Source organism: Pseudoalteromonas shioyasakiensis (assembly GCF_019134595.1).
GTDB classification, from domain to species: domain Bacteria; phylum Pseudomonadota; class Gammaproteobacteria; order Enterobacterales; family Alteromonadaceae; genus Pseudoalteromonas; species Pseudoalteromonas shioyasakiensis_A.
Genome location: NZ_CP077770.1, coordinates 1829457 through 1944799, shown reverse-complemented (window position 1 = coordinate 1944799; position 115343 = coordinate 1829457). Strand labels below are relative to the sequence as shown.

Sequence of the window (115343 nt, the reverse complement as noted above, 5' to 3'; positions counted from 1 at the left end):
CATCGGCAATTTTTCAAGATAAGCTTAATCATGCCAGCCTAATTGATGGTGGTCTTCATTCTGCAGCTGCCATGGTCCGGTTTAATCATAACGACCTTAGGCATTTAGAATCTCGGTTACAAAAGTCAAAAGCAAAGCATAAGCTCATAGTAAGCGAAGGGGTGTTTTCGATGGATGGCGATCAAGCTCCCATTGAAGCGCTCTGTAAACTCGCTAAGCAATACAACGCGTGGCTGATGATTGACGATGCCCATGGCTTTGGCGTATTAGGTGAGCAAGGCTTAGGCAGTTGTGAGGCAATCAAGCCTGATTTACTGATCATCACCTTTGGCAAGGCACTGGCAAGTAGTGGTGCTTGCCTGCTTGCATCAAAGCAAATGATTGATTACATGCTGCAGTTTAATCGTGAATACATATATTCAACGGCGATGTCACCACTGATGGCAAGTTGTACTCTTGAGCGACTCGAAAAGTTGTTACTAAAGGCTGACCAAAAACGCTCTCAGCTGACAGAGAATATTGCCTACTTTAGAGAGCTTGCCAAAGAGCATAACTTAGCATTAATGGAATCAACAACGGCTATACAGCCTTTGGTATTGGGTGATGCAGAACACACGCTAGCCGTTGCTAATAAGCTTAAAGATAAAGGCGTGTGGTTAACCGCTATTAGACCGCCAACGGTGCCTTTTAATACGGCACGACTTAGAGTAACCATAAGCAGCGCGCATCACCCTGACGATATAAAAATGCTGGTTAATTCGCTAGTGGAGTGTTTATGAGTGTTCAACTGCAAGCGCCTTTAAGCTTTCAACACAGTAATAAGCTAACAACACAAACTAAGTTTTCTAAAGCGGCTGCAAATTACGCGAGCCATGCTAATGTACAAAAACAAGCGGCTGCGCACTTATTCAAAATGATGGCAAGTAAACATCAGCAGGGTACTTGCCTTGACTTAGGTGCTGGGCCTTTAGTTAACACAGCAATGCTTAAAACACATTTTGATACTGTATTGGCAATGGACTTAAGTCATTCCATGCTTAGCACTGAGCAAAGCTCGCGTTGTTTAAAAGTGTGTGCTGATATGGATAACCTACCTTTACAGCAAAATTCGCTAGATTGTGTGTTTAGTAATTTTGCAATGCAATGGTCTGCTGATTTAAAAGCGCTACTTAAAAGTCTTTTTTATTCCATAAAAGAGGGCGGTAAGGTTTATTTAAGCTGTGTAGTAGATGGATCCCTTAAAGAGATCAAACAGGCATTCGCTTGTTTAGACGAGCAAAACCATATTAATCAGTTTTATTGTGCTAGTCACATTATTGAATATGCAAAATTGGCGGGGTTTAAACTCAATTTTGCAGCTGATAGATGTTATATAGATGCCTATAACTCTCCTTTAGATGCGCTGCGCTCAATAAAAGCGATTGGCGCTACATCACTGCAAACTAAGCAAAAACGCCAAGGGTTATTAACGAGGCAGGCACTTAATAGTGTTTGTAAGGCATACCCTCTGGTTGATGGGCATGCTAGAGTGAGCTATCAAGTTGTCCTTTTAGAACTAGAAAAATAGAATTAACTCAAAAATGAAAGAATTTTTTATCACGGGTACAGACACCGATGCCGGAAAAACCCATGTCACAAGTTTATTATTAAACTTACTAGCGCAACATAAACAGCGTGCGGTGGGTTTTAAACCTATTGCAGCAGGTGCAGAAGAAGCATTTGGGCAGCTAGTCAATGATGATGCGTTAACCTTAATGGAAAGCTCATCAATTGGGGTTAAATATAACATAGTTAACCCCTTTACCTATGAGCCACCCATTGCACCACATATTGCAGCTGCCCAAGTAGGTGACAGACTGACATTTGATAAACTTGATGTTGCTTATGCAAATGTAAAAGCACTTAATACCGATTATATTCTTACAGAAGGTGCAGGCGGTTGGTGTTTACCTATCAACGAAACCGATTTACTCAGCGATTGGGTTAAGTCACAAAACCTCAATGTTGTTCTAGTAGTAGGCATGAAGCTTGGTTGCCTTAATCACGCACTATTGACAGCTGCTCACTTTAAAGCGCTAGGTGTAAATTGTGTGGGTTGGATAGCAAATCATGTAGACCCAAACATGCATGAACAAGACGCCAATTTAGAAACTTTAAAATCAGCACTACCTTTCCCGCTTTTAGCGATTAGTCCGTATACAGACGGCACTCCTAAATTAAAAATTTACAAAACCTTACTTGAAATTTTATCTATCAACCCATAATAATTGAGTTGTTACTTTTGACATACTCTGTCACAATTGGTTGCAATTAGTTCCTTGCAACCAATTGCATAAGCCCTAAACTGAGTTGGTAGAACACCCAGATAATTTTATTAACTAACGATTTTTAACCATGTCGTTAGTTAATACAATTGGTATGTTTATTCTGAGGTTTTTATGAAGCGTGTATTTTTGTTTCTACTGACTAACTTAGCGGTAATGCTAGTGTTAGGTATTGTGTTGTCTATTGTGATGAGCGTACTGGGTATTAGCCATCGCAGTTTAGGCGGCATTTTAGTTATCTCAACTGTATTTGGTTTTGGTGGCTCGTTTATTTCGTTATTTATGTCGAAATGGATGGCAAAAAAATCAACCGGTGCACATGTTATTGAACAACCTCGTTCTGAAACAGAACAATGGTTAGTTTCGACGGTAGCAGCGCAAGCGAAAAAAGCAGGTATCGCGATGCCAGAAGTGGCTATTTACGATAGCCCTGAAATGAATGCATTTGCGACCGGCCCAAGTAAGAACAACTCGCTGGTGGCTGTGAGCACAGGTTTATTACACAACATGAACCAAGATCAAGCTGAGGCGGTATTGGCTCATGAGGTATCTCACATTGCAAATGGTGACATGGTAACGCTTACTCTTATTCAAGGTGTAGTGAATACCTTTGTTATCTTTATGGCGAAAGTATTGGCAGGTATTGTTGATAACTTCCTTAATAGTGATGAAGAAGAGGGCGGTAGTAGCTGGACTTACTTCTTATTCGATATGATTTTCCAAATGTTATTTGGTGTTCTAGCAAGTGTGATTGTTGCTTACTATAGCCGTAAACGCGAATTCTCTGCGGATGCCGGTGCAGCTAAACTAGTAGGTGCAGATAAAATGCGTAGCGCTCTTGAGCGTTTAAAACAAAACCACCCATCACAACTAGAAGGTTCAATGATGGCATTTGGTATTGCAAGCGGTAAAGGTGTTGCCGAGTTATTCTCATCGCACCCACCACTTGATGAGCGTATTAACGCATTACGTTAATCTTAAACACGAAAAAGCCAGCTGATGCTGGCTTTTTTTATTGTTGGTTTTTCTCTCGCTCGAGTTGTTGTGGCAATAATACCTCAACAATTTCACGGGCCGGTAAGGTATACCTTACGCCATCGAACATCACAGATGTGTGTTCATCAATACTGGTGATCCCTGTTAAGGTCCAGCCTTCACCGCGCTCTTTACAGTATACTGTGGTGGTAGGTTGAATTACTTTAAATTCTTCACTCATCGAACTTAATCTAATTGCTTGAAATTGCGTTTATAGTAAGACAATAATGCCAGCTCATAAAGCAAAAAGAAGAAATTAACGTGTCAAGCCACGATGACTTAGCCTTTGACTTACGCCCCATTCGTCATAGAGATTGCCAAGCGATATGGGATATTTTAAAAGATCCGCAAGTACAAACGTTTAACGATTACGGCACTGATATAACGAAAGGTGACGTGTATGACTTTATTCAAGGCGACATAGAACGTTTTTATAATCAACAAGGCATTCGTTTAGTTATTGTTTTACGAAGTAATGGGCAAGTTATTGGTAGCGTGGGCATATTTAACATAATTGACGGGCAGGGCATGTTGGGGTTTGAGTTATCGTCACAATACTTTGGCAAAGGAATAATGCAAAAGGTACTAGATATGCTATTTGAAAAATTGGCTACCTTTGTACCTGCCCCGCTAAACAGTGTGTTAGCCCTAGTTAACCCAAATAACAGCGCAAGTGTTAAGCTTTTAACTAAATGTGGCTTTCAACAACATGACACTCACTGGGTAAAGTACGTTAGCTAATTACTATAATAGTACAATCTTGTTCTGCTAGAGTTGCTACTATAAAATAGCGCCTCATTTTTAAAAAGGAGCGCTTGCAGCTATGGCAAAAGCCAAACCAATTACCAGTATTGAAAGTTACGGTATTTACAGTCATTGGGATGCAAAAGAGAAAGACCTGCCTCAAATCACCGAATTTACAACAGACGTTCCTGCACAGTTAGATATTGAATTTGGCTTTATTGTTAATATTAAAAAGGCCAAAGGACAAAAAATTAAATTTTGCGTTTACCACCCAGATATCCCCGATGAAGATGACGAGATCATGCCACCATTTGAGGGTGAGCAGTACGTTAAAACAAACGATTGGCAGTTTTATTTAGGTGATACGATATGGGCACCTGTTGACAATAAAGTAGGTATATGGCGCATGACTATTGAGTTAAATGGCCATATAATTGCCGATAAATCCTTTAACTTATTAATGGAAGCCGAAGGCACTGCCACTGAATTTTGGAAGCATCGCGGTTATTAATTTTTAAACCTGAGAGGGACTATGTATCAAGGAAGTTGTTTATGCGGCAAAGTAAAAGTAACTGTTGCTGGTGGCATAGACTCAATTATTCATTGTCATTGTTCTTTATGTCGTAAAAACTCAGGCACAGCCTACGCAACCAATGGCTTTATTCAACGAGATGGATTTAACCTTACAGAAGGCAAGCAGCATCTAAGTGCCTTTGAATTTAAACCCGGTAGAATTCGTTATTTTTGTAGCTGTTGTGGCTCGCCTGTTTATAGCGAGAATAAAGATGACCCAAGCCGTTTACGTATTCGCTTAGGTATATTAGATAGCGATATAAACGAGCGCCCAATCAGCCATAACTTTGTAAGCTCTAAAGCAAACTGGGATACGTTTGACTCAGAAATTCCGTGCTATGATGGTTTTGAACCAAGTAGAGGCAAGTAATCATTATGATAGCGAATACACCAAAACCGCCATATTACGCCGTGATTTTTACGAATACCTTATCTGATGATACCGCCGGTTATGAAGAAATGGCTAATAGAATGGTGGAGCTTGCAGAGCAACAAACTGGGTATTTAGGTATGGAGTCTGTTCGTGATGGTTTGGGTATTACGGTGTCGTATTGGCAAAGCTTAGATGCAATTAAAGCCTGGAAAAAAAACGTTGAGCACTTAAACGCCCAACAGCTCGGCAGAGACAAATGGTACAGCGCGTTTACAACGCGTATTGCAAAGATCGAGCGTGATTATTCATTGTGATAGTCATCAACTACTAAAAGAACACATCATACTGTTTTCATGTTTATTTCAATCTCGGCAAATATCTTTGAATTTAAGATTTTTAAATCAACAGATATGGTTTGTAAGAGGGGCTAATAATATTCACGTGCAACAAATGAGAATAATCCCATTATTTGCTTATTCAAAAAATGCAAAATCTCTTTTCCTTTCTATAATTTAAATATCAATAGCTTGCAGACTTTCTTGTCATCTTTTGTGGTGCCTTATTAGCTAGTTAAATGTTTATCGATAATACAGGACTCGGTGTGGAATCTTCTTTGTTTATCAAGTACGGTGGTTTTTCTCGAATTTATACCGTCATAGAAAAGTTTTATGACAATATTTTGCAGTCAGAAACCCTTAATGCACATTTTAAAAATACCAATATGGAAAGGCTGATTCATCATCAAACAAGTTTTATCTCATCTTTAATGGGAGGACCTGATTACATCAGTGATGAACAGCTAGCACAAGCCCATAAAAATTTAGGTATTAATCTTAAAGATTGGCAAGAAATGATAAATATCTTGTCGCTTACATTTTCTGAACAAGGAATATCAGAAGACGACGCGAAGCAAGTCATAGCTAAGCTTGAAACAAAACGAGACTTTATCGTATGTCATTAGAACAAAACAACGCGGATTATTCTGTTTTATATTATTTGCAGTTACCTGTCGTTGTTTTTTCGGCTAATGAACACAAGGAAGTATTTCAAAACAACTCATTTCAACTTGTTGCACAGCATTATCTAAATGCATCGAACAATCCAACTAACAGAGGCTTAGTACAATTAATTATTTCAAAATTATTAGAAAATGATACTGATAAGCTTGAAGTAGAAATTAATAACGGTTCTTATCGTCATATTTTTAGATTTACTGCCAATGTAGTCGGTGAGAACGTCATTGTTGAAGGTGAGGATATAACCGAACTTAAGAGAAACCAGTTTTTGTTTAACAGAACAAACTCATTGTTAGAAGACTACAGCAAGCAAATGTTTGAACTTGCTCATACTGACCAATTAACAAATGTGCCAAATAGGCGAGCCTTGTTTGCAAAATTCAGTCAATTAAAATCAAATCATAAAGATTTTAGTTGTACTGTTTCTCTTATCGATCTTGATCACTTTAAGCGTTTTAATGATTCATTTGGCCATGATTTTGGCGACCAAGTATTAGTCACATTTGCGAAGCATGTAAAAGATAGCATTGATGATACGTGTTATTTTGCAAGACTTGGCGGTGAAGAGTTTTGCCTTATTCAAATAAACAATAAAGACACGTTTTGTTTTGCCAATACAGAAAAACTACTTCAAACAACTCAGACCATAAAGCCAATGACACCTGATAATTTAAATATAGGCATGTCGTTTAGCGCAGGTGTTGCTGTGTATGGTAAAGACGGCATTTCACTGGATGAGCTTTTAAATAATGCTGATAAAGCACTTTATTTTGCTAAAGAGAATGGCCGTTCGCGTGTAGTAAAGTTTGAAGGTGTTTAAAGCGCTAAATTGATTACTGTTACTTAATACATTTTAGATTCGCTTAAAGATTAACATCTAACTTTGCAGCTCTCCTATCTATCTCAATATACCTAACACGTAAAGGTTATGTTCAAAAGTTAAGTATTAACCATCACTCGGTTTATCTGAAATTAGTGCCTTCTATTGCTAACTTTTCTGGCTAGTTATTTGTTAATAGCTCTGGTAGAAATATCTTCTTAAGAAAAGCGAGCTTTTTTCATTTAGTACACTGTTTAATTAGTTCGTCATACATTTCTTAAATACCTGCATATTTTATAAAATTGTGAAGAGGTGCTAAATGTCGATTGATTTAGAATTAAATAAGAGAAATGCTATTGAGTTTTACAAAACAGCTTATCTAGGGAATCCATCTCTGGCGGTTGAGAAGTATGTAGGCGATGTATACATACAACATAATCCTTTAGTTGGCGATGGAACAGCACCATTTATTGCCTATTTTGAAAAAATGCATAACGAATATCCAGATAAAAAAATTGATTTTGTTCGTGCCGTAGCAGAAGACGACCTTGTTGCGCTTCATACTCACCAAATATGGCCTGGAAATGATCAATATGTCACCATGGATTTCTTTCGGTTTGATGAAAATGGCAAGATTGTCGAGCACTGGGATTCAATCCAACAGATACCACAAGAGACTTCGAATGGTAACACAATGTATTGAATAAATAGTAAGACGGAGATGGCTAAATAATTAGATGGGCTGAAGTTTTTTAGCTTTAATTTAACTTGCTTAACCCATTACCATAGTTTTGTTTTAAAGGTGCTGGAAATAAGCAAGTGCTGTTATTAAAGTAAGTTTGTAGTTTGTATCACTAAAGGCATATATTCAAGCACTTAAGGCTTGTTTAACTTAAATGTGCTTAATGTAACTAGCATCACACCAATAGCAAAGCCCATTACTAAACCACCCGATAAATCGGAACTAACACCAAATACCGTATCCGATTCTCTGACATTTGTTAGCCAGTGAAAGAGCATAAACGAAACGCTAGAAATTGATGAAAGTAGAATTAACTTTTTCTTGTTAGACACAACAACCTCAAATATTGACGTATTTTAGTTTTATGGTTGTTAAGTAATAGCAGACGTTGATTGATATTGCGAACAATCTTGAAATTGTGCAATTAGATTATAAAAAAGCCCACAATAGTGGGCTTAGTGTTTATCGTAACTACAAAGTGTAATTAAAACCAATGGCAATACCGTCATCTTCGGTTTGTGACATCTGTGCTTCTTGCTCAGCGTCATTACTCGAAAAGTCGCTAAAATCTTTACGGGCTTCGATATATAAAATGGTGTCTTCTGCCATAAAATAATGTGCACCAATTACTACAAATTGGCGTTTAAACACATCTTCTGGGTCGGCATTAAAGTTTGGCTGAATAACATAGTCACTACCTGCATCATATACGTTATAGGCAACAAAGGTACGAATGTCATTATCAAAGCGATAGCTTAAAATAGACTCTAGACCAACAGCATCCTCTATTAAGCGGCCTAAGTTGTCTGTATCGTGGTTTTCGTTTTTATTTATATTTGCTGATGCATACCAACCTGTTTTATAAAAATCACCATAGGTAATGCCCATACCATAAATTAAATCGTTTACTGATTGATTTCTGCCACCAGCATACACAATATCGAACTGGCCGCGGTTAACACCGGCAGTGACTTTTAAATTAGGGCTAACCGAGTAGGTGAGTGCGGCGCCATAAGTCGAGTTAAATTCTACTTTTTGTGCAGCGTTGTTGCCTTGGTTCCAAAGTACTTCACAAGAGCTTCTTGAAATATCAACGATATCACAGGTATAAAATTCATCAGATTTTAGCTGTGCTTGAAGCGCTAAATGAAAATCACCCCAGGTATTTCGATACTGCAGTACTTTATCGCCGCGACCTGTGCCATTCACAGCACCATCATCTTTATTGTAGGTATAAACACCTGCAGCATTTCCATCCCACACTAAGCTGTAGTTGGTGTTATAAACAACGTCGTACCATGCACCCCATTGTTTACCTATTGTCACTTGGCCATAATCGTCATGTTTAAGGCCAACATAGCCTAAACGGTTATATAAAAACTCATCTTGAATTGTTTCAAAGCGATTGTTGTAAACGATATCACTACTACCAACAGGGTTTACACCCCATTCAAGTAAAGCAAAAGCTTGCCAGCCATTTTTTAATTGGCGCTTAAAATCAAAATTGATGCGTGATGCACCATTTACTACCTCAGTTTCGCCTTGAGTATTAATAACTCTTGCATCGATAAAGCCACCAACAGTAACGCTATTGGTTTGATCTGAATAGATCTCGATGGCATTGGCTGTAGGTATAGTAAGCATACCTGCAACAAATAAGGCAGTGTGTGTTCTTTTCATAGAGTACCTTGATTAAATATTGTCCCTAATAGGTGTAATTTGGTTAAGAGACGGAGATTATCAAAGCTAAAATAGGGTCAAAAGTGAAAAATTATCATGCAACAAACCTACATTGAGGAAAAATTATTCACTTTAGGTTCACTGTGTCGAATTATCAATGAGTTAATAAGTCTAAAAAATAGTCACCTTATGTCCTATTTTCTATGTAGTAGTTTGGGGTTGGGTGGGTGACGCCTAAATTATATAAAAGGGTCATAAAATAGCACGTGTAGGAAAAGCCCACCAAAGTGGGCCTTCAATGTTTATCTTAACTACAAACTGTAATGAAACCCTATAGCAAAGCCATCATCCTCAGTCTCTGACATTTGTGCTTCTTGCTCTGCGTCAGCACTCGAAAAGTCGCTTAAATCTTTACGGGCTTCGATGTATATAAGGTTTTGGTCGCCCATAAAATAATGAAAACCTAAAACAGCAAATTGACGTTTGAATACATCATTTGGATCAGCGTTGAAGTTTGGTTGGATAACGTAGTTATCTCCTGCATCATAGACGTTATAAGCAAGAAATGTTCGAAGATTATTCTCGAAACGATAACTTAATATCGACTCAGAACCAATTGCCTCATTTATTAATCGACCTAAATTATCAGTATCATGATTTTCATTTCTGTTAATATTTGCTGATGCATACCAACCAAGATTATCAAACTCTCCAAATGTAACACTTGCACCATAAATTAAATCTGTGACTGATTGATCGCGTCCTGTTGCATAAATAATATCAAATTGACCACGGTTTACACCGGCAGAAAGTTTCAAATTGTCATTTAAATAATAGGTAAGGGCTGCGCCATACGTTGAGTTAAACTCTACTCTTTGTGCTGCACTATCAGTACCTTCATTCCAAAGTGCTTGGCAAGCACTTCGTGAAATATCAACAATATCACAGGTATAAAAATCATCTGTCTTCAACTGCGCCTGAATAGCAACGTGTAGGTTACCGAAACTATTCCTATATTGTACTGTTTTATCTGACCGGCCAGTACCGTTCACACCACCATCACCTTTGTTATAGGTGTATACTCCAGCTGCATTACCATCCCACACTAAGCTGTAGTTAGTGTTGTAAACAACGTCATACCAAGTACTCCATTGCTTACCAAAGGTAATCTGACCATATTTATCGTGTTTTATGCCAACATAACCTAGGCGGTTATACAAAAATTCATCTTGTACAGTTTCAAAGCGGTTATTGTACACAATGTCATTACTGCCTACTGGGTTGATCCCCCATTCTAGTAGAGTAATTGCTTCCCAATCATTTTGCAGTTTACGGGTAAAATCAAAATTAATTCGTGAAACGCCATTAACAACTTCAGTTTCGCCTTGTGTAGCAATAACCCTAGCATTGATATAGCCACCAATTTTTACACTATTTTGATCATCCTTATATATTTCGATTGCATGTGCACTTGGAATGCTGGTGATACTGGCGATGAATGTGTATAGAAGAGCTTTTTTCATATATATCCTTACATGTAGCATGTCCCTAAAGTCGAAAGATAACTAAAGTAATTAGATAATTAAAGCGAGGAAGGAGTATTAAACGGAAAAGCAATTAAAATACGAACTTTCTGAGAATTGATTATCCAAAATTTCAACTGGTCTTTTTCAAGGATACTAATCAAAAAATGCTAAGCCTAAAAAATAGACACCTTCTGACTTAGCGTTCTGAGCATGAGTTTAGTGTTTGGGTTTTCGGCGCCTAAACCATACAACAAGGTCATAAAATAGCAGTCGAGTAATATAGCTGCTTTTACTTTATTAAATTGCGGTTGGTCGGCAAAAACCAATGATTGAATTAATTCCATGTGTTGTTGCTGGAATGATTGCGAAAATAATCGCTGGCTAAAAAGCACTTTATAAAAGCGGTGATGTAAACAATAAAACTGATAAAAATATTGTGCGTAATGATTAATCTTTAAGCGAGCAGGGCGGTGAATATCGGTTTCTTTTGCGCGCTCTAACACATCATTAAATTTATCTTCGAGGCAGGCTTCTAAAATAGCTACTTTATCAGCAAAATGATTAAACAAGGTGCCAACCGCTATGTTACTTGCTGCTGAAATTTGCCGCGTTGAAGTATCGTTAAACCCTTGTTCAGTAAAGAGTCGCCAAGCCGCCTCTAAAATACGTTGGTGAGTATCGCCATGTTTGCTCATTTTTAACCTGCTGTTTTTATTTGGTTATTTTAAAAGTGAGCGTGCTCATATATATAAATGAGCGCGCTCATTAAAGGTAGACGATAGTGATGAGCCTGTAAAATTAGCAAGTGTATTTAATTAAACTTTCATGGCGTGCCAAGCGGCTTTAGTTTAAAATTGCCCGCAGTTTCGTTTTTACTTTTTACCCGCTGGAGGGTACCGCTATCATTAGTACAGCTAATATCACCATGCAATTTGGTGCTAAACCTTTATTCGAAAATATCTCAGCAAAATTTGGCGATGGTAACCGTTACGGTTTAATCGGTGCGAATGGCTGTGGTAAATCAACCTTCATGAAAATCTTAAGTGGTGAACTAGAGCCATCTTCAGGTAATGTCAGCACAGATCCAAACGAGCGTATTGCTAAACTAAACCAAGACCAGTTTGCTTACGAAGAGTTTTCTGTAATCGACACAGTGATCATGGGTCATAAAGAGCTGTGGGAAGTAAAAAAAGAACGTGACCGTATTTACAGCTTACCTGAGATGAGCGAAGAAGACGGTATGCGCGTAGCAGATCTAGAAACTGAATTTGCCGAAATGGATGGTTACTCAGCAGAAGCTAAAGCAGGTGAGTTACTAATTGGTGTAGGTATTGGCACAGAGCAACACTACGGCCCTATGTCAGAAATTGCGCCGGGTTTTAAACTGCGTGTGTTACTTGCACAGGTGCTGTTTTCTGATCCAGATATCATGTTACTTGATGAACCTACCAATAACTTGGACATCTACACAATCAAGTGGCTAGAAGACGTGCTAAACCAGCGCGACTGCACCATGATCATTATTTCGCACGACCGTCACTTCTTAAACTCAGTATGTACACACATGGCTGACATCGATTACGGTGAGCTTCGTATTTACCCGGGTAACTACGATGAGTACATGTTTGCAGCTACGCAAGCTCGTGAGCGTCTACTAAGCGAAAATGCGAAGAAGAAAAGCCAAATTGCAGAACTTCAACAGTTCGTATCGCGCTTCTCTGCGAACGCTTCAAAAGCAAAGCAAGCAACATCACGTGCTAAACAAATTGATAAAATTCAGCTTGAAGAAGTTAAAGCATCTTCTCGTCAAAGCCCGTTTATTCGTTTTGAGCAAGAAAAGCAGTTATTCCGTAATGCCTTAGAGCTAACAAATTTAACACAAGGCTTTGACGAAACATTATTCAGCGGCCTTGAAGGCCTAGTTGAAGTAGGCGAGCGCATTGCAATTATCGGTGAGAACGGTGTTGGTAAAACCACACTATTAAATACCCTTGCTGGTCGTTTAGCACCAAAACAAGGTGAATTTAAATGGTCTGATAACGCTAATATCGGTTATTACGCACAAGACCATGCTGACGAGTTCGAACAAGACATGAACTTATTTGAGTGGATGGAACAATGGCAACAAGAAGGTGACGACGAGCAAGTTGTTCGTAGTTTCTTAGGTCGTATGCTGTTTTCACAAAACGATATCAAAAAGTCAGTAAAAGTGATTTCAGGTGGTGAGCAAGGCCGTATGCTGTTTGGCAAAATTATGATGCATAAACCAAACATCTTATTAATGGATGAGCCAACTAACCATATGGATATGGAATCTATCGAGGCGCTTAACTTAGCACTTGAAGCATACGAAGGGACTTTGTTGTTCGTATCACACGATAGACAATTTGTATCATCGCTTGCAAACCGTATTTGGGAAATCAAAGACGGCAAAGTTATCGACTTTAAAGGTACATACACTGAGTACCTAGCAAGCAAAGAAGCTTAATTAGCTGATGAGTGATTAAAAGCCATGCATGTCATGGCTTTTTTGTGCTTCTAGAGTCGCATCTTGATGTGGTTTGGGTATATAATACCCGCCACAAAATAAGGACAAAAGTCCGCTTTTTTAGAAAACAATTTACTGAGGTGTATTTATGACTGTTGGCATTATTATGGGTTCCAAATCAGACTGGCCAACGATGGAACATGCGGCGTTAATGCTAGAAAAATTCGGCATTGAATACGAAACTAAAGTTGTTTCTGCTCACCGTACCCCTCAATTACTTGCTGACTATGCAAGTTCAGCTGCAGATCGCGGCATTAAAATTATTATTGCAGGTGCCGGTGGTGCTGCGCACTTACCAGGTATGGCTGCGGCGTTTACATCACTACCAGTTTTAGGTGTACCAGTTAAGTCTAAAACACTTAATGGTGTTGATTCGTTATTATCTATCTGCCAAATGCCTAAAGGTGTTGCTGTAGGTACTCTTGCTATTGGTGAAGCAGGCGCTGCAAATGCTGGCCTTTTAGCGGCACAAATTTTAGGTTGCCAACAGCCTGAAATCTTCGCAAAAGTAGAAGCTTTCCGTAAAGAACAAACAGACACTATTTTAGCTAACCCTAATCCTGCAGAGTAATATGAATATTCTAATTTTAGGTGCAGGTCAGTTAGCTCGCATGATGAGCTTAGCGGGTGCACCGCTTGATTTAAATGTTGTTGCCTACGATGTGGGTAGTGAAAAAATCATTCACCCATTAACTGGTGAAGTTCATAACAGCACATTACAACAAGCTATTGATAACGCAGACGCGATTACAGCAGAGTTTGAACACATTCCTGATGATGTACTTACATTATGTTGTCAAAGCAATAAGTTTTATCCGGGTAAAGCGGCAATTAAAACAGGTGGCGACCGCGCACTTGAAAAAGCATTACTTGATAAAACAAATGTTGAATGTGCGCCTTACCAATTAATTACAGAAAAAGCGCACCTTATTGCTGCTGTAGAGCGTTTAGGCAAGCCACTTGTGATCAAAACTTGCCAAGCGGGTTACGATGGTAAAGGGCAATGGCGCTTAAAGTCTGATGATCAAATTGACCAAATCTGGTCAGAAATGGCAGATTTCATAGCTTCAGGCACTGAAAGTGCGCCGCATTCTATTATCGCTGAAAAGATGATCCCATTTGACCGTGAAGTATCTATCATTGGTGCTCGCGACAAAGCGGGTAACACAGTTATTTATCCATTAACTGAAAACCAACACACCAATGGTGTACTTACGCTTTCAGTTGCCGGTAAAGAAAAAGCAGCAATTCAAGAACAAGCAGAGCTTGCATTTAACAAGTTAGCGCAAGAACTTGACTATGTGGGTGTATTAGCGATTGAGTTTTTTGATGTACAAGGTACGTTATTAGTTAACGAAATTGCGCCACGCGTTCATAACTCTGGTCACTGGACACAGCAGGGTACACATTGCTCACAGTTCGAAAACCACATGCGCGCTGTTGCAGGTCTACCATTAGGTAGTACAGAGTGTCTTCGTCCTACTGCGATGATCAATGTATTAGGTCAGCCTTCAATCCCACACTCAGTACTGGCAACGCAAGACGTTACAAGTCACTGGTATGGTAAAACGGCTAAACCGGGTCGTAAGATGGGTCATATCAATGTATCGGCTGATAACCTTCACCAATTAGGTGAGCGTTTAGCGGCACTGGCTGAAATTTTGCCAGAGCAAGACTACCCAGGTGTAGCAGCTACCAGCACTCAACTTATTTTAAACTAATCAGTTTAAATTCTTAAAAGCCGAGTTTATCTCGGCTTTTTAATCTCTATAACTCATACCAATCCGCAATAATACTTAATCATTTTGAGGGATTAAACCTGTCGCTACCTGCGTTAAAAATTTCTCATTTAGAATAACTAAATAACGAAATTTTTGCCTTGTTATCAACAAGGTTTTCTTGCCTCAAAATAGACTACTTAATTAAGCGAATTGGTATTACCCACAAACTTCGCTAATTTTGTACCTCTTGTCTCAAAGCACTTGCGTCAGGGTCATCTTGCTATAGACTAATATTTTTATATTAATATTAGTTCGTTATGTTACATCCTCGATTTAGAACAGTCGTATTTGCGTTCTTTATGGCGCTGTTTATGTCTGGATTTATGTCTTTAGTGATCAGCATCTTTAACGTTGGTTTAATCGATAACATTGCAACCATTTGGCTTAAAGCATGGGCTTTTGCATTTTGTGTGGCATTTCCTACCGTTATTTTTGTTGCACCTGTGGTGCATAAGCTAACCAATAAACTGATCAGAGCGCCGTTGTGATAGCCGAACGCCCAAAACAAGTTCTTTTTATTGCACTATTTTTAGTATCAGCATTACCATTTGTTGGCTCTGCAACGGCACTTGTCGTCGGTGCTTTATTTGCCATGATATTGGGTAATCCATTTTCAGCACAGTCACAAAAAATGAGTAAATGGATGCTAAAGTTGGCGGTGATTGGCTTAGGTTTTGCTGTTGATTTTAATCAAGTAATAGAAGTAGGGCGCAGCTCTATTGTGCTTACTATTGTCAGTATTACCGCGATTATTGGCCTTGGTGAAATTTTATCTCAGTTATTTAAGTTAAATAAAAACACCGGTGTACTTATTTCATTTGGTACTGCCATTTGTGGTGGTAGCGCCATTGCTGCAATGGCACCAGTTATAAAGGCCAAAGATCACGAAGTAGCTATCTCACTCGCTGTGGTGTTTTTATTAAACGCCCTTGGCTTAGTGTTATTCCCAATGATTGGTCATTACTTTGGCCTGACTGAGCAACAATTCGGTGTTTGGGCTGCACTTGCTATTCACGACACCAGTAGTGTAGTGGGGGCTTCAGCCGCTTATGGCGCATCAGCGCTTGCTATTGCCACAACCATTAAACTGACCAGAGCGATGTGGATAATCCCTTACACGAGCATCGCGGGAGTGTTTTGGAAATCGGATGAAAAAGCCAGCATCCCATTGTTTATATTTGGTTTTTTAGCGGCTGCGCTAATTAATTCGAGCTTTCCTGAGTATCAAACACTGTGGCATGCACTCAATGTTGGTGCTAAACAAGTTTTAGTAATGACCTTATTTTTGATTGGTAGTGGTTTATCTATTTCAGTCTTAAAACAAGCGGGCATTAAACCTTTTATCATGGCGATGATTTTATGGATCATTGTCAGCAGTATTATTTTACTACTTATAGTAGACGGATTTATTTCATGAAAAACGCTTTATTAACTTCTTCATTAGCACTGGCTGTAGGCTTATTTGCTAACAATGTATCGGCTGCTGATTTACGTGTTGCTACCTTTAATGTGAGTATGGATGCAACTAACTATGCTAAAAAAGGCGAAGCAATAGATAAAGATGCTTTAAGTAAAGCATTAGCCAGCAACCACCAGCAAATTCGTAACATTGCCGAAATTATTCAGCGCGTAAGACCTGATGTTATTTTACTCAATGAGTTTGATTATATTGATGCCGACAAAGGGATTAACGTATTTCGTAAAAACTACCTGCAAGTATCGCAAAATAAGCAGGTTGCCATCGATTACCCGTATTACTTTATTGCACCTGTTAACACTGGTTTACCTACTGAGTTTGACCTAGACAACGATGGTGTAAAGGGGCATTACAAAGGTGACGCACACGGCTTTGGCTTCTTTGAGGGGCATTATGCAATGGCAGTATTGTCGCGCTACCCAATCGATTTAGATAAAGCGCGTACATTACAAACATTCAAATACAAAGATATGCCAAATGCACAAATGCCTATCGACCCTAAAACAGGTAAAAACTGGTATTCAGCTGAAGAGTGGCAAGCAATTCACCTAAGCTCTAAGTCTTTTTGGGACTTACCAATAGATGTAAAAGGCAAAACGTTTCATTTGCTTGCATCGCACCCAACGCCGCCTGTTTTTGATGGTGACGAAGACCGCAACGGTAAGCGTAACCACGACGAAGTACGCCTAGTTGCAGATTACATCAACAATGCTAACTACATTTACGATGACAAAGGTCAAAAAGGAGGCTTAAAAGCGAAAAGCCGCTTTGTTATTGTTGGTGACTTAAATGCTGCGCCAGAAGGGGGTAAGGCACGCCCGAATACCACAGACCAAATTTTAAAAAATCCATTAGTGAATACCTCATTTACACCAACAAGCAAAGGCGCTAAAGAATCGTATAAAGAAGATTACGCTAAAAACTATACCGCTTATTGGCAGGCTCGTGCTGATTACGTTTTACCATCAAATTATGGTATTGAGATAAACGATGGTGGGGTTTTTTGGCCACAGAAAAACTCTGAACTGTTCCGTTTAATTAGAGATCGTAACGCATCATCTGATCACCGTATGGTATGGCTTGATATCAGCTTAAAATAAGCTGTTATTAAACGGAAAACTTTGGCTGTTTATCCTATAAAAATTGCTATTTCATCAGTGCTTCTGCTTAAATAGGGCGAATTATAATAACCCGTAAGAAGCACTATGAAATTCAAAACCACTGCTAATAAAACGTTAGTGGCTCTCGCAGTCGCATCTAGCTTCATGCTAGCAGGTTGTCAATCAACCGCCTCAACGCCTTCTGAAGAACAAGTTACCAATGTAGCACCAGTTGTTGCTACTCCTGCTGATACAGGTTCAGCTGAAATCACGTTAGAGCAAGCAATGGCTCACCCTGATTGGTTAGGCCGTCAGCCTGAGCGTGCTTTCTGGAACGGTGATTCTAACAGCATCGTTTATGCACAAAAGCAACAAGGCAATGAGTTACGCGATTTATACATTCAAGCGGTAAATAGCCAATCTGCATCACAATTAGCGTTAAATAAACTGCACACTGTAGGCGCTAAAAATGCCGTTTATTCTGCAGATAAAAAGCAACAGGCTTATGCATTTGAAGGTAATATCTTCGTCAAAAACCTAAGCACTGGGCAAATTACACAAATCACTCACGATAGCGCACAGCAATCAAAACCACAGTTTTTAACTGATGGTAGCCTTGCATATCGCCAAGCTAATGCATTTTATAAAGTTGATTTAGCAACGGGTCGTCAAGTTGAATTAGTTAACTTACACCTAGACGATGCACCTAAAGGTGTACAAGAGCCAGACACTTACATTGCAAAAGAGCAGCACAAACTAATTGATTACATTGCGCTGACGCACAAAAACAAAAAAGATCGCGAAGAGCGTAAAGCACAAATCAACGAGCAAAACGACAGCATTGCTAATGCACAGTTTTATTTAGGTAAAGGTAAGCGTTTAGCAGATGTACAGCTTTCACCAAATGGCCAAGCACTTGTTGCAGTAACCACAGAAAGCCGTTCATGGCGCGATGAAGGCGATATCATGCCTAATTACATTGCCGATGATGCACGCGTAAAAGCAGAAAAAGTACGCCGTCGTGTTGCTGATGAAAAACCAATCAGCTCAGACGTTGTTTACATCGATCTTAAATCAGGCGAGCAAACAACGCTTGCATTCGATACCTTACCTGGTTTTGATGAAGACGTACTTGCAGCTGTTAAGAAAGAAAACTACGCCCGTGATGGTAAAACTTATAAGTCTGAAAAAGCACCACGTGCCATCAACTTAATGATGGATTGGGGTTGGGACCAAAGTGCAATCCAATGGAACACCGATGGTTCAAAAGTGGCACTTATGCTTGAAGCATGGGACAACAAAGACCGTTGGTTAGCGACTGTTGATACACAAAACAATAAACTGGTTTCACAGCACCGTCTGCATGACGATGCGTGGGTTAACTATGCATACAACGATTTTGGTTGGTTGAACAACTCAGACACGCTTTACTTCTTATCTGAAGAGTCTGGTTTCAGCCACATTTACAAAAAGCCTTTAAACGGTAAAGCAACGCAGCTTACTAAAGGCCAATTTGTTGTTTCTAACTTAACGTTAACGGCTGATAACTCGGCGATTTACTACAAAGCTAACGTTGAGCACCCGGGTCTTTACGAAATCTATCGTGTAAACCCTGCAAACGGTGAATCTGAGCAAGTAACAAACCTTGATGGTATGACTGATTACCAGTTAAGCCCAGATGAAAGCAAACTATTGCTAACTCACTCAAAAATTATGTCGCCGCCTGAGCTTTATGTTGCTGATGCAAAAGCAAATACTCAAGCGACGCAGTTAACGCATACAGTATCTGATGAGTTCTTAGCGAAGAAGCTAATTGCACCTAAGATTGTTGCTGTGCCTTCAAGCCACACTGATCAGCCAATTTACGCAAAAGTATATTACCCAGCTGATTATAAAGAAGGCGAAACAGGTAAAAACCGTAAAGCGGTTATCTTTAACCACGGTGCTGGTTACCTACAAAACTCACACATGGGTTGGTCTGGTTACTTCCGTGAGTTTATGTTCCATTCACTACTTGCTTCAGAAGGCTACGTTGTAATGGACATGGACTACCGTGCATCGAAAGGTTACGGCCGTGATTGGCGTACAGCTATTTACCGTCAAATGGGTACACCTGAGATCCAAGATTTAGCAGACGGTGTAAGCTGGATGGCAGACAACGCAAACGTTGATACACAAGCTGTAGGTACCTATGGTGGCTCTTACGGTGGTTTCATGACGTTTATGGCGCTATTCACACAACCTGATTTATTCAAAGCAGGTGCTGCACTTCGTCCGGTAACTGATTGGGCTCACTACAATGGTCCTTACACGTCTAACATCTTAAACCACCCAGATGTTGACCCGATTGCCTATGAAAAGAGCTCACCAATTTACTTTGCTGAAGGTCTTAAGAGCCATTTATTAATTAATGCGCCTATGGTTGATGACAATGTATTCTTCCAAGACTCAGTACGCTTAGTACAGCGCTTAATTGAGCTAGAAAAAGAGAACTTTGAAACAGCTATCTTCCCAGTTGAACCACATGGTTTTGTACAACCATCAAGCTGGTTAGATGAATACCGCCGTATTCATAAGCTATTTAAAGAAACGCTTTAATCAATAGCGTAAATTAAAAACAGCCACTTTAAGTGGCTGTTTTTGTTTGTAATAGAACTTATCCAAAAGGGGTTATTTGCAGTAAAATTCACTCACATCGAGTACAGTCTTACCTTCCTCTGAGTCGTTTTCAAAAATTAAATTATCAGCCTCTAAACTCATTTTATAGTCTCTCATCCATGATAGATTAGCTATTAACTCCAATTCATAGCGATTAAACGAAGCAGGACACTTTAAATACACATAATGGTGAGCAGTTCCAAAAGCTCCAGGGTCTGCCGTATAAACATAAAAAGTACGGTTATTAAATGTTTGCTCATGATAAATGTAATCTTTATTTGAACCGAAAGGTGCATCCAAAAAAACAACTAACCCCGCAGCAAGGAATATCAAGCAAGCATACAAAAAGCTGATTATAATTAGTGTGTTGGCAATTATTCTATTTTTAAAAAGCGATCTAACTTCTTGGTATTTCATTAGCAATAATGTAAAGCCCAAAATAGATGAGCCAAGTATAATTACATTTATTACCTGAGAAACATCACTCATATACCTTGGTGATACAAAATTTAAATTAATATATGATCTTAAAATGCCAAGCAGCAATGGCCCGTAAAGGCAAAATAGGATAATGCGAAGGTAAATATGTCCTTTATTTTCATTCATTTAAAATTCCTTTTTTCTAGTTAACAAAGAGCAGTTGTAAAGAGCGAGTAAGGTTACCCGCGCTTTTTTATTATTTTTATGTAGACAGGCAAAGCCAACAGTGTGCCGCCAATTGCGCCGATAAAGTGGGCATCGATGGCAACATTAGAGGCGATTAACTGACTCACCGATTCACTCGGGCCTGCGACTTGCTCCCAAATCACTTTAGCCCAGGTGCCAGCAAACAATAACCAGCCTGAAAACATGCCTGCTTGTACATCTTTGACTGCACCCCAAATGATCACACCGTGCAGTAGGGCACTTAATCCGGTGTAAATTTGGATATCTGGGCAAAATAGCCACACACCTAAGCCACACCACAGTGCAAGAATGGCAATATTAAACGCATAGCGAGCAGGGCTTGTATGCTCAGCGTGTAGCGCCCAAATTAATAAAATTCCGGCACAATTTAAACCTAAATGGGGCCAATTTGCGTGCACAAATTGACTAGTGAAAATGCGCCAAAATTCACCATTTGCAACTAACTCACGGTTAAATTCGAGATGTTCATTTAAGTTAAAAGTAGCAAATAAGGAACTTAGTATTACTAAACACAATGGCGGCAGAATATATTCTAGTTTCAGGGGCAGGTTTATCATGTTATTTTTGTTGTATCTGAGATTGTCGCCTATTGTGCACGTTTAATTTTAAGATGCCAAATACACTACGGGATTAAGTTTATTTATGTTATTCAAAACCAAAGCGCTGTTAGCTCTGTCCACCTCATTAATTTATTCAACGGCTATTTTTGCAACCCCTGCAAAAATTGAAACACGCGAACCTGAAGCTGCTACAGGCTTTGCTCATAAACAGGTTGTTGAAGGCGATAAGTACATGGTCGCTGCAGCAAACCCTTATGCAGTAAAAGCTGGCCAAAAAATGCTTGAGCTAGGCGGCTCAGCAGTAGATGCAGCCATTGCAACGCAATTAGTACTTACACTGGTAGAACCGCAATCGTCGGGTATCGGTGGTGGTACATTTATGATGTACTTCGACAGCAAAAGCAAAAGCCTAACTAGCTTTGATGGCCGCGAAACCGCACCAAGCAATGCTGATGAAACACTCTTTTTAGATAAGCACGGTAAAGCTGTGAAATGGATTGAAGCCGTTGTAGGTGGTCGTTCTGTTGGTGTTCCAGGTATTTTAGACGCATTTGCCACCGCCCATAAACGTTACGGCAAGTTAGAGTGGCAAACCTTGTTTGGCCCTGCCATTGAATTGGCTGATAAAGGCTTTATCGTGTCGCCGCGTTTACATCAATTATTGGCTAAAGAATTAAACCCAGGGGTTACTAAGCTACCTGTTATTCGTGACTACTTTTTCCCAAATGGTAAACCGCTTGCTGTAGGTACGGTCAAAAAGAACCCTGAACTTGCCGCGCTTTATAAAGATATTGCGAAACAAGGCATTGATGCTTTCTATAAAGGTGAAAACGCCAAAGAACTTGTGCATGCAGTGCAAAACTCAGCAGTTGCACCGGGTACTTTAACGGTTGAAGACTTAGCTAATTACAAAAGTAAAGAGCGTGCACCTGTGTGTGTTGATTATCGCCAATACGAAGTGTGCTCAATGGCACCACCAAGTAGTGGTGGTGTAGCTGTATTACAGATTTTAGCCTTACTTGAACATAAAGACATGGCTAAACTTAAACCAAACTCTGTTCAAGCATTGCATTACTTTACCCAAGCATCGCGTTTAGCGTTTGCTGATCGCAACGTGTATATGGGCGACCCTGACTTTATGCCAATCCCTACACAAGGATTACTCGATAAAGACTACCTTGCAGGTCGTGCAAAGCTTATTTCTGAAAAAGACGCTCACGCAGAAGCAGGCACACCGCCAAACTCACTTGCGTATGCGCAAGATGATGCTTATGAATTACCATCAACAACTCATGTATCGATTGTTGATAGCCAAGGTAATGCGGTTTCGATGACCAGCTCTATTGAAATGGCGTTTGGTTCAACAGTAATGGTGAACGGGTATATTTTAAACAATCAACTAACAGATTTTGCTTTATCGCCTACCAAAAATGGTAAGCCATTAGCTAATCGCGTTGAAGCAGGTAAACGCCCGCGTAGTTCAATGTCGCCAGTCATGGTGTTTAACAAAGACGGCAGCTTACGTTTAGTGGTTGGTTCACCGGGAGGTAGCCGTATCATTGATTATGTAGCTCAAGTAGTTGTGGGTGTGCTTGATTGGAACTTAGATGCACAAACAGCCATTAATTTACCGCGCATTACTAATCGCAATAATTACACAAGTCTCGAAAAGGGTACTGAGCTTGCCAACGCCGAAGCTGAATTTGTTAACCGTGGACACACAGTTCGTATCCTAGATTTAAACTCTGGTTTACATGCTGTTGAAGTTAAAGACGGTAAACTTTATGGCGCAGCTGATCCGCGCCGCGAAGGCATCGCTTTAAGTGATAAAAGCCATTAAAAACAAGCTCAGCAGCCTTAAAGCTGCTGAGTTTTCATGTATACTAACTGCTATGCTATTTAGAGCATAAAATTCATTTTCTTCAATGGTCTGACAAGGTGAATTGTCATTGCAATTTCGCCTTCAAGAGTAATAATGTCAGGTCATAATTATGACGCATCAAAGCTTGGAAATATGACTACAAATACCGATCCAAATTATCTTTATATTCCTTATTCAGGCCCAGGTCTGATCGAAACGCCACTATTAAACAAAGGCAGTGCTTTTTCACAAAAAGAAAGGGAAAATTTCAACTTAGCCGGTTTACTGCCACCGCGTTATGAAACGATCGAAGAACAAGTTGAGCGTTGTTACCAGCAGTATTCAAGCTTTAGCGATAATTTAAATAAGCACATCTACCTACGTGCAATTCAAGATAACAACGAAACACTTTACTACCGTTTAGTGCGTGATCATCTTGAAGAAATGATGCCAATTATCTACACACCAACGGTAGGTGATGCCTGTGAAAAATTCTCAGACATCTACCGCAGTGCCCGTGGTCTATTTATTTCTTACGAAGATCGTTTTCAAATCGATGATATTTTACGTAACGCTACTAAAGGCAAAGTAAAAGTTATCGTTGTGACTGACGGTGAGCGTATTCTTGGTTTGGGTGACCAAGGTATTGGTGGTATGGGTATTCCAATTGGTAAATTATCACTTTACACAGCGTGTGGTGGTATTAGCCCAGCTTATACGTTACCAGTGATGATTGATGTTGGTACAAACAACGAAAAACTACTTAACGACCCTATGTACATGGGTGCGCGTCATAAACGTATTTCGCAAGAAGAGTATGACGAATTCTTAGATCTATTCATCAAAGCCGTTAAACGTCGCTGGCCAAGTGTGTTACTTCAGTTTGAAGACTTTGCACAACCAAATGCCATGCCATTACTAAAACGCTACCGCGATGAAATCTGTAGCTTTAACGATGACATTCAAGGTACTGCTGCGGTTACTGTAGGTTCTTTACTAGCTGCATGTCGTGTTAAAGGCGCAAAGCTTTCTGAGCAAAAAGTGGTGTTTGTTGGTGCAGGCTCTGCAGGTTGTGGTATTGCTGAACAAATTATCAGTACTATGGTTGCTGAAGGCATTAGCGATGAGCAAGCGCGTTCTCAAATTTTCATGGTTGACCGCTTTGGTCTACTTACTGAGGGTATGGAAGGCTTACGTGATTTCCAACAAGCACTTTGCCAATCTAAAGATGGCTTAAGCGAGTGGACTTACAGCGGTGAGTATGCATCGTTATTAGATGTAATGCACTGTGCGCAACCAGACATCCTAATTGGTGTTTCTGGTCAACCTGGTTTATTCACTGAACAAGTTATTCGTGCAATGCACGCATCTTGCCCACAACCGATTATCTTCCCGTTAAGTAATCCGTCTAAGCAAGTTGAAGCACTTCCTTCAGATGTAATCGAGTGGACTGACGGCCAAGCGATTGTTGCCTCTGGTAGCCCATTTGATCCGGTTGAGTATAACGGCCAAACGTTCCCAATCCCACAATGTAACAACAGCTACATTTTCCCGGGTATTGGTTTAGGCGTAATTGCTGCTAAAGCAACGCGTATCACAGATGCAATGCTGATTGTATCAAGTGAAACACTGGCAGAGTCTTCACCACGTGCAAACTCTGGTAAAGGCAGCTTATTACCAGCACTAACTGAAATCCAAGCGTTAAGTAAACGAATTGCATTTGCAGTAGCGAAAAAAGCAATGGAAGAAGGTGTGGCACTTGAGCTGAGCGATGAAGCGCTATGGGCAGCAATCGAGAAAAACTACTGGCTTCCAGAGTACCGTAACTATAAGCGCCGTAGTATCTAAGCTATAACGCTTTGAGTAATTGAAAAAACAGGCTTTTAAAGCCTGTTTTTTTATATCTGAATAATAGGGGTTGTTCATATTGAATTAACCCTTTAAGGTGATAATGAACGGAGTTTATAATTAAGGAACAGTGTTATGCGTAAGTTAGTTTTTACCACTATGGCCGCCGCGCTAAGTTTTAATGTGTTAGCAGAAGCTACACCTGATGCGCCACATATTTATATTCAAGGTAACGCAACGGTTAAAGCAATCCCAGATAACGTTAAACTGACAGTAGGTATTGTTGAAGTAGATAAAGATTTAATTGCCGCTAAAAACAAAGCCGATGCAACCATGGCGAAAGCGATTAAGCTTGCTAAAAGCCAAGGTGTAGAAGAAAAGGGCATTTATGCCTCTAATATCTCAATTCATCGTCAAACAGAATATAACCGCGAAACAGGTAAGCAAAACTTTGTAGGCTACAGAGTAACGCGTAGCTTATCTGTTACGTTAACTGATATTAAAAAATACCCGATTATGCTTCAGCAACTAGTGAACTCGGGTATTAATGAAATCAATCAAACTCAGTTTGTATCAAGCAAGTACGAAGAGCTACAAAAGAAAGCGCAAAAGCTTGCTATTAAAGATGCCCGTGCTGCTGCAAAAGAGTTTGCCAGTGATTATGGGGTTGAACTTAAAGGCTTATATACTGCCTCAAGTAGCCCACTCGATACAGGAAGCCAACCTTATATGCGTGCCAGCAAAATGGTTATGGCAGAAGCCGCACCAGATAACTATGTACCTGATGCATACAACGGTGGTGAGCTTACGATTACCGCAAGCAGCTATGCGGTATATTTAATCGAAAACTAAATTCAGTTATTTGTTGCTGGTAAACTTTGCCAGCAATTTTTCACCCTGTTGCTCTGAAATACGGGCAATCGCTTTTAGCATATTAGTAATTTGTTCTCGGTCGTACTCATTACTAATATGTTTATCGATATCTTCAATAATCGCACCTAAATAAACAAATAGGCTATCTGTTGCCTTTTCGTTATCAGATGCTCTAAACAATATGTTTTTAAACGCCTCTAACACATTCACCATCACATAGGCGTCATTTTTCGCATAGTTACGAATTGGCGTGAAGTTATCATGCAGCAGCTCATCGAATGATGTTTCGTGTATAAACAAGTGAGGTTGATTGTTCTCACATCGTTTAAGCGAGTAGTTCACATCGTAAATGTCTAAACGCAATATGAGCAATATACTCAACATATCAATGGCTTTTACCGCAGTACCGGGATCGTTAATACCTGGGCTCATTGCTTTAACGGCAATTTCTGAAATTTGCGTCATACCGTAGCGGTAATGATCACTAATATATTCTTCGATATAAAAAATAAAGCAGTCTAGTAATTGCTCTACCAGTTCAGGTTTGTCAGATAGGTCGGTATCACATTTTAAAAACGGATAACCTTTAACCGTAAAGAAGCCTTGCTTAACCGAAATATAAATTTTTATACCGTGCTGTTGGCACAAGGCGCACAATTTGTCGGTATGAGCGCCCTTAAAGTAGCCTTCTGTTTTACTTTTAACACTATGCCAGTCATCAAATTCAGGAAAATGTTCAACAGGGTTTTCTTGTTGCATGTCAATTATGCATTTAAGCTCGCTTTTGGTATTTTTAAATAAGTCGTTTAGTACATTATCGACCTGAATTGCTTTTGAAATTGAGTGAATAAAAAACACAAAAAAGCCCAGCGAAATTAAACCAAACACCAATGAAAAGAAGATACCAAGCGAGGGGATACCCATATTACCATCACCAATAGTGCGAATGTTTATCAGCATTAATATGGTGTAGATAATACTGCCAAGATAAAACCCTAGCACTAATTGGTGTGACTTACGTGTAATAAGCCCTGGTAACACACGCGGTGAAAGGCTGGCACTGGCACTATTAAGCACCACCATCACCATAGAAAAGCTAAAAACCGTTAGCGATATAATGCTGCCTGCAAGGGTACTGAGGATGGTTCGGGCATTCTCTTCGCTGTCGACCAGTAACACGCCGATCAGCTTTTTAAATTCCATTGACAATGACGAATACTCGACCGCTGTGGTTATTAAACCAAATACTAAAAACACCACAGAGAGCATTGAAGGGTAAAAACCGATACTACTGATCATTTCGCGGTAGTTATCGGCGATTTTTCTTGGCGTAAACATGCACTTCCTTAAGAACTGTTAGACATTAAATATCATACTGAGCTAACCTAACTACTTACTTAACAGCCTAGCAATAAACAGTGCTAAGCGTCTAACTTTAAATAAAAATTGGAAAAACTGTGATTGTTTCAACGTTTGCTGCCATTTTGGCCATTTTATACATTCAACTTAGCTTTCGTGTAATTAAACTGCGTAAAGCAAAGCGTATCTCACTTGGTGATGGCGGTGATGCTAGCCTGCAAGCTGCTATACGTAGCCATGCTAATTTTATTGAATATGTGCCATTTTCATTGATTATGCTATTTTTATTAGAGTACCAAGGTCTTCCAAGCCATTTTTGCTATATTTTAGGGGCAATGCTCTTGGCTGGCCGTTTTTGTCATAGTTATGCACTCGCTGATAATCTGATGAAATTACGTGTATTAGGGATGATGCTAACTTTCTTAACTATGTTGATCAGTGCAGTGATGTTATTAGTTACACAGGTGTTCTAATATGCAGAAGATTGTTTTTACTTTACTACTATTGATATTTTCGATTTCAGGCGTAGCTGAAGTAAAAACAATCAATGGCAAAAAAGAAGTAACTATCCCTCCAGCAACACTCAATATTATTTACCCTAAAACGATGCCAAGCCTCATTGAGGATAATTATTACCCGTTTCTTGTACTTAAAACAGCACTAAAAAGAAGCGGTTATAAATATACACTTACCCCTGCGGCAGAGGTTTTAGGGCAAAATCGTGTTTTAAAAGAAATCGAAAAAGGCACAATAGATGTTAGCTGGACCATGACAGATCAAGAACGAGAAGAGCGCTTGCTACCAATACGGGTGCCGTTGTTTAAAGGTTTGTTTGGTTGGCGAGTTATGTTCATAAATGAGCAAAATCTAGCGCACCTAAGTCAGTTAAAAACCTTAGACGATTTAAAGAGTATCTACTTTTTACAAGGTCAAGATTGGCCAGACACCAAAATATTGCGTGATAACGGCTTAGTTGTTTCTACCTCGTTAGATTTAGAGTTTTTATTTGTCATGCTTGAAAGGGGGCGTGGCGATTTATTTCCTCGCTCTATCCTCGAAATCAAAGATGAGTATGCTGTATTTAAGAACCAAATGCCTTTGGCTGTGCTACCACAGTTAATGCTTAAATATAAAAGCCCAATCTATTTTTTCTTTAACAAGAATGACCCTGAAATAGCCAAAGCAGTAAATAAGGGGTTAAAAATCATGCGTGAGACGGGCGAGTTTGATGAACTTTTTTATAAGTACAACGGCGAAATCATCAAAAACGCCCACCTACACGACAAAATTGTTATAGAATTGCGCAATTATGATTTACCAAGGTTAACCCCAGTCAACGACAAATCGCTGTGGTTATCATTTGATCAGGTGCCATGAGCTCTAAAATTTTTATAATCGGTTTACCACGAACCGGCACAACCAGTATCTGTAACAGCTTTTTACAACTCGGATATAAAACCGCCCACACAGCCTATACCCAACAAGCAATTACAAGCGCAGACGTTATTGCCGATACCCCGGTATTTAGTGAGTACGCCTTACTTGATGAACAATTTGCAAATAGCCGGTTTATTAACCTTGAGCGCGATTTAATTAAGTGGCTGCCTTCGATTAAGCAGTTATTATCACGTATGCACACAAATTTAATGCGCCCAGACGGTGGTTTTAATATCCATTTAAAGCGCTGTTATCTAGATGTTTTTGGTCAGTATAGCTTGGCAGAGTTAGAATCTGATGAGTACCTCACAGCGTGTTATCAGCGTCATCAACAACAAGTAGCAAACTACTTTAAAGGGCGTGAACAGCAATTGTTAACGCTTGATGTAGCAGACTCAAATAGCCCGCAATTACTTCAGAAGTTTTTAAATACCGAGCAGCCAATTAGTTTTAAACAGCTTAATATAGGCGGTAAGGTCACAGCTTGGAATGACATAAAACACCCCGATAAAGTGTCATCAACCCGAAGTGGTAAAATTGATAAATCTCTTGGTTATAATCACACGTAAAATACGTTAAAATCGCCGCCATTATAAGTTTAGTTGTTCCTTATCATGTTTGAATTGAAATACCACACACCATTTGAATGGACCGAAGGTGTCTTAGCTGACTTCGATACCTTTTTACAAGATCATGCTGCAGCAGAGAAAAAAGCCTCAGGTATGGCTATGTCTATGCTTTCTCATTACCCAGACCGTCGTAAGCTTGTTAAAGCCATGACAGACCTTGCACTGGAAGAAATGATCCACTTTAAACAAGTTTTAAAGCTATTAATGGAACGTGATGTATCACTTGGTAATGACCAAAAAGATCCTTATATCAAACAAATTCGTGCGGTATTTAGAAATGGTCGTGATGAATTTTTAATGGACCGTTTATTAGTAGCAGGCGTTATTGAAGCACGCGGGCACGAGCGCTTTTCGCTTGTTGCAGAAGCCTTACCAGCAGGCAAAGAAAAAGAGTTTTATGTCGCGATTGCTAAATCAGAAGAAAAACATAAAAACTTATTCGTTGAACTTGCCTACGAGTATTTCGACAAGCAAGAGGTTGATACACGCCTTGAAGAAATCCTTATCGCAGAAGCCGAAATCTGTAAAAATATTCCGTTTACAGCAGCGCTTCACTAGTGTGATGCTTGTGTATTAGGCCTTTTAGCCTAATACACAAATTAATGTCTATACCCTAAAGCAGTAAATTAGGGACTAAAAACAACAATTAAGTCTCCAGAAAATAGTTTTGCCAATCCTAATTGATTAAATAAACAGCATACATTCATCTTTCTCTCCTATAGTTAAATTAGTACCTAACTTTAAGGAACAGAGCATGAAATGGATGATGACTCTTACGACGTTGTCGTTAATAGGGATTGTAATTACTGGTAATTCAATTTACACCGAAGTTAAACTCTTCCGTTCCAACGATAAGCCAACCGAGATAACCGCTAGTATGTATCGTTCGCTTATTTGGCATAGCGATATTTATAAAGACGATCAGTTTTTAAATACGGCGCAAAGCTACTTTAGCGATGGCAAAATTGATACGCGTGAATACAGCAAACTAACGAGCTTAGCGAGTAAAAGTGCCGGCCCAATCATCTACATTCAAGAAACTGATGAGCAACTGTGGCATGCAAGGCTAACCTACAAAAACTACCTTGAAGAGAAAACGGTCGAACGACTGGCAAGTTTACATTGATGAAAACTGTTTGATCAGCGTGTTAAGTTCAACAATAGTGGGCTTACCGCTGAGATAGTTTGTATCAAGATGGTAACTATTGCCAAGCCAATAGGGCTGTTTGGTTGTGTTATGGCCATGCACCGAAAAATCGATACTTGGGTTAATTACCGGCTTTTTCGCTTTGGTTAAGCTTCTATCCCAAAGTAAAGCACCTATGGCTTGTTGTTTGTCGTTTGAAGGATTTTGCCAATCCCATTCAGCACAGGTGGTATGCGATAAACCAATTTTTAATGTGCCGTATTCAACATAGTAAGAAAGTGGGCATTTAAGTAGCTGCTTACAGGCAAATGCGAGATCTTCATCGGTTGCTTCAAGATGCCAGCGGCCGCCGTTCTCAACCCATAAACGGTAGTAACCTTTATCGCGTGCAAGTAATGACTCAAGCAACATATGCTCGTGGTTACCAAGGCACATATGTACACCAAGCTCTTTAAAACGCGCAAGTAACGCAATGCTGTGCTCACCCCGATCAATCACATCACCCAGTGAAAACAAGATATCTTCGCTAGGGTTAAAATTAACAGAACAAAGCGCCTGTTCAAATTTAGCTAAATCTGCATCTAAATCGCCAATAACAAATACACGTTTGCTTTGTTCAAGTTGCATCTTAACTTGAATTGGGTTTTGTGAGGCAAGTGGGCTTTTAACTAAATTCAAAATACATTCCTTTAAGCAGTGTGTAGCTTAAGACTATCATAACTCATTGCCATTTGAGCACTGGGTGGTTATTATCTAGCCTCACTTATTAGGAGTTACCGCCAACATGAACAACTAAACCTGTTATCCAATTTCATTTTTATCTTTTTGGACCAACAGGGTTAGTAGGCGTTGCTCACTATCACTTTTAATATATTACTTCTCGTGTGATCAAACGCTTATGCCCCTGTAATACAGGAGGCACTATGCCACAACTTCAAGCTTTTAATTTATGTTATCAACATGGCAATGGCGCTGTTGTATTTAACGACCTTTCATTCTCACTCACAGCTAAAGTCACCGCGTTAGTCGGCAGAAATGGCTGCGGTAAATCTATATTAGCGTCAATACTTGCTAAGCAAAAAGAGCCAAGCTCTGGCACGGTTGTTTGCCATTCAACCCTTGGCTTTTATAAGCAAATGAACGATGTAAATCAGGCTGAAAAGCTAACAATTGGAGAGGCTATTGGGCTAGAGCCTCTGTTTAATGCCCTTGATGCTATAAACCAAGGGCAAGTTACAGAGCAAAACTTAATTTTGCTTGAGGGTAATTGGGACTTAGCAGAGCGCTTTAATGCAGAACTTGTAAGGCTTGGCATAAACAACAAAACCCCTTACTCATTAAGCAAACATTTAAGTGGCGGTCAGCTTAGCCAATTAAAGCTTTGGGCACTATTTACCTGCATAAAGCCCGACATTTTAATACTTGATGAGCCATCAAACCACCTAGATGCAAAAGGCAAAAGCTGGCTTATAAAGCAAATACATAAATTTAAAGGCCAACTATTACTGATAAGTCACGACAAAGAATTATTAGAACAAGCCCATGAAATTTGGGAGCTAACAACTCTTGGTTTAACACAATATGGTACTTGTTTTTCTGAGTATCAAACACAAAAACAGCAGCAAGTTGCTGCGCTTGAAAATAAATTAAATCACGTTGTTAAACAGCAAACTAAACTAAAAGCTTCAGAGCAATTACAAAAGCAAAAAGCACAAAAACGAGCAGGCCAAGGCGCAGCGCTGAGAAAATCAGGCAGCCAGCCTAAAGTGTTGATGGATGCTAAAAAAGATAAAGCCAGCGCTAATTTATCTTCACAAAGTAAAAACAACACTAAGCGAAAAGGTGAACTCACTCGTAATAGACAAGAGCTTTGTAGCCAGCTTGAACATGTTAAAGCGCAGCAATTTTATTTAGCGCAATCAGATGAAGCTAAGCACCAAAAAACACTTAGCCTGGAGGATGTGGTATTAGCATACGGAACACAAAAGCCGCTTAATTTTCAGGTGTTCAGTGATGATAAAATTTATTTAGTGGGTGCTAATGGCACTGGTAAATCAACCTTACTAAAAACTCTTACATACGACATACCAGTAAAAGCAGGGCAGTTACATTGCAATCAAGCACTCTATTATTTAGACCAACATTTTACATTAATAAACAACGAGCTAACCCTGCTTGAAAACGTGATGACTTACTGTAAAAACCTAGATGAAAGCACCGTACGTACTCTACTTGCCAGTATTGGCTTTAGAAAAGACGCTGTTTTTAAACATGCATCACTTTTAAGTGGCGGCGAGAAAATTAAGCTCGCCATGTGTATCGTCAGTAATATTGAAAGCACCGCATTTTTGTTACTCGATGAGCCCGATAATCATCTCGACCTTGAGTCAAAACGGCTCTTGGCTCAGTCATTACTGGGTTTTAAAGGTGGGTTTATACTCGTAAGCCATGATAAACACTTTGTAGAAAGCATCGGCTGCACTAGGCAAATTTTATTATAAAATAGCCAGTTATAAATAAGCGTGCTAGGGTGGTTGTAGATACATTACAAGGAATGACAATGAATTTTACAGCCGCTTACCGCATTTTTACTGCTTTATTCATGCTGATAGTAACCATAGGTTTAGGCATGACGCTCAATGATTTTACTTCGGTGATCTATGTGTTCGTGCCGTTATTATTAATGCTAGTCAGCTCATTTATCCCGTTTTTTAAACAGCGAAAACTGCGTTTAATACTGTTTGCAGCCCCAATCGTTATTCTATACTGCTTTGGCTTTTACCCCTGGCTTACAAATTACCAAGAAGTCGCCGTGTCATCATCCACCTCAACCCTCGATTTTATCATCATCCCAATTTGGGCCACCTTATACGGCGCTGCTTTTGTTCTGCTGCATGAAATAGTACTTGGCGTTGCTAGGGTGTTTGATTGGGAGAAGTGATTACCCAATCGTACCCTCAAGGACATAAACCTCAATGGAGTTATTGGGTTTGTTTAATGCACTTGACTATTCGGCACTAACTTAAAGTTAGGGGGGCGGTAAGGGGAGTGGAACTGTCATCGTTACCAGGCTTTAAGTCAAACACTGGTAACGAGTATAAAATTTAGGGGAGTAGTAGCATTCAGCTGGAAAGGGGTTTACATCGTTAAATTAGCTTAAGCTTGATTAAATCGTTAACTACAATATCAGGTAATGATTTACTTCACGTTGGCTATATGTTAATTCAGCAACCTCACGAAATACAAGTAGTGCCGTATCATCATTATATTTTGAATCATGATAGAGGCGATGTGATATTTCCGTCATGAGTAAGCAAGTATAGACCCCAAGTTTTGTGAAAAGTGTTATTTTTAAAATGCTTTTGTATTCATCACTTTTAACTTTAGAGAGGAATAGACCAAGCATTTTTGTCTTATCTATACATGAATCAAAAGGCTCTGAAAAAATCAGTTGTCTTAGCGCATTACTGTTTAATGGTTTTAATTCAATATAGTCACGTGGACGAAAAAGCTCATAGTAATATTCTAAAAAGAGATCTAATTTTATATTTTTTTTGTCTACAAATTCACTATCATCTTCTTTTACAAGAGATTTATATAAATTAGAGTTATCCAACTCCAAGAAACATCTTTTTTCATCATAAGCAAATAAAGCAGTTCTATTAAGTTCAGTCTTAATTTCCCCTGCGACATCAAAAACGGCATCTTTGATTACACTAAAACTTTGGGTGTCTGATTGTTCAGTAAGTGCCTGCTTTGTTGCAGCAAGCTCACGACGGTTATCTTTCCAAACAAAATACAATAGAAAAACTGATACAGTGGACAAAATTGGAGTAGCAACGCCTGTGAAAATAGTTGCTGTATCAACCCATGTTTCTAGTTCTTTAGAGGGGGTAAAATCAAAAAAAATACCAAAAGTAGCGCCAACTATTAGAAGTACAAATACTGCTATGTTTATAATTAATTTTATGAAGTCAGCTTCTTGCTTTTGGGTTTTCTTTTGTTCGGTCATTACCGTTCCTTCGTATAAAATCTCCTTTTTACACGAATCTAAATAGCTTAACAACTAGGCAGCTGCGCGAATGATTGAACCTCTACTTTGAAAGGCAGGAATTACAACACCAACCGCTTAATACCATATAAACTTAGCGCATTGATTTTTATGTTAAGCTTTATTCTTTAATTTGGTACCATGGTGTTGAATATGAAATTAGGTACAAGCTCAAAATACATGATAGGGCTAATAGTATTTTTAAATTGCTGGGCGAACTTAACTTGTCAAAATTTAAGAATTAAAGAGGGATGTTGATGCAAGATAGTGAAAGATTACTTGTTAAAGTTGGAAGTGATTTTCCAGTACGACTTAAAGAAGTTGAAGAAGCATTAATATTATTCTGTGTTCAGGAAAGTGTTGGAGGCGTCAGTGAAAACACTATGGAATTTATTAAATGGCTTGTTAAAGCTTTGCATAAGCAGATTGGGGCGCTAGATATTTGGACAAGGGAAAATAACAGCAGGTTAGAGTTTGGTAGATTCAAGCCGAATAAAGGCTTAGCAATTTTCACCCTTAACTTTCAAAGTAAGCATCCAAGGTTTTATGTTGCAGGAATAAAGTCAGTTAAAGAAAAGCTTACTGACATGCAAGTCGAAAAAGCCAAGCCTTTATCTATAGCTTACCATCGTAAAATTATAAATGGGGTTTGTGCTAAGGATTACTATAAATCCAGATTACCAGACCCTGAAGAGCAGTCAGAAACATTTATCTTTAACCTACAGTTGAAGTGTAGTCGCATAGATGCCAATCCAAATAAACAAAATACGTCTTCGGCGCGTGATAGTGATGCACAAGGAAAGTTTAGGATAAATGCATTTCGTGTATACGGCAGAAAATGCATTTTAACTGGTGATGCACCGGCATCTGCTTTAGAAGCAGCACATATAGTAGCTCACAAGGCTTCAGTACTTGATGAGTCTTTTCATCCATGGAATTGCTTTCTATTGAGAAAAGACATTCATGGTCTCTATGACTCAGGGGATATCATTATAGATTCTGACTTTAAAGTGTTCGTGAATAATGAAGAGTTAAATGAGATGGATAGCTATAAAAATCTTGATGGTTCTGAATTGAATATTTCAAATATTAATCTTAGCGCCTTAGGCATTTCCAAGAGTAAATTTATTGAGCTATTAAAAAATCAATTAAATAAGCGGAATAACGACATGTTTGGGAAAGTTATTTTTTAACCCGTTGATTAGGTTTCATTAAGATTTAAATACTGACTTAAACTGAAAAGATAGTGGGTGGAACAACACCCACTTTTAATTATTTTGCTAATTTAACATAATATAAATTATGGGTAGTTACGTATCCGCTTAAGCGGCCCTTGTACTTGGGTGATAGAAGCTGTTAATAACAGCAAACCCGCTACACACGCAGCGCTAATCTTTTTTGCAACTTCTTCCCAAGCTGCTTTTTCTTCTTTGGTTTTAGACTTCTCTTTTGCAAGTTCTATCAAAGCAGGCTTAAAGTCGATGCCCATTTGATTGCATAGATAAATACACTGATTGGCCGTTAAGTGTCTCCGACCTTTCTTGATATCAGTCACATTACCAGTAGAAACATTCATATCAGCACAAACTTGTTTGTCCTGTTTGTAACCTTTGAATTCTCTGTACTTTTCAATAAGTTCGTAGCTAAAAGACATAGTATTTTCTCCTCTTTTTATATTTTAGCACTCAAATATGAGAAATAAATTTTTGACAACACTCTACAGTGAGTGCTAGATTTTAGCCAACACTCATTAAGGAGTGTTTATTTTTGACATTCTGGCACTCTATTTCGAGTGTTTAGATATGCATATAATGTCCAATACTGAATAGTATCGGACTTTAACAAGGAATACGGATATGAGTTTCACTAAATTGCATGAGCTAAACCAAACTTTATCTCAATATTTACTCGATACATTCTCAATCGATATTCCTGACCCAGTTACTCTAATTATTTTTTTAGGCCTGTACTTGTTTGTAATTATTGCTGCATTTCTGGCTATCAATGCAGCATTCAAAAATTCTTATATGGATAGTAAGGACTAGATAATGACTGCACTATCATCTACCCAATACGCCCAAGTATTCCCAGTAAATACTGCAATTCATTTAACTGCTAACTTTGATAAAGTTCATGATGATATTGGTATTCATGACCGTGTTACTAAATCTAAAACAGGGTTTTATTTTGATAGTCAGTCTTTCAGAAATAGAATTTTCAAGACACACTCCAACCTGTCACACATGCTTAGCACCGGTTATTTTCTTGCTGAAAAATTCCATGACTTAGCCGAAGCAGACAAACGTTTAAAACACGCTGATACAGTTTTAAGACGCGGAAGCCCTGTTTATGGGTATATAAATTTATCGTGTAACGATGATGTTCTTTGCGATATTTCAGATAAAAAAGCTCGCTATTGCGAGCTTAAAATAAGCAAATCAGGCTATACATTTTCTACTTATAAATACCTTCGTCACTTTGTAAATTCCTTTGATATTCAAGAGCCTGAATTGTCAGCACCCTATTGCTCTAACTACTCTGCCACCTCATTAGTTGGTGCACTTAACCGTTTTGCAGACCCTATTTGGTGGCGTAGAAAATTACGCAAAATCCAAGCGTTTACTATCGAACAATTAGCCCGTGATTTAAGACTCGTACATAAAAAAGCGAGCGCTTATGTATCACAACCAACTATCCAGAACCGCCGTGATAGAAAACGAAAATCAGAGCAAATCATGTCTGATTTATTTGTTGTTCCTAATGAATCAAATCCATTTGAAGAATTTGAAACACTGCAATCAATCATTGAGCGTTCACATACATCAGGTAAACAACAAGCAGCCGAACTTATGGTTCGTATTCGTGGTTTCGAAGAACTAGCAGACATGTATGGCCATCGTGGTGAGTTTTATACTTTATCAGCGCCTAGTCGTTTTCATTCAGTACACCATACAGGCATACCCAATAAAAAATATAACGGCTCAACACCCCAAGAAGCACAAGAATACTTTAATGATATTTGGAAACGTGCCCGCGCCCTATTCGCTAAGCAAGATTTAAGACCATACGGATTTAGAGTTGTTGAACCACATCATGACGGTTGCCCACACTGGCACATGCTTTTATTCATGGAAAAAGGTGAAGCAACTCAAGTACGTAACATACTTAGAAAGCTTTGTACCCAAGATACACCAGACGAATTTAAATCAAAAACAACCCGCTTTAAAGCAATAGCTATAAACAAAAACAAAGGCTCTGCGGCTGGTTACATTGCTAAATACATTACTAAAGCTGTTACTGGTGATTGCATTGATAAAGTCACTTGCTCTCAAGCTGGTGAAATTAACGTATTACCCGCTGATGCTGCCGAACGTGCATCAACATGGGCAAGCACTTTTAACATTAGACGCTTTCAGCAAATCGGTGGGCCATCTGTCAGTTTATGGCGTGAACTTAGACGACTAGGCCAAGGCGAACAAGGCAAATGCGAGGTTGCAAACGCAATGAAAACCACTCTAGATACCGTATCAAAATATGCCTTAGAAAAGGTTCGCCAAGCTGCAGACTCCTCTGACTGGAAAGCATTTTGTTTAGCAATGGGCGGCGTACAAGTTAAACGTAAAGACCAAACGCTCAGACTGCACTATCAGATACCTGACATTGTTGACCAAATTACAGGCGAGATTAGCCGAAGCGAAACCCAATCGCCCTACTTTGCCACCAAATACGGCGACCAACCAGCCAACCGTATTTTAGGTGTGGCATGGGATGCCGTTGTTGTTATCACTCGTCGCGGTACGTCACAGATTTTGACTGAAACCGACATTAAGGCTCAGCGCAAAATCATGATAGGCGTATCAGAGCAGATTCAAGGTTGGCATGACGACGGTCGTTTATTCGAGCCAACCAAAGAAGAAATGCAATTCCTAGAAGCATGTGTTTTAGAGGACTATCAAAACATGTGTTTGTTCATGGATTACGAAGCACTTGCAGGCAACATTATGAGCGATGAAATCGCGAACTTGGACTTGTGTCATTAACTGTAACTTTTAATTTATCGACCACTCATTAAGGAAACTAGCTATGAATATTGAAGGCGCAATCACGGATTTAGCACCAATCAATCGTACTGACGATAAAGGTGCGCCACTTCCAACAACCGCAGAGTTTAAGCTTCACACAAAGAACCCTGCACAAATTCTGTCTGTAAAAGTCTCTGCTGACCAATACACAGACGGCACTTACAAACAGTTAGAGCAAATGCAATCAGACCCTAATGGTTGGGGCTTAAGACCTTGTTTACTCAATATCGAGTATTACGAAGGTGCGAATGTAGCTCGCCAGATGGATTGGAAAGGCTTCCGCTTACACAGTCTACCAACTGAAAGTAAGCCTAAGTAATTTTCGGTATGCCGCAGATTTACCCATTAATAAAGGATCTCATTATGGATTATCAAACACTCATTGTTACAGCCATTATGCTTGGTTCATTTTATGCGGGGTTCATCAGTGGAAACCGTTAGCAGTATTGACCCACTACTCGCCAAGATTATTGGGTCAGCAATTCTTTGTTGGTTTGCAGGTTTTGGAGCTGGCAAAGTTTATCACTTCGTGGCGGAAATATTTAAAAAAGCGTCACGTTCACATTAAATGTTAGAAGGAATATTCCTATGAAAAAAGTACAAGCTGCTGTGATAGCAACTTTCGTTACTGCTGGTGCTGCTCTTAGCTCTAGCGCACATGCTGCATTAGATGCTGCTCAAGTAACAGCAATTCAAACCGAAGTACTTGGTGACGTATCAACCGCTGTTGCTGCTGGCTTTGCAGTGCTTGCTGTTGTTCTTGCATCATCAATCGGTTTCTCTCTACTTGGTCGCTTTATCTCTAAAGGCGCTAACGGGGGTTAACCTCTCCTAAATTGGTGGAGCTAGTCTCCACCTTTCCCAACTTTAAAAAGGCGCAACTATGCGATTACTAATATTTATATTGGCGCTTACAAGCGCTTTTTTTTCCTTTGCTGATGATAGCTCATTACCATACGACCCAAACGACTTAAGAGCACCTGACTCACAGCCTTTTTATTATTTTGAGTGTCAAGGCGATAATAATAATATGGAAATTGCATCTGAGTTTAATGATATCAAAGTATGCCAGCCTTTTTGGACAACATATATCGAACGTTCTACAGATGCTTACATTTCATCAGGTTCTTATTCATCTGTTGGCCCTATAGTGTGGACTAGCTCTAATAGATGGTCTTATGAATATACACCTTGCCGTTATGGTGATTGTGATACTTTTGGCACCGATACCCCACGTACAGCAAATGGTCAAAGCCCGGGAAGATATTTACGAACTGAGTGGCAACACACTTGCCCACCTGAACAACATCCAGAATATGAATTTCCAGTAATGAAAGACCCTCAGCCTACTGACCCAGCAGCTGCACCTATGCAATGTGCAAAGTTACTCGATGGTGAACCTGAGCCAGAGCCTGACCCTGATACAGACCCAGATTGCCCCGCACCAACTGATAATGACCCTTGGGTGTTTGGCACAGGCCAGCAACAAACAGTCTGTTTTGATAATCCTGATGGTTCACAATGTTCAATTGAAACTGATTCAAACGGTGGCTATAGCATGCCTGTGTCTTATGGTTCTCAAGAACCTGTTGCCTGTACTGAAGTAGAGCCAACTGACCCAGACCCAACTGACCCAGACCCGACTGACCCAGACCCGACTGACCCAGACCCGACTGACCCAGACCCAACTGACCCAGACCCAACTGACCCAGACCCGACTGACCCAGACCCGACTGACCCAGACCCGACTGACCCAGACCCGACTGATGATACAGACCAAACAGAAATCATCGATGCACTGAATCAGTCTAACGATAATCTCGATGCTATTAACAATAATCTTGTTGATGGTTTTTATGAATCAAATGGTTTACTTTCAGATTTAATGGACGGTATTGAAGGTCTCATTTCAGGCCAAGATGATGCTAACGGTCATTTGCAAGACATATCAGATAATACTGAGGGCATTTTAGATGCGCTAAATGATGACGGCGGCGAACAGCCCGATTGTATTGGCGATTTATGTAATCAAGATATTGAAGAAGAGCTATCTGAATTAGACCAAGAGTTTCAAGATTGGATGGAAGAAGATGTACAGATAGCCCCAGAAGTCACCACTTTAACAGGTAAGTTTAAATCATTTGTCAGTCAAAACTTTGCTGGCTTTACGGGTAGCTGCCAGCCTTTCACCCTTGATGTTTCCGTTGCAGGAGACTCTAAAACAATTACGGTTTCACAGCATTGCGAGCCATACGAAACCTATTTCAAACCACTTGTTGAGTGGCTTATTTGGACGTTCACAGCTATAGCGCTATTGAACATTTCTTCTCAATCTTTCCGTGCATTTTCTAGCATTTAGGTAGGTGATTTATGCCCGCAATTTTAGCTGCAATACCCGCCATACTCGCAGGCCTAGCCGCTGGTATTACGTCAATTATTACCACGCTGTTAGCTAAGTACGGTCGTAAAGTCGTTATTGGCACAATCTTTATCACTGTATATACGGCTGCATTGGTTGCTTTTGTTTCATCACTGAATAGTGAGTTTTCAGGCCTTTTACGTTCATTGCCTAACAACTCGTTTTCATTAGCTGGTTTATCTCTTGTTCCTAACAACGCCATTACCTGTGCAACGATTGTTGTATCAGCCAAAGCTGCACAAATGGTGTTCTATTTTACGATTGGTGTATTACGTTCTCGATTTAAGGCTTAATTATGGCATCTGGTAAATTTATAGAGGGCGTTAAACGCTCTGGCAAAACTAAGTACGCTGTAGACCTAATTAATGATTACTTAAAACGTGGTCGAAAGGTCGCAACAAATCTCGATTTATTTCTCGATAAAATGCCCGTTCAAAACCCGCATGTAATCAGATTACCTGACCACCCACGTAGTGAAGATTTGCACGCGCTGGGTATTGGTTACGAGGAACTAGAGCAAGACGATAGAAATTATGATGAATCTAAAAATGGTTTAGTGGTTATCGATGAATTATTAACACACTTGAATTCACGCTCATTCAAAGATAAAGACCGTTTAGCTATTGTTTCTTGGTTTGTTCAAATGGGTAAGTACGGTTGGGATTTAGTGCTCATAGGCCAAGACTTTGAAGGTGTAGATAAACAACTAAGAGACACCACCATTGACCAATTAGTCTCTGTTAAATCCGGTGTTAACTATTTTGGATTTGGCTTTATTAACGCTGTTGTTCAACGTGTTTTCTCAGCCTTACATGTACCTAAATTTTCTGTTGCTCGTTTCTATGATGGTAAATCAAAAACTCGTAAAGCTCACGGTTATCAGTTCTATATTAAAGATTGGACTCATGCCTGGTATAACACTGCACAGAAATTTTTACCTGATGTAATGACTGCTAAAGATGGTCGCTTAATTGATATGCGCGCCATGTATTCAATGGTTCCGACCGAGCAACTTAAAAAATGGTATTTAGTAAAAGACCGTGTAAATGAAGTTATCGAAGAAAAGAAAGCAGCAAAGGACAAAGACCCAATACTTAAAACGTGGCATAAAGCCGCCCTCTTTTGCCTTGTTGGATACCTAACCTATATGTTTTACCCATTTGGTGCTAATCCAACAGAAAAAACACCTGTTACTAGCACTGACACACCGACCCCCAACGCACCATCAAAGCAAAAGGCCATAGCAGTTGAACCTGTATTACCTGATATTCTTGATGGTGTTTATATCACCTGCTCAGTTCTTTCTACTAAACAAAACTCATCTTATTGCTTTGAAAAAGACGGTATTCCATTTTACCCAAGTGCAATAGATGCCGTTGTAAAAGTTGTATCAGCCTGTACCGCAAAAATTGAGTATATGGACTCAGAATATACAGTTCGCTGTTTACCTTATCGGGTTGAGTCCTATTCAGCTGCTAAGCAATCATATTCACAAGAACAAGAACTACTAGCCGCCAATTAGCCCATGTCACGCCAGCGCTTGCCGCGGCTGACTTGGGCTTGGCGGCATGGCGAAGCCATGTCATACATTCCAGAAAATTCACATTTCATCGAGAAACAGTTTCCATTTTACGTACAGTTTATTAGGGTCGGGTATCAATTCAGTGAAACTGCTAAACGCACTCACTGCCCTTTTTTGTATTCAAAAAAAGTTGATTGCCTTCTGATAAACCAAGCTGAGGTAAGGACGGCACAGCAGCAAAGGAAAACACACTCCCCTCAAAAACTAATAGGGGGGGAGCGAAACCACTTACACCGATACCGAGTGTGCATTGTGATTTTAACAAAAAGGAGTAAATCACAATGAGCAACTTTAAATTGCAGTTCGTTACGCTATTCGGATATGACTACGCAAAGGGAGCTAAAGAACTCGGAGTAAGTGAACGCCAAGTAAGGAGATATCTAAAAGCGAACAAAGCAACCAAGCCAATAGAAAAACTAGTTGAAATTATGTATCGCGGTTACATGCCACTTACTGGCCCGTGGTCTGAATGTAGGATTTCTAGGGAAGATAACTTGTTACTTACCCCTTGGGGAAAGGTTAAACCATCAGATGTTCAACTGGTACATCGTTACAAATGGTCAGCTAGAAAGTCAGAAAAATTGTACCAAAAATTGAAAGAAGAGCATTCTAATATCGATGAATATATGAATGCCCTGCAGGATAAGCTTTTGGATCTAGTTAACGATATATCAGATAAAAAATATGGTTAATGTAATCTCTTTTGTGATTCTATTAAAAAAATAATTGTCGAAGCTGTTGTGTGAAGCATATAGCCGACTAGCTCTTCAGGAGCTTGTTCTTGGAGAGCATCTTGGCCATGAGAATACTTATTTCTTATTGTTGGAATTCCAGAACAAAGCATTGAATTTAAACTTGATAACTGCGTTTGCCAATAATCAGGTATTAATTTATTTTTAAAGCATGCAGCAATTAACTTACTAGCCGTTTCATTGCCTTTTAGTTCCCAATTCTGATTCATACATATAATTTTCATAGTGCTTTCGAAAGCTTTGTTACATTCAACAATAGCTTCATTATATTTTTTATTTCTGTAATGGTCATAAGCATTTAAGAAGTAATCTTGTGTTACTTCATACTCTTTCATATTTAGAAGTTTAAGTGCAGGTTTTATAACTTCTTCATGCATTAACTTTGAATCTATTCTTATAATATGGCCTTCTTCAAAAGCAAAACCTACTCCATTTTCCCTAAATCTTAGATTAAGAGTTTTTAAACTCTTCTGCGTTTTACTATGTTCGTATTCTTCAGTTAATAGCTCTGCTAATCTAAATGCGTACTCTACATACGACAAAACAAGTTCGGTGTTTCTTTCATTAATCAAAAAGGTATTGAGTTCCGCATATGCGTTTGTGTTGTACTTTTCAGTTTTTGAGTTACGGTTGTTTAGATCAAAACTTCCCAATTCTTCCCTTAAATCGTTATAGATTTGGTTGTAAATACCATGAACAGTTGGTTCGTAATTATAATTAGATTCATTACCTAAGAGACTATCAAGTAAAAACTTAATTTGTATTCTTAAACTTTGAGGCAATAAATCATATTGGTAAACATCATGAACTTCTCCCCTAAGTTCCTTTTGTCTTTTTGAATAAATCTTGTATCCCATTACATCTTCCCTTTAACAAATGAAGATGACAATATGGCATAAAAAAAACTAGATAACCAACTGTTAGATATCTAGTTTTTCCTATGTTATTGATACTAATTAATATAAATTATAGGAAGTAACGTATCTATACATAGCGATACCTATTCTCTTTGTTCACTAAGTCCAATACTAGACGGTATCGGACATTAAGGTGATGTTTTATCATATTATTCATTTTATTAGTGCTTGTTTCTTGAGCTTAGTTATCTCATGACTTATATTAAAACTATCAACTTGAGATGTAACGATAAGATGTAAACGATATGGAATTTGTGAAGCCGTTAGAACCTATTCTGATAATCGACGATATGCAAGATATCCGCGACTATCTAAATCAAATTTTAACTGGTCTTGGTTTTGACGATATTTTAGAAAGTCGAGATTTTGAATCAGCTAAAACCGTTATTGAAGAAAAGTCGCCTAACGTTATCTTTCTTGATATTGAACTACCTAACACTGACGGTACAGAAATTCTTGAATACTTAAATGACCGCCATCCTCACACTCACGTAGTTATGTGCTCTGGCCATAACAGTCTTGAGAATGTGCAAAACACCTGGGAATTAGGTGCTAAAGGTTTTATCGCCAAACCATTCAACGCAAAAAAAGTCGACTCTGTTATGAAACGTCTAGAATTGATGGAAACCATAACAAATTAAGTAGTTTATGAATTCGACAATCCAACTCATTATAGATGACCTATCAACGGTTATTTTTGGTAAGCAACAACAAATCAAACTCGCCTTAACGTGTTTATTTAGTGAAGGCCACCTGTTAATTGAAGATTTACCAGGCATGGGAAAAACCACTTTATCTCATGCACTTGCTGCGGTTCTTGGTTTGTCATATCAACGCATTCAATTCACTAGCGATTTATTGCCTTCTGACATTCTTGGAACAAACATTTTTGATGCTAAAGAACATAGTTTTTCTTTTCATCAAGGTCCGGTATTTAGCCAAGTTGTTTTAGGTGATGAAATTAACCGTGCAGGTCCTAAAACACAAAGTGCGCTATTAGAAGCAATGGAAGAAAAACAAGTGACGGTAGATTCGGTTAAACACGCCCTACCATCACCATTTTTTGTGATTGCTACGCAAAATCCAGTGCATCAATCTGGCACTTATCCGTTACCTGAGTCACAATTAGACCGCTTTTTCATGCGTATTAGTTTAGGTTTTCCTGATAAACAAGCTGAGAAAAACCTCATTTTAGGCCTAAACAACCGTAATTATGACGACTTGCCTGTTCGCATTAATCCTGAGCAACTTGCTGTTATTCAAAAAGAAATAAGCACTGTAACGATAAGCAACGCGGTTGTTGATTATATCCTTGAGCTCGTTGCGTTTACTCGCCAAGATAACCATTTTGTAAACCCATTATCACCAAGAGCCAGTATTGCGCTTGCCCGCGCTGCAAAGTCATGGGCGTATATTGAAGGTCGTGATTTTGTTATGCCTGAAGATGTACAAGCAGTTTTCCCAAGCGTGACCGATCACAGACTTGGGTTAAACGCTGGTGACAGCGGCTATGCACTTAAACATGTGCCTGTAAGCTTATAAAACATGTTTAAGCGCCCTGCTTTTATTGAACAATTTCGTCACTTTGCTTTTAATAAGCTATTAAAAAACAAGCATAAAGCCAACGAAATTGAGCTTCAACATAAAACGATTTATGTATTACCCTCAAAACTTGGTGGGCAGTTTTTACTAATTGCCTTACTGAACTTTGTGATGGGCATTAACTATCAAAACAACCTGATTTTAGCTATGGCGTATTTAATGGTGGTTGTTTTGGTGTTTGCGATACTCACCGGCTATAAAAATGTGAGAGGTTTGTCGGTTAAATACCAGTCAGTAAACGAAAGTTATGCGCCAAAAGCCCCTATTGCGCGTTTTCAAATTCAAGCACAATCATACTGTGAACTTATAAAGCTGGTTAATGATAAGCTTGAATCTGAAACTGTGTCACTGCAAAACAAAGAGAAAAAGATCGTCGAAATTGCGCTTAAATGCATTAAACGCGGTGCCTATGGTTTTGATAGAGTGAAAATTATTAGTCACTTTCCATTTGGTTTAGTGTCTGTGTGGAGTTACATTGAGCCAACCGAAACTGTGTATGTTTACCCACAGCCTGTCGCCTCTGAAAAGCTTGATACTCAGCTCCATGACAATGACGTACACGACGGCGATAACGCACAAGTTAAAGCCGGTAATGATGACTTTTATCAGCTTACCCCTTTTGTGCAAGGTACAGCGCTTAATAAGGTATCGTGGAAACACTACGCTAAAACTCAGCAACTATTAACGAAAGAGTTTACCAGTGACGCATCACAGGAATTAGCACTTAATTTCAATATGTTGAGTGGCAATAATGAGCATAGATTAAGCCAGTTATGTTTTTTGGTGAACCAATTAACCGATCAACACATGGCGTTTTCGTTAACCTTGTCCAATAAATACATTGCTAAAGGCCAAGGGTTCAACCATCAAAAAGCCTGCTTACAAGCATTAGCGGAGTTTTAATTATGAATACGCCGCTCATAAATACCGTTTTATCACTGCTGTTTATTGTTACCAGTGGCTTTTTGTTTACTGAAGTGCCTACTTCATTCTTAGCCATATTAGCGGGCCTAAGCTTTTTAAACCTGTTTTTAGGTAAATTTTATAAAAAACTAAATGGATTGGTGGCGAATATTTTGGCAGCAATTTGCTTAGTTGCCTTATTTGTTTTGGTTGGCGTCGGCGATACGGTCAAGTTATTTGTATCCATGATGCTACTTGCTAGTAGCTTTAAATTGCTCCAAGCGAAAACCGTCAAACAGTATCAAACTGTTTGTTTACTGGTGTTTTTTAACCTTTCAACGGTGTATTTATTCCATCAAGGATTGTTTGAAACCTTGGTAGTCAGTGTACTTTATATTGTGAACTTTGCGGTGCTTGGCTATTTAACTAGCCCACAAAGCTTTAAGGCCGCTAATAAACAAAGTTTTAAAACCATACTACTAGCTTTACCTATAGCGGCATTTTTGATTTTGTTTTTACCGAAAATACCGGCGTTTTGGCAATTACCGGGGCCAAAGCTTGCGAAAACGGGTTTATCAGAGCAAGTTAACCCCTTTTCTATTGCGAAATTAGCTGAGTCAGATGACTTGGTTTTTAGGGTAGAACAACAGCCAGGGCAACCCCTACAAGCCCCCTACTACTGGCGCAGCCTTATTCATGATGAGTTTAATGGCAGTGAATGGTTAATATCGGACATTTTGAAATCTCAACAATTTAACCCCATTCGCCGTACAATTACTCAAAGTAACAGCGTTAATTATCAGGTTATTGCTGAGCCCTCATCTTCTAATTGGCTTTTTGCACTTAACTTTGCGCAAAGTGATAATTCTGATGTGCACTCAACCTACAACGGTTTGTTAAAACGTAAAGGTAACTTAAACAAAAACATTAAATACGCGGTAACCAGTAGTGAGGCTATGCTGAGTCTGAATGACTTTGAAAAACGCTTATATACCCGCTTACCGAAAACAACCAATCCACAAACAACGGCACTGGCAAACCAGTTGGCTGCTGAGCATGAAAATGCGCAAGGTTACTTTAACGCGCTACTAGATTACTTTAATCAGCAACAGTTTGCTTACACATTAACGCCTACACCCATGTATGGTGATAATACGCTAGACCAGTTCGTGTTTGATACCAAACGTGGCTTTTGCGGTCACTATGCTAGCACCGCTGCATTCATGTTTCGTGTTGCTGGTTACCCTGCCCGTGTTGTGTCGGGTTATTTAGGGGGTGAACAAACTAAAGCCGCTACGCTTAACATTTATCAATACGATGCGCATGCGTGGGTCGAAGTGTTCTTTGATGAAAAGTGGCACATATTTGATGCTACCGCTGTTGTTGCCCCAGAGCGTTTAAATGGTTCGTTATCACAACTGGGTGATTTAAACGAAAGCTTTAACGACAATCTTAACTTTGGCCTAAAGCGCTGGAGCCACTTTAAAGCAATCAACTGGCTTAGAATTCACCTTGAAGAGCTCGACTATAAATGGACTAACTGGGTGCTTACGTTTGACCAAGAATCACAACAAAGTCTATTTGATTCACTGTTTGGTAATAAGTCAGCATGGCTAACGCCTTTAATTGTGATAGGTACATTATTACTGAGCTTTACTGGCTATTTCTTTTATAGCAAACGCCCTATTCGAAGCAGAGAACCGCTGGTTGATGACATCACTAAGCTTTATCTGTGGGCAAAAAAGCAAGGCATTGAGCCAGTTGATACCAACACACCACTACAAAATATTGCTTTAATTAAACAGCAAAAGCCTAGAACAGAGGCATATTTAAGTGAGTTTGAGCAAATAATCATCGAAGTACGTTATCAACAGCAATCATATAACCAAAATCGCAAAAACCGCGTACGAGTTCTGTTAAACTCTCTCAAAACAGCCAAATAGAGAACAATATGAATGCAGTAATTGTCGGCGTTATGTTGATGCTGATCCTGACACTTTGTCGAATTAATGTCATTGTGGCAATGACGGTAAGCGCAATTGTTGCGGGATTGACCGCAGGCCTTGGTTTATCACAAACCGTTAATGCATTTAATGATGGTTTATCGGGCGGCGCTGAAATAGCACTGAGCTATGCGATGTTAGGTGCATTTGCAGTGGCTATTTCTAAGTCAGGTTTAACACGTATTTTAGCGTCTAAGTTACTAAAGCAAGTAAACGAGAATAGCCATAAAGGCGAAACGACGCTTAGTTATCTTATATTAAGTATTATTTTGCTGTGTGCGATTTCGTCGCAAAATTTGATACCCGTACATATTGCTTTTATACCAATTCTAATTCCACCTCTGCTTGTGGTGTTTAACAAGTTACGCCTTGATAGACGTGCCATTGCGTGTATCTTAACTTTCGGCTTAGCCACCTCTTATATGGTGCTACCTTATGGTTTTGGTGGCATTTATTTGTACTCGATACTACACAAAAACCTCACTGAAAATGGCTTAGAGATAGTAAATACTCAAGTGCCGATGGCAATGATCATTCCAGCTATTGGTATGTTATTTGGTTTATTGGTTGCGGTATTTATATCTTATCGAAAACGCCGTCGTTATGAGTCTCACAGCCTAACAGAGCAACAGCAAGAGGTTGTCATTGAGCAGCCTAAAAAGGTGTTAGCTGTTGGTATTGCTGCCGTACTTTGCTCTTTAGTGGCGCAAAATATTAGTGGTTCTATGATCCTGGGCGGTCTTGTTGGGGTAGCTATATTTACCTTATTCGGTGTTGTAAAGCTTGAGCAAAACGGCGATGTATTTAGCAAAGGCATTGCTATGATGGCGATGATTGGCTTTATTATGATTTCGGCGCAAGGCTTTGCTTCGGTGATGAAAGCAACCGGTGATGTTGCCTCACTTGTCAGCTCTGCCGCAGGTATGATTGAGGGTAACAAACCCCTTGCCGCAGCATTAATTTTACTCGTTGGCTTATTGATCACCATGGGCATTGGTAGCTCGTTTTCGACAGTGCCAATTATAGCCACCCTGTTTGTACCACTTTGTATGGAATTAAACTTTTCTGTTATGGCTACTGCAGCACTGGTTGGTACAGCAGGAGCACTAGGTGATGCTGGGTCCCCTGCCTCTGACTCAACACTTGGCCCAACATCTGGCCTAAATGCAGATGGTCAACATGACCATATTTGGGATTCAGTAGTACCTACTTTCATCCATTTTAATATTCCGCTACTTGTTGCTGGCTGGGTTGCGGCAATGGTGTTGTAAAGTCGAGTTTCATTTTAAAAGCCCCATTTGGGGCTTTTTTATTGGCTAAACAAAATACGCAGTGCGCGGTTTAAATCATGAAAACGAATTGGTTTTGTCAGCACTTTGTTCATTCCTGCTTCTAGGCAAGTGGCTTTATCTTGATGAGATGCATTGGCGGTTAATGCGACAATGGGTAAAGTCATTTTTAATTCTTCACGCATGTATTTAGTTGCTGTAATACCATCCATCACTGGCATCATCATATCCATTAATACTAAATCAAAGTTTTGTTGTTGTACTTTATCAATGGCTTGTTGGCCATTATCTGCAAGGGTGACATGGTGATTGAGCTTTTCTAAAAAGGTTTTTATAAGCACTTGGTTGGTTTTGTTATCTTCTGTGACAAGAATGGTCATTGGCTCAAGAGTTTGTTCATGTTCAATAGCTTGCTGATCATCGGCAACGATAGAGTATGGTATGTAAATATTAAATTTAGTACCAATATTGATTGCGCTAGCAACTCTAATCTCGCCTTTCATTAAATCAACTAGGCTTTTGGTAATGCTAAGCCCAAGGCCAATCCCTTCTACTTGTCGATTCACGCCATAATCATGCTGTTTAAACGCATCGTAAATGCTGGCTATTTGAGATTGTGAAATCCCCTGCCCAGTATCTGCTATTTCAAATAGTAAATGGGTATCATTAAAATCGGCTCTGAAATTGACGGTGCCTACTTTAGTAAACTTAAAAGCATTATCTAAAATATTAAACAGAATTTGCCCAACTCGAACCCCATCAATATTAATTTTATTCGGTAAGCCATCGCTTATCTCTGTGGTAAACAATACATTAGAGCCTTGAGTGGTTTCTTGAAACTGTGCAGTTATATTTTTAACTAACGCATTTATATCTGTTGCTTTAACATCAAGCTCCATCGATCCACTTTCAATTTTTGAAAAATCCAGAACATCACTGATCAAATCAAGTAATAAGTCAGCGCTTGAGTTTGCGTAATCGAGCCAACGTGTTTGCTTGTCATTCAATTCTGAATCGGCTAACAACTCCAACATGCCGACAATGGCGTTCATAGGCGTTCTGATCTCATGGGACATCACCGTTAAAAACTGAGATTTTGCTTGGTTTGCTTCTTCTGCTTTTTCTTTTGCTAATTGCAGTGCTTGCTCGCGGTCTTTATTCACAGTGATATCTTTGGCAATACCTAAATAGCCGCGAAATTTTCCGCTTGAATCAAATTGTGGCTTACCACTCAAAGAGACCCAGGCCGTAGGCGACGAATTAACTTCAAATTCAAAATCTAAAAATTCAGCATGATCTGCCAGCAAGTGTTTAAAGTGCGACCATTTTTTTAACTGATTTTGTTCCTGCTCAGTGATGATGGCATCGAAATTTTTATGTAAAAAATGGCGTTTGTATAAGTTACTGTGGCTGGCGGTAGTTAAAACATTAATAAAGCGCTCATCTTTATTAGTACGCCAAAACCATTCGCTGGCGAAATCTCTAAATAACTCAGATAACTCGCCTAGTCTTGTTAGTAAAGAGGTTGAGTGAAACTTTTGCCGGTTAAGCCTTGTTTGCGCAGCTAATTGAACCGCTACTTGCTGTAATAAGATCTTGATTGCGGTTTGTGATTTATCATTAAAACTAGCCTGCTCTTTTATATCAAAAAAGACCAAGCACTGCGTTGTGTGTTCAGAAATATCAACATGAAAAATTAGGTTATTTTCGAACTCATTACTATAAAACAGCGAGTTATCTTCATTAAGTAACCACTGTGACTGCGCTTGTTGTAACTTTGATTTTAATATTGATTCATCAAATTCAATGTACTTAATAGTACGCATTTCGAGGGATGCTTTTGAATCTTCGAAGTTTATTAAGCAAAACTCTTTAAACGAAAAATATGGCAGAAGCACTTTTTCAAGTTGAGCTTTTAATGCACGGCTATCATTTATGCCATGAAATGCTGTTAGCTCAAGTTGTAATTGATCTAAGTTTAACTCTGCCATTGCCATTCCTAGTTAATATTGCATCGCATAATGCAAATATAGAAAACAGTTCTCAGTTTAGCCATAAAAAACACAAAATAAATTATTAAATTTCATTGTGTTATATAAATTCGAATACTTGGTACGGGCCGTGCTACCTAAATATTAATTAAGTTTAATCTAGGTGAGTGTTATGAAAATAGTATGCATAGGCGGCGGACACGGTTTATCCCATATGTTAAGTGCAATTAGACCTCACTGCGCCGAACTTACAGCTATCGTTGCAACCACAGACAACGGCGGCAGCACAGGTAAATTACGTCGAAGCCAAGATGTAGTTGCCCTTGGTGATATTAGACGTTGTTGTTTGCAATTAGCTGATAGTGACTCATTAATCCATCAAGTTTTTCACCACCGTTTTGATGGGGGTGAACTAAATGGCCACAGCCTAGGGAATTTAGCCTTATTAAGCTTAACCCAACAAACTAACTCAGCAACACAAGCTGTAGCTTGGTTCAATGCCATGTTGGGTAATTCAGAAACGATTCTACCCATGTCAGACGAGCCTACTGATTTACTCGCGGTTATGTCATCAGGCATCAAAGTATTTGGTGAATGCGATATTGATTCACAAGAAGAGCTCCCGGATTATTTAACCCTCTCACAAGATGTGAATGCAGCACCTGGTGTGGTTCAAGCTATTGAAAACGCAGATATGCTAATAATTGGCCCCGGTAGTTTAATTACCAGTGTAATGCCTGCCATGTTAGTTGAAGACATAGCTAATGCTGTACAAAAAACCTCTGCATGCCGATTGTTTATCGAAAATATTGCCAAAGAAGCCAGCGTAATTAAATCGCTCAATATGAAACCAGTCGATTGGCTCGAAGGCATGCTTGGTTATAGGTTTTGTGACATGAGTATCTCTTTAGATGCGCTTAGTGAAATTGTGTCGCACTTTGACGATGTTGTTAAATCGCCAAACCAGCAGCACGACATTGAGCAGCTAAGTAATGTATTTGGCGAAATATTAAAAATGCCGTTGAGCCTAGAAGCCGAGCAACTAGTCAGTCGCAATTAAACTTTGCGCGTGAGTTAGCGTTTGTGCAAATTGGTCTTGCAGTAAGGCTATTAAGCTTTGTAATTCATCATCATATTTTGATGCCTTCGCTTTTTGCTCGATTTGTTCTGCAAGGCCGCCTACGGCTAATGCCCCGTAGCTACGGCTACTACTTTTTAAACTATGGGCATTTATTTCGATTTCAGACTGTTTCGTTGCGTCAGCAAGATCAGCAACGATTTGACGGGACTCAGTGATATACACCTGCAAAAGCTGTTTTGCTAGGTCGTCACCAACATCCTGTTGTAATTGCGTATAGGTCGCAGTATCTATCATGGTCTCACCTTGGAGTGAATATGAAATATAGTGTTATTTTATTCGTAGATTCAAGCTTAATTGGTGGCATCGAGAGCCATTTGATTGCCATGAGTAAGCTGTTAGAACGATATAATATTATGAGCTCGGTACTATTTTATCAAGATCATAATAACCGTGAATTATATAAGCGCTTAGAAAATGCAAATATCACTTTCGGTTTTGCTGGCGGAAATTTAAAAAGCTTGAACGAAATACTAAAAATGTTTCCTCGCTCAGCGTTACTCCATACCCATGGGTACAAGGCAAGTATCATGGGCAAGTTAGTGTGTCGCTGGCAAAACCGCCCTTGTATTTCAACTTATCATGCTGGAGAAGCAGGCACGGGGAAGGTTTATTTTTACAATAAGCTCGATAAACTGCTAAGTTACTTTTCACTTAACTTTGCTGTTTCTAGCAAACTCACCGAAGAGCTTTACAATGCTGAATTACTTGAAAATTTTATTCCAGTAAATGAATCTAATAAAGTTTTAGGCCTAAAAAATAATGATCAATTAAACGTTGGATTTGTTGGTCGTTTATCCCATGAAAAAGGCCCTGACATTTTTATTGAAACAGCCAAACGATTCAACACACCTAACTTAAAATTTCATATGTTTGGTGATGGCCCTATGGTCAATGAGCTTGATTTGTCAGTGGTGAGTTATCATGGCCAGCGTGAGCAACAACAAATATGGCAACAACTTGATGTATTGGTGATCTGCTCTCGGGCTGAAGGTCTACCTATGGTTGCATTAGAAGCAATGGCACAGGGGGTACTCGTTATTGCATCGCCTGTTGGTCAGTTACCGCAGATAATTAACCACCTATCAAATGGGTTAATGATGACTGAAAGTACAAGCGATGCTTTGCATAAACAGCTAAACAACGTACTTATGTTGAGTGTTGATCAAAGAAGTTACATGCTAGGCAATGCACAAAGACTTGTTAAACAACGTTTTTCTGGAGAGCAGCAATTTAAGCAGCTAGATAGAGTCTATAGTTCTAGCTTACTTGCATCTCTTCCCAGCTTTTAATTTTACGATAAATCGTAGATGGACTCACATCCAAAAGAGCTGCAGCTTTAGGAATATTGTTATCACAAGCATCAATGGCTTGCTCAATATAACGTTTTTCTACCAACCAAAGCGGTTCAATATCGGCTTGAGAAAATGCTGTTGCAACTTCGCTGATAACAGGAGTGGCTTCAGTTGATGGCGATGCAAAGCTTTGTGACGGCATCACCTCCGAGGCTACAGTATTAACAGCTGCTGCGACTGGTTGAGATTGATTTTGTGCGTTCGGTAGTGCTGGTATCATACTCGCTTCAATGTAGGCTTCATCATGCAAAACGAGAATGTTACGTATGGTGTTTTCTAATTGGCGAACATTACCAGGCCAGCCATAGCTCAAAAATAGATTTTTAACGCCTTCTGACATGCCTTTGTATGCACGGCCTTCTTCTTTACTTATTTTTTTAAATAATGCATCGGCAATTTCGATCACATCTTTGCCACGCTGATTCAGCGGCGGTAAGGCAATAGGGATAACATGTAGGCGATAATATAAGTCTTCACGAAAACGGCCTTCTTGCACTTCTAATAAAGGGTCGCGGTTGGTGGCGCACACAAAGCGCACATCAACTTTAACTTCTTTTTCGCTGCCTACCTGCTGGTAACAACCGGTTTGAATAAAACGCAGTAGCTTACTTTGCAGATTGATGTCCATTTCACATAGTTCATCTAAAAACAACGTACCACCGTCAGCTTGGCCTGCCGCCCCTTCACGATTGGCAATCGCACCAGTGAACGCCCCTTTTAAGTGACCGAATATTTCACTTTCGATTAGATCTTTTGGTATTGCTGCACAGTTAAGGGCTACAAAGGGTTTATTCGCACGCGGTGACGCTAAATGTACCGCACGGGCGCACAGCTCTTTACCGGTACCACTTTCACCAGTGATGAAAACAGTTGCTTTACTTGCGGATGCTGACTTTATGATTTGGTAAACAGATTGCATTTCTGATGAGCTACCAATCAAATCGTAGTATTTACCATTCTCGTAAGTTGTTTGATAGCTTTTGACTGTTTGTTTTAAATCTTTAAGTTTTAATGCGTTGTTTACTGTAATGCGAAAACGATCGGCTTCAATAGGTTTTTCTAGAAAGTCACTGGCACCGAGTTTGATGGCTTTTATTGCCATTTCTTTAGTGGCATGCCCTGTTAAAACAATCACTTGTGGAGCTGTGTCTGGGTCTAAAGAGGATAAAATATCTAGCCCGTTCATATCTGGCAGCATAACATCTAAAATCACTAAATCAGGCTCAAACTCCTGCAGAGCAACGACGGCTTGTTCACCATTGTAGGCAATGCGTGTTTCGACCCCGGTTGGGATCAAATATGATTGGTACATCAGCGCTAGCGATTCTGTATCTTCAACAATGAGTATTTTAGGTGGCATTACAGACTTCCTTTATTATCGTTTTATGCTGAGATAAAGTGATTATTTAACAGTTCCTTATTAGTAGCTTAGTGCTTATTTGACCGGTTTGTAAACTCAAACTTTAGTGTTTATTGATCACAATTAACGAGGCATCGTCAATTTCAGCAGATAACTCAACCAGGCTTGCCTGCCAAAGTGCATAAGCAAACTCTTCACTTTGCACATTTTCGTCAGTTAATTTAGTAATAATTTGGTCTACATCGCTTAATTGCTGATTATCAAGCCAACCATCGGTGAATAATAAAATGTGTTCAACGTCATTTAAGTCATAACTATGATGTTGATAAACATGATCATCACTAAGGCCCAGTAAGGGATCAGTTCCGCTTAGCTGAATTAATTTACCATTTTTGGTTATTACACAGGGGGCTGGATGACCTGCGTTAAACCAATGAAGTGTATTATTTTCAATAAAACTTATAAGCAAAGTGACTAAACTAGTTTTACATAACCGCTGTTCATACAAGGCTTGGTTTAAGGTTGTTAAAACGCTTTGTATCGGGATTTCTGTCGCTAAACAGCCACTTAAAAAGCCCTTTATGGCAAAACTTTCTTTTAGTGCTGTTATACCGTGCCCCATCATATCGCCAATGATCACAGGCGCTTGCAGCTGGTGGGGGTACATACAAAAATCACCCCCATTTTGGCTGATAATTGAGCCAAAATTATAGGCATTAAACTCCCCTATTTTTTGCTTTGTTTGCATGCGCTCTTCGTTAATTACATACTTTAATGCAGAAAAACGATGCACAATCCGTTCGATACTTTGCAATAAGCGAGTTTTGCTAACGGGTTTTACTAAATAATCATCAACCCCTAACAGGTTTATACGTTTTATAAGTTCTTCACTGTCATCACCTGTCAGCATAACCACAGATAAATTAGTTTTTAGGTTAGATTGATTGAGTTTTTTAAGTAGAGGCTCACTGGTGCCATTTTTAAGTTTATGATCAAGCAATAAAATTGTTGCCCCAGAGGTAAGTATTTCTTGCCAGCCCGATTCACTGTCTTCACAGCAAATAACCTGAAAATTCTCAGATAAATAAGCATTCAGTAAAGCAAGTTGTGCTTTATCATCGTCTATGTAGATAAGCGTGGGTCGTTTATCGATATTGGTTAAACAAAAAGAGAATGTATTCTGCTGGCCAACAGTTTTATAACAAGCATTTGGAAAGTAATGCTTGATGAGCGCAACCCCCATGCCCCCTTCAACTAATTCACCACTGTCTAATTGCCACCCTGATGCTTGTTGATTAAATAAATCATAGCTTGGCATGCTGTCTTTAAATTCAATTAATAGCTGTTTATCGGGCAGTTTATGCATAGCAAACTGGACATGCATTGACGTTTCTTGGCTATGGCGTAACAGATTGGTTAGGTATTCGGTTGCTACTAAACCTGCTGCATCTATATCTTGATTTTTAACACTGATCGCCGTCAGAACATGTTTTAAAATATGGCGGATCTCACTAACTGTAGGCCAGTCTAGACTAAATGATTTTTGATATAAGCAGTCCATACAGATTCTCAATAAGGTAAAAACAACCAGCGCTGTTTAATAACTTTGTTTAATAAGTACTCTGTGAGTTTAGGCCATTTTGGTTGAAACGCTTTGAGCGTTTTCACGATGCGGCTACCTAATGGAGCAAACTGATGCTGAGCGACAACAATTTTTACGTTATTAACGCCTGCGTGTTCTAGATTGGCCATACCGTGACATAAAGCTTCTTCGTCGTTATAACCAAGCGATACCGTTAAAAATGTCAGTTCAGTACATAAACTAAGCGCATGCAGCGGCACGTTACCGCGATTACATTTAAGAGCTGGGCTCATATCTAAAAATATATAGTCATATTCTTGTTTTATGCGTTCTATTGCATCATTTAGTACGCTTTTATTTTTCACCGATTCAAGCTCTTTAAGGTGCGCCATAGTGAGCAGATCTACTTGCTCAGTATTGATGATATTTAGCTGACACGAAATATCGCTAAAGCACCAAGATTCTGGTTTTTTTGGCTCATCAAACTTAAATGGATTTAACGGATTTAAGTCGATAATAAGCACTTTGGCAGCTTGCAAACTTAAGCGCTGTGCAACACTAGCACAAAGTGATGTAGAGCCCTCGTTACCGGTTAACGAGATAAAGCAGATACAACGGGCTTTGCTGTTATCTATTTCGTTACACACGGCTTCAAGTTCTTGGTATTGCGCTGGTATTAGTTTCATAAGCCCACCACTAAAGCTACAACAGTAATAAAGTCTAAGAAGTTTGATTTAAACTGGCTCATTAAATCCTGACCTTTGTCTGGTACATATAAAGTATCGCCAGCACGTAACACAGGGATATACGCTGAGTTAGGGTTTTTAACGAATTCTTCTAAATCAAATACACGAGACTGTTCTTTACAGCATGAATGATTTACCACCACGATTTTGTCGATAAGCGCTGAGCTTGATGGGCCGCCCGCTTCTGCTAGTACGTCAAGCACCGTCATGGTGTCATCAAAGCTATAACGACCTGGCTTTTCAACAGCACCCATGATGCGAACTACTTGCTCTTTTGGCGTACGTAACCAGTCTTTATCTTTTTCTGGGATATAGATGGTATCGCCCGGTAAAACGTGTGGAAATAAAGTTTCATCACCGGTTTCAAAATACAGTGCAAGGTTTAATTTGCTGACTCTTGCTGCATTGCCGTTACGATGAGTAATACGAATATTACGTAAATCGGCATTGTCTGTAGGGCCATCAGCAGCGGCTAAAATGTCGATAAAGTGCATATTAGTATTAAATGCATAGCGACCAGGTGAGCCAACCTGCCCCATAATGTAAATTGACTTGCTTGATTCTTGACGGATCCATTGAGACTTATTATCTGCAGGGTCAACAGGTAACTCTTCAACAATAATGGTGTCGCCAGCCATTAAATTTGGCAGTGCATACTTGCCCGAATCATTAATAGTGTATTGCTCTAAATCGAAACGTTTAGTTACCTCGCCGTTTCTAACAATTTTTATATCATTGATGTTAGCACCTTTTGTTGGGCCGCCGGCATGGGCAAGTAAATCAGTAAAGTCCATTTCAGGGCTCCACTCATAACGACCCGGAGATAAAATGGCACCAATAATTTTGATGGCACGTTTTGGTGGTACTTTTAACCAGCTTTTTTCGTTCTGATCGGTTTTCTCTGGTACAAAAATCACATCACCTGGGTTAAGGCTTGGCACTTTTACTGTAACTATGCCTTCGCTGTAACCTTGTAAATCAAATAGGATGCTTTCGCCTGCTGGAGTTAAGATTTTAATTTGACGAGTTTCAGCAAAACGGGTTGGGCCACCTGCATTAGCCAGAATATCTAAAAAACTGGTGCTTTCGCCTGCTTCATAAGCCCCCGGCTTTTGTACTTCGCCCATGATATAAACTGTTCTTGAAGTGGTATTTACATCATCAACCATGATAGGCACATAAATAGTAGAACCCGCTTTTAGCTCAGGCATAGTGTCGTTATTAGGTTTATCTAAATACGCCTTTAAATCGAACACGACTGGGGTTTTATCTACGATAACGCGAATTTTGGTTACATCTGCATAGCGGGTTACACCCTCAGCACGCATTAGCGCATCAAGTACACTCATGTTTTCTTTAAATGAAAAGCTACCTGGGTTATGTACTTCACCAAGTAAAGTAATGGCACTGTTATCACTTGCATCACCTGATGCACTTAAGGTTTGTGCATCAAAGTCTATTTGTACGTTACCTAACAGCGGAGACACTGGCACAAAGACTGTGTCAGCACTTTGTAATGCTGGTAATAAGTCAATGTTGCCTGAATCTAAGTAGGCTTTATAGTTAAACTCAATCATGTCGGTGCCACGGCGAATTTGTAAACGGTCTAATTGAGCGCCCGGTTTTAAACCGCCTGCACGGGCGATGACCATTTGAATGTTGCCATCTTTAGGAATACTCACTTGTGATGGTTCGTTCACATAGCCCATAACATTGATGAAAATATCTCGTGAGTGAATTTCTACATAAAAGTCATCCATCGCCACATACATTTCACTTAATGCTGTGCGTAGCTGGCTTTGAACATCATCTAACTGTAAGCCTGCTACTTTAAAACGACCTAGCTCTGGTAAGGTAATAGCCCCTTCTTTATCAACTTCAAACGGTTCGCTAAATTCAGCTTCGCCTGGTAGGTATAGGTAAAGTTTATTACCGACTTCAATCTCTTCTGCGAAAGTAGGTAACGCGAATATAAGTAAGCAAAGTAAGATTAACTGTTTCATGTTATTGCTCCTTAGGGCCATTTAAGATTTTGGTCCAGCTGGATAATGCATGTTTTTGTTTAGTGGCTTTATCGTCACTCATGTCGATAATAATTGCCTCTACTCGTCTATCTGAATGACGTTTTGAGCGTGAGTCAGGTTCGTCGCTGTACGGCGTTAAACTACCTTGCGTTAAGGTTGTTATTGTTGCTGGGTTTACACCATAAATACCTAGCCAGTGTTTTACTGTTTCGGCACGCTTAAGTGCTAACTCATAGTTGTTTTGTTGCTGACCACTAATGTCAGCATGACCAACAAGCAGTAAATTAACCTCATCAACTTGTTTAATTAAGTCAGCCGCTTGCGCTAAACGTGTGATGTATTTAGGAGTAACCTGAAAATCATTCAACGAAAACTGGTTATCACTATTTAAAAGCTCGGTGATCTGGTCTTTAAGTGATGCTGTCATGTTTTTTTCAGTATCAGTAACGCCTGCACATTGGCTCATCGCATTAACAGTTTCAAAGTGCTTGGCAAGCTGATTTAAACCGTGATAGTGAATAAGTAAATCATGCTCAGCATCAGACCACATTTGCGCTGCTATAAGACGTCTTATACGGTTTTCGTATATTTGTGCTTTTAGCAATTGTGCCGGCATACATTGCTGTATACCTTGTGCTTTTAATAAATCTAACTTTAAAACATGATGTTCAAATTCGCTTAGCACCACGGTTTCTTGTGTGTCGTAAATCATCTCGTGTTGTTCATCAGTAAGCGGATAATTTTGATATTTTTCAGCCCAGCCTCCTTGCCCCTCATCAGGCCAAGAAGCACATCCACCAAGCGTTAGCAAAATGATTGTAAATAGTATGTGCTTCATAAATCACCTCACGCGATATCAGCTTGTTCGATAAATGGAATCGTCTTATCAACTCTTAATAGACTCATTAGTTTGTGTGGTTGCCCAGACACATTAAGCAGTGATAGCTTTTGCCCTTTTTTCTCGATACGTTTATATAAAAACACCATGGCGCCAATGCCAGATGAATCAATAAACGTAGTAGAGCTAAAATCGAGTACCACACTTTGTTGTTTGCCATGTGCAACTTCTTCAAACTGATCTTTAAAGCCATCGACGGCTAGGCCAGAAAAGTCACTCGGTAGTGAAATTAGTTTGGTATCGTTAGAAAATGATGTGTTGTTAGCCATGATCTTCACCTTAGTTAAATTGGTTAGTCATAGTAACTAGTACAACTAAAATGCCAGTTTATAAGGTGTTGATATTTAAAGGGTAAATAATCAGTAGGTGCATAATGCAATTAAATTTTTGGTGTTAATTTGCATTATGCAACGTGATTTGCTTAATTTATTTTGCAAAAAGGATATGGTTTATTGGCCTTTACCGGTAAAAACGACCTGTAATGTTTTAAGCACAATTGAAAACTCAAGCTTCGCCCAAGCACGCGGTGAAGACATACTCAGTGAATAGGCGTAATCCCAGCCAATTTTACTGCGAGCATCGTCTATGGTTTCATCGTAGCCGTTCATTACTTGAGCAAGACCAGAAATACCTGGTTTAACCCCGTAAGTACGCTGGCAAAAATAAGGAATGTCTTTTTCTAATTTACCATAGAACACAGGGCGCTCTGGTCTTGGACCAATTAGCGACATCTCACCTTTAAGCACATTAATTAATTGCGGAAGTTCGTCAATTCGTGTTTTACGCATAAAGCGCCCTACTGCCGTTATTCTTGGGTCATCTTTACTTGCCCATACAGCACCAGAACGTGACTCAGCATCAACCACCATAGAGCGAAACTTGTAAACATAAAATAACTCAACAAAGTCATCTGAGCTTTCACCCACTCTAAGTTGCTTAAAGATGATAGGACCTTTAGATGTAAGCTTTATAGCCAGCGCTGCAACTAAACATACAGGCCAAACTAGACTTAACGCAAATAAAGCGCCTGCAATATCTAAGCTTCGTTTGATGACTTTAATAACAGATTTGGTTTGTGCTTTACTTGCAGTTTTTACACGTTGCCAAGGAGTGTCAAAGTAACCTTGTTCATAACGAATGATCCCCCAAAGCGCTAAAAAGTAGCTATTTAAGATATAATTTACTTTATCTACGATAGGAATACGTTTTTTAAAGGCGAAAATGGTTTTAACCGCTTGCACTGTGTGAAGTGACAAAATGCCAGTAGCAATTAATTGTGACCATACAGATTGCGTGACGATAGCCTCTATAAATACGCAAACATAAATACAGGCTAAAATAATTGGCATAACCCCTCGTAATACTTTGTGCGAGAAAAAGTTCATACAAGTCCACCCTAAACGCGGGTTAAGTAATAAAAGCAGTGCTTTTATTTGTTGCCAATTACCGGCACCTAATCTTACACGACGTTTATAATCTTCGCTTTGCTCGTCGCATTCGCGTTCGTAAATGACCACATCTTCATCGACAACGGCTTTAGCCCCTTTACTTAATGCTTGCATTGAAAGAACAAAGTCGTCGTTAATGGTGTTTTTTTCTAATTCATTTGCATACTCAGCGCGCATGGCAAACATCGCTCCTGGTACGCCAATCACTGCACCAAGGTTTGACTCCGATTTTTTCACTTGGTTTTGATACTGCCAGTAAGATTTTTGTGCATCTGGTGCATTTTCATCTAAGGTGTAAACACCTGTCGAAATTGCCACTTGCGGATCACTAAATTGCTTAGCTACTTTGTTTAATGCATCAATGCTCAATAAAGCACTAACATCAGTGAACAGTAAAATATCATTGTGATATTTTGCCATCCCCATCAAGGTATTTAACCCTTGTACTTTCCCTTGGTTTTCATCACGATGGTGAAAATAACACTGCACGCCTTGTTTATGTAATACCTGCTGTGCTTTAAGAGCTTGTTGATAGCTTTTATCGGTGCAACCATCAAAATAAACATGAATAGAATAATGATGAGTGTCATAAACTAGTGATGCTAAATTATAAAGCTTTTCTGCAATATGCTGTTGTTCATTGTAAGCACACATCAAAACAGCAATATTCGGTGTGTAGTTGTCATCAAAAACCGTTTGCTTGCTTGGTTTTTGCTTTTTGCCTGCAACACACTTTAGTAATAATGGGTAGCCAACATGATGATATGCAGCAATACACATTAAAATGATAAATAATGTAGTAAAAATAGTCATGGTTGGCTCCTACACTGCTAATGCAGAATATAAATTGTCGTATTTACTACTCATGGTTCTTGCATCAGCGACTGCAATTGCATGATGACGAATGCAAAGACCATGTGGCAGTTTACATGCTCTCAAAATAGCCGGTGCAAGCTTGTTGAACTCGTTCAAAGACACAAGCTCACCTTCGTTATCGGTTACAACTTCATGAATTCCACCTACATCAGACGCTACAACTGGAATACCACATGCCATGGCTTCAATAATCGATAATGGCAAACCTTCACGCTGTGAATACAAACACATCACGTCAATGCTTGAATAAAAGGCTCGCATATCGTGAACGTTGCCTAAAAAGTGCACACGTTCGTTAAGCCCTAAATTACGTACTAAATTCATTAAAATGACTTTTTGATCGCCATCTCCAGCAAACACCATATGGTAATCTTCAGGTAAGTAATGCAATGCATGAATAAGATCTTTGTGTCCTTTTCCTGCAATTAACCTTGCAGCACAGCCAACTAGCTTAACTTTGTGGGGTAAATTGAGCTGATTTCTGGCGGTTGATTGATTAATTGCAACAAAATTATCGCAATCTATACCATTTAAAATGGTGCGCTCAGGAATGATTGCTGTTTTAGCTCTAAATTCATCGGCAACAATACGTGCATCTGCGACCCAATAAATGTTCGTTAACGAGTTAAGTAACTTAGTGAAAGTACATTGTTTAACGTTATTTAAATACCAGGCATCATGAATTGTTGATATATGACGAACCGCATCACCGGTCAACGCACAAGCAAGGCCTGCATAAATAACAGGGCCAACATGATGACTGTGAATAATATCGATATCATGCTCTTTTATTAATGCCTTTATCTTTGCGATAACAGAAATACTCACGCCTGGTTTTTTGTTTAAACAAATAACTCGATGGCTATATTGTTCAAGCTCTGGCCATTGCTCAAACGCAGATTGTCTGTCTCCTTCAAGAGAAACAATAATACTAGAGCTACTAAATTGACTATTTTTGAGTAAAGTAATTGCCATTTTTTCTAGGCCACCTACTTGTAGGTGTTGAACTAAGTGCATGACATTCATGATTTATCTCCTTCAATATTACCGAAGTTAGTTTCGGCATTGACGATAGGAAGTACTGTTACCACCTCTGCGCTGGTAAGTTTTTCGATGGTTTTAATATCTTTTAAGTGACTATCACAAAGTGCAGCAACAAATACGCTTGCACTACCTGTGAAAATCCCAAGCACAATGCCAACGATAACGGTCATCAGCATTGAGGTATTGATAGGTTGTGTTGGGCTATAAGCTCGCTCGATAGTTTTAACTTTGTCAGGTCCTTCGTATTTAACTAATTTGCCTGTGACTTTGGCCATTTCGTAACGGCTAAGCATATCTTTGTAGAGTGACTGCTTAACATCGTAATCACGCTCTAGTTTGCGTAACTGTTTTTCTACATCACTGGTTACTAACAGACGTTCACTGACGAGCTGTACTTGCTCTTCGAGCATTGCAAATTCTTGTTCTTGCTGAAGTAAATTATTACGAGCCTCTTCAAGCGCAAGAAGTTGTGATACTAAAACGCTGCTCTCTTTACCATCACCAGACGGAAGCGTATTAACCATTTGCCATAACTTATCGAGGTTTGTTGTGTCTAGCTCTTCACTAGATGCTAACAACGCTTGTTGGCGGCTTTTTAAATTTGCAAGGGTGCGTTTTTTCTCGATAATCTTGCTATGTTTATCGGTATAGCGTGTTCTCAAAAGACTTAATTCAGATTCAGTACGAATTATCTTTTCTTCTAAATTGCCTAAAATGGGATTGGCTTGCCCTACTTTACTCACTAAGGCATTCAGTTTTGCTTTAGCGCCTGAAAGAGCAATTAGCTTTTGTTGTTTTTCGCTTAGTAAGCTGTCGAAGGTTTGGCGGTTGCTATGTAAAACATCAGGTAATGTATTACTGTTTTTGGTTTTAAAATCAGCCAGTGCTTCTTCAGATAACTCAAGCTCTTCGCGTAAACTATCGAGTTGCTTAAAGAAAAACTGCTCAGAAGTATCAAGTGACGCCTTAGTTGGTGCCAATAAACGTTCAATAAATTTTTCTACCACCTTTTCAAGCACTGGTTTCATTTGTGATTGGTCATGCCAAATAAAGTTAATGCGGACCAGCTCATCGCCAATTAACGAAAGTGATAACGCTTTAGATAGTTTTTGATGAATTTCTTCAACTTGTTTTGGCGTCGCATCATCAGCTATTAATTGGGTTTCTTTTGCTACAGCAATAAGTACCTTACGGCTGATAACTAAGGTACGCAGTGCTGCCATACGATCAGAAAGTTGAAACGAGAAAGACAGATCATCTAAGTAAGGATTAAGTAGTGCTGACTCTTCAATTAAGATGGTCGCGTGATTGGTATATTGTTTTTGCGCAGATAAGCCAAGCGCAATGACGACGATTGGCACAATGCAAAACGGAATAATAAAGAGCTTAATACGCGTGTAAAGCGCATAAAGCCCTAAATAAATTAACCGTTTGATCTGCTCTTTAACTAACATACTTTACCTTTTGCTTTGCATTTTGCGAAATTGCTCGGTTTTAATTTGCAAATTGATAAAAACAACCGAGATTTCTATAGATAGTTAGTTAATTGCAGTTAGTGAGCCAAAATGAAAAAAGCCGCACCTTGTAGCGATACAAGATGCGACTTTGGGTTGAAAAGGTTTTTTAGCAAAACCTAAGTTGTTTACAGACTAGCTTGGCTTTTGCTTGCCAGCTATGATCACTTGCCTGCTGAGATTGGTTTGCTCGCCAATTCAAGTTATGTGATTTACTTAGGCTTACAGCAAAGTCTACACGCTCAATAAAGCCTTGGTGATTGTCTGCTATTAATATGGTCTCTTGGTACGGATTAACCGCAGCAAAGCGTGTTGTCACAATTGGTGTGCCTGTGGCTATGTATTCTTTTAATTTAAGTGGGTCACAGGCTCTGATCTGCTCATTATCAACAAATGGCAAGATAGATACCTGCCAATGCTGAGAAAATGAAGCTAAACGATTATGCTCTACAGCCGGTATATGGGTTACATTGTCTAACTTGAGTAGCTCAGAGAAGTCTTCGACAAGGTGGCCTATCAATACTAATTGATACTCCGGCCTTTCTTTAGCTAGCTTCAACAATAACGCTTTATCAAGCCAAGCATTCAAGGAACCATAAAAACCAATAATAGGTTTGCTTATTTGCTCAAGTTCAATGGCTTTTGTGGTTTGCGTGGTAAAAAGTTCTAAATCGACACCATGTGAAAGCATTTTAACTTTAGATTTCGGCATTTTGTTGGTAAGAAACTCACTCACAACATAAATAGTGTCTGCTTTGGCGATAAGGTCGCTTTCAAAAGGCGCGACCATTTTATGATCAACACCCGCAAGTGCCGAGAAGTCATCACCACAGTAATATATGACTTTATCCTTCTCTCGCGGTGAAATTAGACTAATTGCAGTAGGCACACTAAGCCAATAGACAATTGGCTCATCATCTATGAAATCTTTTCGATTAAAAATCCATTTATTAAATAGCCTTACTATAACGTTATCGTGCCAGGGTAAAACCGCTAATGTGTGTGCTGTTAAATTAACGTTTTGGCTAGTATTCGTTGTTTTAGCTTTTGGCCCAGAGCGCTTAAATAAACAAAGGCTTTTTAATTTATTAAAAACTCGTTTCATATCAATCAAGCGAAATGTTGGTTTTCGCATTCCAATCGAGTTAATCCAAATAACCTGATGTTGTTTCGCTAGTTGTTTAAATAGGTGCTGTGTACTACTTGGGTGACTTTGCCAGTCTTCGCCGAATACAATAAATTTCATAGCGTCCCCTCCAGCTGTTTAACAATTGTTGCTGGATTACCAGCAACAATTGTATTTGCTGGCACATCTTTAGTAACTACAGCGCTTGCAGCAACTATAGCACCCTCGCCTATTGTTACACCTGCAAGCACAGTTGCGCCGGTGCCTATCCAAGCGCCTTGTTTGATAATGATATCGCCAACTTGGCATTCATCATCAGACTCACCTAGAGCACGTCTTGCAGAGTTTAGAGGGTGACCAGGAAAGCCAGCTAAAAATACCCGACCTGCAAGGCGAACATCATCTTCTAAAACAATTTTACGACCAACAGAAAACGCATTTTGCCAACCAATATCCACATTACTGCCAATTATAAGTTTGGGTGTGTAACTACCATGACTACGCCCACAAAAAGTACTAATGCCACTAATTCGCGTGTTGTCATTACAGCTAATTTCAAGTTTCCCTAATATTTGCGGCATGCCAGAATACAGATATAAATTTGCTTTTGAGCCCTTAATTTGGCTTTTAAATAGTGGTGTGTAATAAAAAATTCGCCCGAGCTCACTCACTACTGTTTTAACCAATAAATGCAATTTATATATAAATGAATGAATACCTGGGATCACCCACATTTGCGGATTGCGAATCGATTTTGCAAATTGAAAAAGCGATTTTGCAAATGGGCTGTCACTTGATTTAAGCCATTGTTTAATATTTTCACTCATGTGAGGTCTCCCTTTGTTTATCGATTACAAGCTTTTCTAAGGCAATAGTTAAAGCAAGAATGATATAAATAGGCCATGTAAATGCCTGAGTTAAAAAGGTTCCTGACACCATAAAGCCAATTAGGCCGCCCTTTAGCGCTTTCGCATTTACATCAATTTGTTTGTCATTAATCTGTTTATTCATTAAGAACACACGGTTCAAGCTTCGATAAATACAGGCAATCACTAACAGAAAAATGCATATTCCTACGATGCCTGTTTCACCTAATACCTGAAACCACGTACTGTGTACTGCATGATTCTTGCCATCCCAATGTGGGCTATAAAAATAGTAATTAACGACAAAGTTATTAACTCCAACCCCAGTTAATGGATTATGTATCGCCATATTGATTGCAGCTTGCCATGCGTAAATTCGACCCATAGCTGATTCATCAACACCACCTTCATGGGAGCCACCACTTTGTCTATCTGCAATACCTGCAAAAGCAACCATGGCTAACATGCCCACGGCTCCAATACAGCCGACCACTACAGGATTTTTAACTTTCTGGTAAATAAAGAAACTAAGTACAGCAGCAATACCAAGTAAACCGCCTCGGCTTTGCGTTGCAATAACACCGCTGATTGCGATAACTAAGCAAATAAGCGCAATGATACGTCTAAATTTATGGGCACTTGAATCAAATACTTCAGCAGCTAAAAAAGACACGGGGAACATCATTACAAGTGATAAATCGTTAGGATCGCCAAGCTGTGAGCGAAGTTCTCGAGAAATAGTGACGCGAGTTCCTTCTACAAGGCCGATGCCATTAATTTTGTTACTTAGGGCAACTAAGGCAATGGCGGCACCTGAGATCATGATGCCAATTCTAACCACATTAAAATGCTTTAATGTGCTCATCCACCACGAGATTGCAAATACCATAATGAGTACTTTTGTTAGTACACCTGACCAGTACTCCATCGCTAAACCCCGATTTGAGGCACTAAAAACGCAAACAGTCAGCCAAATAAACCAAACAAAAAATATCAGATGATTAGTATGCCAATGTGGCTTTAATTTTTGTGAAATAAACAGGTGCCAAGCTATTCCCAATAGCGACGCAAGCGCGAGTAACTTAGGAATTTTAAAAGGCATTAAAAAAGGAAAAGCTTCGTGTAATCTAAAGTAGCTAAATAAAATAAACAAAATTATAAAAGCCACACTTACCTTTACTGCAGTGAAAGCGGCAAAAGGTAATAGCAGCAATGCAAAAACTGCTATCGGGCCCAAAATGGCATAGGTAACAACTACAAGTAAGGTTACTAAAATGCCATTAATGAATAACTGATTTTGTTTATAGTAATTGAGCATGGTGATGCTCCTTAATAAAGCTTTTTATCACTTGCTTAATTAGTGCTCTATATTGATAAGCCAAACCAACAATATAGATAAAACATACGATCCATTTAGCCAAACTTAGTTCGCTAAACTGTAAAGTGATCAGTGTTATAGAGCCCAATGCCAACCAGCTTGGTACTAGTGCTGCAAAGTTTAGCTTTAGAGGCTCGAAATGCTGACTAACTGAGTAAAGGCAAACTAATTTAAAACTTTGCATAATGATTAACGCCAAAATAGCGCTTTCAACACCATGTTTTGGCACTAATAAATACAGCAGACTAAGACCTAAAAGTGCCGTAAAGAAGTTTACAATGGATACAAACACACCATTTTTATGCATGTAGCAACCAATATTAAAAATATCGCTGTGATGGCGTATGGCAACAACAATAATCAACAGAATCAGCCAGCTATCTTTGCCATGGTATTCAGCAGGAAGTACTGAGTTTAATGCGATTGGTGCCAGTAAACTCATTAGAACACACATAGCTAAGCCTGCATTTAATGAGGTTATTGCATAATTTTGATATTGCGTTTTATCTTGCTTAATTAAGCAAAAACGTTTGGCGAACCACCAAAGCCTAATTGGCTCAAAGGTGAACGAAGTTATAATGGCAAATTGCGCTGCAACGTAATAACTCGCTAAAACACTCTCGTCAAATTCGGCAACGATGAACCAGTTTTCTGCCCCATTACCGGCATAAACAAATAAACCTGATGCAACAATTGAGGTTAAGAATGCAGTCTGTGATTTTTTTATTCTCCAGCTAAAGCGAGAATAGCTCACTTTAAGAGCACTTCGCATATCACTCAAGGTTAAGCACATAATAATGAATGTGCAGACAACGCCTGAAACCATTACACCGGTTACATTAAAACCAAGAACTAACAAAGTGATTGTTAAACAAGTTTGTATGACAGCATGCGCAATACTATAAAAACAATACTTTTGCGCGTAACCAAATAACCGGTAGTAGGTGTACGGGATAGCAAGTACCGAGGCAAAAGTTAAATTTAAAATAAGTAACCTAAAATCAATCACCTTTATTTTCGCAGGTAAGGTTGCAATAATTTGCTCGCTAAATATAAAGCTACAGCCTAAAAAAAGCGCACTAAAACAGATTGTTAATACCAGAGAGTCTCTAAATAACGCCATTTTTTCACGAAAAGATGGGTACTGTTGTTTTAGTAGTAGCTCAGGTAAACCAAGTGACACTACTAAAGAGCATAGCGCCGACATGGTTACTAAGAAGTTCAGCTCACCAAACTCGCTCTTTTCTAAAAAGCGAGTTGTAATTGGTAAAAGTAAAAAGCCAAACCCTTTTACTGCAAAAATAGCTAAAGCAAAGTAACCAATTTGTTTTAAGTTACTCATAAAACCTCCCTATAAAGATTCAACCCATTTGGAAAGCTGCTCTGCTTGTTTCACAGCGTTGTAATGCTCGTTAACGTGTTGCTTGGCATTTTGACCAAGTAAATAACGTTTATGAGGTGACAGCTGATGAAATTTATAAAGCATTTTGCTGAGCCCTGAGATACTACCTGGCATACATTTCATACCAACACTTGGGGTTACAATTTCGTTTGCTCCCATTAAAGTGGTAGTCAGTACAGGAAGGCCACAAGCCATGGCTTCTTTTAAAACTAACGGGCCTGTATCACGGTCGCCATTTTCTGCGACACAAAAAGGGGCGATAAGCGCAGAGTAATAAATTAGGTTTGAGCTAACCCAATCATGAGGTTTTTCACCTAGAAAGCGTATAGATTTACGAATACCAAGCTCTTCAGCCATATACATTAAATCATTCAGCATTGGCCCGTCCCCTACTATATCTAAGGTTATACCAAACTCTTTTGGAATATGCTTAAGTGCCGGTAATAGGAATTGCAGCCCTTTCTTCTCGACAAGACGGCCGATGAAAATCAAACGCACGGATTCATTTAGAGACGATGGTACAAACTTAAATTGGCTAGTATCGATACCACAATGCAACAATTTAACATTGCTCTTCGAAAAGCGCTTAAATTGCATAGCCATTTCTTCACAAACCGCTATTGAAAAATCACAAAGAGCTAATTTGGGTTTTAAGTCTGCGTTGTTTACGTAAACATCATGGCCGTGGCCAATAGAAGACACGGTAACGTCTGCAAGTTTTGCCGCAACGATGCCGTATGCAAGTGGCCCATGCATAAAATGGCAATGTAAATGATCTATCTTTGCAGCTTTTATATAGCGTGCAATTTGATAACCATAAGCAAGTAAAGATTGTGTTGAAATTGATTTAAATTGGGCTGCGGTATGCGTTGCCCTCGCTAACTTATAGATGTTAAACATAGAAGGTAAGATTAATTTAAACGCAGGCTTAGTGATTTTTTTAACTTCAATAGCACTGGTTAAGTTAATCAACACACTGGTTTTTTCAAATGTAAGAACTGTCACCTTATGCCCTGCATTAACTAGGGCTTTAATTTCCGTAACAACAAATGTTTCAGATGCAATCGGAAAGCTTGGGACCAAAATAGCAATGTGCTTCATAAAAACGCTCCTATAAAAACTGTTATAGGAGTTATGGCAAATTCCATACCCGGCTAATAAACCTTTAAATTCCCGAAATGAGATTAAATTTTGCTGAAGATTTGCAAAATGCAATGCACAAAGAGAAAAGGCTGAGTAATTTAACAGAAAATACGGATTTAAAGCTGGCTTTTAAATTGCGTATCCTTCAATACGTAAATTAATGCTTTTGGAGCATATTATGAACAGCCAAGTCAGTATTATCATTCCTAACTACAACTGTTTGCAGTATCTAGATACCTGTATTAACAGTATTTACCAGCAAAAAAATGTAAATTTCGAAATCATTATTGTTGATGATGGCTCTACAGATGGCAGTAAAGAATACCTTGAGCAACTAGCTGCTGAGAAAAGTGAGGTACGTATCTTCAGCCAACAAAGAAAAGGGGTTGTGGCTGCTCGTAACCTGGCAATTACACAAGCAAAGTCAGAGTACTTAGCTTTTTTAGATGCCGATGATTATTGGTCAGCCGATAAGCTTGCAGCTCAGTTTGCATTTCATAAAAAACACCCAGATTGCGTTTTAAGTTTTACTGACTACATGCATTTTAATGAAAACAACGAAGATATAATTGGCTGTTTTGATTATTGGCCCGAGTTTAAATGTAATAAAGAAAACACAAACTTCCAATTTCTTGATAATCCAATAAGCCAAATGATCACAACCAACATTGTTGGTACTTCGTCGGTCATGGTTAAACGTTCAACCATTGTTGATGTGGGTGGTTTTGACAATAAGTTAAGTAGTGCTACCGATTTAGATTGCTGGTTAAAAATAGCTAAAAAAGGTTATGTTGGTTATTCAACGCTGTGTGCAATGCACTATCTAATGCGTGCTAACTCAATAACATCAAATAGAGAAAATAGGCTAGCGGCTATGGTTGAAATTATTAATCGCAACCAATCTGTTGTATCAAATAATGAACTCAAAAAAATTAAAGCACGTTTAAGTGAATGTTATGGCGAGTTCTACCGTGAACTTGGTCAGTATTCAAAAGCACTTATGTATTCGAACAAAGCCTTTTGGCTATTCCCTCATAAACGAAACTTTAAACATATGCTCTATGACTTAAAGCACTTATTTGGAGCACATTCATGAAAAAAAACATTGTAATCATCGATGATGATGAAGCAATTTTACGTTCGCTAAAACGATTATTAGCTACTAATAACCATGTAATTTGTTTCAGCGACCCTCTATCGGCAATTGAGTATGCGAAACAGAACCCAATTAGTTTGGTCATTTGTGATCTGTTGATGCCTGCAGTCAGTGGTTTTGCTGTTTTAGAGGATATTAAATTGCTACAGCCGAACTGCTCTCGCCTTTTGATTACCGGCTATGCAGAACTAGAAGCTTCTAAAAGTGCGCTTAACAATAATATAGCTAATATGATTACCGCAAAACCTTGGGATAACTTTGAACTAACTATGCTGGTTGATATATTAATTGAAAATAGTCATCTTAAATTTAATCAATGCGTAGAAAATGTAAGTTCATAGTGCAGCAGTTTGTGGTCGCTGCCGTTTACAGAGTTAACACCAACATTAGATAAAGAAACATCTTCACTCAGTAAACAATGATCTATTGGCAAACCCAAAACTTTTAAATCACTTAGTTGATTTTTCAAAGACCAAGACGTATAAAAACCTGCGCGCTTAAAACAACTGCTTTTATTATTAATAAAGTACCGTGACCAAGGTACTGTATTAAAATCACCAGCAACTAACCAATTCCCCTTTAACTTTTTAATTTCTTTAGCAACTTCTCTTAAAACTAAGTTTCTCTGACTCCACAAACTTTGAGTTCTAGGTGATGGAGGATGTAAAAACACACTATTTAACATAACGTTATTGTGTAAAAAACTCAGCTTCACGTAGCCAAGTTTAGGGTTATCAAAGCGTTTAATTTGCCTTTGTACGATTGGAATTTTTGAGATAACAATAATGCCAAATGGTGCCCCTTCAACTTCAGCATAACCAAATAAATGATATTTAGTGTTTAGCTCATCAAGCACATGACGCTGAGTATCATTAAATTCAAACAGTACCAAGATATCATTTTGCGCATTTATAAATTTGCTAGTGATGATATTTGCTAAGTTAGGATTACTATATTGCAAATTTACCTGGGCGACTTTGATATCGGTGTTTTGAATCTCTTCGGCTGATGAGTAAGACTTAAAATGAAATAGCACTAAGCTAATACTTAAAACAATTAGACTGATAGATAGTTTTTTGCTCCACCACAATAAAAAAAATGCAGGTAAAAAACTACATACAATCAGCAAACCTCGCAAAGCGGCCACCAAATCAAACAAATAATTATCGAACTGATTAAAAGCCAGAAATAGAATTAATAGATAAATGATCAATAATATTAAACGCATCGCACTCCCCCTTTGATTATTTATAGTTGCATATATTGTTCCTTGCTGAGATATACTTAAAACAATCATAGTATGATGTGTTCTTTATGGGTATTAAATTAAGTACCCTAAGGTACTTAATTCAGTTAAAACTTTCAGACAGTTTTATTCGAAACCGTTGATCATTTTATCGCATACAACTGGAGTTGGTCTGTGGTTATCATCAACCGCTACAAACGTAAAGCTGCCAGAAATAGCTAAGTGTTTATCGTCTTTGTGCATCCTTTCTAAAAAGATTTCAACATCTACTTTAAGGCTAGTGTTACCTACGTGTACAACTTTAGAAATAAGCTCTGCAAATGTACCTGCCGGAATGGCTTCTTTGAAATCTACACGGTCAGACGAAATCGTTACAAGTGGCTTACGACAAAAACGTGTAGCAGCAATAAACGCTACTTCATCCATCCATGCCAACGCGTCACCGCCAAACAAAGTATTGTGGTGGTTGGTACGGCCAGGAAAAACAGTTTTTGTTACCGACGTTGTTGAGTCAGCAATACGCTGTGCAATAATAGCGTCACGATCGATTTGTTGTGTCATAGTCTCTACTTTTTATTAGCTAATGTGTCTTGCATCATTAGCGCAGGGTCAAGGCGTTCATTTTTCCAATTAAAACGCCAGTCTAAATGAGGGCCAGTTACGCGACCAGTCGCACCGATCTCCGCAATTTTATCGCCACGCTTAATTTCATCCCCTACTTTTACATCTAACTTGCTTAAATGAATGTAAGTCGAGGTTACGCCATGGCCATGGTCAAGAATTAGGGTACCACCAGAGTAATATAAGTCTGCATCAGCAAAAACCACCGTACCACTAACTGGCGCATATACTGGACTACCCGTTTTATTGGCAATGTCTAAACCAAAGTGCGGGCGGCGAGGCTCACCATTAAAGTAACGCTGGCTACCATAAACACCTGAGATACGCCCGGTCGCAGGCTTATAAACAGGGTCTAAAAAGTATGGTAAGTCAGAATTGACTTGCCTAGCTTTACGTACAGCTACAGCTTCACGGCTAATACGCTCAGACACTTCTTTAGGTGGCGAAACATATTTTTTTGCAACACCGGTGATTTTATCAATTTTGTAATCACGTTTTGTGATCAAAATTGCTTGATCGTGGCTAACACCAGCATTATCAACCCAAGAAAGGCTATGATTTGTCTTAGCATCACGACCAAAGCCAAACACAAACTCACCATTTTTTGAAAGCTTAAGTGGCTCACCATTGAAGCTGACACTTTTAGCACCTTCAATTTTGCCTGTTACTAAACCGCCTTGAGTTAAATGTCCTTTTAATTCAACAGCATTTGCAGTTAAAGAAAACAATCCTGCAAATGCTGCTATTAGTAATCCTTTACGCATAACTGATTGACCCCTTGCCAACCCCTTCGTAAGCTGTAATTTTAACTTCTGAATCAGGGTATTGGTTTTTAACTTGTGAACTTAAGTAGTCAGCAATGCACTCAACCGTAGTATCGCAAGGTAAAATGTCGCAGCGTGATTTGTCTATCGCCATTTCAAAATAGCCCTGCTGTGATGTATAAGCAAAGCAGATATCGTTCTCTTGTGCAGTTACATGCTTAAGGTCAGATTTATTAATTTCATCTTCAGCTGTTGCTAAGTAAATATCTTCCCATTTATCTGCCCACTCTTTTTGTAAGCGAGGCATAGCCATACCATCAAGGCTAATACCAATTTGTGAGCGATGGCCATGAATAATACGCTGACAATTACCATCGTGCTTTTTAAGACCATGGCTGTAATGATAATAAAAACTTTGGCTATGCTCTGGGTATAAATTAATTTCAATCTTTTCGATGTTGCTAGGGAGCTCAGGCATAATAGTTTTTATTAAAAACTCAGTTACAGATTTTTCATCAATAACATCTGCATCGATTAAACAATATGCTTGATTAGGAGCGCTCATAGCTAAGTGATAATTATCACCAAAGTGACAATCTAGCACGCTGTGCTCAGCATGCTGTGTTAGTGAACCGTTTAGAGAAGCTGGCACAGCAAGTTTATGGTCGATACAGTTATCAATAATGCCCTTGATTTGCTTTTTAACTAAGCCAAAATCAAGCACCATCGACTCATCATTTAATTGACCGTGCAGAGTTAAATCCACAATCCAGCTCTCGCCAACTGCGCCGCGTTTATTACACAAGTAAGAAAAATCAATCACTGTCAGTGAGTTTACAAAAAGGATCATAAATTTCCTTTAGACTGGTTAAAGAATCACAGCAATTATAATGATTTTTACTTCACAATGCGCGGTTTTATCTCCCTTTATCAGCGACAGTTTAATTAAATGGTCATAAAACAAGCGAAAAATAGCAAATAATTAACTGCTCCGAGTTGTTTAGCGTACAAGTGTACGCTAAAGTACGGGGCAATTTCTAAGCGATGAATGAGAGTTATGGAACCTAAAAACAGCTATACAAAAGAAGAATTGGTCCTTTGCGGTCAAGGTGAAATGTTCGGTGAAGGCAACTGTCGTTTACCAAGTGACAATATGCTAATGATGGACCGCATTATCTCTATCACTGCAGATGGTGGTGAGCACGGTAAAGGTCAAATCGTTGCAGAACTAGATATCAATCCTGATCTTTGGTTCTTTGACTGTCACTTTAAAGGTGACCCAGTAATGCCTGGTTGTCTTGGTCTTGATGCTATGTGGCAATTAGTTGGTTTCTTCCTTGGTTGGTCTGGTGGCCCGGGTCTTGGGCGTGCACTTGGTGTAGGTGAAGTTAAATTCACAGGTCAAATCTTACCAACAGCTAAAAAAGTAACTTATCGTTTAGACATGAAGCGTGTTATTAAACGTAAATTATTCATGGGTATGGCTGATGGTACTGTAGAAGTAGATGGCCGCGTAATCTATGAAGCAAAAGATCTTAAAGTAGGTCTTTTCCAAGATACATCTGCATTCTAATACCAATTCGCTTAATTAAGTGATCTATTTTGAGGCAAGAAAACCTCGTTGATAGCAAGGCAAAAATTTCGTTATTTAGTTGTTCTAAATCAGAAATTTTTAACGCAGATAGCGACAGGTTTAATCCCTCAAAATGATTAAGTATTATTGCGGATTGGTATAATATTGATGTGCAGATACAAAAAAGCCCCTAGATGGGGCTTTTTTGCGTAAATAAGGTGCCTATATTAAGTTTTAAACATGTTTCGGTTTTCAATGGCTTCTCGCCAGCCACCTAACCATTCAGATTTAGGGTCGATTTGTTGATAAGGGCATTGTTCTTTGGAACGGCCTGCCAAGCCTGCTTTATAACCTTGAGAATGAGCTCTTTCTAAACGATCTCTTTTCTGTCTCTTCATAGGTAATATCCTCACCTTTTTATATTTATAGATATGTAGCGAAATTGACATCTACATTTAATGAATAGTTAATAAAACTGTTAAATTCAAATAGCAAAAAGCAATTAAATAAATTGACAATAACTAACGTGCTGATGCTCAAATGAATTAACATTTTAAATGACTAAGTGGTCGTACCTCTTTAACTAAAACCATCTATTAATACACTTAAATTCAGCTAAAAACGATACAGCTCTTTTAGCTTCATTATTTGTGACCTAACCTATTTCGGCAAAGTTCCCAATTAAATTGTAATCATGACAAATTTATGATGATTACAATTTAGTCAATTTAATACTTGCATATTAAAAACCGATCGGTCTAATATACTCGTCATGGAAACAAATAACTCTGTGCCAAGCCGTCGCGGCAGGCCACCAAAAATAGCGCGTTCGAATGCAGATACTCGTGCCCTATTAATTAATACGGGTTTAGCTGTATTAACCGAAAAAGGCTTTAGTGCAACTGGCATTGATTTAATCTTAAAATCAGCGCAGGTACCTAAGGGCTCTTTTTATCATTACTTCAAAAGTAAGAATGATTTTGGCTTAGCACTCATTGATGCTTACGACAGCTATTTTCAGGCAAAGTTAAAACGCCACCTTACCAACGATGCAACAACCCCTCTTGAGAGGATTGTGCTGTTTGCCAATGACGCTAAACAAGGCATGGCAAAGTTTGATTTTAATCGCGGTTGCTTAATTGGTAATTTAAACCAAGAAATCAGTCACCTTGATGAGCCAATGATTGACCGTATTAAGCAGGCTTACGCAAACTGGCAAGCTTTAATTGAGCAATGCTTAGTTGATGCTAAAAAGCAAAAGCAAATTCCTCAGTCATCAGATTGTAAAATGCTTGCTGAGTTCTTCTGGATTGGCTGGGAAGGTGCAGTGATGCGCTCTAAACTTGATAAATCAAGTGAACCGCTTACCCTTTATACAGCACAATTTTTACGCTTAATTTTATAAAGCCGTTTAAATACGGTTTTATTTTAACCATTAAAAGACGATCGGTCTAAAAGGAGTCACCATGACAACATCAGTAAAATCGGTAGTTATCAACAAAGATGATCAAGGCTATCGCGCCGAATACACAGACTTTCCTGTAGAGAGCATCCACCAGCACGATGTAAATATAGATGTTGACTACAGTACGTTGAATTACAAAGATGCCCTAGCGATTACAGGTAAAGGCCCTGTGGTAAGAGCATTTCCTATGATCCCAGGGATAGACCTTGCAGGCACAGTAACAGACTCTAAAAGCGATGAATTTAAAGTAGGTGATAAAGTCCTTTTAAATGGCTTTGGTGTTGGTGAGAAATACCTAGGTGGTTTGAGTTCAAAAGCATCTATGAGTGCTGATTGGCTCATCCCCCTCCCCGCTAATTTAACATCAAAACAGGCTATGCAAATTGGTACTGCAGGTTATACGGCAATGCTAAGTATTATCGCATTAGAAAAACAAGGTATCACACCCCAAAGCGGTGAAATTCTTGTTACCGGTGCTAATGGTGGCGTGGGTAGTTTTGCTATTTACTTATTAAATAAACTTGGCTTTGATGTTGTTGCTACAACAGGACGAATGAACGAAGCAGAGCACCTTGAAAAACTAGGCGCAAAACGCGTTTTATCTCGCGAAGAATTCTCAGCGCCTGGTAAACCACTGGCAAAAGAGCAATTCGCTGGTGCAATTGATTCTGTGGGTAGCCACACCCTTGCAAATGTATGTGCATCGATTAAATATGGTGGTGTTGTAACGGCCTGTGGTTTAGCACAAGGTATGGACTTTCCGGCAACAGTAGCGCCGTTTATTCTTCGTGGTATCAGCCTAATGGGTATTGATAGTGTAATGCGCCCTAAAGCAGACCGAATTGAAGCATGGCAACGTCTAAGTGAGTTAGTAGAAGCTCAATACCTCGATGCTATTTCGCAAGAAATTCCTCTTTCTGAAGCCGTTGCGAATGCAGAAGCCCTATTAAAAGGTGAAATTCGCGGCCGTGTAGTGGTCAATTGTAAAGATTAAGCTCGAATATAAACATTCTTAGCAAGTTAGCTATAAAACTAGGGTAAAGGCAATTATACTTACCCTAGTTTTGTAATACCGGAAAGTCTAATGAGTAATAAAGAAATTTTCAGCAATAACCCACTGCAAGGTGTTGGTATCGAGCAAGTCGTGACAGAGCTTGTCGAACAATATGGCTGGGAATTACTCCACGCCTATATGCGTTTGAACTGCTTTAAGAATAACCCAGATGTAAAATCTGCGGTTAAGTTTTTACGTAAAACCCAATGGGCACAAGAAAAAGTAGAAAACTTTTATTTGTATCGCCTTAAAAATTTACCACGCCCAGACGATGTAAACTACGAGCTGCCACCTCGCGATCGCGTGATCCCTGCAGATCAGAAACCAGGTGAACCTTGTGAGTTAAGTTTTACCGACGCTAAACGCATTCACGCTAAAAAAGAAGCCAAGCAACAAGCACGAACCCGCAAACAACGTTCAAGTGCGAGTAATCCTTGGGGCAACTAATTAACAATTGCTAGTTACAAGCTGTCAATTTATAAGAGCCGCCTGTTGAGGCGGTTTTTTATGTAAGTTAGCAAGCTAATTTCTTCACAACCAGTCAAACTGGTCAATATTATTTTTTATTAATTTAAGGGTAATCTGGTTATGTTAGACTGAGTGCATCATCATTAATGTCAGTTAAAAAGGATGTGTATGTCTAACTACAACGAATCACCTGAACAAATCGCAAATGCAACGCAAGATTTCGTAATGCAACAAACAATGTTGCGCATTAAAGATCCAAAGCCTTCTTTAGATTTCTACCAAAACGTTTTAGGCATGAAGTTACTGGGTAAATATGACTTTCCTAAAATGGAGTTTACGCTGTACTTTTTAGGTTATGAGCAAGACATGCCAACAGGCACCGATAAAGAAAAAGCACAATGGGTGTTTCGCCGCCCAGCTCTTGTCGAGCTTACGCATAATTGGGGCACAGAAAACGACGACAGCTTTGCTGGTTATCATAGTGGAAATGATGAACCAAAAGGCTTTGGCCATATTGGTATTAGCGTGCCAGACGTTTACGCTGCGTGCGAACGTTTTGCAAAATACGAAGTTGAGTTTGTAAAAAAACCAGACGATGGCTCTATGAAAGGCCTAGCTTTTATTAAAGACCCTGATGGGTATTGGATAGAAATACTCTCAGCTGAAGGGATCACTGAGATAATTGAAGAGCATAAGTAAAACCAATTACTCACAAACCTGCTATTTAGCAGGTTTTTTATTTCATAAATTAGAAGTTTTAGAATCTAATTTCTAAAAATTAGAAAAACCACTACTCTCATCATCACTTGATACTGTAACTGAAAGCTCTTCATCTATACTTTCAAAAACTAAAAAGTTAATTGGTTTACAGCAAACCTGGCAATCTTCAATATACTGCTGATTTAAGTCTGCAGGATCCAGTAAGATATCTATTTGCTCACCACAATACGGACAAGTAATCTTTTTCTCTGTTAATTGATTCATCAGCCATATTCCTTACTATTGCGATCAATTTTAATGACTTTGTTTAAATACATTCAACATGTAGTTATTAGTTTCATCAAAAAGCTCATGGCACTTAGGAAGATATCCCCAAATTCTTAATGTTGTTTTACCTTTTTCGTAAGATAAACCTATCTTATCTAAAAGCTCAATTAAGCTTTCAGAGTGATCATGCTCTTTTATAAAGTGATGCCTTCTGACGTCTACTATCTCTTCAATAAAGTATAAATCTAGCCACTGAACACCGATAAAAGGAAATGGTAAATGATAGCACCACTCACAATCCCATTCTGATATATGCCCAGTTACCCATTTCGAACGAAAAGGTGGTTGCCAATTTTTCCATTCTCGCACTTCACAGATGAGCTCATTCCACTTTGTATTGTTTGCAGCTCCTACAAGATTCCGCATTTTAATACATCTTAATGCATCAATTTTGTCTTTCTCACTAGCTGAAGCATCAGCCATAGGTAAAAGGCTCATATGTCTAACACTCTTTTGGGATCTCGCGGATAAAACTCATCGGGCTGTTTAGTGCATAAATCAAATTCACGGGTATTTTTGTAAGGTAGCTTCATAAAGCCTGCTACACCTACATCTGTGATACTAACCGCGTATTGCATAAGCTTACTTAATAAACGTTTAAATTCAGGTTCTTTACTGGCATCTAGCAGACGATAGTAATGATGTATTTTCATCCTATCAGGTAAGGCTTCAAAAATGATACAGCCCGTATGGTGTATTTGGTTTAGCTCAAATACGCACTTTATAACCTTTTTCGGAAGCTGTAATTGCTCATCCGGGTCTTTACCATCTTCAAAGTAAGAGTGCGGTCTGGTTACGTCTGAGGCTTGGATATCCATCACTTCATAATCAAGCTCAGGTAAATTCTCAAATTTAAACGCACCTGTGCCATCCCGTTCGAGCTGAATAGTTTTACGCGCATCAAACAAGCAACATTTAAAGAGACCTTTTTGTTCAATTCCCTGTGCTAACATCACCGTGTTGTTAATCGCATCTGTAAACGCAGTGCCGAGCGTTTCATCATGCAAAATAAGTGAAGACTCAACAAACAGTGAGTTTTCTTTCCAATGAAAACTAAGGCCCCCTACTACTGGGTATTTTGCTAATCGGCTAATAGAAGCCAAAAATGCTTTTTCGGTGTCGCCGGTATCAAATAAAAACTCTTTATAGTATCTGTCGAGCTGGGCATCGTTTACATCAAGTAATTGTTGATTATGGTCGGCTTGTCTTAAAAATTGCTTTCGCGAGCTGTATACCACCGTGTCTGGGTGCTCATCAAACTCACTAAACCAATACGGAATATAAGGGCGAATGACCTTACGGGGCAATTCAGGCAGGTAAGCTTTAGCCATTGTCGGCATGTTTCGCATAAAATAATCACCAGCCCCATCGCGAGTGGCCTTATTCTTTGAAAGCATACCGTCAATAACCCGGGCAAGCTCCATAGGTAAATTGAGGCTTGTAGCCGGAATAACCGCCGCACCGAACCTGCAAGATTGCGCAGAGGCCAGTGCATACAGGGTTGAGGCAACCCCTTGCTCATCAAAACGTGGCGATGACTGCCCGCCTGACATTTGCTCATCACCAATAAAATACACATCACCCATACGTGCATTAGTGGTACTGATATCAGCAGACATAAGATCCATAAAATTGCTGGCAACCGGATTTCCTTCAGCGTCTATTTGTGCATAAACAGAACTGCCCCAATCTACCAACGACAACTTATTAGTTTGTTCATCATAAACAATGTTCGAGGGTTTGATATCGCCATGCACTATTGGCTGTGGGCTTAAGCCATTTTTATGTTCACGTAAATCTACCAGCACATTACGTAACCTAAGAGCCAGCGCCATAACTTTTGCTGCACTAAAACGCCCCTGTTTAATGGAAATTTTTTCTAAGTCTTCACCTAGCGCGCGCTCCATCATTAAAATGCCTTGCTTTTTAATGCGCTCAAAGGCATAAAATTTTGGCACCAGCGGGTTATTAACTTGCGAGAGCATGTACGCTTCGTCTTCTAGACGATCACGTACACTTTGTGCAAGGGTTATACGTGAAAACTTAAACACCCAAGGTAAGTCTTCATCATCAACACCGGCAAAAACAAATCCAAACGCACCAGAGCCAATTAATTCAACGTCACTGTAACCAAGCAAAGTAAGCTGTTTAATACAAATGTTAAGCCATTGACGGTGCTTTTTAGCATCATGGTGAGACAGTAAGTAAACAGACTGTTCTTCATTGATATAAAAATTGCGGATTTGTTTGGGATTCACTGCATCTCTCAAAGTTAAGCGGCTTTTAACCGCTTAATTATTGAATGCTAGGAAGTTAATTACAAGGCTTTTGCTCTTCGATGATCCAGCCTTGATCTTTCATAACCAGTTCTGATACTGCAAAGGTTAAGCAGCCAAAGATAACTAACTCTATCAAGGTAAGAATATCGGCGGCGAAACACCAGCCTAAAATACCTGCAAATAAAAATGGGATTGCTTTTAAATACCAAGCAATTTTTCGGGTTTTACCGTATGTCAGTTGATAACGGTGAACTAGCTCACCCTCACACTCTAATGTTATGGTGGAAGAAAACTTCCTGAATAAAGTCACTGAAATTGTTAATTGGCAGGCTTTACCATCAATATTAAATTCATGAACAGATTTTGTTTTAAAGTTACGTGATTCTGCTATTAATTCACCGTCTACTTTCAGAACTTCTTTACCTGAGTAAGCAGAACCCCAGTATTCGATTAAATGTTCACCCAGTTTGAAATTGGCTTTAATCCCTTTGCTCATTGATACTGTAATGCCATCAGTGTTCATAAAAAATCTCCTTATCATTATGAATTTAAAATACTTTAAAAATAAAAAAACGGCAAGCTAGGCTTACCGTTTTGGTACTTTCAATGGGTAAAGGGTTACCATTTAAAATTAAAGGCGAATACCGCCATCAATTTCAACAACACGACCTGTAAAGAAGTCATTCTCTATAATGTATTGTGCTGTATGGGCAATTTCTTCTGCTTCACCAAAACGACCTACTGGCGTTACCGCCATCATGCGTTGTTTTGCTTCTGGTTTCATTGCATCTGTCATTGCTGTGCGAATAACACCTGGTGCGATTGCACCAACACGGATACCAAAGCGACCTAACTCTTTCGCCCACCCCGTTGTCATCGCAACAACACCGGCTTTAGACGCTGCATAGTTTGTTTGGCCAATGTTACCAGCACGGGCAACACTCGACATATTAACGATAACACCGCCTTTGCCAGACTCAATCATGTGGCTCGCAGCTTCGCGACCTGCTAAGAAAACACCGGTTAGGTTCACATCAATCACAGATTGAAACTGAGCCAACGACATTTTATCAACCACTTTGCCTTCTTTTGCTTTGATAAACATACCATCGCGTAAGATACCTGCGTTATTAATTAACACGCCGATATGGCCAAAGTCTTTGTTGATAGTATTAAACGTTGCTACAACAGCGTCTTCATCTGTGACATTAGCAGCATACGCCATCACTTTTGTGCCATATTTAGCAAGCGCTGATACTGCTGTATCAAGTACGTCTTGTTGCATATCTATAAGAGCGATGTTCGCGCCATGGGATGCAAATTTCTCGGCCATCGCAAAGCCTAAACCTTGCGCACCACCGGTAATTACGATGTTGTTGTTTTTAATTTCCACAACAAACTCCTACTTCGAGAATAATTTAAAAATAGCACTAAAATCATCACTACCCGCACCTTGATGCTGAAGCATAGTGTATAGATTCTTCGCCATTGACCCCATTGGGGTAGATGAATTACTTTGCTGAGCCGCTTCCATAGCAAGACCTAAGTCTTTCGCCATTAAATCAACCATAAAGCCCGGTTTATAATCATTACTTGCTGGCGCCGTTTCCATTACACCAGGGCATGGGTTATAAAGCTCAAGTGTCCAGTTACGACCAGAGCTTGCAGTCATGATGTCACTTAACACTTTTGGGTCGAGCCCGTTGTTGATGCCCATTTGTAGCGCTTCGCTGGTACCTGCCATTAAAATGCTCAGCAGCATGTTGTTACAGATTTTTGCTACTTGGCCTGCACCAATATCACCAGCATGGAAGATGTTTTTACCCATATCTACTAGAGCAAGCTTGGCTTTTTCAAAGTGACTTTGCTCACCACCGACGATAAAGGTTAAAGTGCCCGCTGTTGCACCTGCAACACCACCTGATACCGGTGCATCTACAAAATCAATACCTTTTTGAGCAAGTTCGCTACCCACTTGACGCGCTGATTCTGCATCAATGGTTGAGCAGTCAATCACTAAAGTTTTGCTATCAAGTAAGTTGATAAGGCCTGTTTCGCCTAAATAAAGAGACTTAACGTGTTTGCTTGCTGGTAGCATACTGATAAAAATATCTGCGCCAATGGCACACTCAGCTGCATCGGTAGCAGCAATTGCACCTTTATCGGCAAGCTCACTGACCGCTGCTTTATTTAAGTCAAACACACGAACTGTATGACCTGCATTGACAAGGTTTGCCGCCATTGGGCCACCCATGTTGCCTAAACCAATAAATCCTATTGTTAATTTAGCCATTTGTTTACCCCTTGGACTTAAGATGACGTTAATGAGTTAAGTGGGTGTGATTGCTCATCCCAGCGTGCTGTAAAGAAGCTATCTACAACTGCTTCGTCGATATCGCTAAGCGATTTAAACTGCCAGTTAGGTACACCATCTTTATCGATTAATAGCGCACGAACTCCTTCTTGGAACTCACCTACTTCGCCACATCGAACCGACATACCTAGCTCCATCTTAAAGCAATCTGCTAACGTCATCTCTTTTGAATTAGCTAATTGACGTTCTACCAGCGCACAACTAAGCGGACAACCATGCGCTAATGACTTTTGCGCACGGGTAAGCCATTTGTCTTCGGTTTCTAATGCTTGGATGTAGTCAATTTTGTTCTGCAATGAGTCAAATTCAGCCAGTTTTTGAATAACCGCTAAGTTATCTTTTACATTACCTTTAGGAACACGGCCTGAAATATTATCAATCGAGATTAAAATTTTAGTTAACTTTTCGTGGTTTAATGAGGCTGTTTTGCCCCATTTTTCAGCTGTGATAGCCGTTAAAATAGCGTCATATTTATCTGCTGTTGCATAGTGATCAGCAAGATTAACAAACAAGGCATCTTCAGCATTGATAGACGCAGCAGTTAACCCTAAGAATAGGCCCACTTGCTCAGGCATTTTATGTAAGAAGTAACTGCCACCCACATCAGGGTATAAACCAATAGTTAGCTCAGGCATTGCGATACGTGATGTTTCGGTTACCACACGGTGACTTGCCCCAGCCATTAAGCCAAGGCCGCCACCCATAACAATGCCATTACCCCAAAGTAATATTGGCTTTTCATAGCAGTGAATTAGGTAGTCTAATTTGTACTCAAGGGTAAAAAAGTCTTCAATGTAGTTAGCTTGCTCACCTGTGCTCATTGCTTTATGCAGGCTTACTACATCGCCACCGGCACAAAATGCTTTTTCGCCAGTCCCTTTTAGAACAACCATGGCAACGGCGTCATCGTCAGCCCATTTTCTAAGCTGGGGCTCTAGCAATTGGATCATGTCGTAATTTAAAGCGTTTAAAGACTTAGGCGCATTGAGTGTCGCAATTGCAATGAGGCCGCTTTCGGCCTCTGCAGTTTCAAACACCACAGGCGCATCTTGATGATTTAGTAGTGTTACGTTAGTCATTAGCCATTTACCCAATTTGCTTTACGCTTTTCTAAGAATGCATTCACGCCTTCTTTTTGGTCTTGCGTATCAAACAACTGTACAAATAACTCACGCTCTAATGGCAATGCATGAGCCATAGGTTGTGTGCGACCTTTTTGAATAAGTTCTTTACATGCAGTCACAGCAACCGGGCTTTGCTCACCCACTTGGTTAGCAAGTTTCATTGCCGCAGCTAAACTTTCGCCAGCACCAACCACTTCTTCAACAAGGCCAATTTCGCGAGCTTTGTCTGCTTTTAGGCGCTCACCACATAAGATCATGCGTTTTGCCCAGCCCTCACCAACAAGCCACGCAAGGTTTTGCGTACCGCCAGCACAAGGCAGTAAGCCAACTTTCGCTTCAGGAAGTGCCATTTGAGCTTGCTCTTCAGCAATACGAATATCACAAGCAAGGGCCACTTCAAGACCACCACCCATGGCATAACCATTAATTGCCGCAATTGATACACCACGGAAACTAGTTAGTGCCTCAAATGCATCACCAAACACTTTTGACATAGTGGCAGCAACGCCTTTATCACCACTGGCAAATACGTTCAGATCGGCACCAGCACTAAAGAACTTTTCACCTTGACCTGTGATCACTAATGCATAGACATTTTTGTTAGCATTTAGCTCAGTTACAGTGTCTTTAAGTGCTGTTAATGTATCTTGTGTCCAGGTATTCGCTGGCGGGTTATTCATTGTTAAAACCGCTACGTTACCTTCAATATTTAAATCAATCGATGGATTAGACATAGGTTGCTCCTTATAGAATGTCGCCAGCTGACTCAGCTAAGATACGACGTGCGATAATCACACGCATGATTTCGTTTGTGCCTTCAAGAATTTGATGCACACGTACGTCTCTGAAATGACGCTCTAATGGGTATTCTTTGATGTAACCGTAACCACCGTGAATTTGTAGTGCGTCGTCACATACTTTAAAGCCAACATCTGTAGCAAAACGTTTTGCCATTGCACAATAAGTGGTTTTTTCACTGTCACCGGTGTCTAGTTTAAATGCGGCTAAGCGCACCATTTGACGCGCGGCAACAAGCTCGGTGTTCATATCAGCAATCTTAAATTGCAGTGCTTGAAAAGCAGCTAAAGGCTTACCAAATTGCTCACGTTCTTTTAGGTATTCTCGCGCAGTATTAAGAGCTGCTTGTGCTGTACCTAATGAACAGGTAGCAATATTAATACGACCGCCATCTAAGCCTTGCATTGCAAACTTAAAGCCTTCGCCTTCTTGACCTAATAAGTTCGCCGCAGGAATTCTGACACCTTCAAAGCTAATTAAACGTGTTGGCTGTGCGTTCCAGCCCATTTTTTCTTCTGCTTTACCGTATTCAATACCTGCAGCATCTGCAGGCACAACAAATGCCGAAATACCAGCTGCGCCTTCACCACCAGTGCGCGCCATAACCACAAGTAAATCAGTTTCACCAGCACCCGAGATAAACATCTTAGAGCCTGAGATCACATACTCATCGCCCTCTTTAACCGCTTTGGTATTTAGTGATGCCGCATCAGAGCCAGAGCCAGGCTCTGTTAAACAGTAAGAAGCAAGTAACTCACCCATTACTAATTGTTCACAGAACTGGGCTTTAACCTCATCAGTACCAAAGCTTGCAATCATCCACGTTGCCATATTATGAATGGTCAACATGGCAGTTGTTGCTGTACAACCCATGGCAAGCTGCTCAAAGATAATGCTTGAATCTAGGCGAGATAAACCTAAGCCGCCCGCTTCTTCTGGGGTATATAAACCACAAAAGCCTAGCTCACCGGCTGCTTTAATGGTGTCTTTAGGAAAAATGTGTTCTTGGTCCCACTTAGCTGCATATGGAGCAAGTTCAGACTCTGCAAACTGACGGGCTGTATCAGCAAACGCTTGCTGATCTTCGGTTAAATTAAAGTCCATAGTAGACCTCTATTTTGTTGTCTTATTCTTAAAAGAATTATTATTGTCGTTTAAATGTGTGTTCTTTGAGCGAGCTGGTGCTCGCTCAGCAGTAAATTAATTACGGCTTATTTAAGGTTGATACTCATGTTCGGACCTGAGGCGATATCATCCTCGAACCAACGTGAAGTAATTGTTTTCGTTTCTGTGTAAAAACGAATACCTTGCTTACCGTAGGTGTGTTGATCGCCGTAGAATGAGCCTTTCCAACCTGTGAAAGAGAAAAACGGTAGTGGCACAGGAATTGGCACGTTGATACCAACTTGACCTACTTCGATTTCATGTTGGAATTTACGTGCAGCAGCGCCGCTTGATGTGAATAACGAAGTACCGTTACCGTAAGGCGAGTTATTGATAAGCTCAATCGCCTCTTCAAGAGAATCTACAAACATACAAGCCAATACAGGACCAAAGATCTCTTCTTTATATAAATCCATCTCTGTTGTTACATCAGTAAATAGCGTTGGACCAACCCAGTTGCCTTGCTCGTAGCCTTCAACAGTAAAGTCAGAGCCATCAATTAAGCACGTTGCACCTTGTTCTTTACCACTTGCGATAAGTGATAAAATACGGTCTTTAGCAGCTTTTGATGTTTGTGGGCCGTAAGCCGCGTTTGTATCATCCCATACACCTGGACGTACGTTTTCAAAGCCTGCTTTAATTTCATCAACCCAGTCTTTTGCTTGACCAACAAACACAGCTACCGAAATACCCATACAGCGCTGACCCGCAGCACCTACAGACGCACCTACTAGGTTGTTTACAACGTGCGACTTACTTGCATCAGGCATAATAACCATGTGGTTTTTTGCACCTACACAAGCTTGTACGCGTTTAAGGTTTGCTGTGCCTTTTGAATAGATGTATTCACCTACACCACACGAACCAACAAACGAAATAGCACGTACTGCTGGGTCTTCTAATAAACGGTCAACTTGTGGTTTTGTACCATGAACAACTTGTAACACTCCTTTTGGTGCACCCGCTTCAACAAATAGTTCAGCTAAACGCATTGGTGTTAGTGGATCTTGCTCTGATGGTTTCAGAATAAAGGTGTTACCACACACAATAGCCAGTGGGAACATCCATAATGGGATCATCGCAGGGAAGTTAAATGGCGTAATACCCGCACATACACCTAGTGGTTGCATGTAAGAATAAGTATCGATTTTACGCGCTACGTTTTCCATTGTTTCGCCCATCATGAGTGATGGTGCATTGGCTGCTTGCTCAACAACTTCAATACCACGCCAAACATCGCCTTTGGCGTCTTCAAATGTTTTACCCAGCTCATGACAAATAATCGTCGCAAGCTCGTCATGGTTTTCTTTTAGTAGTGCAGCGTATTTCATCATAATGCGCGCACGCTCAGAAATTGGCACTTCTTTCCATGTTTTAAATGTTTCTTTTGCAGAGGCAATGGCTGCATCCATTTCAGCATCTGTTGCACACGGAACTTGAGCTAACACTTCTTGGTTTGCAGGATTGATAACATCAATCAGCTGCGATGAACTTGATTGGGTAAATTCGCCGTTGATAAATAAAGGTACTTGGTGCATGAGGCACTCCTCCCCAGTGGGTATAAAGAGGCCGCAACATGATAGTTTTTAAAATACGTTGCGGCTGTGAGAGATTAAAATTCTAAAGCGATTAAATAGCTTCAACAGCCATAGCAACAGCTTCACCACCACCGATACACAGTGAGGCAACACCTTTGCTAAGACCACGATTCTTTAATGCATGAATTAGGGTAACTAAGATACGCGCGCCGCTTGCACCAATTGGGTGACCAAGTGCACAGGCACCGCCGTTTACGTTTACTTTGCTTTCATCAAGTTTTAACTCGTTAATTGCAAGCATAGTCACCATGGCAAACGCTTCGTTGATTTCCCATAAATCAACATCATTAACAGACCAACCGGCTTTTTCTAAAAGCGATTGCATCGCGCCAACCGGTGCTAAAGTAAATTCACTTGGTGCTTGAGAATGTGTGCTGTGAGCAACGATACGACAAAGTGGTGTTAAACCTTGTGCTTTAGCATCTGATTCACGCATTAACACAAGCGCTGCTGCACCATCAGAAATTGATGACGAGTTTGCAGCTGTAATAGTGCCGTCTTTTTTGAATGCAGGACGTAAACCAGGGATTTTATCAGGACGTGCATTGCCTGGTTGCTCATCAATCGCAACGGTCACATCACCTTTGCGTGTAGAAATAGTATGCGCGGCAATCTCGTTTGCAAATGCACCTGTTTCAATCGCACTATTTGCTTTAGTTAGTGAGTTAAGCGCAAAGTTATCCATTTGTTCACGACCAATTGAATATTGATCAGCAGTATCTTGTGCAAAACAACCCATTGCTTTGTTGTCGTAAGCATCTTCAAGGCCATCACACATCATGTGATCTTTTACTTCGCCATGACCCATACGCATACCTGAGCGTGCATTTGGTAACATATAAGGGGCATTACTCATGCTTTCCATGCCACCCGCAACCGCTGAGTTGATAGAGCCTGATTTAATTAAGTCATGGGCAAACATGGCAGCTTTTAAGCCAGAGCCACAAACTTTGTTGATTGTTGTTGCGCCAGTACCTTGATTAAGACCCGCTTTTAACATTGCTTGGCGAGCAGGTGCTTGACCAAGACCAGCAGGTAATACACAGCCCATGATCACTTCGTCAATCTTATCGGCAGATAAACCGGCTTGCTCTAAGCTACTTTTAATAGCTGTAGCACCTAAATCAGTTGCGTGTGCACCACTTAGTGCGCCCATAAAACCACCCATTGGGGTACGTTTTGCGGCAACAATAACAACGGCTTCAGTAGTCATAATTGGCTCCATGTAAGTGGTTATCATCATGTGTTCAAATCATGTGTAACCAAACAGTTAATTTGTTATAGTTTAATTTCGATTTAATTCAGCATACATAATATTTACGTTTACGCCAACGTAAATCTAAAATCAACATTTTTGCGGCCGGTAAAACTGTAAACTTATCTGTATTTTGTTGTATTAAAAATCGAACATCTGCTTACAAGGCTAGATAAATAAAGCTTTTCAACAAATCCAACCAGTTATCTTTATAAGTCTAAAGTATAACTCCTAAATCACCCTTTACCTTTACGTAAACTTCACTTATATTGGTGTTATTCGAATGAGGTAAATAAATCATGAAACAAGACAATCAAACAAACTTTGAAAGCGCAGCAGTTGAACCTGCTAGCAATGAGCAAACGTTTAGTATCAGCGAACTAGCAAAAGAATTTGATATTACCACCCGCTCTATCCGCTTTTATGAAGACCAAGGTCTGATCTCACCTGATCGCAATGGTCAAACCCGTATTTATTCAAAACGCGACAAAGTAAGACTAAAACTTATTCTACGTGGTAAACGCTTAGGTTTTACCTTGGCTGAAACGGGCCGTTTGTTTGAACTTTACGATGCAGATAAATCGAGCGCTAAACAGCTAGTCACTATGCTTGACCTTATCGCAGAGAAAAAAGCGGACCTAAGCCAACAAATGGACGACATTAAAGTTGTACTAATGGAATTGGTGACCGCAGAACGTCGCTGTCGTGAAACCCTTAATAATTTAGACGAATAACCTGACAACAATCTCGTCAACAGACTCTCACAGGAACACACATTATGAGCACTATTTCACTTTATAAAGAAATGAACTTCGGACTTGGCGAAACAGCAGACATGATCCGTGATCATGTAAATAGCTTTGCGAGCCAAGAAATTGCCCCACTTGCAGAACAAACAGATGTAGACAATGCCTTTCCTAATCAACTTTGGCCACAGCTTGGCGAAATGGGTTTATTAGGTATGACAGTACCTGAAGAATTTGGAGGTGCTGGCCTTGGCTACCTTGAACATGTTATTGCAATGGAAGAAATTAGCCGTGCAAGTGCATCGATTGGTTTAAGTTATGGTGCTCATTCAAATTTATGTGTTAACCAAATTAACCGTAATGGGTCTCAGGCTCAAAAAGAAAAATACCTGCCTAAGCTTATCAGCGGTGAGCACATTGGTGCCCTTGCGATGAGTGAGCCAAATGCGGGTTCTGACGTTGTATCGATGAAATTAAAAGCTGAGAAAAAAGGCGATGTATTTGTACTTATCGGTAACAAGATGTGGATCACCAATGGTCCAGATGCTGATACCTTTGTTATCTATGCAAAAACAGATTTAAATGCCGGCCCTAAGGGCATTACAGCGTTCATCGTTGAACGTAACACGCCAGGGTTTTCTACTGCACAAAAGCTAGACAAACTTGGTATGCGTGGCTCTAACACCTGTGAATTAGTGTTCGAGAACTGCGAAGTACCAGCAGAAAACATTCTAGGTAACTTAAACGAAGGCGTAAAAGTACTTATGAGTGGCCTTGATTATGAGCGTGTTGTTTTAGCTGCAGGCCCGCTTGGCATTATGCAAGCATGTATGGACATTGTGGTTCCTTATATTCATGAGCGTAAACAATTTGATAGCCCAATTGGTCAATTCCAGCTTATTCAAGGCAAAATTGCTGACATGTACACGCAAATGAATGCAGCTCGCTCATATGTTTACACGGTAGCTCGTGCATGTGACCGCGGCGAAACAACACGTAAAGATGCCGCTGGCGCAATTTTATATGCAGCAGAGCTTGCGACTAAGATGGCCCTTGATGCTATTCAAATCTTAGGTGGTAATGGTTATATCAACGAGTACGCAACAGGTCGTTTATTACGTGATGCAAAACTGTATGAAATTGGCGCAGGTACATCTGAAATCCGCCGCATGCTAATTGGTCGCGAATTATTCACTGAAAGCCGATAGGACCTTGTTATGACGATTTTAAAATCGAGTGTAAATCCACACGATCCGCAATTTTTGCAAAATCACGACAACATGGCCGCACTCGTAAGTGATTTACGTGAAAAAGTAGCTGATATCCGTTTAGGCGGTGGCCCTGCCCTGATAGAGCGCCACCAAGGCCGTGGTAAGTTGTTTGTTCGTGACCGTATTGAAACGCTACTTGATGAAGGCTCGCCATTTTTAGAGATTTCTCAATTTGCTGCCTTTGGCGTGTACGAACAAGCCATTCCATGTGCCGGTGTTGTTGCTGGTATTGGTCGTGTGAAAGGCGTTGAATGTATGATCATCGCCAATGATGCAACCGTAAAAGGCGGTACATACTTTCCGCTAACGGTGAAAAAACATCTACGTGCTCAAGATATCGCAGAACGTTGTCATTTACCGTGTATTTATTTAGTTGATTCAGGCGGTGCAAACCTGCCTGAACAAGATGATGTATTTCCAGATAAATTACACTTTGGCCGTATTTTCTATAATCAGGCTCGTATGTCTGGTAAAGGCATTCCACAAATTGCGGTCGTAATGGGTTTATGTACCGCAGGTGGTGCTTATGTACCAGCGATGGCTGATGAAAGTATTATCGTAAAAGAGCAAGGTACAATTTTCTTAGCAGGCCCGCCACTGGTTAAAGCAGCTACGGGTGAAGAAGTGAGTGCTGAAGAGCTCGGTGGTGCCGATGTTCACTGTAAAACATCAGGTGTTGCCGATCACTATGCTGAAAACGATGCTCATGCACTTTCGATTGCTCGCCAATGTATTGAACGAATTAACTATCAGCGCCCTACTGCACCGTTACTTGATGATGTTAAACCACCGCGTTACGACATTAACGAAATTTACGGCATTGTTGGTACTGACCTTAAAAAGCCATTTGATGTACGCGAAGTAATAGCTCGTGTTGTTGATGATTCATCATTTGATGAATTTAAACGCTATTTTGGCGAAACATTAGTAACAGGCTTTGCAAAAATATTTGGTCACCCTGTCGGTATTGTTGCCAACAACGGCATTTTATTCAGTGAATCAGCGCAAAAAGGCGCGCACTTTATACAACTATGTGCACAACGCAAAATTCCTTTGGTGTTTTTACAAAACATTACTGGCTTTATGGTTGGTAAAAAATACGAAGCCGAAGGCATCGCCAAACATGGTGCAAAAATGGTAACCGCTGTGTCATGTGCTGATGTACCAAAATTCACCGTATTAATTGGTGGCTCGTATGGTGCAGGTAACTACGGTATGTGTGGCCGCGCGTTTGAACCTACCATGATGTGGATGTGGCCAAATGCCCGTATCTCTGTAATGGGTGGTGAACAAGCAGCAGGCGTTCTTGCACAAGTTAAACAAGACGGTTTAGCCCGTAAAGGCGAAAGCATGACTGATGAGCAAGTCAGTGAGTTTAAAAAGCCAATTATCGAGCAATACGAAAAACAAGGTCATCCATATTACGCCAGTGCCCGCCTTTGGGATGATGGCATTATCGATCCTGCTGATACTCGCAATGTATTAGGGCTTGCCTTAAGTGCAGCTAAAAATGCACCAGAGCGCGATTCGCAGTTCGGCGTATTTAGAATGTAATGGAGGCCTTATGTCAGTAACACTCGAAATAACAAAATCAAATGTGGCTGTACTGGTACTGAGTCGCCCTGAAAAACACAATGCATTTAACGAAGAAGTCATCAGTGAGCTGATCCGTTTAATTGAACACGCAAATAGCTGTGATGTGCGCGCACTGGTTTTAAGAACCGAAGGTAAGCACTTCTCTGCTGGCGCTGATTTAAACTGGATGAAGTCGATGGCAGGCAATGACTTTGCAGAAAACTTAGCGGATTCTATGCAGCTAGCAAAGCTTATGAAAGTCCTTGCTACAAGCCCACATCCAACAATTTGTGCCGTACAAGGTGCTGCATTTGGCGGTGCGTTAGGCTTGATTGCGTGTTGTGATATCGCAATTTGCCAAGACGATGCACAGTTTTGCTTAAGTGAAGTAAAGCTTGGTCTTATTCCTGCGGTTATCAGCCCTTATGTCATTAAAGCTATTGGTGAGCGCGCTGCACGTCGTTATTTTTTAACGGCAGAGATTTTTGATGCACATACAGCCAAGCAACTAGGTTTAATTCACCAGATCACCGGCGATTTACAAACAGCACTCGATAAACACTTACAAAACCTTGTCAACAATGGCCCTATTGCTGTTAAAGCAGCAAAACAGCTAATAAATGATGTGGCTGGCAATGTAATTGATGATGCACTTATTGAGTTAACCGCTGAGCGCATTGCACGCATTCGTGTATCTGAAGAAGGCCAAGAAGGCCTAACTGCATTTTTTGAAAAACGTGCCCCTAACTGGCAGAAATAGGAACCATTATGACAACAAAATCATTGAAAAAAATTCTCGTTGCCAACCGTGGTGAAATTGCCTGCCGAGTTATGCGTACAGCAAAGCAAATGGGCTTAGCAACGGTTGCAGTGTATTCAGATGCCGATAAACATGCTCAGCACGTAAAGCTTGCTGATGAGGCTTATCACATTGGCCCTGCGCCAAGTAAAGACTCGTACTTAGTGGCAGACAAAATCATCGATGTAGCAAAACAAGCAGGTGTTGATTGTATTCACCCAGGTTATGGTTTTTTATCAGAGAACTGTGACTTTGCCCTTGCGTGTGAGAAAAATGATATCGCCTTTATTGGCCCGCCAGCATCAAGTATTGAAGCTATGGGTTCAAAAACCCGCGCTAAAGAAATTATGCACCAAGCAAATGTACCTTTAGTGCCTGGTTACTATGGTGACAATCAAGATACAGATTTTTTACAAGCCGAAGCTGAAAAAATTGGTTATCCGGTACTGATTAAAGCGGCCTTTGGTGGCGGTGGTAAAGGTATGCGAGTTGTTGAACACGCAAAAGACTTTATCGGTGCACTCGAAGGCGCAAAACGTGAAGCAAAAGCCGGCTTTGGTAACGATTTAGTGCTGTTAGAGCGCTATGTCACTAAACCTCGCCATGTTGAAGTACAAGTTTTTGCCGATAGCCATGGTAACTGTGTGTACTTAGGCGACCGTGACTGCTCATTACAGCGTCGTCACCAAAAGGTAATTGAAGAAGCCCCTGCTCCGGGTTTATCTGATGCGCTTCGTAAAGAAATGGGTGAAGCAGCGGTACGTTGTGCCCAAGCGATTAACTATCGCGGGGCAGGTACGGTTGAGTTTTTATTATGCGGTGATGAATTCTTCTTCATGGAAATGAACACCCGTTTACAAGTAGAGCACCCAGTAACAGAAATGGTAACCGGTGTTGATTTGGTGAATTGGCAAATCAACATTGCGGCAGGTGAAGAACTGCCACTTAGCCAAGCAAATATTCAGCTACAAGGTCACAGCTTTGAAGCACGTATTTATGCAGAAGATCCTAGTAATGACTTTATTCCGTGTTCTGGCCACATTGACGCCCTATTTACACCGAACGAATCTGAATTTGTACGAATAGATACAGGGATTGCTGCGGGTGATGAAATTAGCCCGTTCTACGACCCTATGATTGCTAAATTAATTGTTCATGACGATAACCGTGAGGCAGCGCTTGGTCGATTATCAAAAGCACTCGAGCAATTCCACCTAGCTGGTTTTAGCTTTAACGTTAATTTCTTACATAACCTTGCTAACCACCCTACTTTTCAAGCTGGTGCACCTGATACACACTTTATTGAAGACCAAGGTGAGCGCCTTGTTGCTAAAAACGAGCAACAGTCTGTTATTGCAACCGTTGTGGCAGCCTATGCGTATGCACATCAACTAAAAGGTGCAAGCAGCAGCCCATGGCAACAATTAACAGGCTTTATGCTAAACAGTGACGCTAAGACAACAATTCCGTTTGTGGATTTAAACGTTCATGCGGTTAAAACCTCAGATGGCTTTAAAATCAGCCTAGATGGAGTTGACTATACAACCTCGGGCAAGGTTGAAAATGGCCTTGCAAACTTAGTTGTTAATGGCGAAAAAGTTGTAGCTCATATTAATCAAACAGACTCTCACATCACAGTGATGTACAAAGCACAACAAACGGTGCTAGAGCTGATTGATAAACACTATATTAGTGAACACGAAAGTGATGCATTGCCACTCGCTGCACCACTCAATGGTACTGTTGTTAAACATTTAGTTGAGGTGGGTAGTACGGTTACTAAAGGTGACGCTGTTGTCATCATCGAAGCGATGAAAATGGAATACACCCTCAATGCCCCGCATGATGGTGTATTAACCAGCTATTGCTTTGCTGAAGGTGAATTAGTGAGCCACGGTGATATGCTCGCGATTGTAGAAGAGCCGGAGGCGTAATGGCACAGTTTCCTGATTTTGTTCGCATTGTAGAAGTTGGCGCCAGAGACGGTTTGCAAAATGAAGCCGCCGTTAGCACTCAAGATAAAGTCGCGCTTATCAACGCACTAGCAGATGCTGGGCTTAAAGATATTGAAGCAGGCGCCTTTGTGTCACCTAAGTGGGTGCCACAAATGGCTGACTCAAGCGATGTAATTAGCGCGTTAAATTTGCCTAATGTTAACTTAAGTGCCCTCACCCCAAATTTACGAGGTGCAGAGGCGGCAAAACAAGTCGGCATACAAGAATTTGCTATCTTTACAGCGGCAAGTGAAGCGTTTTGTCAAAAGAACATTAACTGCTCTATTGATGAAAGTATTGACCGCTTTAAAGAAGTTATGGATTTTGCCAAAGCGAATAACATTCGTGTTAGAGGTTATGTTAGCTGCGTCATGGGTTGTCCCTATCAAGGTGATGTTGACTATAATGATGTATTAAAAGTATCAGAGCGATTACTCGAGCTTGGTTGTTACGAAATTAGCCTTGGCGACACCATTGGTGTGGGTACGGCAAAAAAAGTCGATGAGTTATTAGATTTACTCTTGCAACATATTGATAAATCAAAACTCGCTGTACATTTTCACGACACCTACGGACAAGCGCTCACAAATATTTACACCGCCCTAAGCCGTGGTATTGCAACGGTTGACAGTGCTGTTGCAGGCCTTGGTGGTTGTCCTTATGCCAAAGGCGCGTCAGGAAATGTTGCCACTGAAGATGTAGTTTACTTACTGCAAGGACTTGGCATAGAGCATGGAATTGATTTAGAAAGACTGGCGAAAGCTGGTTGGGCTATTTGCAGTGCATTAAATAAACAACCTGTCAGCAAGGTATCACTTGCTCTAAAGAACACTCAGAATAATTAAGGAGTAGGCTCATGGCCGGTTTCGATAAAGTGGTTTCAAGTTATGAAGCTGCAATGGAAGGTTTAAAAGATGGCGATACTATCATCGCTGGTGGCTTTGGCTTGTGTGGTATTCCTGAGGGACTTATCAGTGAAATTAAGCGTAAACAGACTAAAAATCTAACCGTTGTTTCGAATAACTGCGGTGTAGACGATTTTGGTTTAGGTATTTTACTTCATGATAAGCAAATTAAAAAAATCATCGCTTCTTATGTGGGTGAAAATGCGCTTTTCGAAAAACAACTACTCGATGGCGAAATTGATGTTGTTTTAACACCACAAGGGACACTCGCTGAGAAGATGCGCGCTGGTGGTGCGGGTATTCCTGCGTTTTATACAGCTACAGGATACGGCACTCCGGTTGCAGAAGGTAAAGAAGTTAAAGAATTTGATGGTCGCCCGTATATCTTAGAAGAGTCAATTACGGGTGAGTTTGCCATTGTTAAAGCATGGAAAGCCGACCGCTACGGTAATCTTGTATTTCGCCACACCGCAATGAACTTCAACCCGATGGCCGCGACAGCAGGTAAAATTACCGTTGCTGAAGTTGAAGAGATTGTTGAGCCAGGTGAACTTGAGCCAAGCCAAATTCATACCCCTGGTATTTATGTTAATCGCGTGATCAAAGGCGACTTTGAAAAACGCATTGAACGTGTAACAACTCGCGATTAAGGAGCAATAAAATGGCATTATCACGTGAACAAGTTGCAATGCGTGTTGCACAAGAACTACAAGATGGCTATTACGTAAACCTAGGTATTGGTATCCCTACTCTCGTTGCTAACTATGTACCTGAGGGTATCGAAGTTATGTTGCAGTCTGAAAATGGTTTATTAGGCATGGGTGCGTACCCATCAAAAGACCAAGTTGATGCAGATATGATCAACGCGGGTAAAGAAACCGTGACAGCAGCCACAGGTGCAGCAATATTTAATAGTGCAGATAGTTTTGCCATGATACGGGGTGGTCATGTAGACTTAACAGTATTAGGTGCATTTGAAGTTGACCAGAACGGTAACATCGCATCGTGGATGATCCCAAAAAAGCTAATTAAAGGCATGGGTGGCGCGATGGACCTCGTTGCTGGCGCGAAGAATATTATTGTTACGATGACTCATGCAAGCAAGCATGGTGACTCTAAGTTATTAGAAAGTTGCACTTTACCGCTAACTGGGGTTAACTGTGTAAAGAAAATCGTAACTGATTTAGCCGTACTAGAAGTTAAAGACGGCGCATTTCATCTAATCGAACGCGCTCCGGGCGTATCAGTAGATGAAATTATTAGCAAAACGGCAGGCAAATTGCTTGTTGAAGGTGATGTTCCAGAGATGGTTTTTTAAACCACTCACATCCCATGTACCGACCTCATTCCCAGTGCCAATGGCGCTGAGTTACCCAAAATCCCTCGCAAGAGGGATTTTTTTTATCTAAAGTCAGCCTTTCGCCGCACCATTTTGCCACATAAATAGTATAAAATGCCCCGCTTTAGTGAATTGGCAGTATCTAATACTGAGACTATGACGAAATAGCTAAAACTGCTAAGATCACTTTTTTGCTAAACATTAGCCTAAACATAGATTAAACGAGCGATTCACGACTGTTTTTTATACAATATGGCAAGAGTTAGCTATATTCATTCTTTACTCTCTATTTTTTTAAATTTTGGGATAATAATTGCTTAGCAGTTAATTAACTAACAAGCGCTATTGAGACTTACTGAAATTAACTATGCAAACACCTATTCGTGGCTTACGCTCATTTTGTTTTGCTGCACGCACTCTTAGCTTTAAAGATGCTGCAAACCAACTTTACCTTACGCCGTCTGCCGTAAGCCATCAGATCAAACAATTAGAAGAACAATTGGGTATTGAGCTATTTGAACGTCAAACCCGCTCTATCCGCCTAACTGCCGCAGGGAAGAATTTTTATGACTCTGTATCACCGCTGATCAAAGCGCTAGAAAAAACCATCAACGAGTTTAGTCAGTTACAAGAAAATGTGACTATCAGTATTACGCTACCTGAGTTTTTCGCCAGTGAGCTTTTAATGCCAAAACTAAGCGAATGGACCAGTGAGCACCCAAATACTAACTTACAGCTTAATACCTTAAAAACGCGTAAAGAGCTAACTAAACAAAGCGACTTGTCGATTGTTTTATCTTCGTCTAAACCGCACGAAGGCGTTGTACATGAGCTATTTTCGCTATCGTATACACCAGCTTGCAATGAAGAAAACTGGCAAGCATGGCAAGAAAACCCATTTCAGGCCTTAAATGAAGTACCTCTTATACTTCATAAAGCGCGTCCTTGGGCTTGGCACCAATGGGCTGAGCATGCTGGTATTGAAGACTTTGCACCAAAACAAATTATTCAGGTTGATAGTATGTTTGGTGTGGCACGTGCCGCGCAACAGGGTATGGGTATTGCACTAATCCCCTTACCTATTAGTCAGACTTGGTTTGATGAGCAGTGGTTATTTAATTTCACCGATATGCCATTAAAAACGAAAGATAAATATTACTTAGTACAACATGATCCTAGCGAAACCAATGCACAATTAGAGTTATTTATTAAATGGATGCTTGATACTTTTAAACATCTTAAGTGATAGATCATAGTGACCCTCAACTTCAATGAGGGTCATTTATTGAAAATTTAGCTTTTAGACTTTGTTACTAAGATACTCACTTTGTTTTCACCAATTTCAAAAGACGCCTGTTTACCATATTCCACAACAAAAGAAGGTGTAAAATAGCTGCCAGCGAGTGTGATTGATGTTTCTACAGCTGCCGTATTATTTTGTTGTGGTGTAACTTTAACTTCATAACTAAACCCCTCACCTATAGAGATGCTCGCAGGTTGTTTTTCTTCCACCAGCATTACTGGCGATGCTAGTAGCTCATTCGCTTTATAAACAGATGTTTCAACTTGAAAGCTATCAGCTGCGAAACAACTTGTTGATGCAAGCAATGCCCCAGCTATTAAACCTAATTGTTTGTTCATAATTATGTCCTTATCTCACTTATAGGGTTTATCCGTAATTAATATCAGTTACTAAGTTTATTTGATACACGGAAATTTCTGAATGTTAACTATGCCTATCAAAGCTCTCGGTAATACACATCAATAGTATGCGATATGGCTTCATAGCGATTGTTTTCATGTTTAAAACAGGCTTTACGCAGTTCCTTCTCTTCGTAGTTTTTACCTGCTACTACGACTTGATCTAAAGTTTGTGAACGTGCACAGAATTGAGTTGATGAAATTGTTTCTATTTTGACTGATTCAGCTTTTGAGCGCGGCAATGAACTAGGCTTTGGGTTTTGCTTCATGCCTTCAAGTAACTGAGCTTTAGTAACAGGTACAGTATCTGACCCTATGCCTGGAATATGCAATGTTTGTCTAATCGTATAGTTTTTATTTAATAACGGCACGAACAAAGATACATCATTGCTCAAATAAGCCCGCTCAAAATTAAGATAAACAGCGACTTTATCTTCTGCAGCAATGGCAATAACAGGCCCTAAAAGTAACAACGTAAATATCAGTTTCATGGTTATACGCTTATTCTGAATAAATTAATTCAACAACTATATACCACCTTAAAGTACCTATTTTATTTTTAATTAACAACAATTTGTTTGTTTTGCGTACTCTGATTCTTTATTGTTCTTTATCGTAAGATGTAGGTATTTAAACCCCGAGTCTACTTTATCGGGTTCAGATCACAGATCTGACGGCTGACGGCTGACGGCTGACGGCTGACGGCTGACGGCTGACGGCTGACGGCTGACGGCTGACGGCTGACGGCTTAAAACTAATTCACTACATTAGACTAAAGTCTATAGGTTAAATTTCTTCATCTATTAGGTCATTTTTTATCGTTTGTTGAATTTGCGCTGTTCAATTAAAGTTCATTTGTCGGCGATTGATACCGATTCAAATAGAGGAAAAGATTATGTTTAGTACACTTATGAAACGCGTTGCACTTAGCTCTTTATTAACTTGTTCAGCTATGGCAGTGGCTGATCAGAGTGACTACAAGTTGATGGTAATTGACCAATCTATCACTGCTGATGTTGCCCAGAACCGTCAATACGAACAAGCATTTAATGACTGTGCTTTGAGTGTTAAAGAGAAAAAATTCTCTGAAGCTGAAACACTATGCTCAAAAGCAATTAGCTTACTAAGTACGAGTAAAGTACCTAGCTATAAACGTCGCGAACTAACGTCATTTACGTTAAGTAACCGTGGTGTTGCACGCATCATGTCTGAAAACGACACCGCAGCTTTGTCTGACTTTTACGAAGCAGTACAAATTTCTGGTAACGAGTTAGTTGAGCACAACTTAACTCGTGCGAAAAAGAACTTAGCATTATAAGTTCTCACAGAATTGTGTTGTCTCAAAACCCAGCTTCGGCTGGGTTTTGTCGTTTATGTGTTTCGTTTTTTAGTCTTCCGCTTTTATTAATGAATCAAGCTCTTTTAGTAATAAGCTCTCTACTGTCTTTTTATCCATTTTAGCCAATTGCTCTAAACTGTAATTTTTGCCAATTTCTTTAGCTAAAATATAACCTAGGTAATAACCTCTTCGATATGGAAGCTTTGTCTCATCCTTTGCGAAGTTGAAAAATGAAGAATATGTTTCAGGTTTTTTTGAATAAAACTTTTTCTTGAGGTCAACGAGAGAATCGAGCTGTCTTGAGCGAATCTTTTTCACCAGATTGCTCGGTATGTTTAGCATCAATTCATCATCACTGGCTGACGGAGTTAATTTATGTGAAACGTAAGTTGCTAATCCCTCAGTCCAAATAGAGCACCATAGCTCATCCTTACATTGAAATAATTTTTCGTGGTAAACATGAAATAACTCGTGATGAAAAAATGGCGTATCGTTCTGCCATGTATGATACTTAGCCATAAGATCTACGCCAAACATTAAGTAAGACTTACCATTTAATTCTCGCGTTGCCCCATTGAACCTTCCTAGCGAGTGCAGTATATAAATAGGTGTTTCAGATTTAAATTCAGGGAAAGTAGCAATAAATGATTCCATACTGCTATTTAAATCTTTAGATAAACGCTTATTTTTTGATAAATACCCCACTTCAATTGAGCTGAAGCCCTCAATAGCATTAACAAAGCTTTTATCGCTATAAAAAGGCGCAAATTGAGAGGTGAAATGTTGAGAGAACTGCTCTGCTCTCTTTTCTGAGGTCAACGTCTTGCTTGATTGATATAAAGTATAAAAATCATCAGCGAGATTAATGACTTCGAAATCAGCTGACTGGTTGTTAGCAAGCGTCTTAAATGAAAGCACTCCAGATATGAGACTGGAGAGTAAAAGAACTTTAGATAATTTTTGCATAATTATAGTTAGAAATATTTGTAAGGTTAAAGTCGGATATGTTGAAGATTCGGTAATTCATGTTTAAAAAGTTGGCTACATAGACAATGCCTGTTTGTAACTTAAATCAAAATGTTTGAGTAACTGATTCAGGTAGTTCAGGTTTATCTGGTTAGGTTTAAAACTTTGTCCCTTTTCAATGTTAGCTATGTGTTGTTTTAGTTTTGCTTTATCTTTATTCCAAAAAGCGATGTTTCCTAACACAAAGTCATTCCAATACATTTTTGAACCACTTACCTCTTCATCGGGATCCAATACTTTTTTTGCGTGAAAAACAGCTTGTTGATAATCACCCGCTAGCCCTTCCATTTGAGCTAAATGCCACGTTAACGAGCTTTCTTTTGAATTATTATGAGAGATAAAACGTTTTATCAGAATTGCGGCTTCAGCATGGCAACCTGATTTTTCTAACAATCTAAACCCAGCATCGTATGTCTGATCAAATTGTTGGTATGTGAGGTTCAAATCGTCTTTTAACCTTTCTTCAAGCTCAACTTTACAGTCAGCAAAGCTTACATTTGATATAATTAAAAACCCGATTGATAAGAGTCCTGTTTTGATAATTCTGTCCTTAAATTTGCTAATGCCTGTATAAGATAACACTGCAATCAAACGCAAAGTTCGCCACAAAATAAAAGTAGTTGGTTCCATGTAACCTTTAAATTGTTGTTATTTCTCTAGCTCATGGTAAACATTTGGATTCCAAATTTGCATAAACATCTCTGGATTTTCAATTGGTTGAAAACTATATTGCGCGTACAAACCATGCGCATCTTTTGTTGCCAATACCATACGTCTCAAGCCTTGAAGCTCGGGGTGAGATACTATGCTCTCAACAAGCCACTTGCTCAAACCTTTACCTCGATGGCTTTCTACTATGAATACATCGGAAAGATAAGCAAATGTTGCTTTATCTGTTATAAGGCGGGCAAAACCTACTTGAGAATCTTGGCTGTCATAGACTCCAAAACAAAAAGAGTTTGAAATGGCCATTTCTAGCGTCTGCCTTGGTATTCCGGACGCCCAGTAGCTTTTTGAAATAAACCCGTAAATTACCTCAAAATCGAGATCAGTTTTATCTGTGCTAATTCTATATCCTTGCACCAGTATTCCTTTATGATGTTAACACCTGTTATTCAAGAGGTTTAGTTTTAACAAAGTTACTAACCGATTGCTACATATATAATTAAAACGCTTTTTTAACAGGATATAGCCTACTGACACAAACACTACCACACGTAAGACCATTACATTGCTATTAAATTTATCAATAATAGATTTGCAGGTTGTTTATAAGGGGCTTTAATACGCCCCTATTTTTAATGAATTTTTACAAACGCTTTATGAGTTGATCTACTTTTGCCACAACAGGCCATGCTGATGATTGAAAATTACCCAAAACAACTAAAATATAGCCTTTTTCTTGATACATATTTAACCTTGCTGTCATGCCTAAATGGGACCCATTATGACCAACAGTTGTATTCCCTGCTGAACTTCTCACAGAGAAACCATATCCCCAGTTTGGTGCATTTAGCTCAGGTTTTGCTGATAAGGCTTTATTGGAGAGTTCACGACTTACTAGTTGAGCATTTTGCATTGCTATGGCGAATTTGTGTAAATCGCCAACCGTTGAATAACCTCCCCCTGCAGGTCCCCCTTTTACCGATTGAAACATCAAATTTTCAGTTACTTGACCAGTTTCGACAGAAAACCAATAATTACGGGCAGTATTTTTGACAGGCACATCTAAGTCATAACTTCCGCTTTGTTGCATGTTAGCTTTTTTATATACATTTTCATTAATGTAATCATAGTAATTTTCACCAGTTACATTCTCAATCACCTGACCAAGTAGAACCATACCCGTATTGCTGTAACGCCATTCAGTTCCGGGTTCAAATGTAGCGTCAATTGAACTGTATAAATGTTGGATATCTTTAAGAGAGCGCACCTTATTTTGTATCTCGTCATAGCCAGAAATATTACCAATCCCTGATGTATGGCTTAATAAGTGTCGAATCTTAATTTTGCTAAAATTACCTTTCCCTAAAATGCTTTTATCAATAAATTTAGTGAGCGGATCATCAAGCGATACTTTGCCAGCTTCTATTAGCTGTAAGATAGCGACGCTAGTAAACATTTTGTTCATTGAGCCAATTTGAAACTTCGTTTCTAAGTTATTTTTCACATCATAGCGACGTGAGGCAAAGCCATATGCAGCGCTAAACAAAATGTCATTATTTTTAGCAAGTAATACCGTGCCAGAGAAACTACCTCTTCGCGCCAGTTTATCAGTATAGATTTTGATCTCTTCAATAAATTGTGACTCAGTTAAAGAGCCTTTTGAACCTTGGTTTTGTGGAGTTTCTTCAATAGACCACCCTGTTATTGCTTGTAATTGGTCATCATTAAAAAATAACACTACTTGATGCTGCATATCTGTATTCTTTGAATAAACTTTACTGATATGACGGATGCGATTAGTTGACGTATCAAGTTCTGTAGAAATAACACTCAACTCTCCATGAAAAAGTGCAACATTCATCGAATACCCAACATAACGGTCTTTACCTTTACCCTCCCAGCGTGCAAGAGAATTTGGCGAGAAGTTCTTTACTACAAATTTTTCGATCTCATCTAAATCTTTAGTGTTTAAAACCGTAATAAATTGACTTGCCAATTTGTTATAGTCTACCTCTTTCATTGCATGTGCTTTATGGCTAATAAAACACATAAAAAATATGAGCATTAGTAAATATCGCTTCACTTTACATTCCTTTTATTGTTTATTGAATAATATGGCGCTTGGCCTTTCGATACTTTTACTTTTGCGAATAACAAAAAGCGATGAAGTAGTGATTAAGAAAAGCTTAAGAAAACATTAAGCTGAAAATAACTAATAATAACAAATGGATAACTAACAACTTGAGTACAAGTAAATTATCAAAACAATTTTTCCTTAATGACTCTTTAGTTAATTTTGAGACTGGCGAAATTCAAACAGATGGTAAAGTTGTTGTTTTAGAGCCTAAGGTGATGGCACTTCTTGAAGTATTTTCGCAAAAACCATATCAAGTGTTATCTGCCGAAATGCTTTTTGCTAATGTTTGGCCACAAGCTATTTACAGCCCTAATTCAGTTCGCAGAAATATTGCTTTGTTAAGACAAGCGTTATCAGATGAAGAAAAGCGCATTATAAAAACACACCCAAAACGGGGCTATAGTCTCGAGGCTGAAATACGTTTTCCTGATGAAAAAACGAGCACTCCATTAACAAAAATACATCAGATAAAAAATACAAAACTAGCACTCTTAATTATCCCTGCTTTGTTTATCATTATCTTCCTTTTCAATTTCCTTAACGAAGATAAACAGATTTCTTTAGAAGATCTTAAGCCTATTACTGCAAGCAATGAAAAAGAGCGTTACCTACAAGTTAGTCCTGGTGGGCGTTTTATGGCTTACATACAAAATACCAATCGTCCTAATAAGCGAAGGCTTTTAATCAAAGATTTACAATTAAATTCATATAAAGAATTAAGTACAGACTTAAAAGCGTTCACCTACCTTGCATGGGATACAGATGCAAATACGCTTGTATATTCGTTTCAAGATGAAGGGAGTATTTCATTCAATCGACTGCAATTAGATACAGAAGCGAACGTAATCAGCGAAGAAAAACTCTTTTCTCGTACAGATATAACTTGGAACAGCTTGTTTTTTATAGATGAGCAAGAAAACCTTTTCTATTTAGCAAATCAAAACAGTTCCGAACATAGCCGTAATGTAAGCCTATATCGACATAACTTGATTACTGGCCATTCTTACGAAATGCTTCAGCCAAGTGATGATTTTAAGCCCTACAAGCTCGCTTTATCACCTAACCAGAAACAATTAGCGATAATTGGCTTCAATGAAGATGCAACCTCGGAGGTTAAACTATTAAATTTATCGAGTTTTAACCTTGAATCAGTCGGTGAAATTGATCATAACTGGCACTTTATGACTTGGTTTAACGATGGTGAGTCTTTGTTATTGAGTAATGGCAGTGAGTTGAAACAACTTGAATTAAACGGCCAATTAACGACTTTGAATTTTAAAAGCTATAACTTTTTGGTTTATCCACAAATCGTTAAGAACAAACTGTATTTTATTGAGGCTAAGTCTGATCAAGACATTTTGATTAGCGCTTTAGATTCACTCTCTACTCCTATAAAAATCGTAAACTCTAATACCATTGATAAAGAAGCTGCACTTTCACCTGATGAAAAACTCATTGCCTACATGTCAATGAAAAATGGACTTCCACAACTTTTTATTAAACATATTGAGACTGAAGAAGAACAATTATTGTTCGTTAACACTGAGCAAGAATATGCTTTATCAAAACCAATATGGGACCCCTCTGGAACACGTATCGCAAGCAGTATAAATAACAAACCATTTCTTATTAAGCTAGAGGAAGACCAGTTCGCAATCGAATGGTTAAATGGAATCATTGGGTATCCAATTGGGTGGTATAAACAGTCAGATGCTATTTTGTTTGCTGATAAGAACACTCACAATGATGAGATAGTTAAATTTGATTTAGCTACTGACGAAATAGTGTCATTAAAAACGCAATTGAAAGATAAAGATATTTTTTTAAATCATAACGACGAATTACTGAGTTTTTCAAGTGGCCAAGTACTGACTGCTTCTGGTATCAATCTATTTGATAATACGCATTTTATTTCAAGCATTTACCCAATTAAAAATGGCTTCTATTTTCAATACAAAGAAAACGACTCAAGGACAATGAATTTTTACGATTATGAACTAGGTGTTCAAAATTTAAGTGTTGATTTTGAAAAGTTTTGTCCGGATTTATGTAGTCAAATCACTGCTATAAGCGGTAATACTATCTTACTCAAAGAACAAACTGATACAGCAGATATTTTAGTTTTGAATATTACATTAAATAAATAGCTTCAATCATAACTAGCTGATCTAGAGTAAGTGTTTTCAACCAAACTGATAATATCAGTACATAAATAGCATTCACAAAACAAAACTTATGTGTTTGAAAGTAATTTTCAGACACTCTCCTCTCTACTTCACCCTACTAAATCCCTAAGAACTGAGTAATTACTCTATAGATTAAATTTCTTCATCTATCAGTTTTAATTTAATCGTTTGTTTAGCTTATAGGAATATTTTAAAGTTCACTCGTTGGCAAGAAACACCAACTTATTCAGAGGAAAACTATCATGTTAAAAACACTTGTAAAAACTATTGCACTTAGCTCTTTATTAACTTGCTCAGCGATGGCAGTAGCCGACCAAGCTGATTATAAACTGATGGTTATTGAGCAAGCTCAATCTAACGACAATGCAACTAGCCAATACGAAACTGCCTTCAACCGCTGTGCATTAAGCGTTAAAGAAAAGAATTTTTCAGAAGCGGAAAGCCTGTGTACACAAGCAATTTCACTTCTGAGCACAAGTAAAGTACCAGGTTACAAACGCCGTGAATTAACATCGTTTGCACTTAGTAACCGTGGTGTTGCACGCATCATGTCTGAAAACGATACTGCTGCTCTTTCTGACTTTTATGAAGCAGTGCAAATTTCTAAAAACGAACTTGTTAACCACAACTTAAGCCGCGCAAAACAAAACCTAGCTCTGTAAAAGTTACCCCAACCAAATTGTTGTCGAAAGCCCGGTTCTTGTGTGTTCTGACCGGGCTTTTTTTCGTCTAAAATATCTGCGTTATAGAATACTTTTCTTCACCTTATGGGTGCGATTATATCGTTTGTCAGTTTTCTACCCTGTTTTCTAACTTTATAGAGTAAGCACAACGCTTACGCTAACAAGGAGAAAACAATGTTTAAATTAAATCTTAAACCCTGCCTGTGGTTAATATTATTTGTTTGTTCAAATTTTGTATTCGCCAACGACAACGACTTTAAACTCATGGTTGTTGACGATAACGCAAGCTCAAAAGCAATTATGCAAGGCAACTTTGCTAATTCTTTAGAGACAATGAACGAAGCTAACAACTATATCGTGCCGTTTAACCGCTGTGTTGCGGGTGTGAAACTAAAGCAGTTTGATAAAGCAGACCAAGATTGCTCGCAAGCGATAGCAATGCTAAAAAAGGTTAACGCTCCACACTATAAACGTAATGAGCTGACATCCTATGCATTAAGTAATAGAGGCATTGCTCGACTAATGGCAAAAAATGATACGGCGGCTATTGCAGACTTTTATGAGGCTGTGCAGCTCAATAATAATGATCTGGTGTCGTTTAACTTAAATCTCGCGAAACAGGAATTAAAATTGTGGTAATAAGTCATCAGGCTAAAAGAAAACCAGCCATGTCGGCTGGTTTTCTTACGTCAGTTACCTTTTAAGATTTATCTCTTGGCACAAAATCAAGCACTGTTGCATTAATGCAGTACCTGTCTTTACCTCTTGGCCCTTCACCTGGGAACAAATGCCCTAAATGAATACCCGAGCTTTTTGATTTAAGCTCAATACGCTGCATGCCATAACTATTATCTTCATGCATAGTTACACTGTCTTTCACAGGATGAGTAAAAGAAAGCCAGCCAGTGCCTGAGTTAAATCTATCTCGGGTATCAAAAAGCGGCGCTCCACTTAGCTTATCAATAAAAATACCGTCGGGTGTATTTTTAAAGATATCGTACTGCTTACAAAATGGGCTGTCAGTTCTGGCATGAAATGCCACTCTAAAAGCTTCACTGTCACCTAGTTTGAATGCCCCTAAAGCTTTGTAAAACTCACCTTTGCTAACATAGCCTTGGCGACCATAAACCTCTTCGCCATTTTCTATAAATAATAACGTGGGTGTTGCCCATGTTGGCGTTCTAACCGTTAAGCCATCAAGTTGGTCAGCATGACGGAATGTCATTGGTATCGAGCCCATGTACTCATTAGCGACGTCTTTTTTAAACTTTTCACAGTATGGGCAGTAACCTTTAGCATCTATCACTACAATTTGCTTACCTGCCAATAAGGCTTTGTTATCAACCTGCTGTTTTTCAACTGGGGTGAATACAACACCCGTTGAATGATCCGGGCAATAACCATTGGGGTTTTTCTTTAAATAATCTTGGTGATAATCCTCGGCAGCATAAAATGCATCAAGCGGTTTTATTACAGTCACAATCTTGCCGTAGCCTGCTGCTGTTAACTTGCTTTGGTATTCATCTTTAAGTTTATTGGCAACTTCTTGTTGCTCATTATTACTTACCAAAATTGTTGAGCGGTATTGAGTACCAATATCATTACCTTGGCGATTTAGCTGAGTTGGATCATGATTTTCAAAATAGTGCTTTAAAAGCGATTCAGTTGCTAATTCGTTACTGTTGTATGTCACTTTAACAACTTCTGCATAATTGTTTTTATCAAAGCGTCGTGAGCTACGTGTTATGTTCTTGTAGGTCGCTTTAAATCCATGCCCATCGGCGTAGCCAGATACCGCACCCAATACACCATCAAGTGCTTCGTATCGTTTTTCTGCTCCCCAAAAGCAACCTGAACCAAGCACAATGGTTTCAATATGCCCTGTCGCGTTATCTGGCATTGTTTCAGCTTTAACTGGGCTGGTGGTAAAAATGGCACTGCAAGTAAATAGTGTCAGTAACATCGACTTAATTGTCATACTAATTTCCTCTTAAAAGCCTGTATTTAAGACAGACCGAGCATAGGTATTAATAATTTCAACTTAAACGCATGCAAACAGCGATTCACCGATAACAATTTAACTCTTAACCTTATTTACGGTAAAACACAGCTTTTTAACATTGGGATATTAAAAAATGAAAATTGCACACAGCTTATCTGCTATTGCATTAGGATTAACACTTGCTACGCAAGTGAATGCCGCAGAGTTCACTTTTGCAAAATCAATTAAACCGAACGACAACACCCTAGTTTTATTTTTAGATACAGATAGCCAAGTTGCTAACTTTAATTATTTAAAGCCAGAAACCCAAATTCACCTAAATAAAGTCATTGAATTTAGTGATTTTAAAGCAGGCTATGGAAAAACGTTAGAAGTTATCGCTCCAAATGGGAGCGACCATCAGCGCATCTTACTTGTTGGCTTAGGAGAGCAGCCAAAACTAGATGCAGCAAAAATGGCAAAACTCGGTGGTAACGTTCACGCTAAATTACAGTCGGCTAAACAAGCAAATGTTAGCCTTGATTTTTCAGAGCTAAAAGACAGCGCAATCAATGCTAAATATGCAGCAGAATTTGCACATGGCGCAAATTTACGTGACCACCGTTTTGAGCAATACAAAAAAGAACAAGACAGCCACGTTGTTAACTACACGGTAGATGTTGAAAATTTAGACCAAGCGGTCAAAACACATAAATTACTACAAAGCATTGAACAAGGTGTATTTTTAGCACGTGATTTAACGTCTGAAGTTGCAACAGAAATGACACCGGTTGATTTTGCTAAAGCGGCAAAAGAGCTTAAAAAGTTAGGTGTTAAAATTACTGTTTTAGAGCCTAAGCAACTTAAAAAGCTAGGCATGGGTGCACTTGAAGCGGTTGGCCGTGGTAGTGAAGAAGGCGCACGTTTAGTAGTTGCTCATTATCAAGGTAATAAAACCCCCCCTATCGCGTTAGTGGGTAAAGGTATTACTTTTGATTCTGGTGGCTACAGCCTTAAAACAGGTGCTTCAATCGCGCGCATGAAATCAGACATGGCAGGTGCAGCAGCAGTACTAGGTACAGTTAAAGCAATGGCACTGGCTAAAGCCGACACAAACGTTGTTGCTGTAATGGGCATGGCAGCTAATATGGTATCGCAATTTGCTGTAGCGCCGGGTGATGTCGTAAGAACTGGTGCAGGTTTAAGCGTTGAGATTGTAAATACAGATGCTGAAGGCCGTTTAGTATTAAGTGATGCAATGTGGTATGCCCGCGACAAGTTCAAACCAAGTATTATGGTTGATGTTGCTACCCTAACCGGGTCTAAAATTCGTGCGGTAGGTAATGACTATGCGGCTGTGTTCTCTGATGACGACACGCTTGTAGAACAACTAACTGTTGCTGGTAAGCAAGTAAACGAAAACCTATGGCGTTTACCTCTAGGTTATGAGGATGCATTAAAGTCAGACATTGCTGATCTAAAAAACATCGGTTCACATGGCCCAGGTGCTACTACAGCAGCGAGTTTCTTACAAAACTTTGCCGGTGACACACGTTGGGTTCACATTGATATTGCTGGTAACGCGCTAAATTCTAAAGCAAAAGATGAACTAGCTGAAGGCGGTACAGGCTATGGCGTACGTTTACTGTCTAATTGGTTATTAAATAACGCACAGTAGTTAGGCATTGCACTTTATCAAGTGGTTATAAGCTATTATAGCCACTTGATTGTCTTGAGTTTTTCTAATTAACACTAAAGACACATTTACATCATCAACAAACAGCCTATATGCTAATAAGCATTAAGGGATAATAATAAGATTGATACGCAATGACGACGACCAATAGTACACCTAAAATTATGGCGCTCACTACGCATAGCATCTTTTTTGATGCCTATGAAACAGTAAGCGACACACTGACTACCCAAAAGAAAATATGGGCATTAGCACAATATTGCCAAAGCAGTGATGACTTTGTTGATGTAGTCCCTGCCAATAATAATTTAACGCTTTATCTAAAAGAGCCCGCTCAACTTGCCGGCTGGCTGCCACGATTACTAGAACAATGGCACGAATTAAAAGCCACTGACTTTAACTCACGTCATCATAAACTTGCTACTCGTTATGGTGGTGAATATGGGCCTGATATAGCGCATGTTGCTAAACATCATAATCTTTCTATTGATGATGTTGCTCAAATGCACAGCAGTGCCAAATACCACGTGCTTTTTTTAGGCTTTAAACCCGGTTTTGCTTATTTAGATGGACTAAACCCGAAGCTTTTCACACCTCGTCATGCTGAACCAAGGCTTTCTGTGCCAAAAGGCTCTGTTGCAATCGGCGGCGATCAAACCGGTATTTACCCTGAAAGCTCCCCTGGAGGCTGGCAAATTATTGGTCATACAGATTTTCGTCTTTTTGATATCAATGCATCCTCGCCTTGTGCTGTTGAACCCGGTGATACTTTAGAGTTTGTTATTCAGGAGGTGTTAAAATGATCACTATCATCAAACCTGGCATGCAAATGTCTATACAAGATCAAGGCCGCACAGGTTCTCGCCATTTAGGCATTGGACAATCTGGTAGCATTGATCCTTACGCTCAAGTTATTACAAACCGTTTAGTTGGCAACGACGACAATAACCCCGTCATTGAAATCACTTTAGGTCTTGCAGAAATTAAGTTCGATAACGATTACTACATTGCACTGCACGGCACT

At 39.5% G+C, this 115343-nt stretch carries 118 protein-coding genes (2 of these 118 cut by a window edge); 67 read left to right on the top strand and 51 right to left on the bottom strand.

Annotated elements, in window-relative coordinates:
* The 4 genes from KQP93_RS09015 to htpX all read left to right on the top strand — a co-directional run.
* Positions 1 to 779, top strand: the 3' portion of a protein-coding gene (locus KQP93_RS09015; protein ID WP_217874104.1) for an aminotransferase class I/II-fold pyridoxal phosphate-dependent enzyme. Its footprint begins 358 nt before the window's first position; the window shows 779 of its 1137 coding nt (coding positions 359-1137); its start codon lies off the left edge, out of view; it ends in the stop codon at positions 777 to 779.
* A complete protein-coding gene (locus KQP93_RS09010; protein WP_217874103.1) occupies positions 776 to 1567 on the top strand; it encodes a methyltransferase domain-containing protein in 792 nt (263 codons plus the stop codon). The genes KQP93_RS09015 and KQP93_RS09010 overlap by 4 nt, the downstream gene beginning before the upstream one ends.
* 13 nt (positions 1568 to 1580) lie before the next feature.
* Complete coding sequence (gene bioD / locus KQP93_RS09005; RefSeq protein WP_217874102.1) at positions 1581 to 2264, top strand: dethiobiotin synthase; 684 nt, start codon at positions 1581 to 1583, stop codon at positions 2262 to 2264.
* Between the two features lie 174 nt (positions 2265 to 2438).
* Positions 2439 to 3299 (top strand): protease HtpX, encoded by an 861-nt coding sequence (gene htpX / locus KQP93_RS09000; protein ID WP_054561446.1) that lies wholly within the window; start codon positions 2439 to 2441, stop codon positions 3297 to 3299.
* A gap of 37 nt (positions 3300 to 3336) precedes the next feature.
* Here htpX and KQP93_RS08995 read toward each other — a convergent pair whose 3' ends face one another.
* Positions 3337 to 3540 carry a hypothetical protein gene (locus KQP93_RS08995; protein WP_054561447.1) on the bottom strand — a complete coding sequence of 68 codons (204 nt, stop codon included), beginning with the start codon at positions 3538 to 3540 and terminating at the stop codon, positions 3337 to 3339.
* A gap of 80 nt (positions 3541 to 3620) precedes the next feature.
* On the opposite strand from KQP93_RS08995, the gene KQP93_RS08990 reads away from it, so the two are divergent.
* From KQP93_RS08990 to KQP93_RS08960, 7 genes are all read left to right on the top strand, one after another.
* Complete coding sequence (locus KQP93_RS08990) at positions 3621 to 4100, top strand: GNAT family N-acetyltransferase (protein WP_217874101.1); 480 nt, start codon at positions 3621 to 3623, stop codon at positions 4098 to 4100.
* 82 nt (positions 4101 to 4182) lie between these two features.
* Positions 4183 to 4614, top strand: coding sequence for a DUF3859 domain-containing protein (locus tag KQP93_RS08985; protein ID WP_217874100.1), 432 nt, complete (start codon positions 4183 to 4185; stop codon positions 4612 to 4614).
* Positions 4615 to 4635: 21 nt separating this feature from the next.
* The gene (locus KQP93_RS08980; protein WP_217874099.1) at positions 4636 to 5046 is read left to right on the top strand and encodes a GFA family protein; all 411 of its coding nucleotides are present in this window, start codon (positions 4636 to 4638) and stop codon (positions 5044 to 5046) included.
* 5 nt (positions 5047 to 5051) lie between these two features.
* The gene (locus KQP93_RS08975) at positions 5052 to 5363 is read left to right on the top strand and encodes an antibiotic biosynthesis monooxygenase family protein (RefSeq protein WP_254907652.1); all 312 of its coding nucleotides are present in this window, start codon (positions 5052 to 5054) and stop codon (positions 5361 to 5363) included.
* Between the two features lie 260 nt (positions 5364 to 5623).
* Positions 5624 to 6010, top strand: coding sequence for a group I truncated hemoglobin (locus KQP93_RS08970; protein WP_217874098.1), 387 nt, complete (start codon positions 5624 to 5626; stop codon positions 6008 to 6010).
* Positions 6001 to 6885 (top strand): GGDEF domain-containing protein, encoded by an 885-nt coding sequence (locus tag KQP93_RS08965; protein ID WP_217874097.1) that lies wholly within the window; start codon positions 6001 to 6003, stop codon positions 6883 to 6885. The genes KQP93_RS08970 and KQP93_RS08965 overlap by 10 nt, the downstream gene beginning before the upstream one ends.
* Before the next feature lie 319 nt (positions 6886 to 7204).
* Positions 7205 to 7588: a nuclear transport factor 2 family protein gene (locus KQP93_RS08960; RefSeq protein ID WP_217874096.1), complete on the top strand. Its 384-nt coding sequence runs from the start codon at positions 7205 to 7207 to the stop codon at positions 7586 to 7588.
* A gap of 173 nt (positions 7589 to 7761) precedes the next feature.
* Here the strand turns inward: KQP93_RS08960 and KQP93_RS08955 are convergent, their stop codons facing one another.
* The 4 genes from KQP93_RS08955 to KQP93_RS08940 form a co-directional block, all read right to left on the bottom strand.
* On the bottom strand, positions 7762 to 7959 hold the full coding sequence (locus KQP93_RS08955; RefSeq protein ID WP_217874095.1) for a hypothetical protein: 198 nt from the start codon (positions 7957 to 7959) through the stop codon (positions 7762 to 7764).
* Between the two features lie 139 nt (positions 7960 to 8098).
* On the bottom strand, positions 8099 to 9307 hold the full coding sequence (locus tag KQP93_RS08950; RefSeq protein WP_217874094.1) for a porin: 1209 nt from the start codon (positions 9305 to 9307) through the stop codon (positions 8099 to 8101).
* 311 nt (positions 9308 to 9618) lie between these two features.
* The gene (locus KQP93_RS08945; protein WP_217874093.1) at positions 9619 to 10830 is read right to left on the bottom strand and encodes a porin; all 1212 of its coding nucleotides are present in this window, start codon (positions 10828 to 10830) and stop codon (positions 9619 to 9621) included.
* A 176-nt stretch (positions 10831 to 11006) separates the two neighbouring features.
* Entirely contained in the window at positions 11007 to 11528 is a 522-nt protein-coding gene (locus KQP93_RS08940; protein WP_217874092.1) for a TetR/AcrR family transcriptional regulator, read from the bottom strand.
* A 206-nt stretch (positions 11529 to 11734) separates the two neighbouring features.
* On the opposite strand from KQP93_RS08940, the gene KQP93_RS08935 reads away from it, so the two are divergent.
* From KQP93_RS08935 to KQP93_RS08905, 7 genes are all read left to right on the top strand, one after another.
* Positions 11735 to 13321: an ABC-F family ATPase gene (locus KQP93_RS08935; protein WP_217876768.1), complete on the top strand. Its 1587-nt coding sequence runs from the start codon at positions 11735 to 11737 to the stop codon at positions 13319 to 13321.
* 148 nt (positions 13322 to 13469) lie between these two features.
* On the top strand, positions 13470 to 13952 hold the full coding sequence (gene purE / locus KQP93_RS08930; RefSeq protein WP_054553887.1) for a 5-(carboxyamino)imidazole ribonucleotide mutase: 483 nt from the start codon (positions 13470 to 13472) through the stop codon (positions 13950 to 13952).
* 1 nt (position 13953) lies between these two features.
* Positions 13954 to 15102 carry a 5-(carboxyamino)imidazole ribonucleotide synthase gene (locus KQP93_RS08925; protein ID WP_217874091.1) on the top strand — a complete coding sequence of 383 codons (1149 nt, stop codon included), beginning with the start codon at positions 13954 to 13956 and terminating at the stop codon, positions 15100 to 15102.
* A gap of 317 nt (positions 15103 to 15419) precedes the next feature.
* Positions 15420 to 15650 (top strand): DUF2798 domain-containing protein, encoded by a 231-nt coding sequence (locus tag KQP93_RS08920; protein WP_054561456.1) that lies wholly within the window; start codon positions 15420 to 15422, stop codon positions 15648 to 15650.
* On the top strand, positions 15647 to 16579 hold the full coding sequence (locus KQP93_RS08915) for a YeiH family protein (protein ID WP_217874090.1): 933 nt from the start codon (positions 15647 to 15649) through the stop codon (positions 16577 to 16579). The genes KQP93_RS08920 and KQP93_RS08915 overlap by 4 nt, the downstream gene beginning before the upstream one ends.
* Positions 16576 to 17739: an endonuclease/exonuclease/phosphatase family protein gene (locus KQP93_RS08910; RefSeq protein WP_217874089.1), complete on the top strand. Its 1164-nt coding sequence runs from the start codon at positions 16576 to 16578 to the stop codon at positions 17737 to 17739. Before KQP93_RS08915 ends, KQP93_RS08910 begins: the two co-directional genes overlap by 4 nt.
* Before the next feature lie 105 nt (positions 17740 to 17844).
* Complete coding sequence (locus tag KQP93_RS08905) at positions 17845 to 20337, top strand: S9 family peptidase (protein WP_217874088.1); 2493 nt, start codon at positions 17845 to 17847, stop codon at positions 20335 to 20337.
* A gap of 72 nt (positions 20338 to 20409) precedes the next feature.
* On the opposite strand, the gene KQP93_RS08900 is transcribed toward KQP93_RS08905, so the two are convergent.
* Positions 20410 to 21003, bottom strand: coding sequence for a hypothetical protein (locus tag KQP93_RS08900; protein WP_217874087.1), 594 nt, complete (start codon positions 21001 to 21003; stop codon positions 20410 to 20412).
* Between the two features lie 53 nt (positions 21004 to 21056).
* Positions 21057 to 21641 carry a rhombosortase gene (gene rrtA, locus KQP93_RS08895; protein ID WP_217874086.1) on the bottom strand — a complete coding sequence of 195 codons (585 nt, stop codon included), beginning with the start codon at positions 21639 to 21641 and terminating at the stop codon, positions 21057 to 21059.
* An 85-nt stretch (positions 21642 to 21726) separates the two neighbouring features.
* Here rrtA and ggt point away from each other — a divergent pair, with 85 nt between their 5' ends.
* The 3 genes from ggt to KQP93_RS08880 all read left to right on the top strand — a co-directional run bounded on the left by ggt (position 21727) and on the right by KQP93_RS08880 (position 26205).
* Positions 21727 to 23484 (top strand): gamma-glutamyltransferase, encoded by a 1758-nt coding sequence (gene ggt, locus KQP93_RS08890; RefSeq protein WP_217874085.1) that lies wholly within the window; start codon positions 21727 to 21729, stop codon positions 23482 to 23484.
* A 174-nt stretch (positions 23485 to 23658) separates the two neighbouring features.
* A complete protein-coding gene (locus KQP93_RS08885; RefSeq protein WP_217876767.1) occupies positions 23659 to 25353 on the top strand; it encodes an NAD-dependent malic enzyme in 1695 nt (564 codons plus the stop codon).
* Between the two features lie 135 nt (positions 25354 to 25488).
* The gene (locus tag KQP93_RS08880; protein ID WP_217874084.1) at positions 25489 to 26205 is read left to right on the top strand and encodes an SIMPL domain-containing protein; all 717 of its coding nucleotides are present in this window, start codon (positions 25489 to 25491) and stop codon (positions 26203 to 26205) included.
* Between the two features lie 6 nt (positions 26206 to 26211).
* Here KQP93_RS08880 and KQP93_RS08875 read toward each other — a convergent pair whose 3' ends face one another.
* A complete protein-coding gene (locus KQP93_RS08875; protein ID WP_217874083.1) occupies positions 26212 to 27564 on the bottom strand; it encodes a DUF2254 domain-containing protein in 1353 nt (450 codons plus the stop codon).
* A gap of 119 nt (positions 27565 to 27683) precedes the next feature.
* Between KQP93_RS08875 and KQP93_RS08870 the strand changes: the two genes are divergently transcribed.
* The 5 genes from KQP93_RS08870 (at position 27684) to KQP93_RS08850 (ending at position 30777) form a co-directional block, all read left to right on the top strand.
* Positions 27684 to 28058 (top strand): MAPEG family protein, encoded by a 375-nt coding sequence (locus KQP93_RS08870; protein WP_217874082.1) that lies wholly within the window; start codon positions 27684 to 27686, stop codon positions 28056 to 28058.
* Position 28059: 1 nt separating this feature from the next.
* The gene (locus KQP93_RS08865) at positions 28060 to 28962 is read left to right on the top strand and encodes a substrate-binding periplasmic protein (RefSeq protein WP_217874081.1); all 903 of its coding nucleotides are present in this window, start codon (positions 28060 to 28062) and stop codon (positions 28960 to 28962) included.
* Complete coding sequence (locus KQP93_RS08860) at positions 28959 to 29591, top strand: sulfotransferase (RefSeq protein ID WP_217874080.1); 633 nt, start codon at positions 28959 to 28961, stop codon at positions 29589 to 29591. Before KQP93_RS08865 ends, KQP93_RS08860 begins: the two co-directional genes overlap by 4 nt.
* 45 nt (positions 29592 to 29636) lie before the next feature.
* Positions 29637 to 30209 (top strand): tRNA-(ms[2]io[6]A)-hydroxylase, encoded by a 573-nt coding sequence (locus KQP93_RS08855; RefSeq protein ID WP_058585009.1) that lies wholly within the window; start codon positions 29637 to 29639, stop codon positions 30207 to 30209.
* Positions 30210 to 30405: 196 nt separating this feature from the next.
* Positions 30406 to 30777 (top strand): hypothetical protein, encoded by a 372-nt coding sequence (locus KQP93_RS08850; RefSeq protein WP_217874079.1) that lies wholly within the window; start codon positions 30406 to 30408, stop codon positions 30775 to 30777.
* On the opposite strand, the gene KQP93_RS08845 is transcribed toward KQP93_RS08850, so the two are convergent.
* Positions 30769 to 31476 carry a metallophosphoesterase gene (locus KQP93_RS08845; protein WP_217874078.1) on the bottom strand — a complete coding sequence of 236 codons (708 nt, stop codon included), beginning with the start codon at positions 31474 to 31476 and terminating at the stop codon, positions 30769 to 30771. The genes KQP93_RS08850 and KQP93_RS08845 overlap by 9 nt on opposite strands.
* Before the next feature lie 245 nt (positions 31477 to 31721).
* Here KQP93_RS08845 and KQP93_RS08840 point away from each other — a divergent pair, with 245 nt between their 5' ends.
* Positions 31722 to 33299 carry an ATP-binding cassette domain-containing protein gene (locus KQP93_RS08840; protein ID WP_217874077.1) on the top strand — a complete coding sequence of 526 codons (1578 nt, stop codon included), beginning with the start codon at positions 31722 to 31724 and terminating at the stop codon, positions 33297 to 33299.
* Positions 33300 to 33358: 59 nt separating this feature from the next.
* Complete coding sequence (locus KQP93_RS08835; protein WP_217876717.1) at positions 33359 to 33739, top strand: hypothetical protein; 381 nt, start codon at positions 33359 to 33361, stop codon at positions 33737 to 33739.
* Positions 33740 to 33976: 237 nt separating this feature from the next.
* Here KQP93_RS08835 and KQP93_RS08830 read toward each other — a convergent pair whose 3' ends face one another.
* Positions 33977 to 34810: a hypothetical protein gene (locus tag KQP93_RS08830; RefSeq protein ID WP_217876716.1), complete on the bottom strand. Its 834-nt coding sequence runs from the start codon at positions 34808 to 34810 to the stop codon at positions 33977 to 33979.
* A gap of 296 nt (positions 34811 to 35106) precedes the next feature.
* Here KQP93_RS08830 and KQP93_RS08825 point away from each other — a divergent pair, with 296 nt between their 5' ends.
* On the top strand, positions 35107 to 36042 hold the full coding sequence (locus tag KQP93_RS08825; RefSeq protein WP_217876715.1) for an HNH endonuclease signature motif containing protein: 936 nt from the start codon (positions 35107 to 35109) through the stop codon (positions 36040 to 36042).
* Positions 36043 to 36149: 107 nt separating this feature from the next.
* Here KQP93_RS08825 and KQP93_RS08820 read toward each other — a convergent pair whose 3' ends face one another.
* Positions 36150 to 36503, bottom strand: coding sequence for a DUF3693 domain-containing protein (locus KQP93_RS08820; protein ID WP_105180526.1), 354 nt, complete (start codon positions 36501 to 36503; stop codon positions 36150 to 36152).
* A 202-nt stretch (positions 36504 to 36705) separates the two neighbouring features.
* Between KQP93_RS08820 and KQP93_RS08815 the strand changes: the two genes are divergently transcribed.
* The 8 genes from KQP93_RS08815 (at position 36706) to KQP93_RS08780 (ending at position 43624) form a co-directional block, all read left to right on the top strand.
* Positions 36706 to 36894 carry a hypothetical protein gene (locus KQP93_RS08815; protein WP_217876714.1) on the top strand — a complete coding sequence of 63 codons (189 nt, stop codon included), beginning with the start codon at positions 36706 to 36708 and terminating at the stop codon, positions 36892 to 36894.
* 3 nt (positions 36895 to 36897) lie between these two features.
* Positions 36898 to 38889: a replication endonuclease gene (locus KQP93_RS08810; RefSeq protein WP_217876713.1), complete on the top strand. Its 1992-nt coding sequence runs from the start codon at positions 36898 to 36900 to the stop codon at positions 38887 to 38889.
* A 43-nt stretch (positions 38890 to 38932) separates the two neighbouring features.
* Positions 38933 to 39250 carry a hypothetical protein gene (locus KQP93_RS08805; RefSeq protein WP_217876712.1) on the top strand — a complete coding sequence of 106 codons (318 nt, stop codon included), beginning with the start codon at positions 38933 to 38935 and terminating at the stop codon, positions 39248 to 39250.
* A 269-nt stretch (positions 39251 to 39519) separates the two neighbouring features.
* The gene (locus tag KQP93_RS08800; protein ID WP_217876711.1) at positions 39520 to 39756 is read left to right on the top strand and encodes a hypothetical protein; all 237 of its coding nucleotides are present in this window, start codon (positions 39520 to 39522) and stop codon (positions 39754 to 39756) included.
* Positions 39757 to 39814: 58 nt separating this feature from the next.
* Positions 39815 to 41290: a hypothetical protein gene (locus tag KQP93_RS21665; protein WP_254907730.1), complete on the top strand. Its 1476-nt coding sequence runs from the start codon at positions 39815 to 39817 to the stop codon at positions 41288 to 41290.
* An 11-nt stretch (positions 41291 to 41301) separates the two neighbouring features.
* Positions 41302 to 41643, top strand: coding sequence for a DUF5455 family protein (locus KQP93_RS08790; RefSeq protein WP_217876710.1), 342 nt, complete (start codon positions 41302 to 41304; stop codon positions 41641 to 41643).
* Between the two features lie 2 nt (positions 41644 to 41645).
* Positions 41646 to 42872 (top strand): zonular occludens toxin domain-containing protein, encoded by a 1227-nt coding sequence (locus KQP93_RS08785; protein ID WP_217876709.1) that lies wholly within the window; start codon positions 41646 to 41648, stop codon positions 42870 to 42872.
* A gap of 341 nt (positions 42873 to 43213) precedes the next feature.
* Complete coding sequence (locus KQP93_RS08780) at positions 43214 to 43624, top strand: hypothetical protein (RefSeq protein ID WP_217876708.1); 411 nt, start codon at positions 43214 to 43216, stop codon at positions 43622 to 43624.
* Here KQP93_RS08780 and KQP93_RS08775 read toward each other — a convergent pair.
* Complete coding sequence (locus tag KQP93_RS08775; protein WP_217876707.1) at positions 43621 to 44541, bottom strand: STM4504/CBY_0614 family protein; 921 nt, start codon at positions 44539 to 44541, stop codon at positions 43621 to 43623. The genes KQP93_RS08780 and KQP93_RS08775 overlap by 4 nt on opposite strands.
* Positions 44542 to 44846: 305 nt before the next feature.
* Between KQP93_RS08775 and KQP93_RS08770 the strand changes: the two genes are divergently transcribed.
* Genes KQP93_RS08770 through KQP93_RS08750 form a run of 5 tightly spaced genes read left to right on the top strand, consistent with a single transcriptional unit; the run spans position 44847 to position 50380 of the window.
* A complete protein-coding gene (locus tag KQP93_RS08770; RefSeq protein ID WP_054553848.1) occupies positions 44847 to 45242 on the top strand; it encodes a response regulator in 396 nt (131 codons plus the stop codon).
* 7 nt (positions 45243 to 45249) lie between these two features.
* Positions 45250 to 46143 carry an AAA family ATPase gene (locus tag KQP93_RS08765; RefSeq protein ID WP_217876706.1) on the top strand — a complete coding sequence of 298 codons (894 nt, stop codon included), beginning with the start codon at positions 45250 to 45252 and terminating at the stop codon, positions 46141 to 46143.
* 3 nt (positions 46144 to 46146) lie between these two features.
* Positions 46147 to 47106 carry a DUF58 domain-containing protein gene (locus KQP93_RS08760; protein ID WP_217876705.1) on the top strand — a complete coding sequence of 320 codons (960 nt, stop codon included), beginning with the start codon at positions 46147 to 46149 and terminating at the stop codon, positions 47104 to 47106.
* Positions 47107 to 47108: 2 nt separating this feature from the next.
* Positions 47109 to 49049, top strand: coding sequence for a transglutaminase family protein (locus tag KQP93_RS08755; protein ID WP_217876704.1), 1941 nt, complete (start codon positions 47109 to 47111; stop codon positions 49047 to 49049).
* Between the two features lie 8 nt (positions 49050 to 49057).
* Positions 49058 to 50380, top strand: coding sequence for a Na+/H+ antiporter family protein (locus KQP93_RS08750; RefSeq protein ID WP_217876703.1), 1323 nt, complete (start codon positions 49058 to 49060; stop codon positions 50378 to 50380).
* A 38-nt stretch (positions 50381 to 50418) separates the two neighbouring features.
* Here the strand turns inward: KQP93_RS08750 and KQP93_RS08745 are convergent, their stop codons facing one another.
* Positions 50419 to 52389 (bottom strand): response regulator, encoded by a 1971-nt coding sequence (locus KQP93_RS08745; RefSeq protein ID WP_217876702.1) that lies wholly within the window; start codon positions 52387 to 52389, stop codon positions 50419 to 50421.
* A 172-nt stretch (positions 52390 to 52561) separates the two neighbouring features.
* Between KQP93_RS08745 and KQP93_RS08740 the strand changes: the two genes are divergently transcribed.
* Positions 52562 to 53449, top strand: coding sequence for a gluconeogenesis factor YvcK family protein (locus KQP93_RS08740; protein ID WP_217876701.1), 888 nt, complete (start codon positions 52562 to 52564; stop codon positions 53447 to 53449).
* Here KQP93_RS08740 and KQP93_RS08735 read toward each other — a convergent pair.
* Positions 53432 to 53764, bottom strand: coding sequence for an Hpt domain-containing protein (locus KQP93_RS08735; protein WP_217876700.1), 333 nt, complete (start codon positions 53762 to 53764; stop codon positions 53432 to 53434). The two genes, KQP93_RS08740 and KQP93_RS08735, sit on opposite strands and share 18 nt — an antisense overlap.
* Positions 53765 to 53784: 20 nt before the next feature.
* Between KQP93_RS08735 and KQP93_RS08730 the strand changes: the two genes are divergently transcribed.
* The gene (locus KQP93_RS08730) at positions 53785 to 54819 is read left to right on the top strand and encodes a glycosyltransferase family 4 protein (RefSeq protein ID WP_217876699.1); all 1035 of its coding nucleotides are present in this window, start codon (positions 53785 to 53787) and stop codon (positions 54817 to 54819) included.
* On the opposite strand, the gene KQP93_RS08725 is transcribed toward KQP93_RS08730, so the two are convergent.
* The 14 genes from KQP93_RS08725 to KQP93_RS08660 all read right to left on the bottom strand — a co-directional run bounded on the left by KQP93_RS08725 (position 54788) and on the right by KQP93_RS08660 (position 72247).
* Positions 54788 to 56242 carry a sigma-54-dependent transcriptional regulator gene (locus tag KQP93_RS08725; RefSeq protein ID WP_217876698.1) on the bottom strand — a complete coding sequence of 485 codons (1455 nt, stop codon included), beginning with the start codon at positions 56240 to 56242 and terminating at the stop codon, positions 54788 to 54790. The two genes, KQP93_RS08730 and KQP93_RS08725, sit on opposite strands and share 32 nt — an antisense overlap.
* A 103-nt stretch (positions 56243 to 56345) precedes the next feature.
* A complete protein-coding gene (locus tag KQP93_RS08720) occupies positions 56346 to 57803 on the bottom strand; it encodes a SpoIIE family protein phosphatase (protein WP_217876697.1) in 1458 nt (485 codons plus the stop codon).
* Positions 57804 to 57811: 8 nt separating this feature from the next.
* Positions 57812 to 58510, bottom strand: coding sequence for an AAA family ATPase (locus KQP93_RS08715; protein ID WP_054561487.1), 699 nt, complete (start codon positions 58508 to 58510; stop codon positions 57812 to 57814).
* Positions 58507 to 60573 carry an SLBB domain-containing protein gene (locus KQP93_RS08710; protein ID WP_217876696.1) on the bottom strand — a complete coding sequence of 689 codons (2067 nt, stop codon included), beginning with the start codon at positions 60571 to 60573 and terminating at the stop codon, positions 58507 to 58509. The genes KQP93_RS08715 and KQP93_RS08710 overlap by 4 nt, the downstream gene beginning before the upstream one ends.
* 1 nt (position 60574) lies before the next feature.
* Positions 60575 to 61432, bottom strand: coding sequence for an OmpA family protein (locus KQP93_RS08705; RefSeq protein ID WP_054561489.1), 858 nt, complete (start codon positions 61430 to 61432; stop codon positions 60575 to 60577).
* 8 nt (positions 61433 to 61440) lie between these two features.
* Positions 61441 to 61761 (bottom strand): STAS domain-containing protein, encoded by a 321-nt coding sequence (locus KQP93_RS08700; protein ID WP_054561490.1) that lies wholly within the window; start codon positions 61759 to 61761, stop codon positions 61441 to 61443.
* A 180-nt stretch (positions 61762 to 61941) separates the two neighbouring features.
* Entirely contained in the window at positions 61942 to 63753 is a 1812-nt protein-coding gene (locus tag KQP93_RS08695; protein WP_217876695.1) for a sugar transferase, read from the bottom strand.
* A 9-nt stretch (positions 63754 to 63762) separates the two neighbouring features.
* Positions 63763 to 64842 carry a glycosyltransferase gene (locus KQP93_RS08690; protein WP_217876694.1) on the bottom strand — a complete coding sequence of 360 codons (1080 nt, stop codon included), beginning with the start codon at positions 64840 to 64842 and terminating at the stop codon, positions 63763 to 63765.
* A complete protein-coding gene (locus tag KQP93_RS08685) occupies positions 64839 to 66314 on the bottom strand; it encodes a GumC family protein (protein WP_217876693.1) in 1476 nt (491 codons plus the stop codon). The genes KQP93_RS08690 and KQP93_RS08685 overlap by 4 nt, the downstream gene beginning before the upstream one ends.
* A gap of 169 nt (positions 66315 to 66483) precedes the next feature.
* Entirely contained in the window at positions 66484 to 67620 is a 1137-nt protein-coding gene (locus KQP93_RS08680; RefSeq protein WP_217876692.1) for a glycosyltransferase, read from the bottom strand.
* Positions 67617 to 68327: an acyltransferase gene (locus KQP93_RS08675; RefSeq protein WP_217876691.1), complete on the bottom strand. Its 711-nt coding sequence runs from the start codon at positions 68325 to 68327 to the stop codon at positions 67617 to 67619. Before KQP93_RS08675 ends, KQP93_RS08680 begins: the two co-directional genes overlap by 4 nt.
* On the bottom strand, positions 68320 to 69684 hold the full coding sequence (locus tag KQP93_RS08670) for an O-antigen ligase family protein (RefSeq protein WP_217876690.1): 1365 nt from the start codon (positions 69682 to 69684) through the stop codon (positions 68320 to 68322). The genes KQP93_RS08675 and KQP93_RS08670 overlap by 8 nt, the downstream gene beginning before the upstream one ends.
* Positions 69668 to 71086 carry a lipopolysaccharide biosynthesis protein gene (locus KQP93_RS08665; RefSeq protein ID WP_217876689.1) on the bottom strand — a complete coding sequence of 473 codons (1419 nt, stop codon included), beginning with the start codon at positions 71084 to 71086 and terminating at the stop codon, positions 69668 to 69670. The genes KQP93_RS08670 and KQP93_RS08665 overlap by 17 nt, the downstream gene beginning before the upstream one ends.
* 9 nt (positions 71087 to 71095) lie before the next feature.
* Positions 71096 to 72247, bottom strand: a complete 1152-nt coding sequence (locus KQP93_RS08660) for a glycosyltransferase (RefSeq protein WP_217876688.1) — start codon at positions 72245 to 72247, stop codon at positions 71096 to 71098.
* Between the two features lie 220 nt (positions 72248 to 72467).
* Here KQP93_RS08660 and KQP93_RS08655 point away from each other — a divergent pair, with 220 nt between their 5' ends.
* The gene (locus tag KQP93_RS08655) at positions 72468 to 73385 is read left to right on the top strand and encodes a glycosyltransferase family 2 protein (RefSeq protein WP_217876687.1); all 918 of its coding nucleotides are present in this window, start codon (positions 72468 to 72470) and stop codon (positions 73383 to 73385) included.
* Entirely contained in the window at positions 73382 to 73786 is a 405-nt protein-coding gene (locus KQP93_RS08650; RefSeq protein WP_217876686.1) for a response regulator, read from the top strand. The genes KQP93_RS08655 and KQP93_RS08650 overlap by 4 nt, the downstream gene beginning before the upstream one ends.
* On the opposite strand, the gene KQP93_RS08645 is transcribed toward KQP93_RS08650, so the two are convergent.
* The 4 genes from KQP93_RS08645 to KQP93_RS08630 form a co-directional block, all read right to left on the bottom strand.
* Positions 73759 to 74742, bottom strand: coding sequence for an endonuclease/exonuclease/phosphatase family protein (locus KQP93_RS08645; RefSeq protein WP_217876685.1), 984 nt, complete (start codon positions 74740 to 74742; stop codon positions 73759 to 73761). The genes KQP93_RS08650 and KQP93_RS08645 overlap by 28 nt on opposite strands.
* A 75-nt stretch (positions 74743 to 74817) precedes the next feature.
* Entirely contained in the window at positions 74818 to 75252 is a 435-nt protein-coding gene (locus KQP93_RS08640) for an acyl-CoA thioesterase (RefSeq protein ID WP_217876684.1), read from the bottom strand.
* A 5-nt stretch (positions 75253 to 75257) separates the two neighbouring features.
* Positions 75258 to 76076 carry a M23 family metallopeptidase gene (locus KQP93_RS08635; protein ID WP_217876683.1) on the bottom strand — a complete coding sequence of 273 codons (819 nt, stop codon included), beginning with the start codon at positions 76074 to 76076 and terminating at the stop codon, positions 75258 to 75260.
* Complete coding sequence (locus tag KQP93_RS08630; protein WP_217876682.1) at positions 76069 to 76926, bottom strand: 6-carboxytetrahydropterin synthase; 858 nt, start codon at positions 76924 to 76926, stop codon at positions 76069 to 76071. The genes KQP93_RS08635 and KQP93_RS08630 overlap by 8 nt, the downstream gene beginning before the upstream one ends.
* Positions 76927 to 77133: 207 nt before the next feature.
* On the opposite strand from KQP93_RS08630, the gene fabA reads away from it, so the two are divergent.
* On the top strand, positions 77134 to 77649 hold the full coding sequence (gene fabA, locus KQP93_RS08625; protein WP_054553819.1) for a bifunctional 3-hydroxydecanoyl-ACP dehydratase/trans-2-decenoyl-ACP isomerase: 516 nt from the start codon (positions 77134 to 77136) through the stop codon (positions 77647 to 77649).
* Positions 77650 to 77876: 227 nt separating this feature from the next.
* Here fabA and rmf read toward each other — a convergent pair whose 3' ends face one another.
* Positions 77877 to 78047, bottom strand: a complete 171-nt coding sequence (gene rmf, locus KQP93_RS08620) for a ribosome modulation factor (RefSeq protein ID WP_036968408.1) — start codon at positions 78045 to 78047, stop codon at positions 77877 to 77879.
* A 374-nt stretch (positions 78048 to 78421) separates the two neighbouring features.
* On the opposite strand from rmf, the gene acuR reads away from it, so the two are divergent.
* From acuR to gloA, 4 genes are all read left to right on the top strand, one after another.
* Positions 78422 to 79054 (top strand): acrylate utilization transcriptional regulator AcuR, encoded by a 633-nt coding sequence (gene acuR, locus KQP93_RS08615; protein ID WP_217876681.1) that lies wholly within the window; start codon positions 78422 to 78424, stop codon positions 79052 to 79054.
* A gap of 61 nt (positions 79055 to 79115) precedes the next feature.
* Positions 79116 to 80108 (top strand): acrylyl-CoA reductase (NADPH), encoded by a 993-nt coding sequence (gene acuI, locus KQP93_RS08610; RefSeq protein WP_217876680.1) that lies wholly within the window; start codon positions 79116 to 79118, stop codon positions 80106 to 80108.
* Between the two features lie 90 nt (positions 80109 to 80198).
* Positions 80199 to 80615 carry a VF530 family DNA-binding protein gene (locus KQP93_RS08605; RefSeq protein WP_105180503.1) on the top strand — a complete coding sequence of 139 codons (417 nt, stop codon included), beginning with the start codon at positions 80199 to 80201 and terminating at the stop codon, positions 80613 to 80615.
* Between the two features lie 189 nt (positions 80616 to 80804).
* Positions 80805 to 81335 carry a lactoylglutathione lyase gene (gene gloA / locus KQP93_RS08600; protein WP_217876679.1) on the top strand — a complete coding sequence of 177 codons (531 nt, stop codon included), beginning with the start codon at positions 80805 to 80807 and terminating at the stop codon, positions 81333 to 81335.
* A gap of 72 nt (positions 81336 to 81407) precedes the next feature.
* Here the strand turns inward: gloA and KQP93_RS08595 are convergent, their stop codons facing one another.
* From KQP93_RS08595 to KQP93_RS08545, 11 genes are all read right to left on the bottom strand, one after another.
* Positions 81408 to 81620, bottom strand: coding sequence for a CPXCG motif-containing cysteine-rich protein (locus KQP93_RS08595; protein ID WP_217876678.1), 213 nt, complete (start codon positions 81618 to 81620; stop codon positions 81408 to 81410).
* 30 nt (positions 81621 to 81650) lie between these two features.
* Positions 81651 to 82121, bottom strand: a complete 471-nt coding sequence (locus tag KQP93_RS08590) for a DUF6678 family protein (RefSeq protein WP_217876677.1) — start codon at positions 82119 to 82121, stop codon at positions 81651 to 81653.
* On the bottom strand, positions 82118 to 83941 hold the full coding sequence (locus tag KQP93_RS08585) for a protein kinase domain-containing protein (RefSeq protein ID WP_217876676.1): 1824 nt from the start codon (positions 83939 to 83941) through the stop codon (positions 82118 to 82120). The genes KQP93_RS08590 and KQP93_RS08585 overlap by 4 nt, the downstream gene beginning before the upstream one ends.
* Positions 83942 to 83996: 55 nt before the next feature.
* Positions 83997 to 84485: a hypothetical protein gene (locus tag KQP93_RS08580; protein ID WP_217876675.1), complete on the bottom strand. Its 489-nt coding sequence runs from the start codon at positions 84483 to 84485 to the stop codon at positions 83997 to 83999.
* Between the two features lie 108 nt (positions 84486 to 84593).
* Positions 84594 to 85355, bottom strand: coding sequence for an SDR family oxidoreductase (locus tag KQP93_RS08575; protein WP_217876674.1), 762 nt, complete (start codon positions 85353 to 85355; stop codon positions 84594 to 84596).
* Positions 85356 to 85364: 9 nt separating this feature from the next.
* Positions 85365 to 86255, bottom strand: a complete 891-nt coding sequence (gene mmsB, locus KQP93_RS08570) for a 3-hydroxyisobutyrate dehydrogenase (RefSeq protein WP_138557510.1) — start codon at positions 86253 to 86255, stop codon at positions 85365 to 85367.
* Between the two features lie 17 nt (positions 86256 to 86272).
* Positions 86273 to 87415, bottom strand: coding sequence for an enoyl-CoA hydratase/isomerase family protein (locus KQP93_RS08565; RefSeq protein WP_217876673.1), 1143 nt, complete (start codon positions 87413 to 87415; stop codon positions 86273 to 86275).
* The gene (locus tag KQP93_RS08560; RefSeq protein WP_217876672.1) at positions 87415 to 88194 is read right to left on the bottom strand and encodes an enoyl-CoA hydratase; all 780 of its coding nucleotides are present in this window, start codon (positions 88192 to 88194) and stop codon (positions 87415 to 87417) included. The genes KQP93_RS08565 and KQP93_RS08560 overlap by 1 nt, the downstream gene beginning before the upstream one ends.
* Positions 88195 to 88204: 10 nt before the next feature.
* The gene (locus KQP93_RS08555; protein ID WP_217876671.1) at positions 88205 to 89362 is read right to left on the bottom strand and encodes an acyl-CoA dehydrogenase family protein; all 1158 of its coding nucleotides are present in this window, start codon (positions 89360 to 89362) and stop codon (positions 88205 to 88207) included.
* A gap of 107 nt (positions 89363 to 89469) precedes the next feature.
* Positions 89470 to 90960 (bottom strand): CoA-acylating methylmalonate-semialdehyde dehydrogenase, encoded by a 1491-nt coding sequence (locus KQP93_RS08550; RefSeq protein ID WP_217876670.1) that lies wholly within the window; start codon positions 90958 to 90960, stop codon positions 89470 to 89472.
* Between the two features lie 91 nt (positions 90961 to 91051).
* Positions 91052 to 92233: a thiolase family protein gene (locus KQP93_RS08545; RefSeq protein ID WP_217876669.1), complete on the bottom strand. Its 1182-nt coding sequence runs from the start codon at positions 92231 to 92233 to the stop codon at positions 91052 to 91054.
* A gap of 341 nt (positions 92234 to 92574) precedes the next feature.
* Between KQP93_RS08545 and KQP93_RS08540 the strand changes: the two genes are divergently transcribed.
* The 9 genes from KQP93_RS08540 to KQP93_RS08500 all read left to right on the top strand — a co-directional run bounded on the left by KQP93_RS08540 (position 92575) and on the right by KQP93_RS08500 (position 102150).
* Positions 92575 to 93009, top strand: coding sequence for a MerR family transcriptional regulator (locus KQP93_RS08540; protein WP_054553803.1), 435 nt, complete (start codon positions 92575 to 92577; stop codon positions 93007 to 93009).
* Positions 93010 to 93053: 44 nt separating this feature from the next.
* Positions 93054 to 94229 carry an isovaleryl-CoA dehydrogenase gene (locus KQP93_RS08535; RefSeq protein ID WP_217876668.1) on the top strand — a complete coding sequence of 392 codons (1176 nt, stop codon included), beginning with the start codon at positions 93054 to 93056 and terminating at the stop codon, positions 94227 to 94229.
* Between the two features lie 9 nt (positions 94230 to 94238).
* The gene (locus tag KQP93_RS08530) at positions 94239 to 95846 is read left to right on the top strand and encodes a carboxyl transferase domain-containing protein (RefSeq protein WP_054561520.1); all 1608 of its coding nucleotides are present in this window, start codon (positions 94239 to 94241) and stop codon (positions 95844 to 95846) included.
* 10 nt (positions 95847 to 95856) lie between these two features.
* Positions 95857 to 96627: an enoyl-CoA hydratase/isomerase family protein gene (locus tag KQP93_RS08525; RefSeq protein WP_055021361.1), complete on the top strand. Its 771-nt coding sequence runs from the start codon at positions 95857 to 95859 to the stop codon at positions 96625 to 96627.
* Between the two features lie 8 nt (positions 96628 to 96635).
* The gene (locus tag KQP93_RS08520; RefSeq protein WP_217876667.1) at positions 96636 to 98600 is read left to right on the top strand and encodes an acetyl/propionyl/methylcrotonyl-CoA carboxylase subunit alpha; all 1965 of its coding nucleotides are present in this window, start codon (positions 96636 to 96638) and stop codon (positions 98598 to 98600) included.
* Complete coding sequence (locus KQP93_RS08515) at positions 98600 to 99505, top strand: hydroxymethylglutaryl-CoA lyase (protein ID WP_217876666.1); 906 nt, start codon at positions 98600 to 98602, stop codon at positions 99503 to 99505. Before KQP93_RS08520 ends, KQP93_RS08515 begins: the two co-directional genes overlap by 1 nt.
* A gap of 11 nt (positions 99506 to 99516) precedes the next feature.
* Positions 99517 to 100215 (top strand): CoA transferase subunit A, encoded by a 699-nt coding sequence (locus tag KQP93_RS08510; RefSeq protein ID WP_055197201.1) that lies wholly within the window; start codon positions 99517 to 99519, stop codon positions 100213 to 100215.
* 11 nt (positions 100216 to 100226) lie between these two features.
* On the top strand, positions 100227 to 100883 hold the full coding sequence (locus tag KQP93_RS08505) for a 3-oxoacid CoA-transferase subunit B (RefSeq protein ID WP_063705387.1): 657 nt from the start codon (positions 100227 to 100229) through the stop codon (positions 100881 to 100883).
* A gap of 388 nt (positions 100884 to 101271) precedes the next feature.
* Positions 101272 to 102150, top strand: coding sequence for a LysR family transcriptional regulator (locus KQP93_RS08500; protein ID WP_217876665.1), 879 nt, complete (start codon positions 101272 to 101274; stop codon positions 102148 to 102150).
* Between the two features lie 47 nt (positions 102151 to 102197).
* Here KQP93_RS08500 and KQP93_RS08495 read toward each other — a convergent pair whose 3' ends face one another.
* Together KQP93_RS08495 and KQP93_RS08490 are read right to left on the bottom strand one after the other, a co-directional pair.
* Positions 102198 to 102545 carry a hypothetical protein gene (locus tag KQP93_RS08495; RefSeq protein ID WP_217876664.1) on the bottom strand — a complete coding sequence of 116 codons (348 nt, stop codon included), beginning with the start codon at positions 102543 to 102545 and terminating at the stop codon, positions 102198 to 102200.
* A gap of 98 nt (positions 102546 to 102643) precedes the next feature.
* Entirely contained in the window at positions 102644 to 103096 is a 453-nt protein-coding gene (locus KQP93_RS08490) for a hypothetical protein (protein ID WP_217876663.1), read from the bottom strand.
* A gap of 404 nt (positions 103097 to 103500) precedes the next feature.
* Between KQP93_RS08490 and KQP93_RS08485 the strand changes: the two genes are divergently transcribed.
* Complete coding sequence (locus tag KQP93_RS08485) at positions 103501 to 103923, top strand: hypothetical protein (protein ID WP_058585058.1); 423 nt, start codon at positions 103501 to 103503, stop codon at positions 103921 to 103923.
* A gap of 69 nt (positions 103924 to 103992) precedes the next feature.
* On the opposite strand, the gene KQP93_RS08480 is transcribed toward KQP93_RS08485, so the two are convergent.
* The 4 genes from KQP93_RS08480 to KQP93_RS08465 all read right to left on the bottom strand — a co-directional run bounded on the left by KQP93_RS08480 (position 103993) and on the right by KQP93_RS08465 (position 107719).
* Positions 103993 to 104910, bottom strand: coding sequence for a DUF5700 domain-containing putative Zn-dependent protease (locus KQP93_RS08480; protein ID WP_217876662.1), 918 nt, complete (start codon positions 104908 to 104910; stop codon positions 103993 to 103995).
* Between the two features lie 75 nt (positions 104911 to 104985).
* Entirely contained in the window at positions 104986 to 105600 is a 615-nt protein-coding gene (locus KQP93_RS08475) for a hypothetical protein (protein WP_217876661.1), read from the bottom strand.
* Positions 105601 to 105618: 18 nt separating this feature from the next.
* Positions 105619 to 106053 carry a GNAT family N-acetyltransferase gene (locus tag KQP93_RS08470; protein WP_217876660.1) on the bottom strand — a complete coding sequence of 145 codons (435 nt, stop codon included), beginning with the start codon at positions 106051 to 106053 and terminating at the stop codon, positions 105619 to 105621.
* Between the two features lie 226 nt (positions 106054 to 106279).
* Positions 106280 to 107719 carry a serine hydrolase domain-containing protein gene (locus KQP93_RS08465; RefSeq protein WP_217876659.1) on the bottom strand — a complete coding sequence of 480 codons (1440 nt, stop codon included), beginning with the start codon at positions 107717 to 107719 and terminating at the stop codon, positions 106280 to 106282.
* A 158-nt stretch (positions 107720 to 107877) separates the two neighbouring features.
* Between KQP93_RS08465 and KQP93_RS08460 the strand changes: the two genes are divergently transcribed.
* The 3 genes from KQP93_RS08460 to KQP93_RS08450 all read left to right on the top strand — a co-directional run bounded on the left by KQP93_RS08460 (position 107878) and on the right by KQP93_RS08450 (position 111281).
* Positions 107878 to 109920, top strand: coding sequence for a winged helix-turn-helix domain-containing protein (locus KQP93_RS08460; protein WP_217876658.1), 2043 nt, complete (start codon positions 107878 to 107880; stop codon positions 109918 to 109920).
* Between the two features lie 281 nt (positions 109921 to 110201).
* Positions 110202 to 110621 carry a hypothetical protein gene (locus KQP93_RS08455; protein ID WP_055197213.1) on the top strand — a complete coding sequence of 140 codons (420 nt, stop codon included), beginning with the start codon at positions 110202 to 110204 and terminating at the stop codon, positions 110619 to 110621.
* 195 nt (positions 110622 to 110816) lie between these two features.
* Complete coding sequence (locus tag KQP93_RS08450; protein WP_217876657.1) at positions 110817 to 111281, top strand: hypothetical protein; 465 nt, start codon at positions 110817 to 110819, stop codon at positions 111279 to 111281.
* 61 nt (positions 111282 to 111342) lie between these two features.
* Here KQP93_RS08450 and msrA read toward each other — a convergent pair whose 3' ends face one another.
* Positions 111343 to 112620, bottom strand: coding sequence for a peptide-methionine (S)-S-oxide reductase MsrA (gene msrA, locus KQP93_RS08445; protein ID WP_217876656.1), 1278 nt, complete (start codon positions 112618 to 112620; stop codon positions 111343 to 111345).
* A 157-nt stretch (positions 112621 to 112777) separates the two neighbouring features.
* On the opposite strand from msrA, the gene KQP93_RS08440 reads away from it, so the two are divergent.
* The 3 genes from KQP93_RS08440 to KQP93_RS08430 form a co-directional block, all read left to right on the top strand.
* Positions 112778 to 114301: a leucyl aminopeptidase gene (locus KQP93_RS08440; RefSeq protein ID WP_217876655.1), complete on the top strand. Its 1524-nt coding sequence runs from the start codon at positions 112778 to 112780 to the stop codon at positions 114299 to 114301.
* A gap of 152 nt (positions 114302 to 114453) precedes the next feature.
* Positions 114454 to 115122, top strand: coding sequence for a 5-oxoprolinase subunit PxpB (pxpB, locus tag KQP93_RS08435; RefSeq protein WP_217876654.1), 669 nt, complete (start codon positions 114454 to 114456; stop codon positions 115120 to 115122).
* A protein-coding gene (locus tag KQP93_RS08430; protein WP_217876653.1) for a biotin-dependent carboxyltransferase family protein crosses the window boundary here: on the top strand, positions 115119 to 115343 show its 5' portion. It continues 711 nt past the right edge of the window; the window shows 225 of its 936 coding nt (coding positions 1-225); it begins with the start codon at positions 115119 to 115121; its stop codon lies beyond the right edge, outside the window. The genes pxpB and KQP93_RS08430 overlap by 4 nt, the downstream gene beginning before the upstream one ends.

Bases quoted from the DNA above. Each gene is read 5' to 3' on its own strand.
- KQP93_RS08940 (WP_217874092.1), bottom strand. From the start codon at position 11,528: ATGAGCAAACATGGCGATACTCACCAACGTATTTTAGAGGCGGCTTGG.
- htpX (WP_054561446.1), top strand. From the start codon at position 2,439: ATGAAGCGTGTATTTTTGTTTCTACTGACTAACTTAGCGGTAATGCTA.
- KQP93_RS08920 (WP_054561456.1), top strand. From the start codon at position 15,420: ATGTTACATCCTCGATTTAGAACAGTCGTATTTGCGTTCTTTATGGCG.
- KQP93_RS08880 (WP_217874084.1), top strand. From the start codon at position 25,489: ATGCGTAAGTTAGTTTTTACCACTATGGCCGCCGCGCTAAGTTTTAAT.
- KQP93_RS08710 (WP_217876696.1), bottom strand. From the start codon at position 60,573: ATGAAACAGTTAATCTTACTTTGCTTACTTATATTCGCGTTACCTACT.
- acuI (WP_217876680.1), top strand. From the start codon at position 79,116: ATGACAACATCAGTAAAATCGGTAGTTATCAACAAAGATGATCAAGGC.
- KQP93_RS08535 (WP_217876668.1), top strand. From the start codon at position 93,054: ATGAGCACTATTTCACTTTATAAAGAAATGAACTTCGGACTTGGCGAA.
- KQP93_RS08875 (WP_217874083.1), bottom strand. From the start codon at position 27,564: ATGTTTACGCCAAGAAAAATCGCCGATAACTACCGCGAAATGATCAGT.
- KQP93_RS08665 (WP_217876689.1), bottom strand. From the start codon at position 71,086: ATGAGTAACTTAAAACAAATTGGTTACTTTGCTTTAGCTATTTTTGCA.
- KQP93_RS08660 (WP_217876688.1), bottom strand. From the start codon at position 72,247: ATGAAGCACATTGCTATTTTGGTCCCAAGCTTTCCGATTGCATCTGAA.
- KQP93_RS08860 (WP_217874080.1), top strand. From the start codon at position 28,959: ATGAGCTCTAAAATTTTTATAATCGGTTTACCACGAACCGGCACAACC.
- rrtA (WP_217874086.1), bottom strand. From the start codon at position 21,641: ATGATAAACCTGCCCCTGAAACTAGAATATATTCTGCCGCCATTGTGT.
- KQP93_RS08440 (WP_217876655.1), top strand. From the start codon at position 112,778: ATGAAAATTGCACACAGCTTATCTGCTATTGCATTAGGATTAACACTT.
- KQP93_RS21665 (WP_254907730.1), top strand. From the start codon at position 39,815: ATGCGATTACTAATATTTATATTGGCGCTTACAAGCGCTTTTTTTTCC.
- KQP93_RS08805 (WP_217876712.1), top strand. From the start codon at position 38,933: ATGAATATTGAAGGCGCAATCACGGATTTAGCACCAATCAATCGTACT.
- KQP93_RS08865 (WP_217874081.1), top strand. From the start codon at position 28,060: ATGCAGAAGATTGTTTTTACTTTACTACTATTGATATTTTCGATTTCA.
- KQP93_RS08565 (WP_217876673.1), bottom strand. From the start codon at position 87,415: ATGACTAACGTAACACTACTAAATCATCAAGATGCGCCTGTGGTGTTT.
- KQP93_RS08670 (WP_217876690.1), bottom strand. From the start codon at position 69,684: ATGCTCAATTACTATAAACAAAATCAGTTATTCATTAATGGCATTTTA.
- KQP93_RS08965 (WP_217874097.1), top strand. From the start codon at position 6,001: ATGTCATTAGAACAAAACAACGCGGATTATTCTGTTTTATATTATTTG.
- KQP93_RS08500 (WP_217876665.1), top strand. From the start codon at position 101,272: ATGCAAACACCTATTCGTGGCTTACGCTCATTTTGTTTTGCTGCACGC.
- KQP93_RS08775 (WP_217876707.1), bottom strand. From the start codon at position 44,541: ATGGGATACAAGATTTATTCAAAAAGACAAAAGGAACTTAGGGGAGAA.
- KQP93_RS08510 (WP_055197201.1), top strand. From the start codon at position 99,517: ATGGCCGGTTTCGATAAAGTGGTTTCAAGTTATGAAGCTGCAATGGAA.
- KQP93_RS08985 (WP_217874100.1), top strand. From the start codon at position 4,183: ATGGCAAAAGCCAAACCAATTACCAGTATTGAAAGTTACGGTATTTAC.
- KQP93_RS08655 (WP_217876687.1), top strand. From the start codon at position 72,468: ATGAACAGCCAAGTCAGTATTATCATTCCTAACTACAACTGTTTGCAG.
- KQP93_RS08605 (WP_105180503.1), top strand. From the start codon at position 80,199: ATGAGTAATAAAGAAATTTTCAGCAATAACCCACTGCAAGGTGTTGGT.
- KQP93_RS08780 (WP_217876708.1), top strand. From the start codon at position 43,214: ATGAGCAACTTTAAATTGCAGTTCGTTACGCTATTCGGATATGACTAC.
- KQP93_RS08770 (WP_054553848.1), top strand. From the start codon at position 44,847: ATGGAATTTGTGAAGCCGTTAGAACCTATTCTGATAATCGACGATATG.
- KQP93_RS08595 (WP_217876678.1), bottom strand. From the start codon at position 81,620: ATGAATCAATTAACAGAGAAAAAGATTACTTGTCCGTATTGTGGTGAG.
- KQP93_RS08715 (WP_054561487.1), bottom strand. From the start codon at position 58,510: ATGAAACTAATACCAGCGCAATACCAAGAACTTGAAGCCGTGTGTAAC.
- KQP93_RS08590 (WP_217876677.1), bottom strand. From the start codon at position 82,121: ATGAGCCTTTTACCTATGGCTGATGCTTCAGCTAGTGAGAAAGACAAA.
- KQP93_RS08455 (WP_055197213.1), top strand. From the start codon at position 110,202: ATGTTAAAAACACTTGTAAAAACTATTGCACTTAGCTCTTTATTAACT.
- KQP93_RS08980 (WP_217874099.1), top strand. From the start codon at position 4,636: ATGTATCAAGGAAGTTGTTTATGCGGCAAAGTAAAAGTAACTGTTGCT.
- KQP93_RS08755 (WP_217876704.1), top strand. From the start codon at position 47,109: ATGAATACGCCGCTCATAAATACCGTTTTATCACTGCTGTTTATTGTT.
- KQP93_RS08475 (WP_217876661.1), bottom strand. From the start codon at position 105,600: ATGGAACCAACTACTTTTATTTTGTGGCGAACTTTGCGTTTGATTGCA.
- mmsB (WP_138557510.1), bottom strand. From the start codon at position 86,255: ATGGCTAAATTAACAATAGGATTTATTGGTTTAGGCAACATGGGTGGC.
- KQP93_RS08970 (WP_217874098.1), top strand. From the start codon at position 5,624: ATGTTTATCGATAATACAGGACTCGGTGTGGAATCTTCTTTGTTTATC.
- KQP93_RS08560 (WP_217876672.1), bottom strand. From the start codon at position 88,194: ATGTCTAATCCATCGATTGATTTAAATATTGAAGGTAACGTAGCGGTT.
- purE (WP_054553887.1), top strand. From the start codon at position 13,470: ATGACTGTTGGCATTATTATGGGTTCCAAATCAGACTGGCCAACGATG.
- KQP93_RS08705 (WP_054561489.1), bottom strand. From the start codon at position 61,432: ATGAAGCACATACTATTTACAATCATTTTGCTAACGCTTGGTGGATGT.
- KQP93_RS08690 (WP_217876694.1), bottom strand. From the start codon at position 64,842: ATGAATGTCATGCACTTAGTTCAACACCTACAAGTAGGTGGCCTAGAA.
- KQP93_RS08885 (WP_217876767.1), top strand. From the start codon at position 23,659: ATGACTACAAATACCGATCCAAATTATCTTTATATTCCTTATTCAGGC.
- bioD (WP_217874102.1), top strand. From the start codon at position 1,581: ATGAAAGAATTTTTTATCACGGGTACAGACACCGATGCCGGAAAAACC.
- KQP93_RS08745 (WP_217876702.1), bottom strand. From the start codon at position 52,389: ATGGCAGAGTTAAACTTAGATCAATTACAACTTGAGCTAACAGCATTT.
- KQP93_RS08730 (WP_217876699.1), top strand. From the start codon at position 53,785: ATGAAATATAGTGTTATTTTATTCGTAGATTCAAGCTTAATTGGTGGC.
- acuR (WP_217876681.1), top strand. From the start codon at position 78,422: ATGGAAACAAATAACTCTGTGCCAAGCCGTCGCGGCAGGCCACCAAAA.
- KQP93_RS08975 (WP_254907652.1), top strand. From the start codon at position 5,052: ATGATAGCGAATACACCAAAACCGCCATATTACGCCGTGATTTTTACG.
- KQP93_RS09010 (WP_217874103.1), top strand. From the start codon at position 776: ATGAGTGTTCAACTGCAAGCGCCTTTAAGCTTTCAACACAGTAATAAG.
- KQP93_RS08480 (WP_217876662.1), bottom strand. From the start codon at position 104,910: ATGCAAAAATTATCTAAAGTTCTTTTACTCTCCAGTCTCATATCTGGA.
- KQP93_RS08545 (WP_217876669.1), bottom strand. From the start codon at position 92,233: ATGACTACTGAAGCCGTTGTTATTGTTGCCGCAAAACGTACCCCAATG.
- KQP93_RS08505 (WP_063705387.1), top strand. From the start codon at position 100,227: ATGGCATTATCACGTGAACAAGTTGCAATGCGTGTTGCACAAGAACTA.
- KQP93_RS08855 (WP_058585009.1), top strand. From the start codon at position 29,637: ATGTTTGAATTGAAATACCACACACCATTTGAATGGACCGAAGGTGTC.
- KQP93_RS08840 (WP_217874077.1), top strand. From the start codon at position 31,722: ATGCCACAACTTCAAGCTTTTAATTTATGTTATCAACATGGCAATGGC.
- KQP93_RS08525 (WP_055021361.1), top strand. From the start codon at position 95,857: ATGTCAGTAACACTCGAAATAACAAAATCAAATGTGGCTGTACTGGTA.
- KQP93_RS08850 (WP_217874079.1), top strand. From the start codon at position 30,406: ATGAAATGGATGATGACTCTTACGACGTTGTCGTTAATAGGGATTGTA.
- KQP93_RS08650 (WP_217876686.1), top strand. From the start codon at position 73,382: ATGAAAAAAAACATTGTAATCATCGATGATGATGAAGCAATTTTACGT.
- KQP93_RS08635 (WP_217876683.1), bottom strand. From the start codon at position 76,076: ATGCGTAAAGGATTACTAATAGCAGCATTTGCAGGATTGTTTTCTTTA.
- KQP93_RS08820 (WP_105180526.1), bottom strand. From the start codon at position 36,503: ATGTCTTTTAGCTACGAACTTATTGAAAAGTACAGAGAATTCAAAGGT.
- KQP93_RS08555 (WP_217876671.1), bottom strand. From the start codon at position 89,362: ATGGACTTTAATTTAACCGAAGATCAGCAAGCGTTTGCTGATACAGCC.
- KQP93_RS08550 (WP_217876670.1), bottom strand. From the start codon at position 90,960: ATGCACCAAGTACCTTTATTTATCAACGGCGAATTTACCCAATCAAGT.
- KQP93_RS08800 (WP_217876711.1), top strand. From the start codon at position 39,520: ATGAAAAAAGTACAAGCTGCTGTGATAGCAACTTTCGTTACTGCTGGT.
- KQP93_RS08900 (WP_217874087.1), bottom strand. From the start codon at position 21,003: ATGAATGAAAATAAAGGACATATTTACCTTCGCATTATCCTATTTTGC.
- KQP93_RS08960 (WP_217874096.1), top strand. From the start codon at position 7,205: ATGTCGATTGATTTAGAATTAAATAAGAGAAATGCTATTGAGTTTTAC.
- KQP93_RS08835 (WP_217876717.1), top strand. From the start codon at position 33,359: ATGAATTTTACAGCCGCTTACCGCATTTTTACTGCTTTATTCATGCTG.
- rmf (WP_036968408.1), bottom strand. From the start codon at position 78,047: ATGAAGAGACAGAAAAGAGATCGTTTAGAAAGAGCTCATTCTCAAGGT.
- KQP93_RS08995 (WP_054561447.1), bottom strand. From the start codon at position 3,540: ATGAGTGAAGAATTTAAAGTAATTCAACCTACCACCACAGTATACTGT.
- KQP93_RS08630 (WP_217876682.1), bottom strand. From the start codon at position 76,926: ATGATCCTTTTTGTAAACTCACTGACAGTGATTGATTTTTCTTACTTG.
- KQP93_RS08825 (WP_217876715.1), top strand. From the start codon at position 35,107: ATGCAAGATAGTGAAAGATTACTTGTTAAAGTTGGAAGTGATTTTCCA.
- KQP93_RS08810 (WP_217876713.1), top strand. From the start codon at position 36,898: ATGACTGCACTATCATCTACCCAATACGCCCAAGTATTCCCAGTAAAT.
- KQP93_RS08790 (WP_217876710.1), top strand. From the start codon at position 41,302: ATGCCCGCAATTTTAGCTGCAATACCCGCCATACTCGCAGGCCTAGCC.
- KQP93_RS08520 (WP_217876667.1), top strand. From the start codon at position 96,636: ATGACAACAAAATCATTGAAAAAAATTCTCGTTGCCAACCGTGGTGAA.
- KQP93_RS08725 (WP_217876698.1), bottom strand. From the start codon at position 56,242: ATGCCACCTAAAATACTCATTGTTGAAGATACAGAATCGCTAGCGCTG.
- KQP93_RS08925 (WP_217874091.1), top strand. From the start codon at position 13,954: ATGAATATTCTAATTTTAGGTGCAGGTCAGTTAGCTCGCATGATGAGC.
- KQP93_RS08680 (WP_217876692.1), bottom strand. From the start codon at position 67,620: ATGAAATTTATTGTATTCGGCGAAGACTGGCAAAGTCACCCAAGTAGT.
- msrA (WP_217876656.1), bottom strand. From the start codon at position 112,620: ATGACAATTAAGTCGATGTTACTGACACTATTTACTTGCAGTGCCATT.
- KQP93_RS08945 (WP_217874093.1), bottom strand. From the start codon at position 10,830: ATGAAAAAAGCTCTTCTATACACATTCATCGCCAGTATCACCAGCATT.
- KQP93_RS08910 (WP_217874089.1), top strand. From the start codon at position 16,576: ATGAAAAACGCTTTATTAACTTCTTCATTAGCACTGGCTGTAGGCTTA.
- KQP93_RS08815 (WP_217876714.1), top strand. From the start codon at position 36,706: ATGAGTTTCACTAAATTGCATGAGCTAAACCAAACTTTATCTCAATAT.
- KQP93_RS08485 (WP_058585058.1), top strand. From the start codon at position 103,501: ATGTTTAGTACACTTATGAAACGCGTTGCACTTAGCTCTTTATTAACT.
- gloA (WP_217876679.1), top strand. From the start codon at position 80,805: ATGTCTAACTACAACGAATCACCTGAACAAATCGCAAATGCAACGCAA.
- KQP93_RS08735 (WP_217876700.1), bottom strand. From the start codon at position 53,764: ATGATAGATACTGCGACCTATACGCAATTACAACAGGATGTTGGTGAC.
- pxpB (WP_217876654.1), top strand. From the start codon at position 114,454: ATGACGACGACCAATAGTACACCTAAAATTATGGCGCTCACTACGCAT.
- KQP93_RS08530 (WP_054561520.1), top strand. From the start codon at position 94,239: ATGACGATTTTAAAATCGAGTGTAAATCCACACGATCCGCAATTTTTG.
- KQP93_RS08950 (WP_217874094.1), bottom strand. From the start codon at position 9,307: ATGAAAAGAACACACACTGCCTTATTTGTTGCAGGTATGCTTACTATA.
- KQP93_RS08785 (WP_217876709.1), top strand. From the start codon at position 41,646: ATGGCATCTGGTAAATTTATAGAGGGCGTTAAACGCTCTGGCAAAACT.
- KQP93_RS08830 (WP_217876716.1), bottom strand. From the start codon at position 34,810: ATGACCGAACAAAAGAAAACCCAAAAGCAAGAAGCTGACTTCATAAAA.
- KQP93_RS08765 (WP_217876706.1), top strand. From the start codon at position 45,250: ATGAATTCGACAATCCAACTCATTATAGATGACCTATCAACGGTTATT.
- KQP93_RS08515 (WP_217876666.1), top strand. From the start codon at position 98,600: ATGGCACAGTTTCCTGATTTTGTTCGCATTGTAGAAGTTGGCGCCAGA.
- KQP93_RS08640 (WP_217876684.1), bottom strand. From the start codon at position 75,252: ATGACACAACAAATCGATCGTGACGCTATTATTGCACAGCGTATTGCT.
- KQP93_RS08580 (WP_217876675.1), bottom strand. From the start codon at position 84,485: ATGAACACTGATGGCATTACAGTATCAATGAGCAAAGGGATTAAAGCC.
- KQP93_RS08450 (WP_217876657.1), top strand. From the start codon at position 110,817: ATGTTTAAATTAAATCTTAAACCCTGCCTGTGGTTAATATTATTTGTT.
- KQP93_RS08905 (WP_217874088.1), top strand. From the start codon at position 17,845: ATGAAATTCAAAACCACTGCTAATAAAACGTTAGTGGCTCTCGCAGTC.
- KQP93_RS08540 (WP_054553803.1), top strand. From the start codon at position 92,575: ATGAAACAAGACAATCAAACAAACTTTGAAAGCGCAGCAGTTGAACCT.
- KQP93_RS08740 (WP_217876701.1), top strand. From the start codon at position 52,562: ATGAAAATAGTATGCATAGGCGGCGGACACGGTTTATCCCATATGTTA.
- ggt (WP_217874085.1), top strand. From the start codon at position 21,727: ATGTTATTCAAAACCAAAGCGCTGTTAGCTCTGTCCACCTCATTAATT.
- KQP93_RS08495 (WP_217876664.1), bottom strand. From the start codon at position 102,545: ATGAACAAACAATTAGGTTTAATAGCTGGGGCATTGCTTGCATCAACA.
- KQP93_RS08700 (WP_054561490.1), bottom strand. From the start codon at position 61,761: ATGGCTAACAACACATCATTTTCTAACGATACCAAACTAATTTCACTA.
- KQP93_RS08685 (WP_217876693.1), bottom strand. From the start codon at position 66,314: ATGTTAGTTAAAGAGCAGATCAAACGGTTAATTTATTTAGGGCTTTAT.
- KQP93_RS08750 (WP_217876703.1), top strand. From the start codon at position 49,058: ATGAATGCAGTAATTGTCGGCGTTATGTTGATGCTGATCCTGACACTT.
- KQP93_RS08675 (WP_217876691.1), bottom strand. From the start codon at position 68,327: ATGAGTGAAAATATTAAACAATGGCTTAAATCAAGTGACAGCCCATTT.
- fabA (WP_054553819.1), top strand. From the start codon at position 77,134: ATGGAACCTAAAAACAGCTATACAAAAGAAGAATTGGTCCTTTGCGGT.
- KQP93_RS08695 (WP_217876695.1), bottom strand. From the start codon at position 63,753: ATGACTATTTTTACTACATTATTTATCATTTTAATGTGTATTGCTGCA.
- KQP93_RS08490 (WP_217876663.1), bottom strand. From the start codon at position 103,096: ATGAAACTGATATTTACGTTGTTACTTTTAGGGCCTGTTATTGCCATT.
- KQP93_RS08720 (WP_217876697.1), bottom strand. From the start codon at position 57,803: ATGGACTGCTTATATCAAAAATCATTTAGTCTAGACTGGCCTACAGTT.
- KQP93_RS08760 (WP_217876705.1), top strand. From the start codon at position 46,147: ATGTTTAAGCGCCCTGCTTTTATTGAACAATTTCGTCACTTTGCTTTT.
- KQP93_RS08645 (WP_217876685.1), bottom strand. From the start codon at position 74,742: ATGATTGTTTTAAGTATATCTCAGCAAGGAACAATATATGCAACTATA.